Origin of the sequence: Cytobacillus massiliigabonensis (genome assembly GCF_900199725.1) — a bacterium.
GTDB classification, from domain to species: domain Bacteria; phylum Bacillota; class Bacilli; order Bacillales; family Cytobacillaceae; genus Cytobacillus; species Cytobacillus massiliigabonensis.
This window is the reverse complement of record NZ_LT904904.1, coordinates 1,703,932-1,819,274: the sequence shown is the minus strand read 5'-3', so window position 1 is coordinate 1,819,274 and position 115,343 is coordinate 1,703,932. Positions and strand designations below refer to the sequence as shown.

Sequence of the window (115,343 nt, the reverse complement as noted above, 5' to 3'; positions counted from 1 at the left end):
GGAACATTTTCCTCAGCAATCATTGCGTAGGAAATAATAATAACGATATCCCCCTCCTGAACAAGGCGTGCAGCCGCTCCGTTCACACAAATTACGCCAGAGCCTCTTTCTCCTGGGATAATATATGTTTCAAATCTTGCTCCATTATTATTATTTACAATTTGTACTTTCTCATTTGGAACCATGCCAACTGCATCCAGAATGTCTGTATCAATCGTTATGCTTCCCACATAATTTAAATTAGCTTCTGTGACAACGGCACGATGAATTTTGCCGTTCATCATGGTGCGGAACATGATGTTTCCCCCTATTTTTCATTAATTTCTAAAATGATATTGTCAATCAATCGTGCTTTCGAAAACTTCACTGCCATAGCAATAATAAACTTCCCATTTAATTTAATCATTTCTCTCAGCATTGGATAGGAATATACTTCAATATAATCAATCTTGCCATCTGTTTTTTCAGTTACCATTTCAGTAATTAAAGCAACCACTTTTTGTGGATCTCTTTCTCCTGCAATGATCGCCTCTTTAGCTCTTAAAAGGCTTTGATAAAGGATAGGAGCCTGTTCTCTTTCCTCTGTCTGCAAGTTCACATTCCTAGAGCTTTTTGCCAGCCCATCCGTTTCCCTAACCGTTTCGACAGGTATAATTTCGATCGGAAAGTGAAAATCATGTACTAGTCCTTCAACGACAGCCACCTGCTGCGCATCCTTCGTTCCAAAATAAGCTTTTTCCGGCTGGATGATATGAAAGAGCTTCGTTAACACGGTTGCAACCCCATCAAAATGACCAGGTCGAGATTTCCCGCATAAAACATCTGTTCTTGCATTTACTTTAACTGTTACAGAGGAAGGGTGCGGATACATCTCCTCTACCGATGGATAGAAAATGTAATCAACTTTTTTCTGCATTGATAGCTCTTTGTCTCTTTCAAAATCCCTTGGATAAGAGCTAAGATCTTCCGTTGGTCCAAATTGAAGCGGATTGACAAAAATGCTTATGACAACAATATCATTCTCTCCGCGCGCTTTTTCCATTAGAGATAAATGGCCTTCATGTAAAAAACCCATTGTAGGAACATATCCGATGGATTGTCCTCCTTTTTTTGCATGCAAAATAGCGTCCTGCATTTCCTCGATTGTTGTTATTACTCTCATGCTTTCCCTCCGTACAAACTAAGCAGTTCTTCTTCCTTCATCGTAAAGCTGTGCTGATCATCCGGAAATAAACCTTGTTTCACTTCATGGACATACGATTTTAACCCATGTTCAATATCACCATTCAATTGTGCAAATGTTTTAACAAATTTCGCCACCCGTTCCACTCCATAGGTAAGCACATCATGATAGACAAGAACTTGTCCATCTGTGTGAACTCCAGCTCCAATTCCAATAGTTGGTATCTTAATGGATGTTGAAATTTCTTTTGCCAATTGTTTAGGAACACATTCTAAAACAAGGGCAAATGCACCAGCTTCTTCACATTTTTTTGCATCCTCAATTAGCTTTCTTGCGGCTTCTGCATTTTTGCCTTGAACTTTATATCCACCTAAAACACCGACAGACTGCGGGGTAAGACCTAAATGTGCCACAACTGGAATGCCTGCTTTAGTTAATGCTTTTATACTGTCAATAACCTCTTCTGCCCCTTCAATCTTAACTGCATGTGCACCTGTTTCTTGAAGAAGCTTTGCACCATTCAGAAGTGTATCTTTCATCGATAGGTGATAGCTCATGAACGGAAGATCGACAACAATAAATGTATCGTTTGCTCCGCGTTTCACCGCCTTCGCATGGTGGACCATATCATCCATTGTTACCGGAATCGTTGATTCATACCCTAAGACAACCATTCCTAATGAATCCCCGACTAAGATCATGTCAACTCCAGATTTCTCAGCTAGTTTCGCTGCTGGATAATCATAGGCTGTTAACATGACAATTTTTTCACCGTTTTCTTTCATTTTCATGAAATCGGTCGTTTGCTTCATTTCTTGTCCTCCTTTTTAAGGAAGAGGGTGATATATAGCAGGAGCTATTTTTTGAAAAATAAAAATCCTTCTGTAAACACAGAAGGATTGTGAAGTAGCTCATGATTTGCGATTCATCCCTCTGTCCCGGTCCATAATGGATCTAGGCAGAAATCTTTAATTTATTTGATAACAAATTGGTGCAGTTCAACAAGAGGATACTGCCCGGGAAAAACATTTATGTTTTTCAAATAAAGTATATCAAATCAATGAATAAGCTGACTACAAAAATATTATTTTTCCAATTCAATATCAGCTGAATAAACATGATGAACAGTCCCGTGAGAATCTTCAATCATTAGAACACCATCATCTGTTATTCCTAACGCTTGTCCAGATATGGCGCCAGTTATCGTTCTAGCTGTAATATTTTTCCCAATGCTAATGGCATAGCTTTCCCAAAGAAGCTTTATTGGAAAGAAACCTTGATCTAAATATATGGTATACAGCTTTTCTAATTTTACAAGCAGCAATTTGATTAGTTCTGCCCGTTCCAGCTTTTGCCCATATTCTATCGCTAGAGAGGTTGCTATCGGTTTTAGATCTTCCGGATAATCTTCCAGCTGCTGATTTACGTTAATTCCAATCCCAATAATAATTGAATGGATACGATCCGCATCCGCCTGCATTTCCGTTAAAATGCCAGTTACTTTCTTTCCATTTAGCAAAATATCATTCGGCCACTTAATTTCTGGCGTCATACCTGTCATTTCTTCAATCGCCTGTACAACAGCAACTGCAGTAATTAACGTTAGCTGTGGTGCCTTTGCAGGAGGAAGATTAGGGCGTAATATAACACTCATCCAAATACCTGTATACTTAGGCGAGTGCCATTTTCGATCCATACGTCCTCTTCCCGAAAGCTGCTCCTCTGCAATAATAATCGTTCCCTCTGACGCCCCTTCAAAAACCAGGCGCTGGGCCACTTTTTGGGTAGAGTCTACGACATCCTCCGAATGGATATGTCTGCCAATGAATTCCGTTTTTAACCCAAGTCTTATTTCATCGGCAGTCACCCGCTCAGGTGTCTTTATAATCTTATAGCCTTTTCTTCTTACAGCTTCCATTTCAAAGCCTTCTTTTCGCAGCTCTTCAATATGCTTCCAGACCGCCGTCCTCGAGCAGCCTACTAGCTCGGCTAGTGCCTGTCCCGATACAAACTCTTCCTGACTATTGGAAAATGCATCAAGCAGCTTTTTTCTTAATTCTGATTGCACTTGATTAGCCACTCCCTTAATGAATGATTGTCATTGCTAACCTTTCGATGAATCACGGCATTTTCAATCCTATCTAATATTTCTTTTATCCAAGGACCTGGCTTCTTTTGAAACCACTCTTGTAAATCATTTCCCGTAACCTTTAGCTCACTCCGCTGTTTAATAGGCAAATCTTCATATTGTTCCAATAAGTGATTGATTCGACTGTCTATTTCCTGATTATGTAATAAATTATACGCTCTTTCGGTTGAAAAGATTGTATTCAAACCTGCTTCGTATAGGGATTCATCCGTCCAATCCATTTTCAGTCTTACCTTGAGCCATTTCACTATTTGAACAATTTTTTTGATTTTCTTTACGGGCAGCTTCCAAGTCTTTAAAAAGGTACTCATTTCATTTTCATTTATTTTTAGCTGATAAATAAGAAATGCCCACATTTCTTCAATTGACAGGCCCGTAGTATCGTATTTAATCATCCGGATTAACCCTTCTGAATAAAGTGCCATTCCAGGCAAATACATATATAATTCTGTTTCATGCAGCACACCTAAAGCATTGCGGTGGTTTTTTCCAGCTAATAGCTTTTCAAACTCAATTAGTTTTCTTTCCGTTGAAATGTGTTTGAGCAAATAAGCATTTTGAATCAGCGCTTCTCTTGTTTTTGTTTCAATTTTAAAATTAAGCTGACTGAAAAACCGTACGGCACGCATCATTCTTAATGCATCCTCGCTGAAACGTTCTTTTGCCTTCCCGACCGTTTGAATCACTCTATTCTCTATTGCTTGTTTGCCATGAAAGGGATCAATGAATTGTCCAGTTTTATCCATCGCAATCGCGTTCATCGTAAAATCTCTTCTTTTTAAGTCTTCTTCGAGCGATCGAATGAATTGTACCCCGGATGGTCTGCGGCAATCTTTATATTCTGCTTCAGTACGAAAGGTTGTAACCTCATACGTCTTCCCGCTAAATAGAACAACAATTGTTCCATGTTCTACACCAACATCAATTGTTTTCGGAAAAATAGCTTGGATCTCCTGAGGAGTTGCAGATGTTGCTATATCAACGTCAGCTATATCCCTTCCTAGCAATAAATCTCGGACAGAGCCTCCAACAAAATAAGCTTCATACCCCTCATCTTCAATTTTAGTTATTAAGGGAATGGCAGATAAAAATGGCTCCTTCATATGTCCTCCCTATTCATTAAAAGATCATAATAAATTTCTTCATATTGCGCTACAATAAGTCCTGATCGAAAATTAATATAGGCAGCATTAACCGCCTCCGTAGAAAACTTTTTATGAAGATTTTCATCAGTGAGTATGGAAATACCTTTTAACGCAATTGCTTCAATATCTCCTAATTCACATAAATACCCGTTCTTTCCATCCTTAATTACCTCTGGAATTCCTCCAACATTCGTCCCTATGCACGGTACACCACAAGCCATGGCTTCTAACGCCACTAATCCAAAGCTTTCTTTTTCAGACAGTAAAAGCATGAGGTCACTGATTGAATATAATTCCTCAAGGTTATCTTGCTTACCTAAGAAGATGACTTGATCAGTAATCCCTAATTGACTAACAAGCTTACAAACAACCGTCATTTCTGGACCATCACCGACTAGAAGAAGCTTGGCAGGAATTTGTTCTGCTATTCTCGAAAAAGCCTTCACTACATCTTGGACCCTTTTCACTGCTCGAAAATTCGAAACATGGATGATGACTTTTTCCTCTTCATTAATCCCAAACTCTTCTTTCAAATACGATGAATTGGTTAATCGATACACTCGCTCATCAATAAAATTATAAACGACTTCGATCGCTTTATTCGGTTTGACAACATCATATGTTTGAGCGATTAGTGCATTTGATACCGCAGTTACTGCATCTGACTTTTCAATTCCAAAGCGGATGGCATCAGTTAAAGTTGAGTCATATCCTAGCACGGTAATATCCGTTCCATGAAGGGTCGTAACAATTTTGATATCTCGATCACACATTTGTTTCGCTAATATCGCACAAACGGCATGAGGAATGGCATAGTGTACATGAAGAAGGTCCAATTTCTCCCGATTAATTACTTCCGCCATTTTACTTGCTAAAGCAATATCATATGGCGGGTACTGGAAAACGGAATATTGATTTACCTCCACCTGATGATAATATATATTCGGGTTCATTTTATTTAAACGGAATGGGACGCTTGAAGAAATGAAATGAATTTCATGTCCTCTCTCTGCCAGCATTTTCCCTAATTCTGTTGCGATTGCACCTGAGCCGCCAACAGTCGGGTAACAAGTAATGCCGATTTTTAATTTTTTTTCTTTCATTGTTCTTCTCCAAATAAATCATAATTCATAATTAGCGGTTTCATTCGTTTGAAACCTTCCGCATATGTAATGCCTGCCTGATTGCCAAATAGTCTTTCTCTAGCCTGAATCATTTCAACGTAGCCGTTTACTAATGGGGTATTAAAAGATTGGGCTGTTTTTGTAAATTGGCTTTTATACGCTTGCAGGCTAGCTATCTTCTTATCCATATAAGAAGATATATCAACAACAAAATCTGGTTCATGAAAACCATTGATCATATAAAAGAATAGATTTTGTACCTTATGAGGGGGAAGCTCTTCTTCTGAAAAATAGTTTTTTATACCTGCAGAGAATACTGCCTCCTCTACTAAGCGGGCACAGCCGCCATGATCTGGATGACGATCCTTATAATATGGGGCAAACACGAGTGCCGGCCGATATTTACGAATCACATGAACAGCTTTTCTTATGTATTCCTGATTATGAAAAAGCCCCCTGTCAGGTAAATCAAGTGTGTCTCTAGTAAGAACACCTAGAATACCAGCTGCCTCTTTTGCTTCCATTTGCCTAATTTCAACCGTTCCATTTGAGGACAGCTCCGCTTTTGTTAAATCGCAAATGCCAATTTTCTTTCCATTCTCTGCATATTTCGCAATGGAACCACCCATCCCTATTTCAACATCATCTGCGTGGGCTCCAAATGCAAGTATATCAAGTTTGATCTGCTCCATTTATTTCACCGCTTCTTCCATTCACAATCGTTCTCCAAGCTAAATCTCCACGTTCCAGTCCTTTAATTAGTATCTCTGCTGTTCCAAGATTTGTCGCAAGCGGGACAGAATATACATCACATAACCGAATTAGCGCACTAATATCAGGATCATGCGGCTGGGCTGTTAAAGGATCTCGGAAAAAAATAACAATATCCATCTTATTATTCGCTACCATTGCACCTATTTCCTGGTCGCCTCCATACGGACCGGATTGAAAGCGATGGACATTTAGACCAGCTTCATTCATAATCCTTAAACCAGTCGTTCCTGTCGCAAAAAGATGATGCTCAGACAATATATCTTTATACGCAGTAGCAAAGCTGACGAGATGGTCCTTTTTCTTATCATGAGCAATTAAAGCAATATTCATCGTTTTGCCCTCCATCATTCTATTATGTTTTCTAGCCCATATATGAGCGTATCTATTTTCATTACTGTCTCCACAGCCAGCTTTACTCCAGACATGAATGATGCACGGTTATATGAGTCGTGACGAATCGTAAGTGTCTGTCCAGTCTCTCCAAACATCACTTGCTGATGGGCAATTAACCCAGGCAATCGAACGGAATGAATACGTATGCCCTCATAATCGGCACCTCTTGCACCAGCAATTGTTTCCTTTTCATTTGGATGTCCCTGCTGCTTGGCCTCTCTAAGCTCCGAAATCATTTCAGCTGTTTTCACAGCAGTTCCTGAAGGGGCATCCAGCTTTTCATCGTGATGCAATTCAATAATTTCCACATCATTAAAATATTTGCTCGCCATTTGAGAGAATTTCATCATAAGGACAGCTCCAATGGCAAAATTAGGGGCGATTATACAGCCAAGACCCTTTTCCTTACAAATGTCTTCAAGCTCATCTAGATTCCCTTTAGTAAATCCTGTTGTTCCAACTACTGGTCTTACTCCGTATGATAGTGCTGTAATTGTATGCTTCATCCCAAATTCGGGTGTCGTTAAGTCTATAAGCACATCAGCCTTTGCCTTTTGAAAGCATTCTTCTATTTTCGAATAAACAGGAATATCCAAACCTGGAAAGCCTTCAAAATCACTCAAAAGTCCACCATCATTTTTATAATCAACAACTGCAGTTAAGTGAAAATAGTCGGTTTGCTGAACAAGCTTGACTGCTTCTCTTCCCATCCTTCCTCGAGGTCCAGCTATAACAATCCTTATATCTCTCATCTGTATTTCCCCTCTATTCTTTAATTCTCGTCCATCGATCCTTATCACGGGTAGTAAATTTGTTCATAACCAGATCATGAGCTTTTTCTAAATCAATATTTAAAGAATTTGCAAGGCAAATGAGCACAAACAGCATATCACCCATCTCTTCTTCAATTGCTTTGTCTTTTTCAGTCGATTTCTTTGGTTTCTCACCGTATTGGTGATTAATCTCTCTAGCAAGCTCTCCAAGCTCCTCAGTCATTCTTGCCAGCATCGCCAGCGGGCTGAAATACCCCTCTTTAAATTGGCCAATGTATTCATCGACTTCTGTTTGAAGCTCTTTCATCGTTTTTTCTGACAATTTTTCCACTCTCCATTTTATTGCTTTGGAATGATTCAATTACCTACTTTCATGTTAGCTAATCAACGGTTCTTTTACAAACATTTTTGCCCTCGCTTAAATCCTTTAATGGATAAACTTGACTTTCCTATTAGATAACATGCACAATTATCTAAGTGAAATTTTGGCAGTGGAGGTTTTATGTGAAAATGGGGCTAAAACTTAAAAATATTATTTTTATCCTTCTTGGATCAATCATTTTTTCATTTGGAATTGTACATTTTAATATGCAAAATAATTTAGCTGAAGGAGGATTTACTGGGATTACCTTACTCTTGTACTTCCTTTTCAAGTGGGATCCTTCCTATACAAACTTAATTTTAAACATCCCACTTTTCTTTATTGGCTGGAAATTGCTAGGCCGGAACGCCTTTTTGTACACCATTATTGGTACAGTCAGCGTTTCAGTCTTCTTATGGATCTTCCAGCGCTATCAAATTAACATGCCTCTAAACGAGGATTTAACTTTAGCTGCATTATTTGCTGGGGTTTTCATTGGGGTTGGACTAGGAATTATATTCCGTTTCGGCGGCACGACTGGCGGGGTTGATATTATTGCACGATTAGTAAACAAATTTGCTGGGGTAAGCATGGGGAAAACGATGTTTATGTTTGATGCAGTAGTTATTACCCTCTCTTTAATTTTCTACTTATCCTATCAAGAAGCCATGTATACACTTGTTTGCGTTTTTGTTGGTGCAAGAGTGATTGATTTCATGCAGGAAGGAGCCTATTCTGCCAGAGGTGCAATGATCATTTCTGATCACAATGATGAAATTGCTGCTAAGATTATGAACGATATGGAAAGAGGGGTTACTGTATTAAAAGGGCACGGTTCTTTTACAAAAAAGGAACGGGAAGTCCTTTACTGTGTCGTTGGAAAAAATGAAATTGTCCGCTTAAAGAATGTCATTACATCCGTTGACCCGCACGCATTTGTTTCAGTTAGTGTTGTTCATGACGTCCTTGGAGAAGGGTTTACATTAGACGAAAACAAAAAACCACTCGAACATTAATTTGATTAAAATCGAAAAGCGGAGGCGACTGTACAGCCCCGACAAATAGCAGACAAAACAAAACCAGCCATTTGGCTGGTTTTAATCATTTCTTTGCATTCCAGTATAAATAAGAATTAAACGCAGCAGTTCCATCACCGCAACAGCTGCTGCAGCAACATAAGTGAGCGCGGCTGCATTTAGCACTTTTCTAGTCTCCCTTTCTTCATCATTTCGAATGACCCCAAGAGAAACTACCTGATCCATCGCTCGATTGGATGCATTAAATTCGACTGGTAAGGTAATTAGCTGAAAAACAACTGCAGCTGCCATAAAGATAATCCCTAATAAAACAAAACCGCTGTAGCCTGCTAGAAATCCAATCATAATTAATATCCAAGAAAAATTAGATCCAAGATTCGCAACAGGAACAAGCGCATGGCGAAATCTTAAAAATGAATAATCCTGCTGATCCTGGATCGCATGACCAACTTCATGAGCTGCTATTGCTGCAGCTGCAACAGAATGACCGTGATAATTTGCTGAAGAAAGACGGACCGTCTTTGAACGGGGATCATAATGATCCGTTAAATGACCTCTTGTTTCTTCTATTCCAACGTGGAATAAACCATTTGCATCTAAAATCTTTCTCGCAACTTCTGCACCCCTCATATGGGAAGAGGATGAGACTTTCGAGTACTTTGCATAGGAGCCCTTTACTTTAAGCTGCGCCCAAATCGGCACTAGTATGATGATAGCGAAGTAAATAAGGTAACCACCCATAATTAACCTCCCATTTCCGCTAATTCTAGTTGTTTTTTTATATTCTACACTTGCAGAAATTTGATGTCACTATTTTTGCCCTCTTGAACGGTTCTTTTCCTTTTGCCTGTCACCCTTATACTTTCTCCATCCTACATAAGATAATGTAAGTATAATAATACTGCCAGTTGAAATAATCACCCACCATAAAGAGGGATCCGCTTCATCATCAGACATTTCATCAAATAAAAGCTGCAAGTCCGCTTCCAATGCGTCAAGTTCCTTCTGAGTTTCTTCATCAGCTAATACTTGCGGGCGATAGCGATCAATATAATCAATACGAGTATCGATTCTTTGAATGCGCTCCCCTGTAACATTAATTTTCATGCTTGGATAAATAACATCATATAAAGACAAAAAAGTATTAAATTTCGATTGAAAATGTTCTTTATCTCCGTTGTATACAGCCTCTTTCATTTCTCCAAAAACAGTCATAATCGGGGCTTCCATTTCTGTCCATAATGGCTGACTTTGAGAAGTAATAGCATCCATAACAAGCCTAAACTTTGTTACACGATTGATTTTCTCATTGTGATTTATGGTTGCATTAGCAGTAGCTTGCACCGCTTCATCATGAGAAACAGTAACAATTCTCATCTCATCAGAAGTCAAAATTCTTACCTGTTCCGATGTCGCACAAAATTGATCTGAAAAGTAATCTAGAAGCTTTTTGGCATCATCATATCGATGGAGCTTGACCATTTGCAGCGCTTCATCCGATAATTGATCCAATCTATCAATAGATGAGGTTTCTTCTGCATATCCTGTTATGGGCAATAGAAGAAAAATCATGATTGCAATCATTATTCTGGATTTCATACTTGTCCCCCCTCAAATTACTATTAAATATGTATGAGAGTTTGGACAAGGATAGACCAGAAATCCATTTTCGATAGTTTTAATTCGATTTTATTATTAGTATTGGCTAATATTTAATTTCTAATTGAAAATGATTTTTTCTTAACGTCAAAAAGTACGTGATCCCTAAAGAAAAAATACTCAGCCAAAATGTGAAATACCCAATTTGTGGAGTATACAAGTCTAAGATTGGATAGCGCGGAAGCATAAAAAACACATAATCAATCACATCATTATGCAGCGTCCAAATACCTGTAACTACAAGATGCCAAGTTTTTATACGGTAAAATGGTGCATAAAGCATTCCCTGTACAGCCATCGCACCATGTGAAAATATCAGCATAAGCGCAACCCAATCAAGCTCCCCAGTCACTTGAAATACTAATAAATTCATCACTACAGCCCAGATGCCATATTTAATTAATGTTACAATGGCTAGCGTTTCAAATAACGGCCAATTTTTCCCTAAAAGAAAAGCGATTAATACAAATACAAAGAATAAGCTTGCAGTTGGGCTATCTGGAACAAAAGGCAAGAATATCGCAGGTGTTTCAACAAGCTGCCATTTATACCAGATATAACCGTAAATGGTCCCTGCAATATTGATAACTAAAAGAAGCCACATTACTGCTTTATTCCCTAAAACTGGATAAATCCACTTCATGATTGTCCTCTTCTCTATTCAATGTTTTTCTTCATTATTTTACCATAGAGGCCTGTACATTATATGCACACGAAACAAAAAAGCTGACGAATTAACGTCAGCCTTTAGGATTATTCACTTACGATTCCTGAGATATACTCAGCCAATTTATCAAATTCTTCATCTGAACCTTTGAAAAGTCCAGCTGGCATTGCGCCTTTACCGTTGGTAACAATTTCTTTAATTTCTTCAGGAGTTAGACCAGTGTCAATAAGAGCAGGTGCTCCTCCTCCTCCTTGAAGTTCTCCACCATGACATGTTAAGCAAGTATTCGCTTCCATAATCTTGTAGCCTTCTGCTTCTTTATCAATTTCAACCTCAGCAACAATTTTACCTTGGTTTGCTGCAGCTTCCCAGTCATGGGTTGCTACGGACTGCCAAGTTAAGAATGTAATTGCAGCTACTGCTAATAACATAAATCCAGTAGCTAATGGGCGCTTTGATGGACGGCGTTCTGGTCCACGGTCGATAAATGGTGCAAGCAGCAATGCTCCGAAAGCAAGACCTGGTATGATTAAGGCACCTACAATATTAAATGGACCTGATGCGTAAGTATACTTTAAAAGTTGGTATAAGAATAAGAAATACCAGTCTGGCAATGGAATATATGCTGTATCACTTGGATCCGCGATTTTTTCAAGCGGCGGCTCATGTGCAATTGTTAAACATAAAAATCCGATTAGGAAAACGGCACCTATCATCCATTCTTTTAATAGGAAGTTAGGCCAGAATGCTTCCGTTTTGCCAGGGTATTCCGAATAGTCTTTCGGAATGTTCGGTTTTCGTTCAGCAGAAACACGAGAGTCTCCTACGAATTTCATACCTTTACCACGATGCATTGGGCGATTCCCCCTCCTTTATCTAAAAATCCTCTTTTTGCTCATATCAGCTTACAATGGTCCTGAAATACCTTGTTTACGAATCATTACAAAGTGAGCAGCCATTAATGCGAACAATGCTGCTGGCAAGAAGAATACGTGAATCGCAAAGAAACGAGTAATGGTTTGCGCTCCAACGATATCCGGCGATCCAGCAATGAGGGTTTTTAGATATACCCCAATTAACGGAACAGATTCAATAATTTGCATTGTAACTTTTGTTGCAAATAATGCTTTCATATCCCAAGGCAGTAAGTAGCCTGTTAAACCAAGAGCCAGCATAACGAAGAAAATCAATACACCGACAACCCAGTTCAATTCACGCGGTTTCTTGTAAGCACCTTGGAAGAATACGCGTAACGTATGTAAGAACATCATTACGATGACTAAACTAGCACCCCAGTGATGCATTCCGCGGACAATTTGTCCAAATGCCACATGGTTTTGCAAGTAATACACGGACTCCCATGCATTTTTAATATCTGGAACATAATACATGGTTAGGAACATTCCAGATAAGATTTGAATAACGGTAACAAAGAATGTTAATCCGCCGAAGCAATAAACGAAAGCAGAAAAGTGATGGGCAGGGTTTACATGCTCAGGCACTTCATGATCTGCAATATCGCGCCATAAAGGCGTAATATCTAAACGCTCGTCCACCCAGTCATAAATTTTATTTAACAAGGATTACGCCCCCTTCTTTGGCTCTGCTTTACCTAAGTGCAGGTAACCATCTTTTTCAATGTAAGGATATACATCAAGTGGTGCAATAGGTGGTGTACCTGGAACGTTTGTACCATCTTTCGTATAAAGTCCTCCATGACACGGGCAGTAGAAATGGTCAGGTTTGGATTTATCTCCTTCCCAGTTAACCACACACCCTAAATGCTTACAAACAGGTGAAAGTGCGACAATTTCTCCTTTGTCGTCCTTATAAACCCACGCAGTTCCAGTTTCTTCAGAATTGTACCATGCATCCTGCTGTTCGAATGTAAAGTCAACACGAGTTGGCACTTCTGTAATATCAGCAACCTTTTGCGGAGTCGGAATGTAATTACCGCCAGCTTTTGCCTGCAATACTGGATCAATTGCAAAACGAACCATTGGCATTAACATTCCAGCAGCCATGAAACCGCCTACACCAGTTAGTGTATAGCTTAGGAATTGACGTCTTGAAACACGATTTTTGCTCATACCTTTCCCCCCTCTATTATGAAGTTAAGTCCAACGGACAAAATTCAACACAATATAAAACTAGGACATAACAATGATATATCAATCTTAATATAAGGTCAATATATCCTTTGACGAAAACATGTCAACTGTGTGACTAAAATTGCCACTTGACTTAAGCTGATGCCCACTTTTGCAGAAACAATTGGAGCAGCTGCTTTACTTGATCGTCAAGAATAGTAGTTTTATACTGCTCATCCATATGCTCTAGCGGAAGCGAAGGGAGCCAAATCAAACCGCTCGTGATTTGATTTTCATTTGCTTTCCAGCTGCTATCAGATGTTAAGCAGAATACGTGTTTAAACCCTTTTTCTAATAGTTCCGTTTCCCATAATTTCACATCGCTTATAAGCTTATCCTCAGGGAATGATTTTAAATATGAATAGCCTGGAAGCATAACTAATCTCCCTCTGAACTGTCTTTCAAGCTGAATGCTCAATAAAGATATAAACTCCGACATCGCTGCAGTTTGCTTTATGTCATCTCCTAATGATACCGGAAACAAAGGAAGAACTGCTGTGTCTACATATTCTTTTGATTTTATGTACATATCAATATCCTGGGAAATCCACTTCATCCATTTCACTCCATATCTTATATTTGTCCAAAACAATAGAATTGCATTCAATAATCAATAGCTGCTGCCAGCTTTCCTCATTATCATATCACTATAATCCAGTTACTAAAAGGAAGTTTAGCACACTTACAAAGCAAAAAAATAAAAGCCTGCCAGTATGGCAAGCTAATGAATATCTTTATTAAGCTTTATTAATTTTTCTGTTAGCAGTAAAAAAGTCTGTTCATCATGATTATCAAGTGCTTCATCAATTTTTTTCAAGAGATGATCCTTTTGAAATCTTTCTATACAGTTTTCTAAGAAACGTTCCGCAATCAGCCGATCCTTTTCATTTATTCGAAGTTTCTTTGGCATGAACGGATTTTCTTCCAGCACCGCTGCATACTGATGTGTTTTGTTTGATGCATGAAAATTTAATTGTATAAAGATTTCTTCCTCCCGGTTTAGTCTAATATCATGGAATGATTTCTCTGCGTCTGTAGTCATGACATTTTCCTTATAAAAACGAAATGGGACTTCTTCCACACAATGAGTAGACATTACTAAACCCTTTGGGCAATATTGCGCTTGTTCAACAAAATGAACCTTTTCCATTAGTTGATCATGGCTCATTAAATAATTTAATATCCATACGCATTCTCGCCTTTTTAACTGATAATGATTGAGAAACCAGCGAATAAAATCTTTTTTCTCGTTGACAGATACAGGGGCTGACATGATTAGATTCCCTCCTCTGCAAATTGAAATGCGATAAGCTCCTCGTAATTATTCCGAGAGTCTTTGTACTATATCCTGAAATTCTAAGTTGTTTGGTTCAATTTTTATTAGTCTATTAAAAATTTCGGCAGCCTCAGCTGTTTTTCCTTCTTCAATTAGAAAATATCCATAATCGGACAGAAAATCTGGCTGCTCCTTAAAAAAAGTATATGCACTATCGTATTTGTTTAATGCCTGTGAATATTCTTCAAGCTGCTGATGTGCGATTGCAGCATCCCAGAGGAGACGGGGCTCTTCTTCTTCAAGATCGTTCATCATTCCCGTTATTTCTAAGACATCCTCATACCTATCCTGTTTAAGGAACAGCTTTGTCAGGGTGACAGCTGCCTCTGTAAATTCAGGATCTAGAGCTAAGGACTCTCTAAATAACTTTTCAGCTTCCTCTTCCTTGCCAAGCTTTAATGCGAGCTTCCCGCCGTATAAATAAAGATCTTTATTATATTCATCCTGCTTGATTCCCATTCTTATCGCTTGATAGCTATTTTCGAGTTCTTCTTCCCGTTCATAGGCTTTTGCAAGATTTAAATATAATGAATGATACTCAGGATCCAGCTCCATTAATTCATTAAATTTTTCAATCGCTGTCCGATTAAAGCCTGCTTGCAATGCTGTGAATGCATAGCTAAACAAAGTATTGATTTCAATTTTTTCATCTAGTGCTTGCTCGTAATATGGCAATGCTTCCTCAAATGCTCCCCCAACACTCAGGACCTCTGCCATCCGTTGGTTGACATTTACACCCCCAATTACATCTTCATTAAGCAACACCTTTTCGTATGATCTTGTGGCCTCTAGAAATTTCCCTTGCTCAGCATAAAGTTCTCCGAGTGCAAAATCAATAATGATTTCATCTGGCAAAATAGATTTTGCCTTCTGCAGCTTTTGTTCGCTTACCTCATAAAGCCCTTCCATCTGGTAAAGGTCAGCTAGGAGGAGAAGTGATTGTGGAAAACTTGGATCATCCTCCTGCACGCGTTCAAGCACTAGGATTGCTTCGTCTTCCTGACCAAGATCAATATTCGCCTCAGCCAAAAGAACGAGCAGCTCTCCCTCTTCTGGATAAGCTTCCAGCAGCCTCTCGAATAATGCCTTAGCTTCCTCTACAAAACCATATTGAAAGAGCTCTTCCGCAAGGACAAATCTTTCCTCATGGGATCCTTGCAGCAAAATTTGTTTTTGCTGCTCCATCGCTTCCTCATGTTGGCCATTTTCTATAAGTGTAATAATTTTATCTACTTTTTCCATTATTATTTCCTTTCGGGACAATTATCTGACTAGCAGTATACTAAATAGTAAAATAGGATGGTGTGTTTATTTTAACATGTTCACCGAAACCTGGACGAAAATCAATGTAATCCTGCGCACGGATGACCTCGCCCTTATGAACAGTATGAACAAGCATATGTCTATGATAATGAAAGAGCTCGATTTCTTCAATATTTCTGATTTCCCTGCTCTTCAAGTATAAGTTATATGATAGTTCGAGACCTTGATGAATACTTGATTTCTTCGGAAAAATCCCTATTTTTTTTAAAGCAGGATAGGAGATCGGTTCATTTTCTGCTATTTCTTCATTAATAGAAGGAATTTTTTCTTTTTCCATAATCCGCTTCCATCTAATTTTTGCTTCGCTTCTTTCGCTCTCATTCCCATTTACAAAAAGCGGTATTAGCGGACTATTATACGGAAACATAGCCTCCCTCAGCCATCCCCAAGGAAGTGCATCCAGCTCGTCCACATGATGAATTTCTACAAAAACGGCAGGCACCTTTTCCCGCTTGCATTTTCTTAATAAAGATGGAGTTAGTAATCGGGAAGAAATCTTCACACCAATAATATAGTCGATTGGACTGCTTAACAACCGTGTATGAACACGTTTAATTTCTTTCGACAACGCTTGCTCATGATTCACTTCAGCTAATGTTATAAAGGTTGTACAGCCCTTAAGTATGAATTCATTAATAAAGTATTTTTTTAACTCTTGGAAAGGCAAATTTAACGGGAACTCTTTATGCAAAAGAGTCGATGTGGGGGTCATGATATAAGAAGCTGCATTCATCCGAATAAACCTGTATCGTTTATAATCCGGTTTAATCGATAAAATCTTCCCATTCTCAATCAGCAGTGAAGCTTTTGTCATCCTTCGTTCCTTTAATATGGTTGCATTTTCAATAATATACGTCATAAAACCCCCCTCTTATTCGGTCTTATGACAAGCTATGCACTTTATAAGATAAATATGACAAAGAACGATCAGGACAATGCACTTAACTAAATATGTAAATTTCGGTCTGCCAAATTTCACTGTGCAGATTACTAATTCGTACGTAAAGGCTTGTTTAATTAATCAGACCGACAATTTTTTCCAAAGCAAAAGAGCTGCACAGCAGCTCTCAATAGGTAAGTGACTATATAAGACTGTTCAAATGGTCAAAGAATGAAGGATAGGATACATAAATAGCCTCTTCATTCTCAAGGTAAACGTCTTCCTTACTTAAAGCAGCTGCAATTGATAGCATCATCCCAATCCGATGGTCCCCGTGACTTGATACCATTCCACCAGTTAATTCTGATTTGCCATAAATAATCATCCCATCTTCGGTAGCATCTATTTTAGCACCAAGCTTCGTAAGTTCAGCCACAACAGTATCAATTCGATTTGTTTCTTTCACCTTTAATTCGTGAGCATCTTTAATAATTGTTACCCCTTCAGCTTGGGTTGCCATTAAGGCAATAATTGGAATTTCATCAATCAATCTTGGTATGATTTCACCTCCAATTGTTGTTCCTTTTAATGCAGAAGATTGAATACAAATATCTCCGCTTGGTTCAAACTCATTCTCGATATTCTGTGTGATCGTTATATTTGCCCCCATATCCTTCATAATATCAATAATGCCCGTTCTTGTTGGATTCAGACCTACATTAGTCAATTTAATTTCACTTTCAGGTATAATGGCACCAGCTGCTAAAAAGAAGGCTGCAGAAGAAATATCTCCTGGAACATGAATGGATGTACCCGTGAGTTTCTGTCCGCCCTTTATTCGGATCGTTGTGCCAATTTTCTCTACTTCTCCGCCGAATTGTTTGATCATTCGTTCTGTATGATCTCTAGTAGTCACTGGTTCAACGACAGTCGTCGTTCCATCAGCTTGTAAACCAGCAAATAGAAGAGAGGATTTAACCTGTGCACTCGCTACAGGAAGCTTATATTCGATTCCTTTCAAATTCCCGCCCATAATCGATAAAGGCGTGAATTCACCATTCTTTCTTCCATTAATGGCTGCTCCAAATAATTGCAATGGCATCGTTACCCTTGTCATCGGTCTTTTTCCAATCGATTGATCACCAATCAAAACAGAGTGAAATGGACGTCCAGCTAATATCCCTAACAATAAGCGTATTGTTGTGCCAGAGTTTCCAACATCAAATACCTCTGAAGGCTCATTTAATCCTTCAAAGCCATTGCCACGGATAATAACCTTTTCTTCCTGCCGCTCAATTATGACACCCATTTTTTTGAAACAATCGATCGTACTTAAGCAATCCTCACCTAATAAAAAATTTGTGACAACTGTTTCTCCTTCTGCAATTGCCCCAAACATGATTGACCGATGGGAAATCGATTTATCTCCAGGAATGGCAAGTTCTCCATTTAAGCCTTCCACATTCGTATGCAGTTTTATTGGCATCCCCATCATCCTTTCCTAAATTTTTTTACAACAAAAACCTTCACACCATGTACTATAAACCAGCTGAAGTCTCATAGTTTGTATGTAAATGAATACATGTTTCCGCACGTTCGCGATCCTCTTCAGTTTGAAAGCTAATGACTAATACACCATATATTTCTTCCCTTGTTTCAAGAATACGTATATTTGTAATACTTATTTCTTCCTTAGCTAGAATTCCTGTTATTTCGGAAATGACACCAGGATAATCAGGGACATCAACAAAAAGGTCGTAAAAAGCAGGGATCGCTCCTTTTTGTTTTTGCGGCAATTCATCTCTAAACTGCTTTGCCTTTAAAAAGTAATCATAGATTTCTTCACTATTTTCGGTTTCCAGCATTTTTGTAACCTTTTGCATTTCTTCCTGCCAGTTTACTAATAAACTTAGAATAACATCTTTATTATGTAATAAAATATCTCTCCACATTGCAGGACTGCTGGATGCAATCCTTGTCACATCGCGGAAACCGCCGGCTGCTAAACGAGGCACAAGCTTCCTCTTTTCACTTGTTTTCTCTGCTTGATGTACAAGAGAAGCGGCAATTACGTGAGGAAAATGGCTGATTACACCTGTTAAATAATCATGCTCATCTGGAGACAATATTATAAATTTTGCTTTCGTCCCTAAAAGCCAGTTTTGCAGAAGCTGTACCTGTTCACCATGTATATGGTCTTCAGGGGTTAACAAGTAAAAAGCATTTTCAAACAGGATTGACTTTGCAGCAGTGATCCCACTTTTATGGGAACCGGCCATTGGATGACCGCCAATAAATGCAATCCCTTTATCTGCCAGCAATTTTGACTTTTTAACGATTGCCTTTTTCGTACTGCCTGCATCAGAAATAATAACTTGCTCTTTTAGCTCAATATTTGCTAAATACTGAATAATCATTTCCGTTTCTTGAACAGGTGCAGCGATCAAAATAAGATCAGCTTCTTTCGCACCAGCTTCAATAGAATCAGCAATATCATCAATTACAGAAAGCATTCTAGCGAGCCTTGCCTGTTCGTAGTTGACATCAAAACCAATAATTATCGCGTCCTTATGCTGCTTCTTTATACATAGTGCAAGGGAACCCCCTATCAATCCTAAACCAATTATAAACACGCGGCTATTCAAGATCCTCATCCCTTTAAATAAATTCAGAGGCTAAAAAAAGCCTCTGAATATTTTTATGATTTTATTGGGCTTTTACTCCCTCTAAACACGTTGCTTTAAATGTTAAATATTCTCCCATCACTTTCATCACGCCTTCATTTTGCTCCTTTGATCCGACTGTTACACGAACCGATGTCGGAAAACCGAGAGCCTTACCTGAGCGAACGATGTATCCTTTCTCAAGTAAGAACTGAAACACTTCATTCCCATCCGTATTGAAGTCAATTAAAAGAAAATTGCCTTGTGAAGGGTAGTACTCAAGCTTGTTTTCAAAACAGAATTGATAGAAAAGTTCAAGCCCTTCCCGATTTCTCTGCATGCAATACTCAACATATGACTGATCATTGATCGCGGCTATTGCTGCAGCTTGCGCTGTACGATTTACATTAAATGGTTCCCTAACAGGTTCCAGGGCACGTATAGTATCAGAACAACTGATTCCATAGCCTATGCGCAAGCTTGCAAGTCCATAAATTTTTGAAAATGTACGCAGAATAATCAAGTTAGGAAATATCTTCAATAAAGGGATAGTATCACAATAATCTGGAGCATCCACATATTCGCAGTAAGCTTCATCAAGAACAACAAGAACATCTTTTGGTACCTTCTCTAAAAAAGGAAGCAATCGGTGCTCTGGAATATAATGACCTGTAGGATTATTCGGGTTGCATATCCACACAACAGATGTATACTCATCCATTGCCTCTAGCATGCGATCAAGATCATGTTCTCCATTTATTAAAGGGATTTCTTTAATATCTGCTCCTTCAACAATAGCATTGTGCTTATACTGTGGAAATGTCCGCTCAGCCATAATAGTATTTGTACCTTTTCCTAATAATGACCTAGAGATCATTTGGATAATTTCATCCGAACCGTTTCCAAAGATTAATTGATCCTCATTCACCTTCAGATGTTCTGCCACAGCTGCTCTTAAATCTGTTGCATATCCATCAGGGTATAATGGGAATGTTAAAGGTGATTGATTTAAAGCTTCAGCTACTTTATCTGAACACCCAAATGGATTTTCATTAGATGCGAGCTTTACAATCTTATCTAAGCCATATTGCTTTTTCACTTCATCGATTGATTTCCCTGGCTGATAGGGAGTTAACTGAAGGAGCTGCTCTTTCCATTTCATGATCATTCACCTTTTCTTATCAATTTTACGATTTCAAATCTATGAATTATTAGGATCTATTTTCAACTTTTAAATCTGGCCTTAAACTTATTGCATTTCCTAAATAAATATGGTTTATTTCTTCTTGCGGGATCGCTGTGTTCACGTGCATCATAATGCGAATACATTTTGCCAATGCAGATGGAACAGGAATTTCTCTCATACACATAACAGGTACATACGTCCAGCCATCAATTAACCGGATAGCTTTCGCAGGGAATGAATCTGTAATATCTTCTGTCACAGAAATGAAAATAGATGCAACCATATTTGCTTCAATCCTGTTTTGTTCGATTATTTTTCTAAGTAAGATTTCTGTTGCTTCAATGATTTCACTTTCTCTATTCTCAGAAACAGTAATAGCTCCCCTAATTCCTCGAATCATAATCATTCCCCCTTATGAAATATGTATAGCTCATTCAACAACTCTTCATCCGTAATTTCATATGAAATGGGGCTGCCAATTTCCTTTAACAATACAAAATTTACTTTTTGGTCAATCGACTTTTTATCTTGCCTCATCCGCTCTACTAATTTTTCATGTGACAGCTCTTTTGGAAGCTTTATGGCATATCCCAGCTGTTTTAGCCAAGCCTTAAAATATTCACTATCAAATTTTAAACCGGCTTTTTTCCGGCTTAGCTCTAATGCAAATAACATTCCAATGACGACTGCCTCACCATGCGTCCATTTGCCATAACCAGCCTCGGCTTCGATCGCATGACCAAGTGTGTGACCAAAATTGAGAAATGCACGAACCCCTGTCTCTCTTTCGTCTAAAGAAACAAAATCATTTTTGACTTCAATCCCTCTAGCCAGCATATAACTTAAATCGGGAACGGATAGCCTCACCAATGAGCGGATGTGTTCACTTAACCATAAATAAAGGGCAGGATCATGAATAAGCCCATGTTTAACCACTTCCGCAAATCCAGATCTTTTTTCATGCAATGGCAATGATTCAAGAAAATTCAAGTCATAAAATACTGCTTCCGGCTGATAAAATGCACCAATCATATTTTTCCCTGATGGATGATTAATGGCTACTTTCCCTCCGACTGCACTATCATGAGCAAGAATAGTTGTTGGTACTTGTATAAAAGGAATTCCCCTCATAAATGTAGCAGCAACAAACCCTCCAAGATCACCGACTGCCCCTCCGCCAAATGCAATGACAAGCGATTTCCTGTCCAGCTTATTCTCAAGTGCAAAAGTTAAGCATTGATAATATACTTCAAAGGTTTTAGCTTTTTCTCCACTTGGGACAATATATGATTGTACTCGGAAATCCGCAAGAGCCTGTTGGATATCAAATTGATACAAATCTCCAACTGTTTCATCCGTAATAATCAATACTTTTGATAGGAAAGGGAAAGCATGATTAATAAATGCGCCTAATTGCTTAATAACATCCGAACCAATAAAAACAGGATATGTTTTTGAAGCTGTTTGAATGGAAATTTGCTTCATATTAAAACTCCCTTGCGAAAGCTCTTTGCTTATCAACTGTCTCCTTCAATGTTTCCAATCGATCAGAGTAAAATTGTTCAACAATCGAAGCTGCCAGCTCCCATGCGATCACATTTTCGGCAACGACAGCAGCTGCAGGAACAGCACAGCTGTCTGAACGTTCAATACTTGCTGAAAATGGTTCCTTCGTTTCAATATCAACACTTTGAAGCGGTTTATACAGTGTTGGAATCGGCTTCATTACCCCTCTGACAACAATTGGCATGCCAGTAGTCATTCCACCCTCAAGTCCGCCTAAACGATTGGTTTTCCGATAATACCCTCGTTCCTCACTCCATGCAATTTCATCATGAACCTCACTGCCAGGTTTACTTGCTGCTTCAAACCCGATGCCAATCTCAACACCCTTAAATGCATTTATACTCATCATTCCACTAGCCAGTTTCGCATCAAGCTTTCTATCGTAATGAACATAGCTTCCTATACCAGGAGGCATCCCTTCGACAATAACTTCAACAATTCCACCAATGGAATCACCTTGTTGTTTTGCTTCATCAATGGCAGCCATCATCTTCTTTTCAGCTACTGGATCAAGGCATCTAACTGGTGAGCCTTCAGTAATTTCTTTTAATTTTTCAAGAGATTCATATTCTTTTAAAGCAGAAGTCACTCCGCCTATTTCAATTACATGAGAGGCGACCTCGATTCCTAACTCTTTTAATAACTTTTTTGCTACAGCTCCTGCAGCTACTCTCACCGTCGTTTCTCTTGCGGATGAGCGCTCAAGAACATTCCGCATATCCCGATGTCCGTATTTTAATGCACCATTTAGGTCAGCATGACCAGGGCGCGGCCGTGTAATCTTCCTTTTAATTTCTTCCTCTTCATCAGGAGCAATCGGTTCCTGCCCCATAATTTTCGTCCAATGCTTCCAATCATTATTTTCGACGACTAATCCAACTGGCGATCCAAGGGTATACCCATGTCTAATGCCACCCACTATTTGAACTGTATCTTTTTCAATTTGCATTCTTCTTCCTCTGCCATGACCTTTTTGCCGTCTTGCCAATTCAAAATTAATATCTGAGTCCAACAGCGGTAAACCTGCTGGCAGCCCTTCAATAATGGTCATCAGCTGCGGACCATGGGATTCACCCGAAGTTAAGTATCTCAAAACTCTTTCCCCCTTCAACTCATTAAAGGATTATGTACCAATATAACATAGGATAAATAATAAAAATAGTAAAAAAAAGAAAATTCCTATAATTTATTTCTATATTTAATGCATTTTAACATGAAATGATTAGTTACTCAAAAAAGAAAAGCAATTCAATAAAAAAAGACGCTGGATTTCTCCAGGTCCTCAGGTTACTTCTTCCGATAAAAGAATGTGTCTTCTGTTTCAAACTCATACTTTCCTGGATTAAAAATTTGCTCTGTGCTTCCAACAAAAAAGATGCCATCTTTGTTTAATGCTCCGCTAAATTTATAATAGAGCTCATCCTTCGCCTCTTCTGTAAAATAAATAAGTACATTTCGGCAGACAATTAAATCAAAAGGACCCCCAAAGCTGTCTGCTAAGAGATTCTGCTTGCGAAAAGTGACTGTTTTCTTTACATCATCAGATATTTTAAAGAAAGTTCCATCTTTCGTGAAATATTTTTTCTTCATTTCCTCTGGTACTTCATTTAAAGATCTTTCCGGATATATTCCCATCTTTGCTCTAGCAATAACATTTTCATCTAAATCTGTTGCTAAAATTTGGACTTGAGATAATGGCATAAAATTTGACATTACCATCGCAATTGTATATGGCTCTTCCCCTGTCGAACATGCTGCACTCCAAATTTTCAATCGCTTATTCTTCTCAAGCAGTTTTGGAATAATTTTCTTTTCAAGCACTTCCCATCTTTTTGCATTGCGATAAAACTCTGACACATTTATTGTCATTCGATCAAGAAATTCAATTAACAGTTCTCTATCCTTATTCATAGCATCAAAAAAATCATTAAAAGAATGAAACCCCTTTTTTTCATATAATGAAAGGAGCCTTCTTTTCATTTGTGCTTCTTTATACAAGGATAAATCAATTCCAGTTTTCTTTTTAATATTTACAATGAAATTCTGATAATCCTGCGACATTGCCTTTACTCCTCTATTCATTGCTAGTTTCGGTTATACATTATTAGTATAGCTGAAAAATCCCAGATTGGAGTGAGTTTTATTGAAATTTTTATTCTTGAAAGAGAAATCGGCATTCTTGTAAACTTCTAATTATACATGCCTTCTTTCCATTAAACGAATTCCAATCCCCATCATGACTACACCCATTAATATTAATATTGAAACGGGATATAATAACTCGCTATAGGATAAGCCAGAGATAGTTGCACCTTTTAAAAGCTCCATTCCATAAGTAATCGGGATTGCCTTTGAAATGGTTAACAGTGTCTCTGATGTAATGATTTCAATTGGCCAATAAGCTCCGCCAAGCATAGCAAAGCTTACACTTATTAATGGAACTAGTGCATTAAACTGTCCGATTGTTTTAACGATGCCTGTTAAAAAGATTGATAATGCTACAATCGAAAATAAATAAGGGATAATCAGGATCAAAGTTTTTCCAAACGAGCCATAGAAGTCTACTCCTGCACCAAATTTAAAGACAACAAATATTAAGGAGATTTGTAGATAACCTATAAAAAAGCAATAAAGCAAATTGCCTACATACATTTCTAACTTTGTTGTAGAAGATAAAATCAGCCTATCCCAAATCCCGAGCTGTTTCTCCCGTAAAATTTCAACTACATTAAACGCAACAGTGTATATAGAGAAGAACAGAGCAAATCCAAATAATGATTGGAGACCTGGATCATACACCCATTGATTATCATCTGAAAAAGAGGCTACTGAGAGCTCGAAAAGGTGATTTTCTTTTACTTCATTAATTTTTTCAATTGCCTTATTTGAATCAACAGCAAGATCAATGACAGCTTTTTCTTGTAATCTTTTTAAATAATATCTTTCTACATATTGATTAATCAGATGAAAATTCTCTGTATTTCCCACCTGATATATTGTAAAGAAATCAGCATCAAGTGAAATACCTGCTTCTGCATTGCCTGAAGCAACTTTGTTCTTTACCTCTTTTTCATCTCCAGCGACAAATGAAAAAGAGTCACCTTTATTCAGTTCTTCTACGATTTCATTTACCTCTTCCTCGGGTAAAGAACTATAAACAGGAACTTCAACCTTTGTAAACGATGACTTCCCTAATAAGTAGGCAAACGCGATACAAATAATAGTGGTCGCGATAAATGCACCTGGTTTTCTAAGTAGCAAGCGGAATTTCCCCCATATGATGCCTCTCATATCGATTCACCTCTTCTTGGCTGGATCAAAAATGCTAATACTAGCAACAATATAGTCGTAATTAGAACGGATAACAATTGAACCGAAATATCATTTAAAGTGTATCCTTGCATGATCTTATAGTAGGCTGAAATTCCTGCGCCACCAGGGGAGTATTGAGAAATCGTTTCAAAAAATCCGCCAATTTGCGAAACTGGGATAAAACTTCCGCCGATGAAAGCAATAATTGGTATTAAAAAGCTGGAAAATACTTGAGTTGCGCTTCTAGAATTCAAACGATAATTAATAGCTGAAATAAAAACAGCGAACCCCCCAACCATCAAACACAAACAAAGAGTTACAACAAAATAATCGAAAGTATTTGGCCATCTTACATCATGTATGAGAGCTGACAAGCCAAACAATATATTCATTTGTATAAAGGTGACAATAATCGTCGAAACAAAAATACCTATGAAAAATGTCGGGATGGGCACGTTAGCTAATAGTATACGTCCATAAATCTGGTTTTCCTTCTCTTCCAATGCCAAGGCTGCCGAATTTCCCGCTACATAAAACATAAACATCACGCACATCCCAATTGCGTAATAGGTGACGGCATTAATTGGCTTTTTCTTCGTTACCGTTTCTATGTTTCCCACTTTGGAAATTAAGCTGTTTTGAAGCATTTCCTGATCAATTCCTAGAGACGGAAGAGCTGACCATAATGAAATATTATCTTGAAATGAGGAAAATATATCATTCAGCACGCCTCCCTCTAGTGTGTATGATTCATTTAGTTTAAGATTTAAACTCGGGATCTCATCTTCATTTAAAAATGCATGACGATAAAATTGTTCTGTAAACCCTGCAGGAACTTCAAGTACGCCACTATATTCAAGTGATTCTTTTGCAGATGGAGCACTCTCCATTTCTACTACTCGAATGCTATCTTTAAATTCCACGCTTCCAAATATATCATCACGTAAGATTTTTATCGGATTGAAGCTTTTTATCCCTTCAATTGCTGTTGTTTTTTCTTCTGGTGATATCGGCAGGTCTTCTATTCTTTTAATCATTTTTTCTTCCCCATCATCAATATCATCCTTTTGTATAACAGCTAGTTTAATATCTAAATCTGGAGCATCGCCATTGATAATTGAACCTAATGCAGCCCCTAATATAGTAATAAGGACAAAAGGCATAAAGAGGAGGATAACTAATTCACGAGGTCTCCTCCAAACCATGAGCAACTCTTTTTTTATTAATTGAATGATCATTTTCGTTCCTCCCTTCTAATCCCTTAATTGTCTGCCTGTTAAATGGAGGAATACATCTTCTAAAGTAGGTGTTTCAATATGAACTGAGATGATATTTGTTTTTGTTTCTTCCGCTAATCTGAAAAGGTCTTTTAGAATATTTGCCTTTTTTGGAACGATCAAAGTAATAGAAGGATCTTGAACCGATATACTTTTTATATTTGGAAGAGCTTGCAGTAGTTGAAGATATTCCCCTTTCAGGATTTCTACTTTCATTGCAATAGATTGCTCCGCCGATAGTATGCCTTTAATTTCTTCCTTCGTTCCTGCTGCGATTACTTCGCCATGGTCCATAATATATATGCGGTCACACAAATACTCTACTTCCTCCATATAATGACTTGTATATAAAACAGTCATATTTTTTTCCATATTTAATCGTTTGACTGTATCAAGGATATAATTCCTTGATTGGGGATCAATGCCTACTGTCGGCTCATCCATGATGAGAAGCTCGGGTTCATGAAGCAAGGATACGCCAATATTTAAACGTCTTTTCATCCCACCAGAGAATGTTTTTACCAAATCTTTTTTTCGATCAGTAAGACCGATAATATCTAATACCTCTTTGACTTTTCTCTGTAATTCCTTTTTTTTAATACGATGGATCCTTCCAAAAAACTCGAGATTCTCTTCAGCTGTTAAATCCATATACAGAGCAATATCCTGAGGAACGACACCAAGAATTTTTCTAATTTTCTCTGGTTTCCTTACAATACTTTCATTTTTAAGCCGAACATCCCCGCTCGTTGGATGAACCAATGAAGAGATTAATGATATCGTTGTTGACTTCCCTGCACCATTTGGACCTAGTAAACCAACCGTCTCCCCTTTTTCCAAATACAGATTAACTCCTTTAACTGCCTTTTTATTTTTAAAATGCTTGGATAGATCCACTACTTCTAACATGAAATTCCCTCCTTTATACATGATTAGTATAGAAAAAATTTAAAACTTCCTACACTGCCCTAAGTCACTAAAAATTTCCATACCCATGACCTCCGTCATTATTATGTCATAAGAAAAAGCTACGCCAACTGACATAGCTTATTAACAAGGCATTCATTTATAAAAGATCATGCTTAATAGCAAAGATCGCGAGCTGTGTGCGATCCCTTAAGCCAAGCTTTTGCAAAATCTGTGTTAGATGATTTTTAACCGTACCAATGGACAAATAGAGTTCACCTGCAATTTCCTTATTCGTCTTTCCTCTTCCAACCAGCTTTGTAATCACTAATTCTCTTGGAGTTAAATGAATATCAATGGAATCGATTTCTGGTTTTTCTAGCAGCCTCGGAAGCACCTTGGCTGCCACTTGCTCATGTATTGCCATGCCACCATCAAGACAGCTTTTTATTGAACTAATTAGCTTATGTCCGTCTGATGTTTTTAACAAAAATCCATCCACACCCACTTTTAAGGCTTGGAGTGCATATTCCTCATCATTAAATGTTGTTAGAATGAGGATCTTAACATTCGGCCACCTTTCTTTTATTTTATGAGCTGCCTCAATCCCATTCATTTTTGGCATCCGTATATCCATTAAAACAACATCCACAAGATAATTTTCTAAATAATCAATTGCTTCTACTCCATTTTCCGCTTCTCCAACAACGATAAATTGCTCGTTTTGTTCAAGAATCATTTTTAATCCTTGGCGGACGATGCTTTGGTCTTCTACTATTAATACACGAATCAAACTCATCTCTCCTCTACGGCAATGATCCTTCGATAATAAAGATTTGATCTAACTGATAAATTTCGATAGAACCGCCCACTTCTTCTACCCTTTGCCTCATATTTTTCAGCCCGAAGCCTTCATGAAATGGTTTTATATGATCATATGAATTTCTAATATCAAAATATAAATGACCAAGCGGTGAAGTGCCTAATGTGACAAACACTTCCCTAGATTGTCCATACTTCATTGCATTTGTTAAAGATTCCTGTAAAACCCTGTATAAAACGATACTATTTTGATTTGATAAAGCGACACTCAAAGCCCCCTGTTTCGTTGTAAAATGAACTCGTAAGTGACTTTCAGATTCCAGTTTTCTTATTAGCTGGATAACTGAAGATATTCCTTCGACATCATCTATATTTAAAGCTCTAACAGCCTTTCTTGTCTCTTCCAAACTTTCATTAACAATGTCCTTCATCGTATGAAGGACATCATTTTTTTCATTCATAAGGAGTATCTCTAGCTGCATGCTTAAAGCCGTTAGCTTATGTCCGACTGAATCATGCATTTCACGTGCGATTCGTGTCCTTTCCTCCATCCGTACTGCCTTTTCATTTTGGGCAGCATATCTTTTTACCTTTCTATATTCATCAATAAGCTGTTCATATAATTGAGATTGATGAATGAAATTGAAGTAGTTAGTATTTAAATAGCAAAAAGTACAGAATAATAGAATGGTCATAATAATCAAACCTGCTAGTATGCTATTTACTGAGCCCACCATTACAGCAAAGTAAGCTAATAAAACAATATTTACTCCTATTAGTAAGCTGCGAAAATAGGGAGGAGATAAATAAAAGGCTGCCTCTAGACTATATAAGAAAATTAGCAATAAAAAAAATGGAATAAGCTGTTCCTCTAATAAAAATGCATATACGAATGTAATAGCAAGTAACACTAAGGTAATAGGCAGCTTTTTCTTAAAGAGAGGGAAAAGGAAATAAATAGATAATGAGAGCGCACAGAAGAGAAGTACGAACACACCAGAATTCTTGTTTGGAGACAAAATAATTAGTGCCCAAAGCGCGATTAAAATAATAAAGCGAATACAAAAAGGAAGCAAATTTATACCACCCATCAGCTTAAAAATTTTGATGGATTTAACGTAACAAATTGGATATCATTGGTCAATATGGAAATATCATCACGAGCATTAAAAAAGGCACTCGCTCCAAGCAAGTGCCTTTCAATAGATCAATTAATTGATCCATTCATTTATTAGTTTAGCGTATTCAACAAGTTCTTCCTCTTTAAAGAATAGACCGATTTCTCGTTCAGCACTTGCTGGTGAGTCGGAGCCGTGAATGACATTCTTACCTACTGTAATTCCGAAGTCGCCGCGGATTGTTCCTGGTGCTGCATCTTTAGGATTAGTAGATCCCATCATAAGCCGCGCTGTTGCGATGACATTTTCACCTTCCCAAACCATTGCAAATACAGGTCCAGAAGTAATAAAGTCAACTAATTCTCCAAAGAATGGGCGCTCTTTATGTTCACCGTAATGCTCTTCTGCAAGCGCTTGCGGAATGCTCATAAGCTTACCGCCTACAAGTTGAAACCCTTTCTTTTCGAAACGAGAGACAATCTCTCCAATTAAATTACGTTGAACACCATCAGGCTTTACCATTAAAAATGTTTTTTCCATGATCTCCACTCCTAAAACATATGTATAGTGAATTACCTAAGAAGACAACCCATGAAAATAGTAACATTTTTTTGATAATTTAGCAATATATTCGGAAAACAGCTTTTAAAACTTACGTTTACCAATCATATTTGCAATATCTCTTAGTGTTTTCTTTGCTCGATTATGCGGAAGTTCATTTAAGATTTCAAGTGCTTTATTTAAGTAATTGTCACTTACCTTCAATGACTTTTCAATTGCACCGGAATCCTTTATCAAAGTTATAATTTGTTCCATTTCCTCACGCTCTGTTGCCGCATGAACTTTCACTATTTTTTCGCGAATCTTTTCATTCTTCATCGCAAATAAAACAGGAAGTGTAATATTGCCTTGGTGAAGATCATCACCTGCTGGCTTTCCAAGCTGTTTCTCTGTGCCAGTAAAATCAAGCACATCATCAATAATTTGATAAGACATCCCAACATAGTAGCCAAATTGGTAAAGCTTTTTATGTACCTCATCGGAAACATCTGCTGCAATCGCACCTAGCTGGCAGCTGACTGCAATTAAGATAGCTGTTTTTCTTTTAATCCTGCGAAAATAGTTACGTACATTTTGATCAAAATTGTATTTATCTTTAATTTGCTCAATTTCACCAATACATAGCTCAACCAATGTATCCGCTAAAATTTGATGAGCAAATGGCTTTTCAATCTTGGTCATTAATTCAAGCGCGCGCGCAAATATATAATCCCCTGTATACATTGCAATGCGGTTATCCCATTTTGCCTTTATCGTAGGTTTGCCCCTTCTTAGTTCAGCATCATCAATGACATCATCATGAACAAGTGAGGCCATATGAATTAGTTCGAGCGATACAGCAACATTTTTTATTTTACTGATATCATAATTTCCAAACTTTCCAGCTAGCAAAACAAAAACTGGGCGGATTCGTTTTCCCCCGGCTTTTAATAAATGCAAGGATGCTTGATGCAATAAAGGAGACTCTGCTTGAACTGTCTCCTCAAGTGCTTCTTCAATTATCGTTAAATCTGAATTCAAAAATGAATACATCATTTTCAACTTCATATCTATACTCACCCAGCTTATATCCTGTCTGCCGCTTCCATACATCATGTTATTATATGCACAAACATTCCTATGAAAAAGCATTCAGAAAAATATTATTTTTCTTTTTTCCCTATATGAACAGCTGCTACTCCCCCAGTATATGGTTTATAGCTAACCTGATCAAAACCAGCATTTTCGAACATGCGGGCAAGCTCCTTCATTCCTGGGAAGTCTCGTGCAGATTCTTGCAGCCAAGAATATTCTTTATAGCTTTTTGCAAAAATTTTACCAAACAACGGCATAATAAAGCGGAAATAGAAGTAATAAGCTTGTTTAAAACCAATCATTGTTGGCTGTGATGTTTCAAGACAAACAGCCAATCCTCCCGGCTTTACAACACGATTCATTTCTTTCAACACTTGTAAATAATCGGGAACATTTCGCAGACCAAATCCGATTGTTACATAATCAAATGTGTTATCAGGAAAAGGCAGTTCCATCGCATTTCCATGTACAAGCTGGACTTGTTTTAGATTCAAATCTTTTACTTTTTGTTCTCCAATTTTCAGCATATTTTTACTGAAGTCTAGACCGATCACTTGGCCATTATCTCCAACTGCTTCAGCCATTGCAATCGTCCAATCAGCTGTTCCACAGCACACATCAAGTGCCTTTGCACCTTTTTGGACGTTCATTCTCTTCATTGTATCTTTTCGCCATCTTAAATGCTGCTGAAAGCTAATGACTGAATTCATTTTGTCATAATTCCCATATATCTTTTCGAATACATGATGGACACGTTCTTCTTTTGATTGCTGCATCTGCTTACCCTTCTTCCACAAATGTATTTGCATAGGATTCATTCTTACCAAGTATCGCCTGAATTTTTCTGCCTAATAATTCGTCGTCCATTATCGGGAACTTCATCGTGTGCTTTTGAATGAGCTTTTTTGAAAAATCGATATAATGATCACAAATGGCAAGCAAATCCTTATCTTGCTCTTTAGACACATGATATTTTTCATTTTCAGCGATTATATTTCTAATTGCTTCAAAAACAATTGACTTTCTTCCTTGCAAGAACATTTCTCTTTCAGCATTTAGCCTTTTTATGAATAAAAGGTTGGATGAAAAATCACTCCATTCCGTGACATCCAAATAAGAAGCGACCTTAACAAATAAAGAAGATTCAATCATTTTCACATCATTCATTAACCCATCTAAAGTATTAGCTGATTTTTGATAGAGTGAAATTTTGTGTTCATTTACCTCTTTTATCCCTTCAGCTAATGAACGAATCATTTCAATATCATCAATACCGGCAAGAATCTTATAATACAATCCGCTATAATATACACCAGCAAGTACGGTAAGCTGCCTAGACTTAAGTTCTTCAGAATCTAGTTTGTGATTCGATACAAGCTCATGAGTATCAAGGGCAATTTGAATAAGCATGATTGTTATGCAATATTTTTTCGCAATTAATTCTGGGATAGTCCCTTTATTTAGAAGCGAAAGAAGAAGCAAAAGCTTGTCTTCATCGATTATTGGCGTTTCAATGTGCTTAAGTAAATAAGGGTGCTTAATCTTTTCATTGATTTGCTCTTTCACATCTGCTAATTTAACCATCATGTTTTGCATTCAATCACCCTTGTTTTCCCTGAGTTTTCTTCTTCGTTTCATGCGATCTCTATTTATATTAAAGGAAATAAGATCCTTTACTAGTCCATATTTACGTATACATAAGGCAGAGACCATTATATCATATATTACAATTCAATGTCAGGGAATTTTCAAAGAAACAGCGGCTTTGTGAACGTTTATTAACATTTAGAGAAAATTTACTTTTTTGATTCGCTCTCTACTTCACCATAAGCAGTCATGATTACTGCATTTCCTCTAATTTTTATTGCAGATGTATGCTCGGTAAATTGAGCAATCATGACTTCTCCATGATCAAGTTTCTCAGAATGATGAAATCTAGTGTCTGACCCTCTTGTCAACCCAATCACATTTACGCCATCCTCTTTTGCTTTAATAATGACATACTCATTTCCTACTTGAATTCTATTCTCCATATAAACACCCTTTTGCTTATGGTTATTTAATTTTAGAACTTAATCAATGAAAGCACTTCAGCACGTGCTCTTTCGTCATCAGCAAATACGCCTCTTACTGCAGTAGTTACAGTTTGCGAGCCCGGCTTCTTTACACCACGCATCGTCATGCACATATGCTCTGCTTCTACAACAACCATCACTCCATGCGGATCTAGCTTCTCTAAAATTGACTCCGCAATGGTTGATGTTATTCGTTCTTGCAGCTGTGGTCTTTTAGCAACTGCGTCCACTGCTCTTGCCAGCTTGCTTAATCCTGTTACCTTTCCGTTCCTAGGAATATAAGCAACATGGGCTTTGCCATAAAAAGGGACAAGATGATGTTCACACATGGAGTAAAAAGGAATATCCTTCACTAGTACAACTTCTTCATGGTCCTCCCCAAATACCGTTTCAAAATATTCCTTTGGATCTTGATTCAAACCTTGGAATACCTCTTCATACATTTTAGCCACTCTTTTTGGGGTATCGAGCAGCCCCTCACGATTAGGGTCCTCCCCAATTGCTTCTAATATTAAACGTACTGCATCCTCAATCTGCGCACGATTTACCTCAGCCATCATACATCCTCCTCAAGTTCACAACTATCTAAATCTAACGTAATATGTCCATATTAGCACAATCATTTCGTTACTAGCAAAAAAAGAAAAACGGAAGCTGCTTGCTCACCCCAGACAAGCACAAGACGAGCCTCTCAGAAAGATGTTCTTTATCTTTCAGGGAGGCTTGACTTGTGACCTCGAGGTCGACAAAAGCCCGACGTCCTGTCCCTTTGTCGATACTAGTACGTCCTGTACGTCGGGGGTAGCCGCTGGAGCTAGACAAAGAAATGCGGAAGCTTACCATACAGATAATCTGTGTAAAATTGTAAGATTATCCATTAATTTTTATGCTAAATTATAAAGAGATTTTTTTCAAAAGAAAAAACCGCGAGCAAGTCGCGGTTTTAGCTCAAGCAAAAGCTTTTAGCACATTATGTACTTATTTAACTGCATCTTTCAATGCTTTACCTGGTTTGAAAGCAGGTACTTTGCTTGCAGCGATTTCGATTTCTTCACCTGTTTGAGGGTTGCGTCCTTTACGAGCAGCACGCTCACGTACCTCAAAGTTTCCGAAACCAATTAGTTGAACTTTATCACCATTTTTTAAAGCATCTAAGATTGCATCAAAAACAGCATCAACTGCTTTAGTAGCGTCCTTTTTAGAAAGCTCACTGCTTTCAGCAACTGCATTAATTAGTTCTGTCTTATTCATGCCTTTCACCTCCTCCCAAAAACGAAATACTTAAAGTGCCTTGATCAAGGGCGACATGCATAAGTCGAGCCGGCAGAAAGGTTGTACTTTAATTAACCTTCTTGACGGTTTGGCTTAGACCCGAGAGCCCCTAGGCGCTGAAGCTAGACACCAGTCTAACTCATAAAAGTAGAATCTTCTTAAGTCATAATAGTATTCTTACTTACATTTGTAAACAAATTTACTGATTTCTAAACGTTTTCAGGTATTTTTGTTTAACATGCCCAATAATAAATCAAAAATGAAAAAATATCAATCCATTTGTATTAAAAATCCTTTAATAATAAGGGTTTGAGCACATTTTAGTAATTTACGTTTAAAGATTATCACAATCATATGCGGTTATCAAGAATATTTCATGTATAAATGGGAAAGTTTTCTTATATTTTGACAAAAATCTGCGTTTATCCTTCAGTTTAAAGAGAATTAAACAAGAAAAAGACCCCCAATGGAGTCCCTTTATCTATAAAATTATCGCAATTAATCCGCCCGAACCTTCATTTATAATTCTTTCAAGCGTTTCTTTTAATTTATAACGGGCATTTTCCGGCATCATCGCTAATTTCGCCTGAATTCCCTCTCTTACAATAGAGCTTAAGCTGCGTCCAAAAATATCAGAATTCCAAATAGACAACGGATCATCTTCAAAATCCTGCATCAAATACCTGACTAGCTCCTCACTTTGTTTTTCCGTTCCAATGATTGGGGAAAATTCAGATTCCACATCGACTTTAATCATATGAATGGACGGGGCAACCGCCTTTAGTCTAACACCAAATCTCGAGCCATGGCGAGTAATTTCAGGCTCATCCAAACTCATATCTGATAGTGATGGGGCTGCGATCCCATAACCCGTTTGTTTTACCATTTTCAAAGCATCAGAGATTTGATCATACTCTGTTTTAGCATGGGCAAAATCCTGCATTAGCTCAAGTAAATGATCTTTCCCTCTAATTTCTACTCCAACAATTTCTTTCAATACTTCATCATAAAGGTCATCTGGAGCAAACAAATCAATTTCCGCTACTCCCTGACCCATTTCAATTCCTGCTAAGCCAGCACGGTCTATGAATTCGAAATCACTAAATTGATGGACCACTCGATCTACATCTCTTAGCCGCTTAATATCTTTAACTGTTTCTTTAACAGCTTCCTGATAGCTCTCTCTTAACCAATGGTCCTCATGTAATACCATGACCCAGCTTGGCAAATTCACATTCACCTCAAGCACAGGAAATTCATATAATGCCTCGCGCATGACATTTAATACATCCGATTCCCTCATCCCTTCGACACTCATAGCTAGAACTGGGATATCATATTTTTCAGCCAATTCATTTCTAAGTGCTTCCGTATTCGGATGATGCGGCTGAACACTATTAATGACCATAATAAATGGCTTACCTACTTCTTTTAGCTCATCAATTACTCTTCCTTCAGCTTCAAGGTAGTTGCTGCGCGGGATTTCACCAATTGTCCCATCCGTAGTAATTACAACCCCAATAGTTGAATGCTCTTGAATGACTTTTCTTGTACCAATCTCTGCTGCCTCATGGAAAGGAATTGGTTCCTCATACCATGGTGTATTAATCATTCTTGGTCCATTTTCATCTTCATAACCCTTTGCCCCTGGTACTGTGTAGCCGACACAATCGACCAGTCGGATGTTTACATCTAAGCCTTCATCCACATGAACAGTTGCTGCCTGGTTTGGTACAAATTTCGGTTCGGTTGTCATGATAGTTTTACCGGCCGCACTTTGAGGGAGTTCATCCTGGGTGCGAGCGCGGTCAGCTTCATTACTCATGTTCGGCAATACAACGAGCTCCATAAATTTTTTTATAAAAGTTGATTTGCCAGTACGTACAGCTCCAACTACACCGAAATAGATATCACCACCAGTTCTTTCGGCAATATCTTTGAAAATATCTACCTTTTCCAAGTGATCCCCTCCTAAAATCTGTGGGATAAAATTATCCTATCAATTACGTTTGGACATTATATGTTTATGATGTTGTCCTACTCCGTTATGACAGTTTTTTTTAATCACCCCGTATTGACTAATAACTTTATTTCTAATTCATTACAGTTATGGTTATATTCACAACGAAGAAAAAAACCCTTCTCCTACAATATATTTTGCAGAAGAAGGGTTATGACTATTTCGCCAAAAAGATTGGCTGTTTCGTTTTCTCATCAATTGTATAAGGCAAAGAATAGGCAGGGACAAACGCTGAATCTCGGGCAAGTATCCCTCTAATATCTTCACCAGGCTTATAATTCATTTTTTTCGTTTTTACTGCTTCAAATAGATCACTTGTATAATCAACATAAACCTCGCCATCTCCTGTTACAACAAATGGCAGTTGAAGTCCAGAGTAGGGACTTTTTGCAGTAGGGTCTTCTTTATAGCCTAATTTTCTAAAATCCAATGAAAAAACATGGTCGGCAATTTGTTCTTTATACGGCGGATACCCTTGAGTTTTTATCCGCAGCTTTATATCACGAATCGTTTCAGCCATTCTTAAATCAAATATTTTAACAGTTGGATTTTCTTCTACATCAACAAGTACATATTGAAATATGCCCCCAGATTCAAATGCATTTCCCGGTGGTTCTGCCATATACTTTGGTACGACCATCTTAAAATCAATCGGATACTTTTGGTAAATTGGGGTGGTTTGCTCCCTTGTTTTAATTGGAAGCAGTCCGCCTGTATCCTCTTTATATTTATCTATTACTGATTGTACAGCTTGAATCTGATCTTCATAGGGGATTTGATTTTCTGCAAGTCTTTCTTCTGGATACATGCACCCCGATAATACTATTATTGCTAATAGAAGCAATGAAAGAAGCCGTATTTCTTTTTTCAACCGAATCAATCCTTTTTGGCTATGTATTTATTGTATTTTCATACGACGGCCGCTAAATTCCTCTTCTTCTATTCAGGGGTAGGACCGCTAAAGACAACAAGAAATATGATAATTCCTGATACAATCATTAAGATATAGGCAACTAAAGCAGTAATAAACTTAAAAACTCCGCCTAATTTATAACGACTAAAATATATCAGTATTATGGCCAAAAACATAAACCCCATGGACGCAAGTGATATCCACATTTTCATTAATGATGGTGACATATTTTCAACTCCTTTTTCCGTGAGTATTATATCATATCACCAAGACGTTTGGCACAAAAACGATGTTTCTGTCCCTAAATCATGTCTAACAAAAAATGATCATGAACAGCTCACAACCTAGCATATAATTTCGGTCTGCTTAATTTCTCTGCACTGGTATTACTTCGTACATAAAGGCTTGTTCAATTAATCAGATCGGCCATAAATTTTTTACAAAAAAAAGCTAAGTTAAAGAGGGGCAATTCTTTAACTCAGCCTGTGACTAAATAACCCTATTACCCTGTTCATTTCACCAGTTTGCTTCGTTGCATTGTATGCAATTTGTTACTTTCTCGCATCCTCGAATGCCTATATTTCAAATATTTATTTACATGGGTACTAATAACTTACATATCGAGAACGTTTGTGAGGTCTTCCATTTCATCCTTTTTTCCACGAGCCATCAAGCGGTCAACAGCATCCTTCGTGCTGATATTATTAAATAATACGTCATATAGAGCATCAGCTATCGGCATGTTCACTTCATATTTTTCAGCCAGCTGCTTTGCAGCTTTTGTAGTTCTTACTCCTTCAACAACCATTCCCATATTATCCAAAACCTCTTGAAGATTATGCCCTTTACCAAGTAAATGGCCCGCTCTCCAATTGCGGGAATGGACACTCGTGCATGTCACAATTAAGTCACCTATCCCAGTTAGCCCAGAAAAAGTTAGCGGGCTTGCACCCATTTTCATTCCTAAGCGGGCAATTTCAGCTAACCCCCGAGTAATCAAGGCTGCCTTAGCGTTATCTCCGTATCCTAAACCATCGGTAATCCCAGCAGCAAGGGCAATAATATTTTTAAGTGCTCCGCCGATTTCAACCCCAATAATATCTGGGTTAGTATACACACGGAAATTATTATTAATAAATAAGTCTTGAACTTGATCAGCAGCAGCCATATTTTTAGAAGAGACTGTAACTGTTGTCGGATGCCTTAAACTAACCTCTTCCGCATGACTTGGACCTGAAAGCACAACTACGTTTGCTAAAAGGCTATCAGGCATTGCTTCTTCGATCATTTCAGAGATGCGCAGAAGCGTATCAGGTTCAATCCCTTTACTCACATGAACAACCGTTAAAGGTTCTTTTCTAATGGCACTAATATTGCCAATAACTTCTCTTATCGCTTTCGTAGGAACCGCAAGAATAATTGTGTTTACTCCAAATAATGCTTCCTCTAGTGAAGCAATCCCTTTGATTCCTTCTGGAAGGAGGATATCTGGCAAATATTTTTTATTTGTATGGTGTTCATTTATTTCTTTGATTTGGTCAGGGTTATGTCCCCAGAGCTTTACATCATGATTATTATCTGCTAACACCATTGCTAAAGCAGTTCCCCAACTGCCAGCTCCAATGACAGCAATGCTTTCCCTTTTCCGCTCCATAAGATCACTACCTTTAATTGATATTGTCTAACTAGTACGGCTAGGTCTATACCTTAGGCAAGCCGCTCCGCTTTTCTCTGTCCAGCTGCAGCGGCTAGGGGCTCTTTGGTCTAAGCCATTCCGTCATGGAGGTTAAAGTACAACCTCCACGGCAGCTTGTCTTATGCTTGTCGCCCCTGGGCAAGCCGCTTCGCTTTTCTAGTTATTTTCTCTCTCTAGCGAATATCTTAATCGGTGTTCCTTCAAAGCCGAAAGCATCTCTGATTCTATTTTCCAAGAAACGCTCATATGAGAAATGGAGAAGTTCTGGATCGTTTACAAACACGACAAAGGCAGGCGGCTTAACAGCTACTTGTGTTGCATAATATATTCTTAGACGCTTTCCTTTATCTGTAGGAGTCGGATTCATCGCCACAGCGTCCATTATGACATCATTAAGCACACTAGTTTCCACACGCAGTGCGTGATTTTCACTTACTTTATCAATCATTGGAATTAACGTATGAATACGTTTTTTTGTTTTTGCAGATAAGAAAACAATTGGAGCATAATCAAGGAATAAGAAGTGCTCGCGAATTTTTTGTTCAAACTCTTTCATTGTTTTCTCGTCTTTTTCAACAGCATCCCACTTATTTACTACAATAACAACTGCTCTGCCCGCTTCATGCGCATACCCAGCAATCCGTTTATCCTGCTCAATTATTCCTTCCTCGCCATCAATAACAACGAGAACAACATCCGAACGTTCGATAGCTCTTAATGCACGTAGAACACTATATTTTTCAGTTGTCTCGTACACTTTCCCTTTTTTCCGCATTCCTGCAGTATCAATAATGACATATTTATTCCCATTGAATTTAAGCTGAGAATCAATGGCATCTCTCGTTGTACCGGCAATATTGCTCACGATTACTCGCTCTTCGCCAAGTATTGCATTCACAAGAGAGGATTTCCCTACATTTGGACGACCAATCAATGAAAACTTAATTACATCATCCTCATAATCCTTTTGCCCAGATTTCGGGAAGTGTTTGGCAGCTTCATCCAGTAAATCACCAAGCCCTAACCCATGAGAACCTGAAATTGGGAATGGTTCCCCAAATCCTAATGCATAGAAATCGTAAATCTGATCCTTCATTTCTGGATTGTCAATTTTATTTACAGCTAGTACAACAGGCTTCTTTGCTTTATAAAGGATTTTTGCTACCTCTTCATCTGCAGATGTTACCCCTTCTCTTCCGTTTGTAAGAAAAATAATTACATCTGCTTCGTCAATTGCAATTTCAGCCTGCTGGCGAATTTGCTCCAAGAAAGGCTCGTCCCCTATATCGATTCCACCTGTATCAATAATATTAAATTCATGTGTTAACCATTCCCCTGAACTGTATATACGATCCCTTGTTACACCAGGAATATCTTCAACAATTGAAATTCGTGAACCTACAATTCTGTTGAAAATTGTTGATTTTCCAACGTTTGGACGTCCGACAATTGCCACTACTGGTTTTGCCATGAACATCACCCCTTTACCTTATTTCTTTCAAACATTACTTAAACATTCCAATTTATTTTAAACCGAAGCCTAAGAACGTGCAAAAGTCATCATTTATAAAATAAACCCTTCTTTAATAGAAGGGCCTAACTTCATTATATTATCAAAGCAGTACCATACTATCAATGAAAAACTTGGCAGAGTGGTTAATGTTTCACAATTACATACAATTCTTCGTTTAATGCATGGGCAATCCCATCAAGAATAGCTTCAAGATTGGCAGCGACCGATTCCATTTCTTCTTTGCTGTCACAAGAGAATACAGTTGCACCACTTGGTACCTTTGATGGATTTGTCGTAATAACAGCAAGAATATATTTTTCCAGCACCATCACGTTTGCCCCCTTTCTTCTGAAGCATTTCTTTCAGTAGGCATCCGTATCGCATTTTCAAGGGTTGGTACTGCACCTATGATCTTTAATGCTTTATCGATATTTTCCTCTTGCGGCAAGACGAACACTCCTACTCTCCCATCATTTAAGTCTCTTTTGGCGAGCGGCACAAGTGCAGGTGTTCCTGAATCACGATAAACCCCTAATGCAGTAGAAACATCATGTAGGATCGCTTGTCTCTGTCCTAAATTTGCAATAGTTGAGCGAGCATTAAAATTCTTTGGTTTAAGAATAAATCCCATTCCATATTTTAAAACTTCCTCTTGCCTTTGCGGGAGTCCGATATTCATTATATAAATATTATCAACATATAAACCTGCACCTTCAAAGTGAGGTTTAACATATTCAATATCTACTATATCCCCTAATTTGCCGCCTGACATTAGGACTCTTGAAATGATTAAAGCAATCACTGCAAATGCAAGGCCAGCCCAAATATTGAATAGTAGATAGCCTAGAACGCTGACTAGCGAGGTTAAGATGACTAAATAATTTCTGCTCTCAAAAGCAATAGCGATTCCTTCAATATAAGTCTTGCCTCTAGGCACCATTTCGTAGCTGTCCAGTTCAGTTAATGTATTTCTTTCCATATTCCTTACCTCTCGAAACTGAGAAGCTGCTAATGTTAGAAACGTAATAGCTGTAAATTCTTCATTAAGGATAGATGGGATTGCAACTGAACCAAGTCCTGCTGCTATAAAACCAAGTGCTGTATGAATAATTTTCCCATGAAGATAGGTTGGGTACTGACGGTAATCTGTCCTTAGCATATATATTCTTGTTAATGTGCCTATTGTGATCCCGAATATAATCGGTAAAGTATATTCATTCATGATAGTTTTTGTTTCTCCCTTTCCAGTAGATTAAAATGTCTTTCATAGAATGAAGCTAAGAATTCAATTCCATTCCATAAAGCAAGGAGAATGGCTGAAAGTGAAAGGACATCTAAGAATGCCAATGAAGCAATTACGTACGGAAATGAATATTCACTTAAAATAAGTGCATACAAAAACTCACCTTGGAGTGATCCAAGCACAACAATAAACAATCGATATCGTTTTTTTCCATGTAAAAGAAGAGACATGATAAGCAGTATGACGGCAAGCATCCAATTACGGGGAAATATAAGCCAAACAGGGTCAAATAGCTCAAATAAATGGAAACAAACGTATGCCAGCATAATAATAAAAGAACAAATAAACAAATAAATCATCTTTTGCCAATCTAGACGTGAGGCAAAATAAAATAGTGGACAACAAAGAAATAAACCAGCGATTGATAGATCAAAATCAAAAAGTGCAATTGTGTATGGAGAGGCAATTATTAATAACAAAAGATACAATGAAAGCGCAAACCTAGAATGATGATTTTTATCCATAAAAAAGGTCGCCGCTATCCAAAAAAACCAGGAAACCCAATAAAAGGTTAATCCCTCCAAAACACTCACCTCCTACTATTCCCATTATGCCTGCCTGATATGTACTTTAATCTTTAATTTATAGAAATAATTAAATTAACGATTAAATTCATCAAGCACGTTCCATGTTATAAAGAGGAGGTGTTTTTGATGGGTAAAGATCGTCAGGAAAGAAAATTAAAGCAAAGTAAAAGGGTGGAATCAGACCGTGACCAAGCCCTCCATTATCCTGGTGCTACTAAGATGCAGAGTCCTGAAGAGGCTAGAGATTTGAATAATAATAAGCTTTAACAAAAAAAGGTTCTCGCAAAATGCGAGAACCTTTCGATATATTATCTTTGGCTATATTGCTTCGTATCTATTTTTCTTTCATTTAACCAATGATGGGTTTTACCAGAAATAATTATCGGGGCTTGTTGAAGCTCTTTCATATTTCTAGCACCAAGTGCGGTCATTATCATTGCGATTTCTCTATGAATGAGATGAAGCTCCTCTATTAAAGCTTCAACCCCCTCTTTCATAAGAATTTTCAAGAAATAGCCTGCTACACCTACAGCATCAGCACCTAGGGCAATTGCCTTGACTATATCCAAACTGTTCTGTATCCCGCCAGAGCCCAACACCGAAAACTCTCCACCTGCAGCTTTTGCTTCTGCTATTGATACGGTGGTTGGAATTCCCCAGTCATTAAAGAAGGAAAATGCACTCTCCCGCCGATTATTTTCAATCTTAGCAAAGTTTGTTCCGCCAAATCCCCCTACATCAACTGCAGAAACACCAATGGATAGGAGCTTTGCTACCGTTTCTTTATTCATACCGAACCCAACTTCTTTAACTATAATTGGGACAGATACACCTTTTACAATATCCTCGATTCGGGTGAGCGCAGAGCAAAAATTCCGATCTCCTTCAGGCATCGTCAACTCTTGCACAACATTTAAATGTATTTGCAGCACATTTGCATCAATCATATCAACCGCTGCTTTTGCCTGATCAATTGTTGCCTCACTTCCTAAATTTCCAATGACAATTCCACTTGGGTATATATGTCGAATTACTCGATACGATTCTGCTTCTGTCGGATCCTTTAAGGCAGACATTTGTGAGCCAACTGAAATCGCCATTCCCAATTCTTTAGCAGCAACTGCAAGATCTCGATTGATCTCTAAAGTACGGTCACCGCCGCCGCCAGTCATGGCATTGATAAAAATTGGCGAACTTACAGAAAGTCCGCCAATTTTCGTGTCCAGCTTTACCTGCTCTAAAGAAGTATTTGGCAAGCTTTGATGGATAAATGTAATATCCTCAAAGCCAGCTTTTCTTTCCTGCCCAGTTGCTAGAGCAAGACGAATATGATCCCATTTTCTTTTTGATCTAGACACCATATATCACCATTATTTTTTCAAATTCTTTAATTGATCCCCAATCATTTCACCGAGCTGGAATCCTTTTGATTCTTCTGGAAGCACATAGTCAATTACATCTTCCTGTTCTCTCTCTTGAAGTTCTTTAATGCTTAAAGATAATCGCTGATCTTGTTCATTCACATCAATAACCTTCACTTGAACTTCTTGGCCCTCTTTTAATACTTCATGGGGAGTTCCAATATGCTTATGAGAAATTTGTGAGATATGAACTAATCCTTCTACCCCTGGGAATAATTCGACAAACGCACCGTAGGGAACTAGTCTTTTTACAACACCGCTTAGTGAACTTCCTTTTGGTGCTTTCTCTGCAATATTGCTCCAAGGTCCAGGCAATGTCTCTTTAATTGATAAAGAGATTCGCTCATTGTCACGGTCAACGCTTAACACTTTCACTTGAACTTTTTGTCCTTCTTCAACAACTTCTGAAGGCTTATCAACATGCTCATATGAAAGCTGTGAAATATGGACAAGTCCGTCAATTCCGCCAATGTCAACAAACGCGCCAAAATCTGTGATTCTTTGGACAGTTCCTTCAATGACTTGACCGGCTTGAAGCGAATCAAGTATTTGATGTTTTTGCTTTCCTTTCTCTTCTTCTACAACTGCACGATGAGAAAGGATCAAACGGTTTTTATCTTTTTCTAATTCAACAATCTTAAATGTCATTGTTTTGCCTTTATAATCAGAGAAATCTTCAACAAAAAATGCTTCAACAAGTGACGCAGGTACAAATCCACGCACACCTAAATCTACAACTAGTCCGCCTTTTACAACATCTTTAATTTCTGCTTCAAAAATCTCGCCTTTATTAAATTTCTCTTCAAGCTCCTGCCAAGATTTTTCCGCATCTACTTTCCGCTTAGATAAGATTAATGCTTCTTCTTCAACCTTTAGGACTTCTAGATCTAACTGATCGCCAACTGCAACAACATCACCGGCTTTTTCAACATGCAGGCTTGATAGTTCACTAATTGGAATAATCCCATCTAGCTTGCTGTCACTAATATCAACAATGACTTGCTTCTCTTCCACTTTCGTAACAAGGCCAGAAACCTTATCGCCAACTTCGAAATTTCTCACATCGACTTGATTCATCTCTTCTGACATATGTATTCCTCCTAATTTAAAATGCGAAAAGTGCTTTTCGTTTGATGCTAAGGTCAAATCACACCCATACTGAAATACACCTATTCTATTTTAAAAAAATGCCTTTTAATTAACTTCTTACAAACGACTTCTTTTGTCAAGCAAGAAGGTCTAGCGATGTTCTTCAATCAGCTTGCGAATTGCATCCATTATTATTTCCGTTGTCTCTTCAGCTGAAGCTTTTCTTTCTCGCAGACTATTCATATCTATCGGTTTTCCGTAAACTACCTTCAATTTTTTAAAAGCCTTGTAAGGACCAATGATTGCACAAGGGACAATGGCTGCATCTGTTCGAAGGGCAAAAAAGCCAGCACCTGCCAGGCCTTTTTTTAATTCGCCGGTTTTGCTTCGTGTCCCTTCAGGAAATAGACCAAGAACATGACCATCCTTTAAAATAGCAAGTCCTTTTCTTAATGCTTCTCGATCACTCATTCCTCTTTTTACTGGAAATGCATTTAAATGCGGGACAAGCTTTCCAAGAATAGGAACATTGAACAGCTCTTCCTTAGCCATGAAATGAACTGGTCTTGGGGCATTGATGCCAACGACAGGAGGATCAAAATTGTGAATATGGTTAGAACAAAGCAGCACTCCGCCTTCTTTTGGAAAGTGTTCTGTCCCAATAACGTCAAATCGATAGATAGGTTTTAATATTCCGTATACGACCGATTTTGCAAAAGAGTAAAACGTCACGATTATCCGATCCTTTCATTAGCCAGGTTCATAATTTTGTCTACAACCTGTTCAATCGATAAGGCAGTTGTATCAATTTCAACAGCATCTGATGCCTTTCTTAATGGGGCCACTTCGCGTTCTGAGTCCAGCTTATCTCTTAAAGAAATCTCTTCCTTTAATTTCTCCAAATCAGAGGAAAACCCTTTTTGAATATTTTCATTATGTCTGCGAATAGCTCGTTCCTCTACAGATGCTAGAAGAAATGTTTTCACTTCTGCATTAGGAAGTACATGTGTACCGATATCCCTGCCATCCATAACAACTCCGCCATTAACTGCAAAGCTTTGCTGTCTTCTAACCATTTCTTCTCTAACAAGTTTATGTTTCGCAACAATGGATACAGAATTGGTTACTTCAGATGTTCTGATTTCATTCGTTACATCCTTCCCGTCTAGATAAATGAACTGACCATGCTTTCCAGGAAGCAGCTCTATAACCGTTTCATCTAATATTTTCATCAGCTTTTCTTCATCTTCTAAGTTAATATTGTTTAAGATTGCTTTATACGTTAATGCCCTGTACATAGCTCCTGTATCAATATAAATATAAGTAAGTTTTTCTGCTACGATTTTTGCAACTGTACTTTTTCCAGCCGCTGCTGGTCCATCAATTGCAATTGAAATTTTGTTCGTCATAGTGCCTCCTAAAATACCTATAATGCTCTATTTTTGATTATATTTTAACATATGATGATACAAAATGAGCTTTTTTAATCTTTACTTGAAAATAAAAAGTAAGCAGACAATTTGCCTGCTTACTTACTTCCCTTTAAATGTTTCAAGCAATTCCACGAAATTATTATCTGTCACACCTTCATATTGGCTGATTTGATTTAATTCAGGAAATGCATTTAATTTGTGAAAAAATATTTGGGTAATAATTAAAAACAAACACTGGATAATGGCAATTTTCACTAGGATTCTTTCAAATGTCTTCATCACAATCTCTCCGCTTTTTTACTTTAAGATTAGTATGAGATCATTTTGAATAAATTATTCCTTACTTTTATTTATTCTAACCCTTTTTTCTTATATGCAAGCTGTCTATCAAAACAAAATCGAAGCAGCATTTGGCGGTCGCTAGGAGAAGTATCTACAAATTGGACAGATACGACTGGTCTCGAATCCTTCCTCTCAAGCACCCTAACAATTTTACTCTTCAACTTTAAATAATGTATTTCCCCATTTTGCATAGGCAATACAAACCAATTATGTATTATCATATTTGGTTTAATTACAGATGTATTTTGGCAGATGATCGCTGCTCCTCCAGCACTAATATCCTCTGTTATAGATATCATCGGTGAAAATTCCGCATGTTCAGGATGCATCGCAACATCGACAGCTGTTTCCACTCTGACAAATTGTCTTCGCTGAATTCTAACTAAGTGTTCTTCACCTGGATATGATAGTACAATCATAGGAATTTTCTGTTTTACCCTTGTAAGAACTTCTGTTTCAAATAAGTACACGGAACCATCCTCAGAAACAAAAGTCCCTTTTAATTGCGTTCCATCCATCAAAAATACTGTTTTATTTGTATCCATATTGATTGGATAATCGATATAGATTTTGCTCTCTGACTTTTCAACAATCTTGCATTTATATTTTTCAACTTTATCAGAATGACTTGGTTCTAATAATAATACATCACCAATATTAATCATGCAGACCACACTTTCTTGTTCAAAAGGATCATCTAGTCCTTTAATTATGACATGTATAAACAGTTTTGTCATGCATATTAAAAGGAAAAGCCAGCCGGCTTTTCCTTTAAACAACATCATCAAATATTTGTTCCGCATTTTTGAGCTTCTCTACCCGTTCTTCACTTCCATCGTCAGCATTAATAAACACCCGATACGTATCATCCCCCAATGTGCCAAGGAACTCATAGCAAAGAACTTCTTGATTAAGATCATTAATCATAATTGCCATGCCTTCTTCCATGACTTTTACTTGGGGGTTAATTTTTGAACGTGCATCTTCCTTTGTTATCCTAGGTTTTGGGATCTCACGTACATGATGGGCTCTCAAATAATCCTCTGCTGAAAGACCAAGTAATTTCCCATTGTCCAAGGCAATTTTTATCTTGATTGAATCTGGATAGATTCTTATATCATTTTCATTCGTTACAAATGTAAATACACCAACATTATCGTATTGGGCACTTTCAAATAAATCCAAGCTTTCAAATCCATTATCTTTCAAAAATTGAATTGCCTTTTTGCTAGCATCATTCAGACTGATCGCTTGTTTTTTTACATCCCTAGCAAGAATAAACCAGATTGGATAGCCGCCTTTTTTGGTAATATCCATGCTTGCTTCATTCTTTGTTTTTTTGTCTTGAACAGTTATACTGAAAAAGCCGTAATTTGAACCATCGCCATTTTCAGTTACCTGTACATTCACTTTGTTTCCGAAGCCAGCATATCTTTTCGCAATTTTTTCTGCATCTTTTGCCGTAATTTCTTTTCCTTCAAGGTATTTAAAATTCTCATCTTTTTTCTGCATATTTACAAATGCAGGTCCAAAATCTGTTTCTCCATAGCCTTCAACTGTTTTTTCAACTGTTTTAAACCCATCTATGATTGTGTTATCAGCTGGCTGAGAGTCCGTTGCTAGTGCCGTTTCTACATCCATCCATCGAAGGTTATTTTTTAGAACCATATGCTGTACTTGCCGTAAATCCTGTTGAATCTCTCCTGCCTGTGAATATAATTTCTTTAAGGATTGGTATTCCTTATCAGAAAGCGGCTCCTTATCCAAATCCCTTACCGCAGTTTTATAGCTGAAATCCCCAATGTTTGCAAGAAATTCTTCCGTCTTATTAAAAGGCATCAATGTTAAGGGCAGCAGTCCAACATTAGAGTGTGCTTCAGATGTTAATTTCCAAACATCTGCCAATGCTGGTGATAAAGAATTTCTTGAATTCATTGCTAAAGTTGTCCCAATTTTGTCATGCAAAACATCTATTTGATAGGTTAAATCATGAAATGCCCGCTGATAGTTATTCTCTGCATTGATCAAAATTGCATTCTTTTCACGATGCTCTTGATAGCCCCAAAAAGCCGTTCCTGCAACACCTAAAGCAAGTACTCCAATTAATATTCCTCTTAACAAAATTCATCACCTCTCTATTTACAAAAAATATGTTTGCCGATCTGTTTTATTTGCGGACGCGTCCAAATCCAGCCGCTTGTCGCAGTATCAGGATTAAAATAATATAGCGCATTCCCAGTTGGATCCCATCCATTAATAGCATCCAAAACTGCTTTCTTAGCTGTTTCATTTGGTGTTAGCCATATTTGCCCATCCGCTACAGCTGTAAATGCACGGGGCTCAAAAATAACACCTGAAACCGTATTAGGGAATGATGCACTATCCACACGATTCAATATGACTGCAGCAACAGCTACCTGACCTGTATATGGTTCTCCTCTTGCTTCCCCATAAACAGCATTAGCCATTAATTGGATATCATTTTGTGAAAACCCATTAGGTATGTTCGTGGCTGTTGGTTTTTGCTCAGTTTTCTGCCCGCTGCCATTGTTATTTGCAGGAGCCTTTGGCTTCTCAGCCGTTTGTCCAGAAGGCTTCTTCTGCTTTTCTAAATCCACTCCACCATAATGAGTAAATTTATTTCCTTTATTTATTTGTTCTTTCACAAATTCCTTATTATATTTTGACGCATCTACAAGTTTTTTCTTCGTATCTTCCCCAGCCATGCCGTCAATATCCAAACCGAATTCATATTGAAAATTCCTTAAAGCCCAATACGTTCCCCAACCGAACACCCCATCAATTTTCCCGTTATAAAATCCAAGATATTGCAGCCTGGATTGAAGTTCGATCACATCATCCCCTACAGCACCTTGTTGTATGACTTGATTTGTAAAGGCTGTTACCTTCCTATCATTTCCGCCGATTGGCACAAACAGCATACAAAGAGAAATGATTAGAATGACTTTCGTTATAAACAAATTCTTTTTCATGGAATTGTAACCTCCAAAGGAAATCTTTATCTCATTATCTCTATGTTTTGTAGTAACTAACTTTTTATGCAATGATGCTATCGATAATTGTGCAATAAAAAAACTCTCCATGTATAAATGAAGAGTTTTTTAATAGTGAAGCTGATTTTCTATATGTTTTGCATTTAATGCCCTTGCCATTTTAACTTTCCTTAAACCTAGCCACCAAAGGAAAATCATAAATGGAAACATGATGAACATCCAATTTTTCTGCGTTATTAAAATAAAATCATACGTTCCATGTAGAATAAATGGAAAAAATAAAGATAAAAATATCCATTTGATTTTTTTGGTTGCTGTAAATTTCCCTTTTCCGATATAATAACCCATGATGACACCAAATAAAGCATGACTGGATACAGGTAATAGCGCTCTTCCTAAAGCATGATCCACCCCATGGGCAATAAGATAAAAGATATTTTCTAATGTAGCAAATCCTAATGAAACAGAAGCGCCATAGACAATGCCATCATATGGTTCATCAAACTCTACATGCTGATACACAGTATAAAATAGAATAAACCATTTAAAAAACTCTTCTAGCATGCTAGCTGAAAGAAAGGCATTTATAAAGCTTGAATGGATCAAGTTTTCAGTTTCAAGTACATACTGAATAAACGCGATTGGAAAAACGAGAAGCGCGCCGAAAAAAAAGGTTTTGAACACCATTGAAATGGGCTCAGAGCTATATTGATCTTTCAAATAAAAGTAGCTTAATAATGCTAATCCTGGAGCAATCCCCGCAGATAATATTCCAAGCATGAGCTGCCCTCATTTCAATTTTGGTTTCTTTAATCGTAACATGATAAGGAAAGATTGAAAATGATTTTTCAATAATTGGAACTAGAAATGCGAAAAGTGCTCCAGTCATTAGGAACTTGAAATGAGTTAACATTTACCTATACAATTATCATTTGCTATAAAGTATTAGGAACTTTCGGAGGAATGTAAAATGCAGAAGAAAAAGATACTAGTTATCCATACTGGCGGAACAATTTCTATGAGTGAAGACGCCTCTACCGGCGCCGTAAAACCAACCGAGAATAATCCATTAACACAAAAGACAAATGAATTATTAGCTTTAGCTGACATTGTCATTGAAGAACCATTTCATCTTCCTTCCCCGCATATCACGGCAGTCGAAATGTACGAGCTAAAAAAAATAATTGATAAATATATAGCTTTAAATGAAATTTCAGGTGTAGTCATTACACACGGAACAGATACATTAGAGGAAACTGCCTATTTTCTTCATTTAACCATTCAAACATTTATGCCAATTGTTGTAACAGGTGCCATGCGCTCAAGCAATGAAATTGGAGCAGATGGGCTATACAATTTAATTTCATCTATTCGAGTTGCTTCCTGTGAAGAAGCAACGAATAAAGGGGTTCTAGTTGTCCTAAATGATGAAATTCATACAGCAGAAAATGTGACAAAAACCCATACAAGTAATGTTTCAACGTTCCAAAGTCCTCAATATGGACCTATTGGAATTGTCACAAAGAGAGGTGTTCTATTCCACCACCTTCCTACAATTAATGAATACTATCCAATAATCGGTGTATCAAAGAAAGTCGCATTAATAAAAGCCCATGCTGGAATGGATTCCACTCTTTTATATGCGATAAGAGATTTAGAATATCATGGCGTTGTTATTGAAGCACTTGGTCAGGGGAATTTACCGCCAGCTACTGTTGCTGGAATTGTAGCACTGATTGAAAAGAATATCCCTATTGTTATTGTATCCCGCTGTTTTAACGGGATTGCTCAAGATGTGTATGGATACGAAGGCGGCGGAAAACATTTAAAGGATCTAGGGGTTATTTTTTCTAATGGTTTAAATGGACAAAAAGCTAGACTGAAACTCCTAATTGGACTGGAGAGTACGCAAAACATAAAAGAAATTGAAAAGATTTTTCAAGTATAATATCTAAAAAGAAAAGAAATCAGCCTAACCAGCCGATTTCTTTTCTTTTAAACTTATTTATTATTCTTGATCGCTTGAGCAATGAGCCCTCCATGGAATCGCCCATTTTCAATAAATATCTCATTAGCGTTGTTCCCCGCTGCTATGACACCTGCAATATAAATACCTTCCACATTTGTTTCCATTGTTTCACTATTAAACAATGGCCTGCCTGATTCATGATCTATCCGAACACCCATTGCTTCCAGAAAACGATGATCAGGGTGATAGCCTGTCATTGCAAATACAAAATCATTTTTAATCTCTATAACTTGACCATCCTTCGTATAGATCACTTTATCAACAAGAATTTCTTTTACATGTGATTGAAACTCCATTTGAATCACTCCATTTCGAACAAGTGAATCAAACTCTGGCAGTATCCACGGTTTTATACTTGGAGAGTACTCCTTTCCACGATAAATGACTGTAACCCTTGCCCCTGCCTTAACAAGCTCTAATGCAGCATCTACACTGGAATTCTTGCCGCCTATAACAACAACATCCTTATCAAAATAAGGGTGGGCTTCTTTAAAATAATGGTACACCTTTGGTAAATCTTCACCTGGAATATTCATAAAGTTTGGATTATCATAATAACCTGTTGCAATAATCACATGATTTGCTTCATAGTGATGTTTATTTGTTGCTATCAGAAAATTATTACGGTCCTTCTTTATGATCTCAGTAACCTTTTCGTATGCATTCACCCTAATATTTTTTCTTTTTACCACTTCGCGATAATAAGTTAATGCCTCATTTCTTCGCGGCTTATATTCAACTGTAATAAAAGGGATGCTCCCAATTTCTAATTTTTCACTTGTACTAAAAAAAGTCTGATGTGTTGGGTAATGATAGATCGCATTAACGATATTGCCCTTTTCAATGATTAATGGATTTATCCCAATCTCCTGCAATGCAATTGCGGCAGCCAACCCGCATGGACCTCCCCCAACGATAATGGCATCTTCTTTCTTCATTATTTTACTCCTTTAATTGTTGTACTGCATTGCAAAACCATGTCTTCGTAAATAGTTTTGCTGCAAATTAAGCCTTCAAAAAAATCCCCTATCAAATAGGATAGGGGATTTTTCTTAAATATTCAAATACACTTTATACCCAGCCGCGGAATCTTGATGCTTCAGCCATTTTTCTAACACCGACCATATAAGCGGCTAGACGCATATCCACTCTGCGGGATTCAGCTGTTTCATAAATATTTTCAAAAGATTTAACTAAAATCTTTTCTAATTTTTCCTCAACTTCTTCTTCAGACCAATAATATCCTTGATTATTTTGAACCCATTCAAAATAGGAAACTGTTACTCCACCCGCAGAAGCTAGTACATCTGGAACTAAAAGAATTCCGCGCTCAGTTAAGATTTGTGTTGCCTCTAAAGTAGTTGGGCCATTTGCAGCCTCAACAACAATCTTTGCTTTAATATTATGAGCGTTTTCATCTGTTATTTGATTTTCAATTGCTGCAGGAACTAAAATATCACAATCTAATTCTAAAAGTTCTTTATTAGTAATTGTATCATTAAATAAATTCGTTACTGTTCCGAAGCTATCGCGACGGTCAAGTAAATAATCGATATCCAGACCGTTTGGATCATGTAATGCACCATATGCATCTGAAATACCAATTACTTTTGCTCCAGCATCATGTAAGAATTTAGACAAGAAACTTCCTGCATTCCCAAATCCTTGCACAACCACTCTAGCACCTTTTAATTCAATTCCTCTTCTTTTAGCTGCTTCATTAATGCAGATTGTTACCCCTTTAGCTGTTGCAGATTCACGGCCATGAGATCCACCAAGTACTAACGGTTTCCCAGTAATAAACCCTGGTGAGTTAAACTCATCCATTCTGCTATATTCATCCATCATCCATGCCATAATTTGTGAATTAGTAAATACATCTGGTGCTGGAATATCTTTCGTCGGGCCAACAATTTGACTAATCGCACGAACATATCCGCGGCTTAACGCTTCTAATTCACGGAATGACATGTTTCTTGGATCACATACAATTCCGCCTTTTCCCCCGCCATAAGGTAGGTCTACAATTCCACATTTTAAACTCATCCAAATAGAAAGTGCTTTCACTTCTTTCTCTGTCACACCTGGATGGAAACGAATACCACCTTTAGTTGGTCCAACTGCATCATTATGCTGGGCCCGGTAGCCAGTAAAGACTTTCACAGTTCCATCATCCATCCGGACTGGAATTTTCACTGTCATCATTCGAAGTGGCTCTTTTAAAAGCTCATACACTTCATCTGAATATCCTAGCTTTTCCAATGCCTTGTGAATGACAGTTTGAGTTGACTTTAATACGTCAAGTTTGTCTTCTTTATTCGTTTCAGTACCATTATTGGCTACCATCAGTAAACCTCCTAGAAATCTCTTTCATTTGTTGTCCGCTTTCATGACATAGTATACACCTTTGTTTAATTTATGCAAGATGAAAAAAGGTTTTTTTCGCATTTTTCGATAATTTTATGTAAACGCTCTCAAATTAGAAAAGCGGAAGCGCCTTGGTCATCGCCGTACAAACTGGAAGGGCAGCGACTGAGATATAGGAAACACGGTGAGCGACAGCGAACCGATGTTGACTTATCGTAGGGAGGGGGCCTGAAGTTTGATAGGCGATAGGCGCTGGAGCTAGACAATTCTCTAAAAGCAGAAGTGCCTTGGTCATTGCCGTACAAACTGGAGGAGAGTGCTCCCCTCCCCTAACCTATTCAATGAAAATACTTTATGATTGTTTCAACGGCATGATCCTTAACAATTTCCTTTCCATATTCCTGCAATGTATGAATACTTACGAGTGATGGATTTCCATATTCAGCAAGGATCGCGATAAGCCTGTTTAATTCAGTCGGGTCATTAAACACGAGATGAAAATAATATTTGTCGTGAAGAGCATAGAGTGAACCGAACAGCATATTGATTGAGCTTAAACGTTTTGATAACTGGATCACATATTCAAATTCCTCAAATTCAAAAAGAATATCCTTGCCCTCTATAATTACCTGCATTTCGATAAAGCCATCCTCAAAGCTATCCTCCTGCTCTTCTTCCATCGTGACGATCATAATCATTCCTTGTGCCTGCATAGAAAAAATTTCAACTGCTACAGACCCTTGAAATTCCACACCAAATTCGTCACTTGCTTCCTCAAGCATTTCATGGAATAGCTGATGCCATTTCATAGAATCTTTCCATATATCTTCTTTCGTCAAACCTCTTTCCGATAAATCATCTAACGTAAGAAAAATTTTGATTTTATTATAATTCAACCGTTCTAAGCGCATGCAAATGCCCCCTGCCGTGAACCAACTCTTTTGTTTAGTGTATGAGAACAATAAATGTTTGTGAGTCGTCCACTAATATTACTAAATGGCGCTTATATTTTTTTACAATATTAAGCCTTGCAAAAAGTAATATTAACCACGTTTCAAAGTAATTAGATGCGTTTCAGCTTTAGAACCTAATCTTAGCGGGAGGGCAGTTGTTCCATACCCATTACTAATTAACAGTGTCGTTTGTTTCATTCTCTTTAGCTTTCCTTTTTCATATGGACTGTATCCCAAAATATGAATTTGTCCCCCGTGGGTATGTCCGCTTAAAACAAGACGAATCTGGTGTTCACTTTTTATTCTGCTAACTATTTGCGGATTATGGCTAACCAAGATTTTAAAGCCATCATCAACTCCAGCATCTTCCAACGCGAGATCCAATCGATCTCTTTTTAAACTTATATCATCTATTCCCATAAAAATTAGCCGTTCACCTTCTGCTGATTCAAAAAAAGCAGCTGTATTATCGAGAATTTTCACACCGCAATCGAGCAACAATGCATCCAAATATCGATAATCTACCTCGTAATCATTATTTCCCCATACAAATAGAACATCACCAAGCGTTTTCAATTTGAGGAGATTTTCTTTTACTCTTTCAAAAGGAACGCCCTTTTCTACTAAATCACCGCCAATTATTACAATATCTGATTTCGAGCGCTTAACTTCTTGAATAATTTGATCAGAAATAACTCTTTTATGTATATCAGAAATAAAAAACAACTTTACCTCGCCAAACGTTTCGGGAAAATCCGAAAATGTAATTTCATTATAAATGACACGGTTTGCAAAAGCCTCCTTTACCATATAACTAATTAGTCCTATTAATAAGATAAATGCTATTGTAAACAAATATTCCATATTTCCTCCTGCAAGACATACCTAGCTTTTTTCAATCTTAAGAAATCATACCACATACACGAAAAAAAAATCCCCTCACATATTAAATGTATGAGAGGGGCTGCTCATTATTTTCTCTTAAAAGCTAGTTTTCCTTTACACTAAGGACCCGGAAACCTGAAGCTTCAAGCTTTTCAATAAATTTCTCTACATTATCCTTCTTCTCAATTTTCATAACGATTCTTCTGATCAGCCGATCTGTTTCATCAAAAGTAACGAGTGAAATAATTTGTTCGTGGTATGCTTGAGCAATATCTGCCAAACGTGCAATTCTTCCCTCTGTTTCAGAAGAGGTAAAAGCAATACGAATGCCTGGTTTATTCATTCCAAAGGCAGATTGAAATTGTTCAAGGACGTCATAACGTGTCACAACCCCTAAAAACTTTTGATTATCATCCAACACTGCAAGTAATGGGAAATCTTTCAAATCAATAAGGGTATTTTCAAATATTTCATCCCCACTTAAATAATGTTCTTTATGGGTGGCAATTTCCTTCACTTGTGTATTCTGTAAATAATCTTCTTTCGTTTGTTCAGCTGTAAAGAAATTTTCATAAATTCCATATCGTGTAACAATCCCAACATAGGACTCCCCATCTAAAACTGGCAATCCATCAATTTGATGTTCTTCTAATTTATCAAGGGCCTCTTTAACCGTTTTGTTGTGATCAATCGTATAGCTCTTAAATTTTGGAATCATGACACTTTTTACAAACATATTTATCACCTCAAAGTATTATTTACAGCTACAAATTTATTATTCCACACGAATCAGTAAAACCCTTTTTAAAATTAAACATGAAAGCAAAATTTTATTCATAAGATTGAATGACATACTTAAAAAGGAGGGATTTCATGTTTACAACTACTAAAGCTTACTACCCATATATTAGCCCCTTCGATCCTTGTCCACCCATTAAAGTAAAGACCTACTCCACTCCTCCCAATCTTTATATGGGGTTTCAGCCTCCTAATCTTCCCCAATTCACTCCCATGGAGGCACTTAGAGCAGGAACATTATGGAAGCCATTCTATGACCCATATTTCAGTCCATACGAGAAGGTAAAGGAGGGACATTCATGAAACAAAAACAGCTGCCAGCAGAATACTATCAGCTTTTAGAACAGCTTCAGGCAGTTGACTTCGTATTAGTTGAACTTAATCTATACCTTGACACCCATAATGGAGATGAAGAGGCAATAAAGCAATTTAATCATTATGTCAGTGAGAGAAAAAAGTTAAGGAAGGCGTATGAAAGCAGGTACGGTCCACTTATGCACTTCGGTCATAGCCATTCAGGTACCCCATGGAATTGGGACGATTCCCCTTGGCCTTGGCAAGTTTAAGGACAGGTGGAAAAATTCAGGAAAATAGAATGCTATTAATAGAAAGGACGAAGGAGGGGTCCTATGTGGGTCTATGAAAAGAAATTACAGTATCCTGTTCGAGTTAGTACTTGCAACCCGATGCTTGCAAAATTTTTAATTGAACAATATGGCGGGGCAGATGGAGAGTTAGCAGCCGCATTAAGGTACTTAAATCAGCGCTATACGATTCCAGATAAGGTAATTGGACTTCTCACAGATATTGGGACTGAGGAATTTGCCCATTTAGAAATGATCGCAACAATGGTCTATAAGCTAACAAAAGATGCTACTCCAGAACAATTAAAGGCTGCAGGGCTTGGTGCTCATTATGCTGACCATGATAAGGCACTCTTTTATCATAATGCAGCTGGTGTGCCTTGGACCGCCACGTATATTCAGGCAAAAGGAGACCCAATCGCAGATTTATACGAGGATATTGCTGCGGAAGAAAAGGCTAGAGCCACTTATCAATGGATAATCAATATGAGTGATGACCCAGATTTAAATGATGGCTTACGATTTTTACGAGAACGTGAAATAATACATTCCCAGCGCTTTAGAGAGGCTGTTGAAATCCTGAAAGATGAGCGGGGAAAAAAGAAAATTTATTAATAGACTAGAAAAGAAGCAGTCTTCATGCTTCTTTTCTAGTCTATTTATTTTCATGATAAAGATTAATATCATAATTTGCTTTCATCATTTCAAAAACAAGATGCCTATTTTTCCATTCTTCTTCCTTCTTCCAAAGATCCTTGCTTTTATCAATAATTTCACATCTTAAGGCATGGAATTCTTTTTCCGCTTTTTCTCTTTTTGCCTTTAATAAATTCATTAATCCATACAAACCAACTGTGAAAACAATTAAATATAGATTAGCAGTATTATTTACATAAGCAGAAAACATCGCAGCAAAGGAGTAGGAGTAGGGTTCGATTACTGTCTGATTAATATAAAGCATGTAGAAGAAGGTTATAAATATAGTTGTCCACATCACATATAAATGCCGGCGCTTAAAATTATCAAACTTCATTTTCCTTTCAACTACCTTTTGAAGCATCTTTCTTGTTGCTTGATCTGTTCTTTCATCAAGCATTTTAATCGATGGTTCCATTTTCCCCCTCCTTGTAAAGCCCATATATGAATGCACATCACTATACTCTTACTATATGAGCTTGTACGATCTTATATGATAAGGGAAAATTAATATTATTTCTTCGGAATTTTTAATACTTGTCCTACTCGGATTTCATTGCCGTTCAGATTATTTGCTTGCCTAATAATTTCAATACCTGACTGAGATTTATAATAATTCATGGCAATTCTGTACAATGTTTCATTTGACTTAACTGTATGATAAATAACCGCTGCGTCCTTGTCTTGTTCTTGTTCTTCTTTTTCCTTTTGCTTTTCTTGATTTGCTTTGTTCTCAGCTTCCTTGGAGGTTTCCGTTACTCCTTTATCATTTTTGTCTCCATTCACTGGATCCCTTGGAGTCGGAATAGAAGATTTAGATTCTGCTTGATTGCTATTTTTAGCTGTGTCGTCTTTTGTTTTCCCGGCATCCTGTTTCACTTCTGTTTCGTTCACTTTTTTATCTACTTTATTTTCATACCCTACCGTTTCAAACCCTGAATTCGTAGTGCTTGCCTTTTCAGCACTTCCAGAACTTCCATCATTCAACGAATGATAAATACTTAAAACAGCTATTGGCAGCAGGATAAAAAATAGGGCTAATAAACTGATTACAGGATACTTTATTTTCCACTTGTTTTTCTTTTTTTTCTTCTGATGATGCCTGCTCCTCGGCGGTAATTTTTCTTTAACTGGTTCGATCTCATTGCTATCTATATTTTTCTCAATTTTCTTCCTAAGCCGTTCAGCCTGATCTCTGTAAGGATCTTCTCTATTCATTGAACATCCCTTCCTGTTTGTTATTACGGTTCTTTATAAGTATGCCAAGCAAAAAATCAATAATAAAATGCATAAAAATGGTTACCAATAAATTCCCCGTTATTAAAAAAAGATAACCAATAAAAAAGCTTAAAACAATAATATTTAAAAATAAAAACCAGTTAAATAAATAGCGATGATGAACGATAGCAAATATAATACTTGAAACCATTAATCCAGCATGTGTCTGGATAATGCCTCGAAATAATAATTCCTCGCAGAAGGCAACAACTGCTGCAATGAACGCTATGTGAACGATATTTCGATTACGGAAGATTCTCTCATTTAATCCGCCATCATCATAATATGAGGCCGGCAGGACCTTCATTAAAATAAGGTCAAGCATAACCACTGCTAATCCAGCGACTCCACCAATTAATAATATACGAACATCTTTCCATTTAAACAGGCTAAGAAACTCCGAAAGACTTTCAAACAAAATAATACCTAAAATGAAAGAAATCGTTAATAGGATAATTTGGGTTAAATAGAGATGGAATAATAGCTGTTTAGTAGAAATTTCTTTAATCATATCAGCATAATTGTTCTTCATCTGCCACGCTCACTTATTAAAAGAATTTTTGCCAAATGATTTTTCCAATCATAACTCTTCTCGGCAGTATGATTTTTCATCTTCGTATAAAATACAGATAAATCAATCCCACATTGATCGCAGCAATCAACTATCTCTATTGTCTTGTCTTCTTTAAAATACTTCAAGATATTTTTTCTTCTGCACCCATTTAATTGTGCTTGAGTCCATGTCAACATTTCGTTAATTTTTTTCCTCTTCACTTGCAAACGCTCATTTATAAACAATTTTAATTGGATATATCTTTGCTGTAGAGTCTCAGCTGTGTTCCCAAATAAGTAATCTGCCGCTATCCTCCACTGGATCTCTGTTAATCCGGAAAGACTTATCAGCTCATTTTCAAGCTTAGCGAAATCATGAATTGAATTATTTTTTTCTTCAAGCAAACGATAGACAAAATCAATCTGCGCCTCACTGGGCAGTTCAGCCTCTGCAAGCTGATATGGCAGCTGCTCATCTCCAGGAGAATATAGAAGAAGTGCAATACTTTTCATTCCATCCCTGCCTGCCCGCCCAATTTCCTGCAAATAGGATTCGAGCTGGATCGGCATATGAAAATGGATCACGTAGCGTATATTTTCCTTATTAATTCCCATGCCAAATGCACTTGTAGCGCAGATGACATCCAGTTGACTATGAAGAAATTGCTGTTGAATGAGAATCCTATTTTCCTGATCCATCCCTCCATGATAGGCCATCACTCGATCGATCCCGTGTCGTTTTAAGTAATTAGCCATCTTTTCTGCCATTTTTTTACTAGAAAAATAAACAATTCCTGGTCCTTGAAGATTTTTAACCAGCTCTACTAATCGCTCCGTTTTATCCTGATAGGAGTCAATCATTTCAACGGCTAATGTAATATTAGGTCTATCTACTGAATAGATAAATTCATTCCATTTTATCAAATTCAGGGAAGCAATCAATTCCTTCTTCACCTCAGGTGTTGCCGTTGCAGTTAAAGCGAGGGTTAAGGGATTCCCTAATTTCCTTCTAAAATCCCCCAGCTTCAAATAATCAGGTCTAAAATCATACCCCCACTGAGATATACAATGCGCTTCGTCAATGACGAACAGTGCAATTTGAAGCTCCTTCAGCCTAGTCAAAATAAAATCAGATTTCAGCATTTCTGGAGACAGAAAGATAAATTTATACGTATCTAATTGAGATAAGGCTTGTCTTCTCTCCCGCTGCGCTAAAAAAGAATTTAATGCAATTACTCTCTTTTCCCCATTCATCATTAACTGTTCAGTCTGATCTTGCATTAATGAGAGGAGAGGTGAAATGATGATAACCTGTCCGTTTAACAAATAGCCTGACAGCTGATAGCATAATGATTTCCCCGTTCCAGTGGGCAGCATAGCGATCGTATGATTCCCCTCCAAAATGGAGGATATCACTTCTTTTTGTCCTGACCTAAAAGTGGTGTAATCAAAATACTTTTTCAATTGCTCCTCCAAGTTCATTTCCTTTCACCACCTTTAGCTAAAACCAAACGGATTTCAAAATAGTCTGCGTCTGGTACAAGTACACGTATATGTTTAAGCTGTTTTGATGACACTGAATTGATTGCCGCTATTATTTTCTTTTGCTTTTCTATATCTACAAAGGGTGTGACATCAAAATCAGGAATATTTAAGGCAATTTCTACGAGATGATCCTCAATCGTATTCTTTTTCAAATTACGCATATGTGCAATTTGATCAAGATTATAACCTGTCTGCAATAGATTAAACGTTCGATTACTTGACTCAGTAAGCGGCACATTTCTTTTTTTGTCCTCAATCATAAAACTTAGAAGCGGAAAATCACTTTGTTTCGTTCCGACTTTTTCCAGCATATAATGAAGTATACTAAGGAATTGTATATGATAAGCACCTTCATCCAAGTCAAATAGATCAGCAGCCTGGTTCTCAGTTAGTCCGATTAAAGAAAAGCCTGTTAATCTCCTCACAAGTATAGACGGGTCTATGCCGTCAATTGTTTCTAAGCATGCCACAAGTTCATCATATAACTTTTCTGCTATTTCATCCTTGCTAAGCTTACTTTTAAATAAGTACTCTTTTAGCCAATGATGAAGCTCCTTGTTCTTTTGAATCGGCAAATATTTAGAATTTCGATTTTTCAGCTGTGAAATTACCTGAACAGCTAATGATAGCCTTTCCCAAAAAAGTTCTGTCAGGTTATGATATTTCCAGCCATTCAAATATACAGGAATAGGATTTTGTTTAAAGTATTCCTCAAGCTGCTTTATCCCAAAAGACGTCACACAATAGCTCTGTTCTGTATTTTTTGAAATAAATCTTTGCTTCTGCAAAAAGTCAATAATCCTTTCTAATTCTACTCTTTTTATTGATGGGTATATACTGAAAAAAGAAGTTAGCCTAAAAAAATGAGCATCCTGAATGGTCTGCGATGATTTTTTTCCATTCAATAGATGAAGAATGGAATATATGGTCCTCTCCCCATTAATTTTATGTAAACAAAATAAAACAATCATAGACAGATAAAAGTTTTTCATCATATCACACAGCCTTAGATTTATAGCAACTAACATTTCCGTAGTTAAAATAATTCTATTTTTCTTCAAAAATTTATTTCTTAAATGATAGGAACTTTCTATCATCCTTTATTTTATCATGAATAAAAATTTAGAGTCTTATTAAATCTCACATTCAAAAGAAATCGCCCCAAACTTGTTGTGATAAGCATTCTCAATACTTTTTCTATTGAAATGTTGACCATTCAGTCTTACAATAGGTATGAGGAATACGTTTTAATCTTCAAAAAATATCAGAATATTTGTTTTAAATTTTGGGAGGTTTTTTCATGGCAAAGTATACAATTGTTGACAAAGACACATGTATCGCATGTGGGGCATGTGGAGCTGCAGCACCAGACATTTATGATTATGATGACGAAGGCATTGCATTCGTTACACTAGATGATAACCAAGGAATTGTTGAAATTCCTGATGTACTAATCGATGACATGATGGATGCTTTCGAAGGATGTCCAACTGATTCCATTAAAGTGGCTGATGATTCATTTGATGGAGATCCACTAAAATTTGAATAGTTTTCTTTTATAGTGAACGCTACTGCTCCCTTTCATATGGAAAAGGGAGTTTTTTTAACAAGAAAAGTGGAAGCACCATGGTCATCGCCGTACAAACGCAGAAGGGCCGGTTCTTTCGATAAAGGAAACACGGTGAGCGAAAGCGAACCGATGTTGACGCAATCGTTGCGGAGGGGACCTGAAGTTTGATAGGCAATAGGACGCTTGCGCTAGAAAATCCGAAATGCGGGGGCGGCTTGCCCAGGGGCGAAAAGCATAAGATGAATTGTCAAGAAGGCTGCTCTTTAGCCTTCTTGATGAGTTTGCTTATGACCTCGAGCCCCTAGCGCCATAGCTAGACAATTCTCTAACTCCAAAGTTATAAATTCTGATACTATTAATAGTAAAAAGCAACGGTGCAGGCCGTTGCTTTTTATCGTCTAGCTGCGGCTCCTAGCCCCTCGAGGTCATAAGTCGATCTGGCTAGAAGGTTAAAGAACAACCTTCCATCCAGCTCGCCTTATGCTTGTCGGGGCTGATCAGTCGCCTCCGCTTTTCAGTCTTTATTGTATCGCACCCTTATATGGACCTTGCTTGTTAATCCAAGGACTCATGCGCGTAAATAATAGCATAAATACAAGTGTAATTAATAACCCTTTGATAATATTAAAAGGCAAGATTGCCGTTACAACGACTGTTCGTATTTCTGGAGCAGACATCGCTGGCATATTCAAAAAGAGGGTATATGCAGGGTAAATAATAAAGTAATTTAACACACTCATGATCACTGCCATGATAAAGGTGCCAATTACTAATCCAAATGTCATGCCTTTTTTCGTTTTTAGTTTGTTATAAACGAAGTATGTCGGCAATACAAACAGGATCCCAGCCACAAAGTTTGCTATATGCCCAACTGGCACACCAGTTGCACTTCCAGTCATAAAGTAATCCAATATGTTCTTGATCAATTCGACCAAAATTCCAGCCACTGGACCAAAGATTAACGCAGCAATCAATGCAGGAATATCGCTAAAGTCAATCATTAAAAAATTCGGAAATGGCGGCAATGGGAAATTCAGTAGCATCAAAATGTACGAAATGCTGCTTAGCATTCCAATTCCAACTAAAGCTTTAACCGTAAGTTTCTTCATGTTCCTCTCTCCTTGTTAGGACTATCTCTCCTAAAGAAGAAAGGTTCAGCAGTATTAAAAGCCAATGCAAAAGAAAACCCTCAAGCTGATCACTTGAGGGAGATTACAAAGGCTCACTAAATAAACGTTCAATAAACCTGCATTTTTGAACGTCTGCAGAACCTCCATCTTCTCCCATCCAGACTGTACTGTCGGCTTTGGATTCGCACCAAATCCTGCCCCAAGCTAGAGCAATTCCGAAAAGTTCTCAACAGCATGTACTGTAGATTTCTTTGGATCATTGCTTTCGCCATTATAGGCTCGCGGGCTTAGAGAATAGAACACTCAACACCGCCGGTCGGGAATTTCACCCTGCCCCGAAGATAGACCGTATAATTTTATACAAATAATATTATACTCGAAAAAGATTAAAAATGGAAGGCATAAACTTCACCACTATTCAGGCCTTAAATGACAATTTATTAACACCAGCAAATTAAAGCGCTTCCAAACAAAATAAGGTTGTTTAGTGAATTGACAGATGTCTATCTGTCTTGTAGAATTATCTGAAAATTGTTTCCATATGAGGTGTTTACATGTTTACTATTTTAGTTGCTGACTCAATTAGTGAAGAGGGATTGCTGCCATTATCAGAAATGGAAAATGCTGCTATTATTCAAAAAAAGACTACGGATCAAGAAGTTAACTTAGAAATCATTGATGCTTTACTTGTAAGAAGTGCAACAAAAGTTAACGAGAAATTATTAAACAAGATGCCAAATTTAAAAATTATCGCCCGTGCTGGTGTAGGTGTCGATAATATTGAAGTAGAAGCAGCAACACGCAGAGGCATCGTTGTCATTAACGCTCCTGATGGAAATACAATTTCTACCGCTGAACACACCTTTGCCATGATGGCCTCCATGATGAGAAATATTCCTCAAGCACATCAAACAGTCAAAAATTTAGAATGGAAGCGAAATCATTTTCTTGGAACAGAGCTTTATGGAAAAACATTAGGCATTATTGGGATGGGGAGAATTGGGACTGAAATAGCCAAACGATCAAAAGCATTCGGTATGACAATTAAAGTTTATGATCCCTTTTTAACAAAGGATCGCGCATCAAAGCTAGGAGTTGAGTCCTGCGAAATTGACGGAGTATTAGAAGAAGCGGATATCATCACCGTTCATACGCCACTCACAGCAGAAACAAAAGGCATCATTAATGAACAGGCTTTAAGAAAAACGAAAAAGGGAGTTTTCTTTCTTAATTGCGCGCGCGGAGGAATAATTGATGAACAAGCTCTCGCAAAATATATTGGGATTGGCCATGTGGCTGGGGCAGCTCTTGACGTCTTTGAAACGGAACCTCCTGGCGAAAACCCGCTTCTTAAATTTGATAATGTCATTGTAACACCCCACCTAGGCGCTTCAACAAAGGAAGCACAATTAAATGTTTCTATTCAAGTAGCAAAGGAAGTCCGATTATTCCTAGAAAATAATCCTGTTTCAAATTCTATTAATCTACCAGCAATTTCAAAAGATATTTTTGATAAAATTCGTCCATTCCATCATATTTCCAAACAAATGGGCTATATTTTATCGCAATGCATCAACGAAGGAATCCATGAATTAACGATTACATATTCAGGTACTGTTGCCGAATTAGAAACTTCCTATTTGACAAAAGCAACTTTGGCCGGCTTCTTTAAAAACAGAATCGCTGTTAATGTAAACGAAGTAAATGCCCTGCTGACAGCAAAAGAACGAGGCATTACAGTTGGGGAGAAAATATCTGCAGATGCTTATGGCTATGCCAACTGCATTACTATTACTGCTAAGGGCGAAGAAAATTCATTTGTGATCAGAGGATCGTATATTGAGAATTACGGACCACGGATTGTTTTTCTAAACGGATTCAATATTGATTTTCTGCCTGAAGGAAACTTGCTTTATATTCAGCATATGGATCGTCCAGGTGTAATTGGCCGTGTTGGAAAAATACTGGGTGACCATTCAATCAATATCGCCACTATGCAAGTAGGAAGAAAAGAAGCAGGGGGCGAGGCGATTATGGTCCTTACTTTTGATAATCCGTTAGAGGATGATATAATGGCTTTATTAACAAAGCTGGAAGATATTGTTTCCATCAATCGAATGACTGTATGAGTGAAAAAGAAAAGGATGACTCGCAAGATAAGTCATCCTTTTTATTTTATCCGAGGGGATATTCTTTTCGTTCTCCTTTTGAAAACGTCATAATAGTTGTATATCCTGCTTCTTTTGCTAAAGCAATCGCCTGATCAAAGTCCGCACCTACATGCTGGGGGAAATGCGCATCTGATGATAAAACGATTGGAATATTTTTTGCAAAACATCTTTCTAATAGCCGTTTATCTGGATATAGCTCTCCTACAGGTTTTCTTAAACCTGCCGTACTTATTTCCACACAAGTCTTTGATTCGGCTAAAGCATCTGTCGCTCGCTCATACTGTTCTAAAAGGAACTCTTCATTCTCGGGTACATAGTTAAATATTTTCACTAAATCAATATGTCCAATAATATCAAACAAATTGGACTGGGCCAGTGTAACAACTTGGTCAAAATACTTCTTGTAAATTTCATAAATATCTCTTTCTTTCCATTCATGCTTATACTCAGACAGATCAATCCCAAAATCGCCTATCCAATGGATGGAGCCGATTACATAATCAAAGGAATACGCTTGAATGAACTGCTTCATTTCCTCATGCTTACCTGGAGTATAGTCCATTTCAATCGACATTTTTACATCTAACTCGTTTTTCCAGGCTTGTTGAAACAGACTTACATAATCCTTCATGTCATAATAACGTCGCTCATTCACCCACGGGTTCTGCAAAATATCAGCAGTCTGATAAAAATGATAGGCATGCTCTGAAATACCAAAGCTATTAATCCCTCTTTGTTTCGCCATATCTGTAAACTGCCGTAAATAGTCTAAACTTAAAGTACCTGTTTCCAAATGATTATGATAATCTGTAAGCACTTTTATTGCCTCCCTAATTTTTACCTATTATACTTTGAAGGCTGCAGACTAGCAAATCATATATTCTATGAAATCAATTGATATAACTCCATCGGTGTATCAATTTTTTCTGCCGTTTGTGCCCTTGTGTTTTTTCCGCCAATAAACAATAGGCTAACACAAAGTACCATTATGATTGCAATAATAAAACGTTTGATATAATCCACCTTGATTCCCGCTCCTTTTCTTACTTAATTCCTGACATATTCACCATATGAGGAGGATCTTATGATTATTACAGAAAAAGAAGACAAGCCATTGGCTCATCTTCTTTTATGGCAAGCTGCGCTTATTTGCTGCAACTGGTACTTTAATTTCATTATCTAAGTTAAATCTGCCTACCATATCCACGTCTGCATTCTCCAATTTTACCGCTTGGTAGTTAAAGTCTTTCGCTGTTAAGAGAATAGCCTCAATTGTATGCAATGTAGACTCATCATTATTTATGACCGATCCTTCCCCGAAGCGAATCGTTAATTTCTTTTCTTCCGGGTTCTCCTCAGTTTCAAAATTTATATCAGCAGGGATGGAAGCAAGTAAGTTTGCTTTCTCCTGGTTTTCTTTCATAGCCGCAAATGCATCGCTAATTGAACTTAACTTCTCTCCATAAGGAACAATATAAGGCTTTTTAGCCTCGTTCGGATAATATAAATAATACGCATGATTTCCGATTTCAGGTTCAAATTCTTCTATTACACCGCTGTTTCCAAGCTCCATTCCAGTCTTTCCATCTGTTGTAACCTTAATTTTACTAATATTTAATGCAGTCATTGTATAGCTAAGCACTTCGCTAAAAACCATTTCGGAAGCTGAGCCATCTCCATAAGTATGGTCTACAGGAAAATCTATTGTTAGTTCCCTGCTAGCCTCATCAAAAGCAAATTCTGCATTTAATGGGAAATAATCGCTTAATCCCCACTCTCTTTCACTTAAATTCACCATGTTTTCTTCAAATAGGTCAAATTTAGATTTATCTTCATTCTTCGTCACTAGCACACTAACAGGCACCGCCATCATTGCCTTTTCATCAGGTATTGCATAGGTTAGAACTTCCATCCCGCTAATATCCTCTTCATATACAGCTGTTTCAGGATCTTCGATATCCATTGATCTTATTCCAATCTCGCTATCCTTTTCAGGTGCTTCCTCCGCTGTAAATGGAATCGCACTATCTTCATATGTCTCATTTTGTTCCGCTTCCTGTATATTCACGCCTTCCTTCATAGAGATTTTTTCTGAGGCTGCCGACTGTTTTGTGCTATCCGACGCTTGCTCTTCAGTGTTCTCCCAATTAAAAAGGTTAGGGACAAGAATTAAAAATAGAACGGCAGCAAGGGCTGCAGCAGCCGTAGGCATGATCCATGTTCGTTGTTTCCGCTTATTCATCCGAACGGTAATATTTTGGAATATTTCACTTGGATCTCGCTCATCTTTTATTTTTGGCATTTGGCTTAATAATTCTTTAAGCTGATTATCGCTCCATTCTGATTTTTTCATTTTCTATCCCCTCCTTTCTAATCATTTCCTCCATCTGTTTTTTTAATATTTTTAATGCCCTATGCTGAGTCGTCTTTACCTTGCTTTCAGTCCATCCTAAGCTTTCAGCTGTTTCTAAGATAGAAAATTCATGGATATACCTCATGACAATGACAAGACGCTGATCAACTGTGCACTGATCCAGACATTTATATATTTGTTGAATCTCTTCATTTTGAACTGCAATATCTTCAGGAATTGGATGATCATCCTTAACCTGAGAAGTAGACCAATCAAACTTTTCTAATATCCTTTGTTTCCACCCTTTTTGTTTACGAAAAGAATCAATCGCAACATTTCGGGCAATCGAAAAAAGCCATGTCTTCTCACTGCTTTTTCCTTCAAATCTTTCATACGATTTTAATACTCTTATATATACCTCTTGTACAAGGTCTTCAGCCTGCTCTTTGTTTTTGACCATATAAAAAAGAAATTGAAAAACGTCATGATGATATTTTCTATATAATTCATCAAAAACGGAGTCCATCGATTCCCCTCCCCGTTCATTAATTTAGTCGCATAGAAAAAAGAAAAAGTTACACCTTTAAATATAGTATTTTCTATACAAAAAAGGAAGGATTTTCTCAGGAATCCTTCCTTTTGCCCCTATTCATGATTCATTTGTTTTAAAAGATGAGAATTGTCTAGCGCAAGCGACCTATCGCCTACCAAATTTCAGGTCCCCTCCGCAACGATTGCGTCAACATCGAATCGCTATCGCTCTCCGTGTTTCCTTTATCTCATTCGCGGTCCTTCCAGTTTGTACGGCGATGAACAAGGCGCTTTCGCTTTTCTATGTTTCTCGTGTATCAAGAACAATCGGCATAGTATACGATATTATTCGTTTTTTCGAGGAATAAGGATGGAAAATGTCGTTCCTTGGCCTAGTTTGCTTTGGACAGATATTTGACCTTTATGTGCATTGACAATGTTTTTGGCAATGGCAAGACCTAAACCTGTTCCTGATCGGCCCCTTGTTCTCGCTTTATCGGCTTTATAAAACCTTTCAAACACAAAAGGCAAGTCTTCCTCTGGAATACCTGAACCAGAATCCTTTACTTCAATTATCAATCCGCGTTCTTCCATACGTTCGGAAACTTTTACAAATCCCTTTTCTGGTGTATGGCGTATCGCGTTATCAATCAAATTGGTTAATACTTGATCTAATCGATCAGGATCAAATTTAAACCACGTTTCATTTCCTTCAAGTTCCTGTTCAAGCACGATCCCCTTGTCTTTTGCAAGCCCTTGAAACTTCCGAATAATTTTCTGAAAATAAGAATGAACCTCAATCTCTTCAATTGTTAATTGAATATGACCCGCTTCCATTCTTGCAAGATCAAGCAGCTCATTGACAAGTCTGCCCATTCTTAAGGATTCATCATAAATGACCCGAGCCATTTCTTTCTTTTCATCATCAGTCCCAGCAATATCATCTACGATCGCTTCACTATACCCTTGCATCATTGAAATAGGTGTTCGTAGTTCATGAGAAACATTGGCAATAAAATCTTGCCTTAGCTTGTCAAGCTGCCTTTCTTCTGTCATATCACGAATAACTGCCACTGCACCGCGAATATATTTATTATCATAGAGCGGGCTGACAATCATAACCCAGAATCTACCCTGTATAGAGATTTCACCAACCTGTTCTTTTTCAGTATTAACCGCCTGCTGGAAAAGCTCCATTACTTTTGAAGGAACAGCAGCTGTATCTTTATTGCCTTCCTCTTGCTCATAATACCAATTATGCAAAAAGCGATCTGCTGGAGGATTGGTGATTAGAATGGTCCCATCTCTATTAAACGTAATAACACCGTCTGCCATCCCGCTTAAAATACTGGCAAACTGCTCTTTTTCCTGACTTAAAGCATTCATATTAAATTTCAGCTGTTTTCCCATTTGGTTAAAGGCGATCGCCAATTCACCAATCTCGTCATGGGAAGTTAGAGGGATTTTCGTATCAAATTTTCCCCTTGCCACTTCAAATGCTGCTTCTCGCATTTTACGGAGCGGTGCAGTAATCCGAGTCGATAGGAAGAAAGCGAAAATAGTTGTTAGAATAATCGCTACACCTGCTGCAAGAAAAATAAATTTTGTTGTAGTCTGAGTTGTTTCCTGCATAACCTCTAATGATTGGTATATAAAAACTGCACCATTTTCATTATCTATTTCACTTAAAGGAACACCAATTATTAATATTTTTGTTTTATCATTATCCATTTCCTCTTTTACCGAAAATGGAGAAATTTTCTGGACTGTTTTCTTTTCTGTAAATACTTTTTGCAGATCTTTATCTTCCGTTAAATACGACAATGGCAACTGAAATGTTTGGTTTTTATTCGGTGAGTAATCATATTCATTTTCATTGTGAATGATAACAATTTTTGTATAGTCATCAACTAATTCCCACGCAATTTCCAGCCCGATTTCTTTCTCATGCTCCTCCAGAATTTGTGCAATTTTTTGCGCAGTATCTGTAAGCCCTTTTTCTGTTTCATTGATATGATAATTCTCAAAAAACTCAAGAAGCATAATGGTTAATATAAATAACACAAAAGATACGAGCAGAAGAATGGTAATCCACAGCTTACCTACAACACTGCGCCACAGCATCATTCATTAATAACCTCAAACTTATAGCCAACTCCCCAAACAGTTACAATCATTTTTGCCGCTTGTTCCGAGACTTTATTTAACTTTTCACGCAGACGCTTCACATGTGTATCAACCGTTCTTAAATCGCCAAAAAATTCATAATGCCACACTTCTTTGAGCAATTGTTCCCTGTCAAAAACTTTATCAGGAGATTTTGCTAAGAAATAGAGTAATTCATATTCTTTTGGAGTAAGACTTACTTCTTTTCCATCCGCTAATACTCGATGCGCATCATGATCGATCGTTAAATGCGGAAAGACAATGACATCCTTCGCAGTTGTTTCTGTTTGAATAAAGGAAGTCTTTGATGACCGGCGCAGGAGGGCCTTTACACGCAAAACAACCTCTCTTGGACTAAACGGCTTGACAATATAATCATCAGTGCCAACCTCAAAACCTTGTACTCTGTTAACTTCCTCCCCCTTGGCTGTTAACATGATAATTGGCGTAGCTTTTTTCTCTCTTACTTCACGGCATACTTCGATTCCGTCTTTCCCTGGCATCATTAAATCGAGCAGAATGACATCATACTCATTCCCTAGTGCCTTTGCAACTGCTTCATTTCCATCCTCTGCTTCGTCTATGGAATAGTTTTCCCTCTCCAAGTACATTTTTAATAAACGCCGAATTCTTTCCTCATCATCCACCACTAAAATTCTAACGTCTTTGTCCATAACTCATATCCCCCTTATCATTTTCCCCCGAAAATATCTTTTAAAAGAAGCCTTCACTAACGTGAAGTGAAGGCTTTTTTCCAAGTTAAGTAAAATTTTTAATCTATTCCTATCAATACTTCTGCCGCTTCATTAGCCTGCATAAGAATGCAGACCTGCAATGACAAGATTTACTGCTACAAAGTTAAACATGATAATCACAAACCCTATAACAGCAAGCCAAGCAGATTTTTCTCCATGCCAGCCTTTTGATAATCGTAAATGCAGGAAAGCTGCATAGAATAAGAAAGTGATGAGTGCCCAAACCTCTTTCGGATCCCATCCCCAAAATCTTGTCCAGGCAATTTGCGCCCAAATCATTGCAAATATTAATGCTCCCAAAGTAAATACCGGGAAGCCTATTAATACTGAACGGTAGCCAATTTCATCTACTAAATCTAGTTTAATATTTTTCACTACTGGCTGCAACAGAGCTCCTACACGTTTACGGATGATCAATCTGAATAATAAGTAGATAATGGTTCCTGACAATAATGACCATATAACAGTATTTAGCTTTTTCGCATTAATAATGCCGGGCATTTCTACAAGAGGCTCAAATTTTCCAGCCGTTAGCAATTCACCCTCATTCGGTCCGGTTATTGCAGGCATATTAAATTCTTGTTTTAACTCTTGGCCATTCTTATCAATCCAATTAAACTCAGCTTTATAATCTAATAATGAGAATGTAGTTGTTACAATTACAAATCCAAGCGTACAAATGAGGCCAAACATAATTGTTTCTAGCCAAAATGTACGTTTACTTGGTTTTGATTGATCTACTGCTTTGACAAGATAAATAAGACCCGCCGCAAAACTCATTCCCAAAATTGCTTGTCCCAGTGCAGCAGTTGTTACGTGAATATAAAGCCAATGACTTTGCAGTGCCGGAATGAGCGGTGATATATCACGTGAAAACATGCTTGAAAATGCAATTAGCAAGAGTGCTACTGGTAAAGTGAATGCACCAAGCAATGGTGTTTTATACATATAGTATAATACGATAAAAGCACCAACCAATGATAAAGCAAAAAATGTACCAAATTCAAACATATTACTTACAGGAGCATGTCCAGCCACAATCCAGCGTGTAATAAAATAGCCCAACTGAGAAATAAATCCAATGATAGTAATAAGAATTGCTATTCTTGCCCATTTATTCGGACCTTTTTCTTTTATCTTTCCCTTTTTATCCTTAATCGCTCCTGCAAAAAAGACAGTGGCGATTAAATAAAGAATAAAAGAAGCGAATAATAAATTTCCACTTAAATTAACCACTGATTTCCCTCCTTATTCTTTACTTTCTTTCTGCACTTGATCCTCAGGTTCATCGATTCCAGTACCATCTAAAACTGCGGCGATTTCCCTTTTTAGGCCATGCCAGTTTTTATTTGTATGTCCAGCAACCCATACTTCATCATTTACTCTGCGAATCCATATACGGCGATGGTTCCAATACGATCCTTGAGCAACCCCTATCATGAAAATAAGTCCGCCTAACGCGATAATCCACAATGTTAAATCTTTACGAACCGTTATGGATGATACATTTTTCGTATCAATACCAGCAAAATTCATTTTATATTCATTATCTCCAAATGGCTCGATCGTTTGCTGAATAGCCACGAAGCTGACTTCACCGTCTTTTTTATCAGGAGTAATCATTTTGAAAACAAAAGCTGGATTGTTTGGAACTTTTGATTTCGTTATTGGCTCCCCACTGTCATCAAACTCAAAGTCAGGAAAATAGCTCACAACTTCTACAGCATAGCCATTACCAAGATCATAACGATCCTTAGGATCATTTAAATCAATTTTTATTTCACCAAATGACTCATCCGAATCCTTTTTATTAAGTGTAAAAGTCATTTTATTTAATTCATCTAATTTATAACTAACTTGATAGAGTGCATATCCTTCAAACTTTAACGGCTCATTTACTTTAATCGAATAATCCTTTACCTTCTCAAGTTCAGGTTCTTGTCCAGCAACCGTTTCACCTTTCTTTTTGTAAAGGGTTACATCTGACTGATAATTCTTAGCTACCATCCCTTTTTCCTCAATGGCTTCACTAAATGCTTTATTATCTTTATCCTTATCATAAACTTCTAAAATAAACTTATTATTCTTTAAATAGTACTGTCCATCTGTTTCAGGAATAACTTTTGTTTCACCCTCACGAATCCAAAGGATTTCATCAATATACATCCCTGGAACAAATCGGAGCATTCCGCCGATTAAGAAGATAATAAGCCCGATATGGTTCACATACGGACCCCATCTTGAAAATCTGCCCTTTTCAGCAAGAATATTCCCATCTTCTTCCCGGATATTGTATCTCTTCGCTTTTAATCTTTCTTTAACCTCTTCATAGGATTCATCAAGATTGCTAGCCTCTGAGACACCAAAGATACGCTGGCGTTTTAAAAACCCCTCATGCCTTGCGACACGCTGAGCTTTTAAAGCCCTCCATAATGGAATCATCCGGTCAAGACTGCATATAACTAAAGAAATACCAATTGATGCGATTAATACAAGATACCACCATGAACTGTATAAATTATGAAATCCAAGATCGTAATACAGCTTTCCTATCCACCCATACTGATCCTCATAATATTCTTCAGCAGGCATAATAGGAGGAATGTACATTTCTTGCGGTAAGATTGTTCCAAGTGCAGAGGCAATCAGTGTAATGACAATTAGCCAAACACCAACCTTTACAGATGAGAAAAAGTTCCAAACTTTATCAATAATTGTTTTGTTGTATGTTTGCGAGCGGCGTGCACTGCCTTCATAGCGCATATCAACAAGTTTCTTATCCTTTTCCGATTCCTGAAGAACTCTTCCACATGCTTCGCAAAGAATGGTTCCATGAGGATTCACATGCCCGCATTCACATTTTACATGTTTCATTTTAAAAACTCCCCGTAGCTTATGGTTGAACTTGTTCCATTAACTCTTTAATCATTTCTTCCGTCAATTGACCTGTGTGATACTTAACAACTTTTCCATCTTTATCTATCATAAAAGTTGCAGGAAGTGCGCCAATTTTGTAAGCAGTCTGAACTTGTCCGTCTTTATCTATAACAATTGGAAAAGATAAATTATGTCTATCAGCAAATTTACTTACTGATAGCTCTGACTCACCTACGTTTACAGCTAATGTTTGTACACCTTTGTCTTTAAATTGTTTATACTGATTATCCATATACGGCATTTCTTTTTCACATGGCTTGCAATATGTACCCCAGAAGTTTAGAAAAACACCCTGACCTTTGTAATCTGAAAGACGATGCTCTTCTCCATTCAAATCTACAAGAACGAAATCAGGTGCTTGTTCGCCAACAACAACCTTTTTAATATCATCTTTTGTGAAATTTGCATACAAGGTATATGCGACAGCTGCACCTAATATTAGCAAAATAATCGTTCTCATTACTAAACGACGCTTTTTCATCACACTCTCCCCTTTAGAAAAACGCTGTGGAAAACGAAACAGCCGATTTTTATTATATCATTTATCAACATTCCAATAATGTTTACAATTTGAAGTAACTGTGACTTTTCTATGAAATTTCCCTTAATGGTTGAAAATTAACACAATTAAACAAAAGTATTTATGATTTTGAAAGTGCGCGTAATTGCTTGACTTCATGTGCTGTTAACTCTCTTGCTTCTCCCGCCTTTAACCCTTGAAGTGTTAAGAAACCGTACCTTTCCCTTTTTAATTTAATGACTGGATGACCAATTGCCTCGAGCATCCTTCTGACTTGACGATTTCTGCCCTCATGAATGGTTAATTCAATAATAGCCGTCTGCTTTTTCTTATCGATAGAAAGCACCTTCGTCTGAGCTGGGGCTGTTTTCCCATCTTCCAAGCGGACTCCTTTTTCTAGGCTTCTCATTTTCTCTCTTGATGGAATCCCCTTCACCTTTGCTACATACACCTTTTCAATTTCATTTTTTGGGTGCATGAGCATGTTTGCAAACTCCCCGTCATTTGTTAAAAGCAACAGACCAGAGGTATCAAAGTCTAAACGCCCTACTGGGTATATCCGCTGTTCAATTTGCTGAAAAAAGTCAGTCACTACTTTTCTTCCTTTATCATCCGTTACACTTGAAATAACGCCTCTTGGTTTATATAGAAGAAAATAAACTGGTTCTTCCCTTTCCACAGGAATCCCATTCACTTCTACTCGATCAGAAGATGAAACCTTAATACCCAATTCCTTTACTGTTTTTCCATTCACCCTTACATGCCCTTCCTTGATGAGCTCCTCCGCTTTCCTGCGTGAAGCAAATCCTGCATGGGCAATTACCTTTTGCAATCTTTCCATTTATGTCACCCCAACTAATACTTATTAAGGATTATACCTATTTCCATCCTAATGAATTATGACATAAATCATCCTTTTTTCAAAGTAGACGCTTTTTTCAAATAATAAGTAACCAATGCGGAAGCGTCTCGTTCACAAAGTGGAACACAACAATAATTTCTAAAATTTCATTAGCAATAAAAAAAAATACCTATTTTTTAGGTATCATTGATTGTTTTTTTATCGTTTGTATCTTTCATATTCTGCCGAAAATAATCGTAACAACCACTATTGCTGCAATGATTCCGATTAAATCTGCCAACAAACCTACCTTTAAGGCATCTCCCATTTTCCTGATTCCAACTGCACCAAAGTAGACTGTAAGCACATAAAACGTTGTGTCTGTACTGCCTTGAAGAACTGATGCTAGTCTGCCGATAAACGAATCAGGTCCATGAACGGAGATAAGATCACTTGTTATTCCAAGTGCGGCAGAGCCAGAGATTGGACGAATGATGGCTAACGGCACAATATCAGGGGGAACGCCTATTGCTTCCAGCACAGGCCGTATAAACTCCATGAAGTATTCCAATGCTCCGGATGCTCGAAAAACTGAAATCGCTACGAGCATCCCAACTAAAAAAGGGATAATTGAGACAGCAATTTTTATTCCTTCTTTTCCGCCTTCAACAAAGCTTTCATAAGTAGGTACACGTTTTATCGTCCCGTAGATTAAAATAAAACCTATTAGAACAGGAATAAACCAGAGGGAGATCACCGACACAATTTGCATACGACTTCATCCCTTTCTCGTTCTTCTATAGTAAAAATACCGATCAATGATGATGGCGCCTATTGCTGAGCAAAAGGATGCAATTAACGTTGGACCTACAATTTCTGTTGGGGATGCGGACTCATATTTCATTCGAATGGCAATAACCATTGTTGGAATGAGTGTGATGCTTGACGTATTAATTGCTAAAAAAGTGATCATTGAACGGCTTGCAACATCCAATCCTCCATTTAATCGTTTTAATTCCTCCATCGCCTTAATTCCTAGCGGGGTAGCTGCATTGCCAAGACCAAACATATTTGCCATCATATTGGAGAGTATGTAGCCCATTGCAGGATGTTCATTCGGTACATCCGGGAAAAGCTTTTTCACAAGCGGTCTAAATAGGAGTGACAATTTTTGCAATAGTCCAGCTTCCTCTGCAATTCTCATCATGCCTAACCAAAAAACAAGTACACTGATTAACCCGATACATAAAGTAACTGCCTCTGCTGCACCATTAAAGATCGCTTCATTCACTTGATCCATCGTGCCATTAATCATGGCAAAGATAATTCCGATGACTGTTAGGAATACCCATATGATATTAACCATCTATTTTCACACCAATCATTACAAGAAATATTTTTCTGAATCGCTCAAAAAACGACTGCTTGTCTTCATTATCAGCATGTTTATAATAAATTGGCATCCTTCTTACTTGTTTATCGTCAAAATAAACAATCACCTGACCAACTATTTCGGGAGGATTCTCTTTCCATTCTTTATCTGGCTTCATAAGTTTATATTCTATTCTGAAAAGCTTCTTTTCCTTCGGTGTCACTGGATAATCGAAGCTATGCTCAACATAGACCTTCTTTTTATAAAATTGATCCTTCACTTGTGGGATATTTCCCTTTGGCAAAACCTCTGTTAAACGATAGGTGTTAAACCCTGTTTCATACATTTGAATATGATCATTCCAATCATCTGGCCCATTTAGTGTTACAGCAATTAATTTCAGCTCATCTTTTTCAGCTGTCGTCACTAATGTCCGCTTTGCACGTTTTGTATAGCCTGTCTTTCCCCCTGTTGTGTACCTGTAGAGCTCTGTGAGCAATCTATTTTTATTCTTCCATTTTCGATCCCATTTCTCAGTAGGGTGCGGTGCTTTATGAACCTTTGTGCCTGAAATTTTCTCATACACTTCATTATTCATCGCATAACGAGTTAAAACAGCCATATCATAAGCTGTTGACAAATGATTTTCATGGTCATCCAGCCCATGAGGATTGGCAAAATGAGTATTATTCATACCTATTTCTTCTGCCTTTTGATTCATTAGATAAACAAAGCCATCCAGGCTGCCGCCGACATGCTCTGCAATAGCTACAGCTGCGTCATTGCCGGACCTGAGCATTAACCCGTACACCAAATCCTCTAGCTTTATTTTTTCACCAGGAAATAAATATATGGAGGATCCTTCTGTATGGACTGCCTTTTCACTTACTTTTACCCATTCATCCATTTTCCCCGATTCAATTGCTAAAATGGCGGTCATAATCTTAGTAATGCTTGCAATTCTCATTGGCTTATTTGCATTTTTATCATAAAGTACCCGGCCCGAGCTTTGCTCCATTAAAATTGCACTATGTGCACTTACTGAAAAAGAGGCATATGCCCTTTGTGGAATAAACGCTATAAAAATTGCAGCAATCAAGGGAAAGATTATCAGCTTTTTCATATTTATCATTGCAGTCTCCTTCACTGGTTTGTACAATTTTATGCAGGACAAGTACTGATATGACAATAAAAGGCGAAAAACAAAGAATGTTTTTCGCCTTTTCATTCTATTAAAATGGTTTCCACTTAAGCTCAGAAGCTTTCATAAACCGTTGTTCAACATCTTTCCAATTAACTATATTCCACCAATTTTTCACATAGTTGGAACGTTCATTTTTATATTGCAGATAATATGCATGCTCCCAGACATCCAAAACAAGCAATGGAATCGTATCCCACTGAGTTAAAATCATATGTCTTTCTGATTGCAGTATTTCGAGATGATGAGCTCTAGGGGACCAAACTAGTACTGCCCAGCCAACACCTTCCACCTGATTTGCAGCTTCTGTAAATTGCTTTTTAAATGCCTCAAAACTGCCAAAATACTTTTCTATTGCTTTTAACAGGCCTCCTGACGGCTTTCCCCCTCCTTTAGGAATCATATTATTCCAGAATATCGTATGCAGATAGTGACCTGAACCATGGAAGGCAAGTTCCCGCGACCAATGCTTAACTAATGAAAAGTCCCCAGATTTTCTTGCCTTTTTCAGCTCTTTTTCTGCTTTATTCAGTCCATCAACATAAGATTGATGATGCTTAGTATGATGCAATCTCATAATTTCCTCAGAAATATATGGCTCTAATGCATTGTATGAATATGGCAATGGAGGCAATGTATGAGATCCTGCCGCAATTTGAGGCGGATTGTTATAGACACTCCCAAGCTCCTGCCTTTTCGTGAAATAATCCTCCATATCCAAGTGCAGCTCTTCCACATGGTTTTGAATCTCCAATAATCCTTCATTGCTTAATGGATTTTGAATTCCCTCCATAATATCGGTCATTCGATCCATCTTTAGCCATAGCTCATCGTTCTCATCAACATTTTCTGATTCGAGAAATCCCCGTAGTTCCTTATTCCATTTAAACACTTCTTGGATATAATCATTCATTTTACTCATACGATCCCTCTTCCCTAAATAGTCCCTTTCTATCGTATGAATAGCTGAATGAAATATTGCTTTTCCTGTAGAATGTAAATGGTAATAAACATAGCTGCTAATTAGGTGTAGTGATTTGAAACAAATTTGCAATCAAAATTCATTCATAAAAATTAATAAAACAATCATTTGGAAATTTCAACATAAAAAAGGGCAGATATTCAAACCTGCCCTTTACAAAAAATTATTCTTATTGAGGCTGAACGATGTACTCTAAGGGTGAACGTAGATTAAAGCTCTTCTTTGTTTCTAAATCCTCAAATATCCCAGCAAGCTTTGTGTAGTCAATATCTTGAAAATACGATGCGAATTCAAGCTTAGAATTAATGTAAACTCGCTTGCGGTGACGAAAACCTGGATTCTTCAATAAACAAATCAGTGCCACGATATCTTTAAATTCAACATCCCTGGTGCCAGCTTTAAAAATTGAACTTCCTTCAAATGGAGTAAACTCAGAAACTAGCTCATCAAAATACCGAACATATAGAACGTGTAAAGTCTTTTCTTGTCCATTTTCTTCAAAGGTAACCTCACTTCGATTGAAGAAATCCTCAGACGTATTCGACTTTTCCTTTTCCAGCTCATATCCCTTGCATTGTTTAATAAGCATCTTAACCCCTCCTCAAACCTATTCCCCATATGTAATAATGAAAACGATATAGAAAATGCTCCATTTTTGAAATGAAGCATTATTTTACAAGTATATTTTATCATAAATAGATTTAATTGTATGAAAAATTCAAGAATCCATTGTTTCTTGAAACTTATCAAAGAACAAGTCAGCCTCATCCTGGAAATAATCATCATCTATCTTTTCAGGGAGCGGAGGGAGCTCTTCAATTTTTTTCAAACCAAAATAATCAAGAAATTCTTTCGTAGTGCCATAGAGGTAAGCCCTTCCCGAACCGTCAGCCCGACCTGCCTCTTTAATGAGCGCTTTCGCCATAAGCGTCTGTATTGGACGCTCTGTCTTCACCCCTCTTATTTCCTCAATCTCCGCTCTTGTGATTGGCTGTTTATAGGCTATAATTGCCAGCGTTTCTAATGCTGCCTGCGATAAAGTCGAGGCTTGCGGAGTAACAACCAGCCTTTTTAGATAGGCTGAATTTTCTTTTTTCGTGGCAAGCTGAAAGGTACCTGCCAGCTCAATAACCGTGATGCCTCGTATGTCATCTTTACGATAATCTTCCATTAATTCTTTTATAATTTCTTCTGCTTGCAGTTCCTCTACTTCAAGAACAAGAGCAATTTGCTTTAAGGTTAGCCCTTCATCTCCTGCGGCAAATAAAAGACTTTCAACAATGCCTTTCCAATTTATAATATTAATATTCTTCTCCCCCTTCCATGGCACTTACATAAATCTCAGAAAAATTGCCTTCCTGCTCAATAAATATTTCATGGCGCTTCATTAGCTCTAAAACTGCTAAAAATGTAACCACAATATTTTCACGGTCAAGTATGGGAAAAAGTTCATAAAAGCTTTTTCGTTCTTTAAATTGCCTTAAATCATCAAGAATTTCTGCCATTCTTGTTTCTATTGGAATTTCTTGACGTGCTATTTTTGTTGAAAGCGGTTTTTGCAGCTTTTGCCTTCTTAATAGTTTTTGAAATGCACCAAGCATGTCATACAAGGAGACATTTAATTCCGTTTTTTCCGGTTGCATATCTTTTGCAAAATCGCTTAAATCACTCGGAGGCTTTGTGAACATTAAGCCCCTTTCTTTTTCCATTTCTTTAAAATCAACTGCTGCCTCTTTATATTTTCTGTATTCAACTAATCTTTCAACAAGCTCTTCCATCGAGTCTTCTTCTTGCCCTAATCCCATTTCATCGTCAAGCAAATCTTCCTCGTGCTTTGGGAGAAGCATTTTACTTTTAATCGCAAGCAAGGTGGCTGCCATAACGAGATATTCACTTGCCACGTCAAGCTGCAGCACTTGCATCGTATGGATATATAATAAATATTGCTCAGTTATTTCTGCTACTGGAATATCGTATATATCAATTTCAAGCCTGTTTATTAAGTGAAGAAGCAAATCAAGCGGTCCTTCAAACGCTTCAATCTTTACATTATAATGTTCCATTACTACTCACCAAAATTTCCTTATTAAGTTCCTCATTAAAGACTACTATAGTATAAATTATAAAAGTGAGTGTTCCAATAGAAAAATATTAGAAATGCGACTGCGCCTTGTTCATCGCCGTACAAACTGGAGCGCTCTTCCTTTCGGTAAAGTGAACACGGTGAGCGAAAGCGAACCGATGCTGACGCAATCGTTGCGGAGGAAGACCCGAAGTTTGATAGGCGCTGAAGCTAGACAACTCTCTGACTAAAAACATATAAATTATTCCTTCATTCGCCCATACAATTTGATGTTTGCCTACATAAAATGATCTTGAAACAAAAAAAGGAAACGGGAGGTATGATGTATGTCTAAAGGAAACAATGGGTGCGGCGGAACAGGGTTTGCTTTACTTGTCGTCTTGTTCATCCTGCTGATTATTGTAGGGGCTGCTTGGTGCTAAGATAATATGGATATCTAACCCGGTTATTGCCGGGTTTTTTTATTGGCTTTAAAACTGCTGCTGGATTTTTTGACGAGTATTCTGTGATATGATAAACATATATTTATAGGGGGTGAAGAGGTGTATCCTGAAGCGTATATCGAATACCTTATACATTTTCATGGAGATCGAGATTATTTCGAATGCCATGAAATCTTAGAAGAATATTGGAAAGAGGTAGATCCAAACAACAAGCAGTCTATCTGGGTAGGTCTGATCCTCCTTGCGGTATCTAATTATCATCACCGGCGTGAAAATTTTCTAGGTGCCAAAAAGACTATGACTAAAGCAATTTCCATCCTAAAAAACGAAAAAAATCGGCTTCTTCATTTAGGAATTGATGCTGAAAAATTAATTAACGACCTCCTAGCAAGACAAAAGGCACTTTCTTTAGGAAATCCCTATACTAGCTATACAATACCAATAATAGATTCGATATTAATTTCTAACTGCAAATCAGGCTGCATAGAACGTGGGTTCACATGGGATTCAGTTAGTGATTTGCATAATAAGAGATTAGTTCATCGCCATTCCACTAGAGACCGAAGCAATGTCATTCAAGAGCGGCTAGATGCATTAAATAAGAACACACGGTTCATTCAACCGCAAACAGAAAAAGGCAGTGAATGATTATTCACTGCCTTTTTCTGTTTGAGCTGTTATATCACACCTGCTCAAGAATGATTCGGTATTTTCATTCGCTATGATTTTTTTGTCTGGGAATTGTTCGTGTAATGCTTTGACCATTGATTTTCCAATCCCTTGCTGTCTATGAGAAGGATTGACAGAGATATGCTGGATCTTAGCAGAATCTTCATTCATTAGAACACCCATTAATCCAATAATATCTTCCCCTGCTTTCCATAAAAATAGCTGCAGGTTCTCCTCACTCTCATATTGTTTCATCGTTTGCTGAAGTTTCTTGAGATCTTTTTCATTTGGCATAAAAGATAACAAACCCATAGCAATCTTTTCGAATGTTTTTTTATATCGAATTAACATTTTTATCCCTCATTAGATTTTAGCATTCCATCCTATTTTCCCCAAAAAATTAGTATTTCAAACTGTAATAATAATATATGTACACAGCACTAGTTTGTACACTAATGGCTGATCTTTTAGCATCTGCTTATTCTATAAAATTTTTTCTGGGCTCTACTTAGAAGGAACGATAAAAAACCAATAATAAAGTCCCCATGCTAAACTCATCACTATTAATAAAAGAAATAGAATCCAATTGCTTTTTTTCATAAGACCTCCTGTACCAAACTCCTATACGTTTTCACACATTCAAGGATTAGTTCTATTCTACACGAAACCTTTCTATTTTTCCATTCTACTCTAGTAATTAATATGATTAAATGCGAAAAAGCCTGCAGGAAGCGTGTTTAATCAATGACATGAATGTCATGTCCCCTCATCCTGCAAGCTTTTTTACAATATTCACGAACAAATGAAATGCAGATGTTAATTATTAATCTTTTCTTTGATTGATAAGTCCATCCGGATTAGATCTTCATACGTTTCTCTTCTTACTACGAGCTTTGCTTCCCCATTTTCAACAAAGATAACCGGCGGTCTTGGAATCCGATTATAATTATTCGCCATCGCATATCCATATGCCCCAGTGCAAAAAACAGCTAGCAAATCATTATGATCCGCCTTTGGAAGAGGGATATCCCAAATGAGCATATCACCAGACTCACAGCATTTTCCAGCAACAGAGACAGTTTCCTCAGCTTCCTCTAGTGCTTTATTTGCTAAAATAGCTTCATATTTTGCTTGATAAAGAGCTGGTCTTATATTGTCGCTCATCCCGCCATCAACAGCAATATATTTGCGAATATCGGGAACTTCCTTACTGGAGCCAATCTTGTATAAAGTTGTACCAGCATCCCCAACAAGAGAACGACCTGGTTCAATCCATATTTCAGGCATATTCATTGCAAAATGATCTGCCTGTCTTTGCACTTCCTCTATAATTTCTTCCACATATTGACCTGCTGGAAGAGGATGATCCTCATTCGTATAGCGAATACCAAAACCTCCGCCTAAGTTTAGCACCTTTGATTCAAAAGCGTATGACTCTTTCCATTCGTTTAGTTTCTCAAATATTTTCTTGGCTGCTACGATAAAGCCAGCGGTCTCAAATATTTGTGAACCGATATGGCAATGCAAGCCAAGCAGTTCAATTTTCGAGGATTTCAAAACATTCTTCATAGCTTTTTCTGCTTGTCCATTTTGCAGATCGAAACCAAATTTAGAATCTGCCTGCCCAGTTGTAATATACTCATGTGTATGTGCTTCAACTCCAGGTGTTACTCTTAACAGAATTTTCGCGTTCACTTCCATCGCTTCACAAATGGATTGAATGATCTCTAATTCATAAAAATTATCAACAACAATGCAGCCAACACCATGCTTAAGAGCCATTTCCAGCTCTTCTTTACTTTTGTTATTTCCATGAAAATGAATTCTTTCAGGTGGAAATTCTGCCGCTAACGCTGTATATAATTCTCCTCCAGAAACAACATCAAGAGAAAGCCCCTCTTCGTCTGCAAGCTGCACCATCGCAATCGTCGAAAAGGCTTTGCTCGCGTACGCAACTTGAGCGGTTACTCCTAATTTTTCAAACGTTTGCTTAAAGCCTCTTGCTCTTTCTCTAATTAAAGAAACATCGTAAATATATAAAGGTGTGCCAAATTGTTCGGCTAGCTCTACAGTGTCTAGTCCGCCTATCTCCAAATGCCCCTTATCATTTACTTTCGATGTACCGTTTAAATACATAGATCTACCTCTTTCCTCTAGGCGAAATTAATTAGAAAATAGACAGTATCTTTATTAGAAACTGTCTATTTTCTGCTTTTTGTCGTATTTTGTTTATTAATTTTATGAAATTTTAACACAATTCAGTGAAGTCCGCAATAAGCAGACATCATTTTGAGGTATTGTTTTTTGGAGGCTGCTTATAACGGTTTGTCGTATGAACAATACTTGGACGTATACTCGAACCTGGTACAGATGCACGAATTAATATTCTCCATAATGCTTTCGGATGAAACGGAATAAACGGCCATAAATACGGTGTATTCAACGGCTTCATATTCGCAAGGAATAGAATAAATATCGTAATCCCAACGACAAACCCCGGGGTATGAAATATTGCAACCAAAACTAATAATAAGAGCCGGAATAGCTTGTTTGCAATACTTAATTCATAGCTTGGTGTCGTATAAGTTCCAATCGCAGCAAGTGACACATACAAAATAACCTCTGGAACAAATAAACCAACATCAATGGCAATTTGTCCGATTAAGACAGCTGCAATTAAGCCCATAGCTGTTGATAGCGGAGTTGGTGTATGAATGGCCGCAATCCGCAGCAGCTCAATCCCTATTTCCGCAAGAAATAATTGAATAATCACAGGAATATTTGTTTCTTCGTTCGGTCCAATGAATGCTATACTTTCGGGTAATAAAGACGGCTCCAGTACAAACAAAAACCAAAGCGGCAGCAAAAACAAGGATGAAGCTACCCCTAGAAAACGAATCCATCTTACAAACGTACCTACTGCGGGCGATTGCCGATACTCTTCCGCATGCTGCAAATGATGAAAGTATGTTGTTGGTGAAATCATCACGCTTGGTGAGGTATCGACAAATATTAATACATGCCCTTCAAGCAAATGAGTTGCCGCAACATCCGCTCGCTCTGTATATCGTACAAGCGGAAAAGGATTAAATCCTTGTTTTAATAAAAATTCCTCAATTGTTTTGTCAGCCATTGTAATTCCATCAATTTGTATGGCAGCAATTTCTTTTCGGATTACATCAATTAAATCAGGATTGGCAATATCTTTAATATAGCCTATTGCCACATCCGTTTTTGATCTTTCACCAACCCTCATAATTTCAAAACGAAGTCTTTCATCACGAATCCTTCTTCTTGTTAAGGCAGTATTTATGATAATATTTTCTACGTACCCATCCCTTGACCCCCGTACTACCTTTTCCGTGTCCGGCTCCATCGGAGTTCTTCCCGGATAGCTGCGTACATCAACGACTAAGCCATGGGTAACCCCTTCCATCACAACGACAATCAGCCCTGAAAGCACTTGATCCACAAGTTCATCCATCGTTTTTATTTGAGCCACAGATTGATGAACTAGCCTGTTTTCAACTATTTTACTTATATTTGCTGATAATTTCTCGTTATCATTGATTGCTACAAGCTCTTCAACAATTTCGATAATAAATTGTGTATCAGTTAGCCCATTTACAAAATAAAAATGAACGTCTTTTCTGAGGACTTTTAGTTTCCTGACACCTAAATCAAAGCTGTCTCCCAGCCCAATTCTTTTTTTCATATACTCTTCTATTTCTTCTACTGAATCAGGAATGGGCAACTTATTTTCCATCTTATTGTCTGCCACGATAACCGCTCCTTTCCAATACGAGTTCTACGGCTTTTTTCGTAATTGGCGAGCCAATTTCATAATGGTCTTTTTTCGCCATTTTTCCGATATCACCAATTCCGACTTTGATCGGAACATCTATTTCATCCAGACAATAGACCGTATCACCATAAAGTCTTCCTTTTTCCATTTCTTGAAGACCATATTTATCAACTCCATTAGGGGTTAATTCTCCATCACGATCGATGCAAACATCTACTTTCGTCCATTCGGCTTGCCTTGTTTTTGCTGCAACCGCAATGATTCCGAGTACATTGATTTCTTTATGGGCTGCTACATACTTTAAGGCGCGTTCCCCCGCTCCTTCACCAACAAAACCGCTATCATCAAACATGACAAACACTGGGTCATGCGGTGCTTTTTTTATTAGCTTAACAATGAGGGAGCCGTCTAAAGTGGTAGGATTTCCGTGGGATAAGGAGATACATCTGCCCCCGACTTCCTTTGCTATGTGCTCAATTGATTTTCTAGCATAGTCATCTCCATCTGTAATTAAAATTACGTGCCTCCGATGATCCTCCATGTTCTATTATCCTTTCGTCATAGACTTGCTTATAGAAGGATGATACAGATATGTTAATCCGCTATTTTTTTCCTACTTATCGACAAAATATATCCATTGAAAGAGTGATCCTAAAATCTTTCCAAATACGATGGCCATTAATAAAAAAACTATTTGCCCATCAATCCCTATTCGTTTCGCAAGAATAGGAAGAACATTTAGCACTTCCGTCAAGGCTGCCGCAATCATACCTACGAATATTCCGGAAGCTAAACCGATTGGTACTAACAAATAAGATGTTAAGTGAAAGATTGGATCCCATAGTGTACTCATTCCACCAATAACAGCACCCATAACAACAGCCCATTCATAAAAACGGATCATTTTCATTGTTTTTGTCAGCTGCATAAGTCTAGGGATTACCCCTAATACAGACAAAAAAGCTACGAACCCTGAGCCTACTGCTAACCCTCCAGCAAGACCAACAAACATGACTAAGACGACATTACCGCTCGTCAATATTTTTCATACTTTCTTTGTTTTCGTTCATTGCCACATAATTGTCCAGATCTAGCTGATAATTAAACATTTCTACTTCTAGCGGGCTCGGTTCTTCATTAAGACGCTTCTTAAAAAGGTGATTAAAAAAAAGAATCATTCCTAGACCAAGGCCTATGGAATATGGAATCTGAAAGATTAAAGGTTTATCATCCAGTTCTCCAGTTATAATCGTGTAAATTCGCTGCTGAACAGCCTGCATGCTAACATCCTCATGAAAATTCATAATCGTAAGTGCTGCACCAATAAACAATAAAAGCCATATTAAAGTAAAAAGCGGCAAGGATACTTTCTTTTTTTCAGATACCACTTCAACGATTACTTGGGACGGACCTTGTGTTTGGATTTCCATGTTCGGCAGCATTTCTGTTATTAAACGGATAACCATCATGACATCAATGATAATTATATTGCGGTCTTGTTCAGTTACTTCATAAACCTTCAAATGACTCAACTGTTCAAAAAGCTTTTCTTCGACAATTAATTGAGCAATATCCTTGAGCAAAATTTCTTCGCGGGCTCGTACTTGTATGCGGTGTCGCAATCGAATATAAACCGTTCGTTCCATTTCGTTCACTTCCCACACAGTTATTTCCTTGTATCACTAGTATGAGTTACATATATTTACTTCATGATGACCAATAATTGGGTATTGAACATATGGACCAACTTCAAATATATTTGGCTTTTTGCAAAAATAACGCTGGCGTTTGCAAATATATTGTTTTTTCGCAAAATTATCGGAGACATTTGCAAATATATTGTTTCTTTTGCAAAAACATCAGAAGAATTTGCAAATAAAGCTATGAGGTTCGCAAATTTATTGGGGATTTTGCAGGTATATCAGGAGTTTAGCTTATTATATCGGAAAGTTTCGCAAAAAAAAGACCGAATGGATCATAAATCCATTCGGTCTTTCATTTGCTGGAGGATCTTTTTTTCAAGCCTAGATACTTGAACTTGTGAGATGCCAAGCCTTACAGCTACTTCAGATTGTGTTTGATCTTTATAATAGCGCAAATAGACGATTAATCTTTCCCTATCATCCAATTCATTAATTGCTTCTTTGAGTGCAATCTTGTCAAACCATTTTCCTTCATTTCCATCATCGATTTGATCAAGCAATGTGATCGGGTCTCCATCATTTTCGTAAACCGTTTCATGAATGGACGATGGGGTCCGGCTAGCTTCTTGGGCAAGGATGATATCCTCAGGAGGGATATCAAGGAAATTAGAAAGCTCTGACACAGTCGGGATTCTGCCAAGCGATTTAGACAATTCATCCTTGGCTTTGCGAATTTTATTTCCCATCTCTTTTAAAGAACGGCTGACTTTGACTGTCCCATCATCACGTATAAATCGCTGAATTTCCCCAATGATCATTGGAACCGCATACGTTGAAAACTTCACATCAAACGTTAGGTCAAATTTATCGACTGACTTCAATAATCCAATACAACCGATTTGAAAGAGATCATCCGGTTCATATCCACGGTTTAAAAAACGTTGAACAACCGACCAAACAAGACGCATATTCTTTTGGACAATTAGATCCCTTGAATCCTGATCTCCAGCCTGGCTTTTTTGGATTAGCTCCTTGACTTCATGATCCTTCAAAAAAGTTTGGCTCTTTTCTGCTTTAACCTCCACATCCATAGCAAGACTCCCTTAATTGCATAGCATTTTACTATTTGATAAATGCTTTCTTAATCGGATCTCTGTGCCTTTCCCCGGTTGCGATTGAATTTCGATTTCATCCATGAAATTTTCCATAATTGTAAAACCCATACCTGATCTTTCAAGTTCAGGCTTTGTTGTAAAGAGCGGCTGACGAGCTTCGTCAACATTCATTATTCCTAATCCCTCATCTCGGATGGACATATCGATGAAGCCATCCTCAATGGTCACAGAAATATACACAAGTCCGTTTGGATCTTGTTCATACCCATGAATGATTGAATTTGTGACTGCCTCAGATACAACTGTTTTAATCTCCGTTAACTCATCCATCGTTGGGTCGAGCTGACTAATGAATGCTGCGACAGTTACACGGGCAAAAGATTCATTTTGGCTTAATGCACTGAATTTTATTTGCATTTCATTTTTCATTGTTCATGCAACCCCCAGTCTCTGCAAAGCAAACTCTTCTGTCGGCTCTAAACGGATAATTTTAAATAAGCCCGACATATCAAATAATCTTTGAACTGCTGGAGAAATTGCACAAACAACCATTTCACCGTGCTGCTGTTTTATTTGTTTATATCTGCCTAAAATGACACCTAAACCTGAACTATCCATAAAGGAAAGCTGTTCAAGATTTAAGACGATATGATGGATATCATATTCCTCAATTGCGTGAGACGCCTGTCTCCGAAGCTCATCTGCAGAATGGTGATCTAATTCCCCGCTTAAACGAATACATAAGACATCTTTTTTCACTTCTAAATTAATGGTAAGACTCACTATCATAGCCTCCTTATCTGGGACCCGTTTGTCTATTAATAATAAACATAACAAAACAGGTTCGGTATGACCGTCATTTTACATGACATAAATTGGCCTTTATAGTGAGTCAAATTCGATATGCGGTCACGCATTTCCTTCCGAAAGACAAAACTAGTGGCATTTCGCTAAAACTAGAATGTATAATCGTCTATTCGACAAATAAGAAAAGCGGAAGGCGCCCGCTTATCGGCGACAAGCACAAGACGAGCCGGCATGGAGGTTGTTCTTTAACCTCCTTGTCGGATTGGCTTGTGACCTCGAGCCGATGGCGCCTGCAGCTGGACATAGAAAAGCGGAAGGCGCCCGCTTATCGGCGACAAGCACAAGACGAGCCGGCATGGAGGTTGTTCTTTAACCTTCTTGTCGGATTGGCTTGTGACCTCGAGGGGGTAGGCGCCTGCAGCTGGACATAGAAAGCGGAAGCGCCTTTAGCTATTATTGCCCTGCTTTTGTAAACATGCCCATTGAACGCTTATACAATGTCCACCAGCTTGCTTCCTTGCTATTTTCTTTTGCAACAAGCGGTGTCTCAACGATTGTTTTTCCATCTTGCGCCAGTTTTAATGTTCCTACTTTATCCCCTTTATTTACTGGGGCTTTCACATTTTTATCTAATTCAATAGATTGCTTGATATTTTCAATGCCTTCTCCTTTTTTCGTTAAAAGGGATATAGGTTCACTTGTCATTGCCTCAACCCTTTTCTTTTCTCCCTTACTAATAGCAACTTTCCCAAGTGCCACATTTCGTTTATACAGCGGGTGTGTCTCATATTGGCTGAAAGCGTAATCAAGCATCTTTGTTACTTGTGCATTTCTCTCCTTTGAGGTTGGTGCCCCGAATACAACCGCTATTACACGCATGCCATTCTTTTCAGCCGTTGCTGTCAGGCAATATTTTGCTTCATTTGTGAATCCAGTTTTCAATCCATCCACACCTGGATAAAATTTAACTAGTCGATTTGTATTTACTAGCCAGAATTTTTTATCTGTATTTTCACGCAGATAAGACTCATAAGTGCCGGTAAATTTCGTTATTCCTTCGTATTTTAGGAGTTCCTTAGCCATCATGGACATATCGTGAGCAGTACTATAATCACCATGACCAGGCAAACCAGTTGCAGTTTTAAATTCAGTATTTTTCAGCCCAAGTTCTTTAGCTTTTTTGTTCATAAGCTTTACAAACTCTTCTTCAGAGCCAGCAAGCCTCTCTGCCATCGCAACAGACGCATCATTCCCAGAACCGATGGCAATTCCTTCTAGCATTTGCTCAGTGGTCATTTCCTCTCCTGGCTCAAGGAAGATTTGTGAGCCTCCCATTGAGGCAGCATATTCACTTGTGCGAATTTTTTCATCCATCGACAGCCTGCCCTCATCCAATGCCTCCATAATTAATAGCATTGTCATTACTTTCGTCATGCTTGCAGGAGGGAGCTGTTCATTGCTGTTCTTTTCGTATAAAATGGCACCTGTATCTCGTTCAATTAAGATCGCGGACTTTACATTTTTCGCTAAATCTAGTCCATCATTTTCTTTTGCAAATGCCGCAGGTACAAAGAGTGCTGTCAATAGAAAAGACATAACTATTAAAGAGACAAATCGTTTCATCACACAAACCTCCATTCTTTATAGCCTCCATCATTTCCATTTGCGGCAAATTTATACAATTTTCCCTTCCTAAAAATTTTAAATTTTGTACTGCGAAAATAGAAAAGCAGAAGCGCCTTCAGAACAATCAAAGTGCCGATTGTTCCTGCGAAGATGCCCTTGGAAGCTTTCCTTAATGCTCACCCTCAACAAGCACAAGACGAGCCTCACAGAAAGGTGTTCATTCCCTTTTGCAGCAGGATTGGCTTGGGAAATCGAGGTCGGCAATAACGCGACGTCCTCCTAATAGCTTCACTTTTAGTCGTGCGATGTGCCGCTGTCGAAGCTTTCCTTGTCCTGTCGCATTGTCGACACTAGTACCTCGAGGGTAGGCTGATTGCGCTAGGCAATAAAAAATGTCAGGGTAGATTTCCCCTGACATTTTTTACTTATTCGGTAATTTCACCATGTATTAATGTTGGTGCAGCAACTTTTTCCTTAGATAATGTTATATTTGCATAAAGCTTTAATTTTACTTCATCAATTTCTTCAAAATTGCTGTAAATCGTCACAAGTGACTCCCCTTTTTTCACTTGATCACCGATTTTTTTTCGAAGCATCAGACCAACTGCGAGGTCAATAACAGATTCTTTCGTAGCTCTTCCAGCTCCAAGAAGCATAGCTGCTGTTCCAATTTCATCAGCAACTATTTCGGAAACGTAACCATCTTCCTTTGCTTCTAATTCAAATGTAAATTTCGCCTGTGGAAGCTTTGATGGATCATCAACGACAGACGCATCTCCGCCTTGTGAGCTTAGGAACGTTTTAAATGTTTCTAAAGCCGTTCCATCTTTCATAACTCCTTCAAGCATTTCACGTGCTTCTTTTAAGCTGTCTGCCTTTTTAGCAAGAAAAACCATATGGCTTCCTAATGTTAAGCAAAGCTCTGTTAGATCTTCCGGTCCTTCTCCTTTAAGCGTATCAATCGCCTCTTTTACTTCAAGGGCATTTCCAATCGCAAACCCAAGCGGCTGACTCATGTCAGAAATAACTGCCATTGTGTTTCTTCCGACATTATTTCCAATACGGACCATTGCCTTTGCAAGTTCATTCGAATCATCAAGTGTTTTCATAAATGCACCTGCACCTGTCTTAACATCGAGCACAATCGCATCGGCTCCTGCGGCAATTTTCTTGCTCATAATGGAGCTTGCAATTAATGGGATGCTATCAACGGTTGCCGTGACATCACGAAGAGCATAAAGCTTTTTATCTGCAGGTGTTAAATTTCCGCTTTGTCCAATAACAGCAATCTTATTTTTGTTCACAAGATTAATAAATTCTTCATTTTCAATTTCTACATGGAAGCCTCCAACGGATTCAAGCTTGTCAATTGTTCCTCCTGTATGGCCAAGCCCTCTTCCAGACATTTTTGCAACTGGAACACCAACGGCTGCAACTAATGGTCCTAATACTAGTGTAGTTGTGTCTCCAACCCCGCCAGTCGAGTGCTTATCGACTTTGATTCCTTCAATCTTGGATAGATCGATATTATCGCCAGATTCAACCATCGCCATTGTTAAATCTGCTCTTTCTTGTTCTGTCATTCCTTGAAAGAAAATCGCCATCATTAATGCACTTACTTGATAATCAGGAATGGAGCCGTCTGTATATCCTTCAATGAAAAATTTGATTTCATCCGTCGATAATTCTTTTCCATCTCTTTTATTTTCAATAATATCAACCATTCTCATAATAAATCACCGTTCGCTTTCGTCTATTTCCTACTTTGTACCAAGCTCTTGTACTAACGCTTTTACATAGCTAAGAAAATCAGCTTTTACTTTTTCCGTTGTTTCAATGACTTCTTCATGATTTAACGGCTGATCTAAAATCCCAGCAGCCATATTCGAAATACAGGAAATTCCCAGTACTCTCATGCCTGCATGTCTCGCGACAATGACTTCAGGTACAGTGGACATGCCAACTGCATCTCCGCCTAACTGGCGAAGCATGCGTATTTCAGCTGGTGTTTCGTATGTTGGACCCGTATTGCCGACATAGACACCTTCTTGAATGTTTAAGCCTAATTTCGCTGCTATTCCTTTTGCCAGCTGCCGCAGTTCAGAAGAGTAAGCTTCAGACATATCTGGGAAACGAACACCAAGACGAGAATCATTTGGACCAATTAGCGGATTGCTTCCCATATTATTAATATGATCGCTGATAAGCATTAAATCGCCTGGTGAAAAGCTTTCATTCACTCCTCCGGCTGCATTTGTTACAATTAATTGTTCGATTCCAAGCTCTTTCATTACACGAACCGGGAATGTTACCTTTTCAAATGAATAGCCCTCATAATAGTGAAAACGCCCTTGCATGGCAACAACATGAATGCCATTAAGCAGACCGAAAACTAACTGACCCGCGTGGCCTTCAACAGTTGAAACCGGAAAATCTGGAATTTCATTATATGGAATTTTCACAGGGTTTTCGATTTCATCTGCTAAAACACCGAGACCAGACCCAAGGATTAAACCAATTTGCGGTGTCTCCTCATATTTTCCTTTTAAGAAGTTTGCTGCTTTTTCAATTTTTTCGAATGACATAACCATTTCCTCCTATTTCAATTCCTGTAAAAAACTCTTTCCATAAGCAGGCATTTTAACGTGAAAGTTTTCTGCAACTGTTGCACCAATGTCTGCAAATGTTTCCCGAATCGTAAGCTCTTTGCCATTTTCATTATTTTTTGTATATACAAGAAGCGGTACGTATTCTCTTGTATGGTCTGTTCCATGATGAATCGGGTCATTCCCATGGTCAGCAGTAATTATGAGCAAATCTCCATCTTGCATCTTTTCAAACACTTCCGGCAAACGTGCGTCATATTCTTCAAGCGCTTTTCCGTAGCCTTCAGGATCCCTGCGGTGACCATATAATGCATCAAAATCTACTAAATTCAAAAAGCTTAGACCGGTAAAGTCCATATCAAATGATTGCAGTAATTTATCCATCCCATCCATATTTGAAACAGTTCGAAGAGACTTTGTAACGCCTTCACCATCAAAGATATCGGAAATTTTTCCGATGGCTATAACATCAAGCCCCGCATCCTTCATTTCTGACATTACTGTACGATCAAAAGGCTTTAAGGCATAATCATGACGATTAGATGTTCGCTGAAAGTCTCCCGGCTCGCCTATAAATGGTCTAGCGATTACACGCCCAACCATATATTTCTCGTCCAGTGTAAGTTCTCTAGCGATCTGACAAATTTTATATTGTTCATCTAATGGGATAACTTCTTCATGCGCTGCAATTTGAAGAACGGAATCAGCCGATGTATAGACAATAAGTGCACCGGTCTTCATATGTTCTTCCCCAAGTTCGACGAGAATTTCCGTTCCGCTGGCAGGTTTATTGCCAATTACCTTTCTGCCAGTGCGTGACTCTAGCTCAGCAATTAATTCTTGCGGAAAGCCTTCAGGGAAAACTTGAAAAGGTGTTTGAATATTTAGCCCCATAATCTCCCAATGACCAGTCATCGTATCTTTTCCATTTGATGCTTCCTTCATTTTCGTGTAGAAAGCGAGCGGGTTCTTTGCCTTTTCAATACCTTTAATTTCACGAATATTGCTAAGTCCAAGCTTACCCATGTTCGGCATCTTTAAGCCGTTCATTTTTTCGGCAATATGACCAAGCGTATCGGCTCCCTTGTCCCCGAATATTTCGGCATCCGGTGCTTCACCGATTCCAACTGAATCCATTACAACGACGAAAACTCTTTTATATGCATGTGAAGTCATTTAAACTCCTCCTTTTAAAGTGAATAAAAATTTATAACTTTAGAGTTAGAGAATTGTCTAGCTTCGACCGGCTAGGGGCTCGAGGACATAAGCCAAATCGTCAAGAAGGCTAAAGAGCAGCCTTCCTGCCGATTCGTCTTATGCTTGTCGCCCCTGGGCAAGCCGCCTCCGCTTTTCTGTTTGTCTAGCTCCGGCGTCTACCCCCTCGAGGTCATAAGCCCAACTGGCTAAAGGTTAAAGAACAACCTTCCAACCAGTTCGTCTTATGCTTGTCGGGGTGAACGAGCCGTCTGCGCTTTTCTTACTGAATACGGTTACATTTGTAAATATAAATTAGGTTACCCTTTATAAACACCTTTATCACATTTTTTCCATTTCTATATGTCGGAAGTCTGACATCTATATTTTACCTAATATCTTTAACAAATGAAAGAAAAAGCTGCCATTTTTCATGGCAACTTTGAATTTAGAGAACTGTCTAGCTACAGCGCCTCCCCCCCCGACGTACAGGACCTACTAGGGTCGACAATGCAACTGGACAAGGAAAGCTTCGACAGCGGCACATCGCAGGAACAATCTGAACTTTGATTGTTCCGAAGGCGCTTCCGCTTTTTCGTTATGCTCGAGGATGATATTGACTATATACATCTTTCAATCTAGTTTTAGTTACATGTGTATAAATTTGTGTTGTTGATATATCTGCATGACCAAGCATTTCTTGTACTGCACGTAAATCAGCCCCATTCTCAAGAAGATGGGTTGCAAAAGAATGCCTGAGCGTATGCGGAGTTAATTCCTTTTCAATGCCTGCTTCAGCAGCAAGCCGTTTGAGAATTTTCCAGAAGCCTTGTCTAGATAGCCCACGGCCATGATGATTTAAAAAGATGGATTCATCTTTTTGTTTCTTTGAAACAAAGTGGCTTCTTCCTTCTTGAAGATACTGTTCAAGTGCCCGAGCAGCTGTTTTTCCAATTGGAATGATTCGTTCTTTATTGCCCTTGCCAAAGCAACGGACAAACCCCATTGTCAAATGGACATCTCCAATCTTCAAACCGATTAATTCGCTAACCCTGATTCCAGTTGCATATAATAATTCAAGCATCGCTTTATCACGAAGTCCATAATGATCATGAGCCTTCGGTGAATCTAACAATGTTTCCACCTCTTGCATATTTAATACCTTTGGCAGTGATCGTTCATGCTGAGGGGATTCAATATGTACAGAGGGGTCTTGGTCTACAGCTTTCTCCCTTAAAAGAAATTGATGAAAGGCTCTAATAGAAGCAATATGCCTTGCCAAAGTTTTAGATGATTTCCCCTGTTCTTTCAAGTTCTTCAGAAAATGAATGATTTGAACGCGCTGGACATCATTCATTGCCGATATTGCTTCAACTTTCTTCAAATACTTTATATAGCTTTTCAGATCTCTCTCGTAAGAAACGATTGTATTTTTCGCCAGCCCTTTTTCCACTATTAAATAATGTATGAAATCTTTCAGATTGTCCTCCATTGATGGCCCTACTCTCCATTTAAATAGAAAAGAATTAACCGATCAAACCAGCTTGATGAACCTTCAGCATTTCCGCTAGTGGTTACCTTTACAGCAGTGCCCTCTGGTTCATCATAGCGGTGATAATCTTGATATTCTTCGTTTAACCACATAATACCATAATAAAAAAGGATTGTGCATCCTGTGAAAAGCACGAACACTTTGAACGTTTGAAAAGCAATTTTTAGCCAGGATTTCATTATACTTGTCCCCCACCATATCATTGATAGTAAAAGATATGCCATTTTGGACAAGAAATATACCTATGAATATGTTTGGTTTATAAAATAAAGGTCTTGTAAAATTATACTGTTGGTGCATTATACCGCCTGTGATACACCTCCTCATTACGTTATTCATACGAATAAAACTCATTCTTGCTTATATCACAGGCTACTTATTAACAATAAACATGAACATTGCCAAAATAAAAAACCTTTTCCACTTACAGAAAAGGTTTTTTTGCTATTGTTGTTCCACTTTTTCAGTTTCTTCACTATTTGCTTTATCATGGCACCGATAACAAATGCCATGAAACGTCAGACGGTGGTCTTTTATTTTAAAATTCCATCTTCGTTCAACGACCTCTTCGACATCCTCTAATAAATCTTCCTGGATCTCATCCACTGCTCCACATTCAATGCATACTAAATGATGATGGAAATGTGCTGCTCCTTCTTGGCGAAGGTCATAGCGTGAAACCCCATCACCAAAGTTGATTTTATCGACAATTTTCAATTCCGTTAATAGTTCAAGTGTTCTATATACAGTTGCCAAGCCTATCTCAGGCGATTTTTCTTTTACAAGGAGGTAGACATCTTCCGCACTTAAATGATCCTCTTCATTCTCCAACAATACGCGAACGGTTGCTTCACGCTGAGGCGTTAATTTATAGCTTGACGAATGCAACTGTTTCTTTATTCTATCAATTCTACTTTCCATCCGAAGTTCCTCCCTCGCCACTAACATTCTCATTATAACAGATTATGGGATAGATTCAAAATAAAATTATTACAATTAAGGGTTGATATTCAATATTATATAATAATTATTATCAAAAGAGAAGAATACTTATTCGTTATTTAATGGCAAAAGGCGAATAAACTTTTCGTTTATTCGCCCATTATATATAAGATAGAACTATTTTCACAAGTCTAGAATGAATTGATTAGCGATTTCATTAATAATGGTGAGAGCAGCGCCTCAATTCCTGCCGCTGCACATAAAAATAAAATTGCTACAACAAAAGCAAACATATACTTTCCTAACATCGGCATGATTGGCTGGCCTACCTTTTTCATAAATTGTCTGCTTATCATTTTTAATGAAAACGCAACTGAGATTGTTGAAGCGATTATAAATACAGGAATGATAATTAAATTTTGTGGCAAAACCGTAACGAATGATAGCAAAAATCCATCCCAGCCCATTTGGTTTACTAAGAAACCGACAGTAAATCCAACGACCATCCCCTTCATAAACAAGAGAATTAGGATGACAGGAAGACCAATAATAGATATTCCTAATATCCACATTAACCCGATAAATTTCGTGTTATGGAAAAAGCTTTGCTTGAATAAATCATTTGCATCAGCTACATTCCCGTCCGATACTTGTCCAAAAAATTGAGAGAGGTAGTAAAATAAATCCTCTTTTTGTGTAAAGCTCAAACTATTCACAATAATTGCTCCAAAAATGACACCCATTAAAAATAAGACAACCACAAATAAATAAATTGAGGAATGCTCACGAAAATGATTTGCGACGACGTTCTGGTACATTTTTTTTCTCATTGCGATCCTCCTGCTAAATTTCTGTTATTAAATTGTATGCTCGTCCTTGCTTTGTATGACACAAAAAAAGATCTAGTTCTTATTAGGAACTAGACCCTTTTTTTAATCTGCAATTTTCCCGTATTTCCCTCCGCCGCCGGCAGATAAACTTAATTTTCCTTCACGTGCTTTGATGATCATTTCTGCTGTTTTTGCTGGAATGATCTGTTCTAATTTTTCCAAAGGAACTTCATGTAAGATTGCCATTTCCGTTCCAAAATGATCAAGAAGTTTTTCAAGCATTTTCGGGCCGAGACCTGGAATGAATTCAAGCGGCACTTGATGAATATATGGCGGTCGATTATCAGGTGACATGCTCGCTGTTTTCAGTTCAGTAATCCGATCTGCGACCCCTTTTATAAACTTGGAACTGCCGCAATTGCTGCATTCTCCCTTTTCTGGATCAAATGGGGCAAAGCACTGAGAGCACACGGTCTGATGATACTTTCCAAGGAGAGGATCAAGCCCATAATTAGCTTTGACTTTGCGTCCGCCTATTTCATGCAATGCTTTTTCCAGTTCATTAAAAGTTGGAGCTTCCATATGTAAAACATGGTATTCTCTAGCAATTTTCTTTAAAGAATGTGCATCAGAATTCGTTACAAACGAGTAGTCATGCAATTCTTTTATTTGATCTGCCATCGCAGTGTCAGCACTTAAGCCTAGCTCAATCCCATCTATCAGGTCCTTATCAAACACTTCTGTTAATGACTTTTGAACGCCTTTTCCGAACAGGCTTTTAAAGGGGGTAAAAACATGGGCTGGAATAAATAATCCCCCTAGCTCTTTTACTTTTAATTGAAGCTCCCTGCCTGATACATAAATTCTTTGGGAGCTGAGTGTGATATTTTTCAAATGATTAGACAGCCACATCGAAAATTCCCGCATGATGGAAAGTGCAGGAAAGTAAGCAAGAACATGAATCGGACCGTGACAATTCTCATCATATATTTCCAGCTCAGAACCTGGAATAATCGTTAAATCCCCATACTGTAAACCGCCATCCTGATGCTCAGTCACATCCCCTGTTTCCATTAGATTTGCGATTTCCAAAATCACCTCAGGCGAATGGCAATCAATAATCCCAATGATGTTCAGCCCTTTTTCATTTCTGGCATGTTCTATAATATTCGTAAAGGTTAGGGATTTAGCTCCAGTTATTTTTACCGGTTTTCCAGATCGTGTTCTTCCGATATGAATATGCAAATCAGAATAATAATTCTTCATTTACTTCTTCAACGCCTTTTGTAATTGCAATAATTGAACGGCATAAGCTGTTTTTGCATCATAAATTTTCTGTTCTTTCAGGTAAGTTTCTGCTTCTTCTAATGTGATTTCCATCAAATTGACAAATTCGTCCTCATCAAGGGATGCAGCATTTTCCTTCTTCGAAAGCCCTTTTGCTATGTATAGATGGACAATTTCATCGGCAAACCCTGGAGATGTATAGAAGGAAATAAGCCACTCCATTTCCTTGCAGCCATAACCTGTTTCCTCTTCCAATTCTCTTTTAGCACAGGCTACTGGATCTTCTCCATGCTCAAGCTTTCCAGCAGGTATTTCGATAATTGTCTTTTCTAATGCCTTACGGTACTGCTCGACCATGATAATTTTATCATCGTCTGTTAATGCCAAAATTGCTACCGCACCTGGATGCTTTATGATTTCACGCTTTGAGGTGTTTCCGTTAGGCAATTCTACATCTTCCACTTGAAGGCTAATTACCTTCCCGGTAAAAATCTTCTCTGTATGCAACGTCTTTTCTTCTAGGCGACTCATTATTTGCGGCCACTCCTGTTCTATTCCGATTATGTTTTCTCATACATATTATCATACTTTAATTGGGGGAGCAGGCTATGAAAATATACGTACATGAGAAAGGCGTCACACTCGTCGGAAAAGCATGGGAAATACGGGCTAAATTGAAAGAATACAGCAAGGATTATTATTTGTTAAAGGATTGGGTTTATTCTTGTTCGAATGGTCAAAAAAAATAAGTAGAATAAGATCCCTTATTCCTTTATTTTTGCAAAAAAGTGACTTATTTTTGCAATTATTCCTTTTTATTTGCAACTTCTCTAATAATTTTTGCAAAAAAATAATCTTTTTTGCAATCATTTCTTTTTTTTGCAATTTCTCCAATATACTTGCGAAAAATTGATTATTTTTGCGAAGTCCCACTTTTATTTGCGTATTCACTATCATTGCAGTTTGCTTCATTTGTTTTATACAATAGAAAGAAAAGAAAAATGAGGATGGCCGATGAAAAAAAGACAAGTGGGAAAATCAGATTTATATGTCAGTGAACTTGGTCTAGGCTGCATGTCCCTTGGAACTGAACCGAAAAAGGCACAGGAAATCATTGAAGCTGCTTTAGAAGAAGGAATTAATTATTTTGATACAGCTGATCTTTATGATTTTGGCGAAAATGAGCGAATCATCGGGCAAGTATTAAAGCCTGTAAGGGACAAAGTAATTATCGCCACGAAAGTTGGAAACCGCTGGAATGAAAATAAAGATGGCTGGAGCTGGGATCCTTCGAAACAGTATATAAAAGAAGCTGTTAAAAATAGCTTAACAAGACTCGGTACAGATTATATTGATTTATACCAGCTTCATGGCGGAACGATGGAAGATCCGATTGATGAAACCATTGAAGCGTTCGAAGAGTTGAAAGCAGAAGGCATTATCCGCTATTATGGCATTTCATCAATCCGGCCAAATGTGATACGCGAATATGCGAAAAAATCAAGCATTGTGTCTGTGATGATGCAATATAGTATGCTTGATCGCCGTCCAGAGGAAGAGGCACTCCCGCTTCTTCAGGATTATAACATCAGTGCTGTAACTAGAGGGCCGCTGGCAAAGGGGCTATTAAGCAATAAGATGCTTGATAAAGCATCAGAAAAAGGGTTCATAAATTACAGTTATGAAGAGTTAAGCAATATCCTCCCGCAATTAAAAGAAAAGCTTGCCGATTCCCGAACAATGACAGAAATCGCTCTTCAGTTTAATTTAGCCCAACCTGCCGTTTCTTCTGTAGTGGCAGGGGCAAGTAAAGTAGAGCAGATAAAAGAAAATGCAAAAGCCGTTCAGGCCAATCCGCTTTCTAAAGCTGAACTTTCACTTATTCACTCAATTACTAAAGCGAGCCAATACGAGCAGCATCGGCTATAAAATGAAAGGACGCTTGGGCTAACCGCTCCCAAGCGTCCTTTCATTTCCTTCATTATTTAAACTCTTTCCAGTTCAAACTGCTTTCACCAAGCAATTCTTCAAAGCTTTTATTTTTTTCACGCAATCTTCTTTCCTCTTTTTTGCGTTTCTCTTCTTCTTCTATTTTCTTATCCTCAGCCGCTTTTAATTGCTGCTTTGTATCTTTTAGTTTTGCCATTAAATCTTGGTTGAGCATATCACCAAGTGTTACGGGTCTATCCTCTTTTTTTGGCTGGGACTGCTGTTTCTTCTTTTTCATTGAAATCCCCTCATATGAATAATTTACAACTTATTATACCATTTTCATCGCAAAAACTCGAGAAACTCAATCCGATTTCCGAATGGATCATCAACGAAAAATCGATTTCTTCCTGCGATTGGCGGTTCCTCTTTTATGACAATTCCTTGCTTTTGTAAGCTTTCACGCAAGGCAGACAGATTCTCTACTACCAATCCCGGATGGGCCTTTTTAGCAGGAACGAAGTCTTTTTGGACACCAATATGTATTTCCTGATTCCCGCACTGAAACCAGCAGCCTCCCCGTTTTAACAGATTTTCCGGTTTCGGAATTTCTTCCAGTCCGAGAATGACTCCGAAAAATTCTCTAGCTTGCTCTTCACAGCCTTCCTGTGCTGCTAATTGAATATGATCAATTCCTTTAAAAGAAAAACTCATATGCCTCTCCTCCCAAAATAGAGAAAAGCACAGCATTTACAGCTGCACTTTTCTAAATCAATTAATATGCCTCTGTAAGAACGTTCTCATCTACCTGCAATTTGGCTTCTGTCGATTGAATAATATCATCGATTGTAAAGCCCTTTGCTACTTCTATAAGCTTTAAGCCGGACTCCGTTACATCAATGACAGCCCGTTCCGTAATGATACGATTAACGACACCTTTTCCTGTTAGCGGCAGCGTACATTCCTTTAAAATTTTGGACTCGCCCGTTTTGTTCGTATGGTCCATAATAACAATGATTTTCTTCGCACCATGGACAAGATCCATTGCGCCGCCCATGCCTTTAATCATTTTACCAGGGATCATCCAGTTTGCGAGATCCCCATTTTCGGAAACTTCCATTCCGCCAAGGATCGCAATATTTACGTGACCGCCGCGGATCATTGCAAAGGATTCCGCACTATCAAAATAAGCAGAGCCAGGAATTGCGGTCACCGTCTCTTTTCCCGCATTTATAAGATCGGGATCTACTTCTTCATTTGTAGGATATGGACCAATGCCAAGCAGACCATTCTCTGATTGCAGCACCACTTCTTTATTATCTGAAATATAATTAGCCACAAGTGTTGGCATGCCAATCCCAAGATTCACATAAAAGCCATTTTCAATTTCCTTTTCAGCACGTCTTGCAATTTTTTCCCGAACAGCAGCTTTATCATTAGTCATTGCAGCGTCTCCTTCCTCATCGTTTTTACTTTTGTACTGTCAGTCGTTCAATTCGTTTTTCCTGGTTTCCTTCGATTAAAGACTGCACATAAATGCTTGGTGTATGAATCCCATTCGGATCCAGCTCACCAATTTCATATAGCTTTTCTACTTCAGCAATGGTTACTTTCCCTGCCGCAGCAATCATCGGGTTAAAGTTCCTTGCTGTCTTATGATAGACGAGATTTCCCATTTTATCGCCCTTCCACGCTCTCACTAAACTGAAGTCCGCAATTAAGGATTCTTCCAGCAGGTATTCTTTCCCATTAAAAATCTTTGTCTCTTTCCCTTCTGCTACTGGTGTACCGACTCCAGCAGGTGTATAAAAAGCAGGAATTCCTGCTCCGCCCGCTCGGATTTTCTCGGCAAGTGTCCCTTGTGGGAGAAGCTCGACCTCAATCTCCCCGGAAAGCACCTGTCTTTCAAACTCTTTATTTTCCCCTACATAGGAACCTACCATTTTCTTAATCTGCTTATTTTTCAGAAGCAGCCCAAGGCCCCAGTCATCCACTCCACAGTTATTCGAAATAACTGTCAAATCCTTTACACCTTTTTCAACTAATGCAAGGATTAGGTTTTCCGGGATTCCACATAGGCCAAATCCGCCAACCATTAAAACAGCGCCATCATGAATATCCTTCACTGCTTCATTAAAGGAAGTACAAATTGTTTTCATGTCATTCTCCCCCTCTTTTTCGAGAACGTTTTATTTATATCAAAAATAACTTGTTTCCTATTTGATTAGGCAAGTTCCACAATGGTAGCTACGCCTTGACCGCCGCCAATGCATAGGGTTGCAAGGCCCTTTTTTGCCTGGCGCTTCTGCATTTCATGGATCAATGTGACAAGAATTCTTGCCCCACTCGCACCAATTGGATGACCTAATGCAATGGCTCCTCCATTGACGTTCAAAATATCCTTATTAAATTGAAGCTCACGATCGACTGCAAGTGACTGAGCAGCAAAAGCCTCATTTGCTTCAATCAGCTCCAGCTCTTCCATGGATACAGCTGCTTTTTCAAGCGCTTTTTTTACAGCTTGAACCGGACCAATGCCCATGATGCTTGGATCTACTCCAGCACTTGCATTTCCTTTAATCGTAACAAGCGGCTTGATTCCAAGCTCATCAGCCTTTTTCCTGCTCATTACAACAAGGATAGCTGCACCGTCATTAATACCTGAAGCATTACCTGCTGTGACACTGCCGTCTTTTTTAAACGCCGGTCTCAGCTTCGCCAGCTTTTCAGCTGTTGTCCCTTTTTTCGGATATTCATCTGTATCAAATATGAGTGGGTCACCTTTTCTTTGCGGGATTTCAACAGGAACAATCTCATCCCTAAATCTGCCTGCTTCGATCGCATTCACTGCCTTTTCTTGACTTGCAGCAGCAAATTCATCTTGCTCTTCTCTTGTTAACTCATATTTATCACAAAGGTTTTCCGCTGTTACACCCATATGATAATCATTGAATACACATGTTAAGCCATCTGAAGTCATCGTATCGATCAGCTTTTGATCACCCATTTTAAATCCATTGCGGGCATTTTTTAATATGTATGGTGCTTGGCTCATATTTTCTATTCCGCCAGCTACAACGATCTCAGCATCTCCTGCAATAATTGCCTGTGTCGCCAAATGAACTGCCTTTAATCCAGAACCGCATACTTTATTGATTGTCATCGCGGAAACGCTTACAGGAAGACCTGCTTTAAGTGCGGCTTGTCTTGCTGGGTTCTGGCCAAGCCCAGCCTGCAAAACATTTCCTAGAATTACTTCGTCTATTTGTTCAGGTTTTAAACCCGCTTTTTCCAGTGCGCCTTTAATTGCTGCTGCCCCTAGTTCAGGAGCGGAAATATCCTTCAAACTCCCATTAAAACTGCCAATCGCTGTTCTTACAGCACTTACGATCACTACTTCTGTTTGTGTCATACTTCTCATCCTTTCACAATCAGTTTCAATCATACTATTTCGAGAAAAAACGCAAAAACCCTTTTATTATGTCAAAATTTCTATTATTCTTGCTTTTTAAAAAACAAATTGAATAAAATAAGAGAATAGGAGAGCGCCCGCTCAGTTGAAAGAAAACGTTTACATCTTTTCATTCTGCCTTTATAAACTATGAGACTGGAGAGGAAAAAATGACGCTGCAATTGCCTGCTAAAGCAACAATTATTGAAGTCGGTCCGCGTGATGGGCTGCAAAACGAGAAAAACTTTGTGCCTACAGAGGTCAAAAAGGATTTTATCAGGGGATTGAAAAGTGCTGGCTTAACAGAAATGGAGCTTACTTCTTTCGTTTCGCCAAAATGGGTTCCACAAATGGGAGATGCAGCTGAAATTGTTGCTGACTGCCTTGATAATGAAACACGCAATATCGTTTTGGCTCCCAATAGAAAAGGAATGGAAAGGGTCTATATGACTGATTGCAAGGCAGTTGCTGTTTTCGTTGGAGTCAGTAATACTTTTAACCAAAAAAACATTAACAAATCTACACAGGAAAGCATGGCCGAGCTCATACCGATTATTGGTGAATTAAAGGAGAAAGGATATTTTGTCCGTGCTTGTATTTCCACTGCCTTTTACTGCCCATACGAAGGAAAAATCAAACTGGAAGATACTTTAAGTCTATGCCGCCAATTCGTTGACGCAGGTGTTGATGAGCTGAGTGTAGCTGATACCATTGGAATGGCTGCTCCACATGAATCCTATGCTTTGTTCAGCAGCTTAAAGAGGGAGTTTACTGATACCTTGCTGACTGCTCATTTCCATGATACGAGAAAACTTGCCCTTTCAAATATTCTTGCCGCTTTGCAAGCTGGAATTGACCGGTTTGATACTTCAGCCGGCGGTCTTGGCGGGTGTCCATTTGCTCCCGGAGCTGCAGGAAATGCTGCAACAGAGGATGTTGTCTACATGCTAGAGCGAATGGGCATTCAAACAAATGTTAATTTAGAAAAATTAGTTGAGGCGATTGCAATCGTCGGACCTTATTTGTCTCGATCGATTGAAAGTGCGTATTATCGCCTTTTGCAACAAAACGTTTAGAGAATGAATAATCTCTCCCTCGTTTATCCATCTTATTAGGTGAAACATATTTAAAGGGGGACAGTTCATATGAGCCGGAAAAGGGATAAGGGTTTCAGCCAAAAAGGAAAGCCAAATAGTGATACAGTAAGTCAAACAATCGCTGCTGAGGAATTAGAAAAAGCAATTCATCCGACGAAGCGTCAAAATTCAGAGCAGTAAGGTTTATCCCTGGGGGCGTCTTGTTACTGGTTTCGTACTTTTGGTGAGATTTTGGTCGTGAATAGGGGGAATGGAGGAAAATTTTGCCCCTTTTCCCCCATTTTTCGAGGGTGATTAAGGACAATTCCCCCGTTTTTTCTCTGCTTTTTGGACTCAATAAAGGTGATTGAGGACAATTTTGGTCTTTCTTCTCTGTTTTTTGTACCCAATGAGGGTGATTGAGGACAATATTGGTCTTTTTTCTCTGCTTTTTGTACCCAATGAAGGTGATTGAGGACAATTTTTGTCTTTCTTCTCTGTTTTTTGTACCCAATAAGGGTGATTGAGGACAATTCCCCCGGTTTTTTCTCTGCTTTTAGACTCAATAAAGGCGATTGAGGACAATTTCGACCATTCTCCCCCATTTTTGCACTCAATAAAGACGATTAAGGGCAACCTTATCCCTTTTTCTCAGATTCCTTTCCCATTTAAGTCGGGTTCATGTTTTAAATTTCAATAAAATGGTAAAATAAAGAAAAAGATTATCAGGAGGATGGACATGAAAAGACTGCTTCGTTTTACTCGCTACTTTATTTCTTTCCTTCTCTTTTTCACATCAATCGGTGTTTATTTTACGAATCGGCTTATGTATATGAAGAAGAAAGAAGATCAATTTATCTTGGATCGGGAACAAGGAGCAGGAAGGCTTGATTTAATGGAATATGAGGGGCTTCCGAAGAAAGAAGTTCTCATTCCTTCCCCTTTCGGCTACAATCTCAAGGCTGTCATTATTGCTCCACATGATAATAATCGCTTTATTATTATTTCTCATGGAGTAACTGAAAATAAAATGAACTCTATTAAATATATGAATCTTTTTTTGGAGCGCGGATTTAATGCAGTTATTTACGATCATCGCCGCCACGGAGAGTCCGGAGGAAAAACGACAAGCTTTGGCCACTATGAAAAATTCGACTTGAAGACCATTGTAGACTGGCTGAAGAAAGAACACGGACCGAATATTGAGATAGGAATCCACGGAGAATCAATGGGAGCGGCAACGATGCTGTTATATGCGGGTATGATTGAGGATGGGGCAGATTTTTATATTGCAGACTGTCCTTTTTCTGACTTTAAGGAACAGCTTGCATACCAAATTAAAAGAGAATTAAAGGTACCGCCAAAGCTTATCCTATCTGTTGGTGATTTATTTTTACGCATGCGGCAAAAGTATTCAATTAAAGATGTCTCCCCGATTTCAGTCATTGAGAATATTCAAAAACCTATTCTCTTCATTCATAGCCAGAAAGATGATTTTATTTTGCCAACGATGTCTAAAGCCTTATATGAATTAAAAAAGGGGCCAAAAAAACTCTATCTAGCTTCCAATGGAGTTCATGCACAGTCATTGAACGAGAATAAAGATGATTATGAAAAGGTAATTGATGAATTTTTAGCCGAATATGTGTTCACATAATAAAGAGACCTAGCTATAGGTCTCCACTTTATTTTAGCAGTTGAATCCCTTTTTCATTTCCTGTCAGTCCTCTGACGAATTCATAATCCCCCACTTTAAAAAAGTATCGTCCACTTTCATTTTTAATCACATATGCTCTTTCCATTCCTACATTTCCGGCCATTTCCACTATGTTAATTTTGCTATCTTCTATTTTTCCATAGATAACAGGAATTCTAGTTTCCAGGTCACCATTGCCATTATAATCATAGAAAACATCCTTAAAGACATTCACCTGTTCATCTTTATGATAATCCCAATGATTGTGCCCCGCATTTTCCCATCCGTCCTGATCATTTCCCTTTAAATAGGCTACTGTAACAGCATCAAATTCCTCTCTCTTTTCATTTTTCTGTCTTGTTACATATAACAGAATAACGCCATCCTTCACTTTTTCTGTATGTATAACTTCCTTTACATTAAATGGGATGTCCTTTTCAATTACTTGATTCATCGGCACTGCCCTGCAGGCTGTTAGCAATAGCATCACTGTTAGCCATACGACAATCCATTTCTGTTTCACACTATTCCCTCCACTTTAGCAACATCTTTATCATTAAATGTTGGTGAAGGAGGGAACATGCCTGTTTTTTTGTAAATTTTGGATAAAGAACAAAATTAATTTAAAATTGTCTTGGCAATCGCGATTAACGCTTCTTTTTCTTCATCTTTGTTAAAGGCATTTTCTCGCCATGAAGTGGAAATAGTGATTAAAAATTTCTTAGAACCATCTTCTTTGATAAAATATATCTTATGATCGCCGTATAAAAAGTCTGTTCCAGCTTCTGTTAGTTGAGTGTAGCCTGCCAGGTTTCCTGTCGTAAGCATAGCTCCTTTTGCTGGGCTGATCATCATTTGAATATTTCGCCCTTCTTCTAAATTCATAACCTTACTCTCATAATGAAGGATTATACTTGAAATATCCGTTGTTAAAATTCCATCCTTAATGATATATTCTAAATTTTTCTCTTTTGCTTCTTTATACATTTCTTCAGACAAATTTACGTCACTCTTCGGAATATCATAATACATGGTTCCTGTCTTTAGTACTAAATCACTTAGTATTTCATTCTTTAAATAGAGAAATTCTCTAATATCAGTTGGTATTTGCTCGACATTTTCAATTTCCTCTCCATTTAATAACATCGTTAATGCGTACTCACCTATTTCTTCATAAGCTTCCTTTACAAAAAAATATTTAAATTGTCCTTTGGGGATATCTTTCTGAATTTCTTCCATCACATCTTTGTATTTCTTATAAGTTTCATTATACGTACGATTTGGCTCCGCTTCCTCCTCCGTCATTGTTCTTACCTCAAACACTTGATTCCCTTCAGAGTCAAAAAACTTCCAGCCTGTGTAGTTAACTGCCGCTGCGATTGATACAGAAAGACAAACCGTAAGAACGATTGTAATAAATGAGGCACGCAGAAATATCGGTGTCTTTTTGCGTGTTATCGCCTGGGTGGCCACATCTTCTATTTCTGGGATGACCTGACTCTTTAATCGCTTCTCAAATTCTTCATACGATTGAATTTTATCCTTCATCATGGATCCTCCTTTCGATTATTTTTTGTATTTTCAGTTTTACTCGTTCAAAGCGTTTTCTTGCCGTCGCAGCGTTAATTCCTAGGATCATGGCTATCTCCGAAAAATCTCTATCCTCATTAATTCTAAGTATAATAAGGGCTCGTTCCTTTGGCTTTAATTTTGACAGTATGTAATTGAGCTCAAAATCATTATGTAGTTCATCTACACTTTTCTTTTCTTTCCCGGTAAAAGGGATACATTCAATTAAGGTCTTCCTTCTGATTTTATTCAAACAGTGATTGTAAGCAATTTTATAAAGCCAAGCACGATGATTATCAATGTCCATGACTTTTCTGCTTTGATAGGCTTTAAAAAATACTTCCTGTACCGCATCCTCTGCATCATGAGGATTTCTTAAGATGTTATAGCAATAACGATAAATTGGCTGTTGATGCTGCTTCAATAACCCTTCGATGCCTGTTTCATCGTTTAACTCTTCCAGCCGATATTCCGATCTATTTGCATACATAGCCCTTCACCTCCCTTTCCTTTTGTTCTATCTATTAAGACACATTCCCGCCTGCTTATGTGACATTTTTCTGAAAATAAAAAGTGAAACATCTAGAGAGATCCCTGCTAGAAGTTTCACTTTCTACAATTCTATTTAACTGTTGTCTTATCATACAAGCTCATTCTCGGATTCAAGTATTGATTTGGGCTTTTTAATTGAAAGCAGTTCGCCTTTTCTGAGAAATCGATTGTCATTGTTTCCTCGAAAAAGACTTCTTTTGATTTTTCAATATAGATGCTGCCTATATTCGTATGGATCTCATTGTCATCATCTTCCAGCTCATTTACGAGCCAAAGAGCTGCTACGCCGCTGACTACACATCCGCAGCCTTCTGTATCATATTTAAGCTTTAAATAGCTGCTATTTCTGCCGGACTTTTTTGCTCTAATTTTATTTGCTGCTTCTTCGGTTACGATAATTTCCAATTATATAACCCCCTCTACCGCTTCATTTTATCATAATTTGCTGTGAAACCTCCTTCTATTGCATTTTTTCCTCTTTCCCTATAACATGAGAAGAAAATGTGTCAATTTTGTGAAGGGGAGGATGTTTATGTCAAAGGTTATAATTAAAGTGAATGATAATGGGTCTTATCGTATTACTGGCGATGTTGAGCTCGTGGACGCGGAAGGAAATCCATTTGTTACGAAGCCAACGTTTTCGCTTTGCCGTTGTGGAAGATCTGCCAATGCTCCATTTTGTGATGGAAGCCATAAAGGGGTATTTGAATCTGTTGTTCGTGCCCCAAAGCCTTCTGAAGATTAAAAAAGATGATAATAAGAGAAAAGCGGGGAATTTCACCCTCGCTTTTTCTTTTCATTTCCAGCCTTTGCTGGAGTCACTTGTTCCCCGTCCATCATCCCTTGAAGATTTTCCCGATCCATCCTCGTGCTGTCCTCACCTGCACCTGGAGCAATCGTCGACATAGGAAGCTGTTCAAGCTCTTTTCCTCTTGGCAAAGTAAATCACCCCTTACTGTTAAGGTGCTTCAATCCATAGAAAACTAGCCGCTCTATTTTTAATCTGTAAACCGCACATCTGCTATCTCAGAAATTTGAATTTGGTGTACCTCCCCAAAGCGATCGACAATATGCACTTTATGATTGATTTCATCCCAATAATGAATGCTCCCAATGAGGAGATGGTAATTTTTATGCTGATAGTAGGTAAGTGTCACTGCCTTACCATACTCCATCGCCTCGGAAATACAATTGTTCATGCTTTCTAGTGCTTGCTCATCCATTTCCCGTCTATGTTCGTACCTATCTTCCTCAGCCCATTCTCTCAGCAGCTTTACATGTTCAGGAAGCATCATTGCTGTCCATTTTATTCTGCCGCGATCCCGAATCATATGATTTCCTCCTTTATCTACATTTTATGACCGCCAACAAGTGTTGCCCGGTGTTTAGCGGTTCCGGCGCTTGTATAAGAAACGGCCCTTAGAAGAGCCCCAGCTCCAAATTTAGAGCGGATATGGTCAACTGTGTAACCCAGCTCCCGCTTCTTCCAGCCATTCGCATCAAAAAGATTTAGCTGCATCTCCGTATCATCAACAAGCTTGCTAAGCGAAATGGAAATTTGCCGAACGGTTTTTCCTTCATAATGCTTGTGAAAAAGCTTTAAACACACACCATAAATTTCCATTGTAATATTTGTCGGCTCATCAATTGTTTGGGAACGATAAAAACCGCCGCCAAATTCATCCTGGCTATAGCTGACGCCAAAACTAACAGTGCGTGCAGCTTTTCGATGATCTCGCGCCCTTCTTGCTACCTCCTCACACATTTCTAAAATAACAGCCTTAATTTCATGCTCCTCTTTATAATCCCTCAGCAGAATTTGACTTTTTCCGAAGCTAATTTGCCCTTCCATGATCGGTGCGCCTAAATCAGAAAGATCAACACCCCATGCATGGTGGTACAATTGATTGCCCATAACCCCAAACTTTTTTTCGAGTTTTTCCAAATCATACTTAGCTAACTGACCAACTGTAAAAATTCCCATCCCATTCAGTGTTTTTTCCACACGGCGACCGATTCCCCACATTTCCCTTAAAGGCGAAACCTTCCATAGCTTTGCCTGAACATCCTCATATGTCCATTCAGCAATTTCTTTCTTTTTTGCCTCTAAATCAAGCACAAGCTTTGCCATCAGCATGTTGGGACCAATTCCAATTGCACACGGCAATTGAAACTCCCGCTCAATATCATCTTTAATTTTCCTTGCAATCGTAAAAGCATCCCCCCAAAGATGAAGGACACTATCGACTTTAATAAAACTCTCATCTACACTGTACACATGAATGTCCTCCTTCGGGACATAGCGATTAAAAACACGTGTAATTTCAGCAGCTACTCTTAAATAGGTTGCCATTTTCGGTTCATCAACGATGATGCGCGGATCGTCTGGCACTTCGAAAAGGCGCGCACCAGTTTTTATTCCAAATACCTTTTTCATCTGGGGGGATGCTGCCAAGACAATACTCCCCTTTCGCTCCTGATTGCCAGCAACAACAAGATAGCACTCAAGCGGATCAAGTCCTCTTATAACAGCGGAGCAGCTTGCATAAAAACTTTTCATATCGATACACAGAATTTTGTTCTTTGGCATCATGCTGTAATCAATCATATTCGTCATCTCCTAAAACCAAAGGGAACGTTTGTTCTGATTATACCCATTATATTAATCGAATATACGTTCGTTTACAACAGGAATTTATCGACTAATTTCTTAATCTCGGGGAGCGATTCCTCTCTTTAGCATGTATAATCTTGTTGAAGGGGGCAAAAAAATGGATCGAAAATTCATTTTAAAAATGGTGCAAAACTGCCTGAAACAATACAATGAGGATGGCGATTCGATTACCCTAAACAGCAGAATCTTTAAGGAGATTTATAATAAAATTGTTGCGGCAAAAAAAGAGGATGATGATTTGTATGATATTGTTAATGATGTTGTTTACGGTTACATAACAGATTCTCCTTATTTTTAGACAAAGGAAAAACCGCCATGAACTGGCGGCTATTTTTTTTCGAATGCCTTACGGCCAAGCCGTTCGAACAAACGGGGAAAGAGTGCGTAAACAATGCTTCCCGCATTCATCCAACGCGGCAAATTGATTTCTCTTGTAGGAGTAAGCATGGCATCAACAACTTTTCTTGCCACGTACGCTGGTTTAAGCATGTATTTCTGCACATTCTTCACATACGTCCCTTTTTCATCAGCAATAATAAAAAAATCCGTTTCTATCGGTCCGGGATTCACAGCTGTTACATAGACATTTGTGCGGGCAAGCTCCATCCGAAGACTGTTGGTGTACCCGAGAACAGCATGCTTCGTTGCTGAATATACACTCGATTTTGGCGTCGCGATTTTTCCAGCCTGGGAAGCAATATTAATAATATGACCGCTTTTCTGCTGTCTCATTTTAGGCAGCACCATGCTTGTACAAGCCATCAATCCGATAACATTTACATCAAACATGCCTTTTATTTCATCCATTTTTGCCTCATGGACCTCACGAAAAATTCCGAAGCCAGCATTATTCACAAGGACATCGACATGATCAAGCTTAGCAAGTATATTTGAAAAAACAGCCTGCACTTCATCCGTATTGGAAACATCCAGTTTATGTACATCAACTTGAACATGAAATTGATTTTCTAATTTGTTTTTCAAGGCATGGAGCTTTTCAAAATTTCGGGCAAGCAGCACAAGATTTGCTCCGCTCTTGGCACAAAGTGCAGCCATTTCTGCCCCAATTCCCCCTGACGCTCCTGTAATAATAATATTTTTATTTTTTAAACGACCAGACATACAGTACCCTCACTTTTAACTTTAGGACTAAACATAGTATAAAAATGCTTTTCCTTCCTTCTTTACATTAATTTCCCCGATTGCAAGCAAATAGTCAAGCTGGGCAATTGTTTCAGAAATCGTTAGAGAAAGCTCCTTTTCATAAACCATCGGAAACAGCCTGCGGCAAATATCAAATACAGTAAGTGCTTCTGCTTCAAGCCATTCTCTTACATTCATCGCTCTGTCATGCTGGCGGGCGAGCCTTTTTTCAATCAGGGCATTCACCTGATAAATATCATTGCCATGTCCCGAATAAACGAGCTGAATCGGAAGCTTCGAAAGCTTTCTTAATGATTCATTGTATTGCAGCTGGGGCTTCGGACGCACCGTTTCACCTGGAAGAGGCGGTTCTAATAA

At 38.0% G+C, this 115,343-nt stretch carries 133 protein-coding genes, 1 pseudogene and 1 riboswitch (1 of these 135 running past the window's edge); of the genes and pseudogenes, 17 read left to right on the top strand and 117 right to left on the bottom strand.

The genetic code is table 11. The features are described 5' to 3' along the window. From panD to C1726_RS20075, 10 genes are all read right to left on the bottom strand, one after another. A protein-coding gene (gene panD, locus C1726_RS20120; protein WP_102274780.1) for an aspartate 1-decarboxylase crosses the window boundary here: on the bottom strand, nt 1-296 show its 5' portion. Its footprint begins 88 nt before the window's first position; the window shows 296 of its 384 coding nt (coding positions 1-296); it begins with the start codon at nt 294-296; its stop codon lies off the left edge, out of view. Between the two features lie 11 nt (nt 297-307). After that, entirely contained in the window at nt 308-1,162 is an 855-nt protein-coding gene (gene panC / locus C1726_RS20115) for a pantoate--beta-alanine ligase (protein WP_102274779.1), read from the bottom strand. Next, the gene (panB, locus tag C1726_RS20110; RefSeq protein ID WP_102274778.1) at nt 1,159-1,995 is read right to left on the bottom strand and encodes a 3-methyl-2-oxobutanoate hydroxymethyltransferase; all 837 of its coding nucleotides are present in this window, start codon (nt 1,993-1,995) and stop codon (nt 1,159-1,161) included. The genes panC and panB overlap by 4 nt, the downstream gene beginning before the upstream one ends. 272 nt (nt 1,996-2,267) lie before the next feature. After that, nucleotides 2,268-3,263, bottom strand: a complete 996-nt coding sequence (locus C1726_RS20105; protein ID WP_180968252.1) for a biotin--[acetyl-CoA-carboxylase] ligase — start codon at nt 3,261-3,263, stop codon at nt 2,268-2,270. Beyond that, nucleotides 3,236-4,435, bottom strand: a complete 1,200-nt coding sequence (locus tag C1726_RS20100; protein ID WP_102274776.1) for a CCA tRNA nucleotidyltransferase — start codon at nt 4,433-4,435, stop codon at nt 3,236-3,238. Before C1726_RS20100 ends, C1726_RS20105 begins: the two co-directional genes overlap by 28 nt. Continuing rightward, nucleotides 4,432-5,580 carry an N-acetyl-alpha-D-glucosaminyl L-malate synthase BshA gene (bshA, locus tag C1726_RS20095; protein ID WP_102274775.1) on the bottom strand — a complete coding sequence of 383 codons (1,149 nt, stop codon included), beginning with the start codon at nt 5,578-5,580 and terminating at the stop codon, nt 4,432-4,434. The genes C1726_RS20100 and bshA overlap by 4 nt, the downstream gene beginning before the upstream one ends. After that, on the bottom strand, nt 5,577-6,293 hold the full coding sequence (gene bshB1 / locus C1726_RS20090; RefSeq protein WP_102274774.1) for a bacillithiol biosynthesis deacetylase BshB1: 717 nt from the start codon (nt 6,291-6,293) through the stop codon (nt 5,577-5,579). Before bshB1 ends, bshA begins: the two co-directional genes overlap by 4 nt. Continuing rightward, nucleotides 6,274-6,705 carry a methylglyoxal synthase gene (gene mgsA, locus C1726_RS20085; protein WP_102274773.1) on the bottom strand — a complete coding sequence of 144 codons (432 nt, stop codon included), beginning with the start codon at nt 6,703-6,705 and terminating at the stop codon, nt 6,274-6,276. Before mgsA ends, bshB1 begins: the two co-directional genes overlap by 20 nt. A gap of 14 nt (nt 6,706-6,719) precedes the next feature. Beyond that, the gene (gene dapB, locus C1726_RS20080; RefSeq protein WP_102274772.1) at nt 6,720-7,520 is read right to left on the bottom strand and encodes a 4-hydroxy-tetrahydrodipicolinate reductase; all 801 of its coding nucleotides are present in this window, start codon (nt 7,518-7,520) and stop codon (nt 6,720-6,722) included. A 13-nt stretch (nt 7,521-7,533) separates the two neighbouring features. Continuing rightward, on the bottom strand, nt 7,534-7,863 hold the full coding sequence (locus tag C1726_RS20075) for a nucleotide pyrophosphohydrolase (RefSeq protein ID WP_180968251.1): 330 nt from the start codon (nt 7,861-7,863) through the stop codon (nt 7,534-7,536). Nucleotides 7,864-8,045: 182 nt separating this feature from the next. Between C1726_RS20075 and C1726_RS20070 the strand changes: the two genes are divergently transcribed. Then, the gene (locus tag C1726_RS20070; protein ID WP_102274771.1) at nt 8,046-8,918 is read left to right on the top strand and encodes a YitT family protein; all 873 of its coding nucleotides are present in this window, start codon (nt 8,046-8,048) and stop codon (nt 8,916-8,918) included. An 81-nt stretch (nt 8,919-8,999) separates the two neighbouring features. On the opposite strand, the gene C1726_RS20065 is transcribed toward C1726_RS20070, so the two are convergent. The 37 genes from C1726_RS20065 to C1726_RS19885 all read right to left on the bottom strand — a co-directional run bounded on the left by C1726_RS20065 (nt 9,000) and on the right by C1726_RS19885 (nt 42,764). Next, nucleotides 9,000-9,680, bottom strand: coding sequence for a zinc metallopeptidase (locus C1726_RS20065; RefSeq protein ID WP_102274770.1), 681 nt, complete (start codon nt 9,678-9,680; stop codon nt 9,000-9,002). A 69-nt stretch (nt 9,681-9,749) separates the two neighbouring features. Further along, the gene (gene ypjB / locus C1726_RS20060) at nt 9,750-10,538 is read right to left on the bottom strand and encodes a sporulation protein YpjB (protein WP_102274769.1); all 789 of its coding nucleotides are present in this window, start codon (nt 10,536-10,538) and stop codon (nt 9,750-9,752) included. Between the two features lie 106 nt (nt 10,539-10,644). Then, nucleotides 10,645-11,241, bottom strand: coding sequence for a lipoprotein heptaprenylglyceryl N-acetyltransferase LhaT (gene lhaT, locus C1726_RS20055; RefSeq protein ID WP_102274768.1), 597 nt, complete (start codon nt 11,239-11,241; stop codon nt 10,645-10,647). Between the two features lie 110 nt (nt 11,242-11,351). Then, a complete protein-coding gene (locus tag C1726_RS20050; protein WP_102274767.1) occupies nt 11,352-12,119 on the bottom strand; it encodes a menaquinol-cytochrome c reductase cytochrome b/c subunit in 768 nt (255 codons plus the stop codon). 51 nt (nt 12,120-12,170) lie between these two features. Beyond that, a complete protein-coding gene (gene qcrB, locus C1726_RS20045; RefSeq protein WP_053476792.1) occupies nt 12,171-12,845 on the bottom strand; it encodes a menaquinol-cytochrome c reductase cytochrome b subunit in 675 nt (224 codons plus the stop codon). A gap of 3 nt (nt 12,846-12,848) precedes the next feature. After that, nucleotides 12,849-13,355: a QcrA and Rieske domain-containing protein gene (locus C1726_RS20040; protein ID WP_102274766.1), complete on the bottom strand. Its 507-nt coding sequence runs from the start codon at nt 13,353-13,355 to the stop codon at nt 12,849-12,851. Between the two features lie 154 nt (nt 13,356-13,509). Then, nucleotides 13,510-13,971, bottom strand: coding sequence for a YpiF family protein (locus C1726_RS20035; protein ID WP_102274765.1), 462 nt, complete (start codon nt 13,969-13,971; stop codon nt 13,510-13,512). A gap of 165 nt (nt 13,972-14,136) precedes the next feature. Next, a complete protein-coding gene (locus C1726_RS20030) occupies nt 14,137-14,688 on the bottom strand; it encodes a ReoY family proteolytic degradation factor (protein WP_102274764.1) in 552 nt (183 codons plus the stop codon). Nucleotides 14,689-14,736: 48 nt separating this feature from the next. Continuing rightward, the gene (locus C1726_RS20025; RefSeq protein ID WP_102274763.1) at nt 14,737-15,993 is read right to left on the bottom strand and encodes a tetratricopeptide repeat protein; all 1,257 of its coding nucleotides are present in this window, start codon (nt 15,991-15,993) and stop codon (nt 14,737-14,739) included. 40 nt (nt 15,994-16,033) lie between these two features. Continuing rightward, nucleotides 16,034-16,933, bottom strand: a complete 900-nt coding sequence (locus C1726_RS20020) for a hypothetical protein (protein WP_102274762.1) — start codon at nt 16,931-16,933, stop codon at nt 16,034-16,036. A gap of 223 nt (nt 16,934-17,156) precedes the next feature. Further along, nucleotides 17,157-18,440 (bottom strand): 3-phosphoshikimate 1-carboxyvinyltransferase, encoded by a 1,284-nt coding sequence (gene aroA, locus C1726_RS20015; protein ID WP_407642046.1) that lies wholly within the window; start codon nt 18,438-18,440, stop codon nt 17,157-17,159. 52 nt (nt 18,441-18,492) lie between these two features. Then, a complete protein-coding gene (locus C1726_RS20010; RefSeq protein ID WP_102274760.1) occupies nt 18,493-19,599 on the bottom strand; it encodes a prephenate dehydrogenase in 1,107 nt (368 codons plus the stop codon). 61 nt (nt 19,600-19,660) lie between these two features. Continuing rightward, complete coding sequence (gene hisC, locus C1726_RS20005) at nt 19,661-20,779, bottom strand: histidinol-phosphate transaminase (RefSeq protein WP_102274759.1); 1,119 nt, start codon at nt 20,777-20,779, stop codon at nt 19,661-19,663. Nucleotides 20,780-20,828: 49 nt separating this feature from the next. Beyond that, nucleotides 20,829-21,203 (bottom strand): chorismate mutase, encoded by a 375-nt coding sequence (gene aroH, locus C1726_RS20000; RefSeq protein ID WP_102274758.1) that lies wholly within the window; start codon nt 21,201-21,203, stop codon nt 20,829-20,831. A 2-nt stretch (nt 21,204-21,205) separates the two neighbouring features. Next, nucleotides 21,206-22,288 carry a 3-dehydroquinate synthase gene (gene aroB, locus C1726_RS19995; RefSeq protein ID WP_102274757.1) on the bottom strand — a complete coding sequence of 361 codons (1,083 nt, stop codon included), beginning with the start codon at nt 22,286-22,288 and terminating at the stop codon, nt 21,206-21,208. A 1-nt stretch (nt 22,289) separates the two neighbouring features. Then, nucleotides 22,290-23,462 (bottom strand): chorismate synthase, encoded by a 1,173-nt coding sequence (gene aroC, locus C1726_RS19990; RefSeq protein ID WP_102274756.1) that lies wholly within the window; start codon nt 23,460-23,462, stop codon nt 22,290-22,292. A gap of 194 nt (nt 23,463-23,656) precedes the next feature. After that, nucleotides 23,657-24,430: a CheR family methyltransferase gene (locus C1726_RS19985; protein ID WP_102274755.1), complete on the bottom strand. Its 774-nt coding sequence runs from the start codon at nt 24,428-24,430 to the stop codon at nt 23,657-23,659. 132 nt (nt 24,431-24,562) lie between these two features. Next, complete coding sequence (locus C1726_RS19980) at nt 24,563-25,660, bottom strand: ABC transporter permease (protein WP_102274754.1); 1,098 nt, start codon at nt 25,658-25,660, stop codon at nt 24,563-24,565. Beyond that, nucleotides 25,657-26,919, bottom strand: a complete 1,263-nt coding sequence (locus tag C1726_RS19975; RefSeq protein WP_102274753.1) for an ABC transporter permease — start codon at nt 26,917-26,919, stop codon at nt 25,657-25,659. Before C1726_RS19975 ends, C1726_RS19980 begins: the two co-directional genes overlap by 4 nt. 15 nt (nt 26,920-26,934) lie before the next feature. Next, entirely contained in the window at nt 26,935-27,867 is a 933-nt protein-coding gene (locus tag C1726_RS19970; protein ID WP_102274752.1) for an ABC transporter ATP-binding protein, read from the bottom strand. A gap of 157 nt (nt 27,868-28,024) precedes the next feature. Next, nucleotides 28,025-28,657, bottom strand: coding sequence for a response regulator transcription factor (locus C1726_RS19965; RefSeq protein ID WP_102274751.1), 633 nt, complete (start codon nt 28,655-28,657; stop codon nt 28,025-28,027). 13 nt (nt 28,658-28,670) lie between these two features. After that, nucleotides 28,671-29,762 (bottom strand): sensor histidine kinase, encoded by a 1,092-nt coding sequence (locus C1726_RS19960; RefSeq protein ID WP_235822809.1) that lies wholly within the window; start codon nt 29,760-29,762, stop codon nt 28,671-28,673. A 135-nt stretch (nt 29,763-29,897) separates the two neighbouring features. Next, entirely contained in the window at nt 29,898-30,344 is a 447-nt protein-coding gene (ndk, locus tag C1726_RS19955) for a nucleoside-diphosphate kinase (RefSeq protein ID WP_102274750.1), read from the bottom strand. A gap of 105 nt (nt 30,345-30,449) precedes the next feature. Next, nucleotides 30,450-31,412, bottom strand: coding sequence for a heptaprenyl diphosphate synthase component II (gene hepT / locus C1726_RS19950; RefSeq protein ID WP_102274749.1), 963 nt, complete (start codon nt 31,410-31,412; stop codon nt 30,450-30,452). Nucleotides 31,413-31,507: 95 nt separating this feature from the next. Then, on the bottom strand, nt 31,508-32,215 hold the full coding sequence (locus C1726_RS19945) for a demethylmenaquinone methyltransferase (protein WP_102274748.1): 708 nt from the start codon (nt 32,213-32,215) through the stop codon (nt 31,508-31,510). A gap of 4 nt (nt 32,216-32,219) precedes the next feature. Beyond that, complete coding sequence (locus C1726_RS19940; RefSeq protein WP_102274747.1) at nt 32,220-33,035, bottom strand: heptaprenyl diphosphate synthase component 1; 816 nt, start codon at nt 33,033-33,035, stop codon at nt 32,220-32,222. Between the two features lie 200 nt (nt 33,036-33,235). Continuing rightward, nucleotides 33,236-33,472: a trp RNA-binding attenuation protein MtrB gene (mtrB, locus tag C1726_RS19935; RefSeq protein ID WP_053476813.1), complete on the bottom strand. Its 237-nt coding sequence runs from the start codon at nt 33,470-33,472 to the stop codon at nt 33,236-33,238. Nucleotides 33,473-33,504: 32 nt separating this feature from the next. Next, complete coding sequence (gene folE, locus C1726_RS19930) at nt 33,505-34,071, bottom strand: GTP cyclohydrolase I FolE (protein WP_102274746.1); 567 nt, start codon at nt 34,069-34,071, stop codon at nt 33,505-33,507. A 421-nt stretch (nt 34,072-34,492) separates the two neighbouring features. Further along, nucleotides 34,493-34,765, bottom strand: coding sequence for an HU family DNA-binding protein (locus C1726_RS19925; RefSeq protein ID WP_053476815.1), 273 nt, complete (start codon nt 34,763-34,765; stop codon nt 34,493-34,495). Between the two features lie 502 nt (nt 34,766-35,267). Next, the gene (gene spoIVA / locus C1726_RS19920; RefSeq protein WP_102274745.1) at nt 35,268-36,746 is read right to left on the bottom strand and encodes a stage IV sporulation protein A; all 1,479 of its coding nucleotides are present in this window, start codon (nt 36,744-36,746) and stop codon (nt 35,268-35,270) included. A 217-nt stretch (nt 36,747-36,963) separates the two neighbouring features. Continuing rightward, complete coding sequence (locus tag C1726_RS19915) at nt 36,964-37,677, bottom strand: hypothetical protein (RefSeq protein WP_102274744.1); 714 nt, start codon at nt 37,675-37,677, stop codon at nt 36,964-36,966. Nucleotides 37,678-37,745: 68 nt separating this feature from the next. Then, nucleotides 37,746-37,946, bottom strand: a complete 201-nt coding sequence (locus tag C1726_RS19910) for a DUF2768 domain-containing protein (protein WP_102274743.1) — start codon at nt 37,944-37,946, stop codon at nt 37,746-37,748. A gap of 386 nt (nt 37,947-38,332) precedes the next feature. After that, on the bottom strand, nt 38,333-39,373 hold the full coding sequence (locus tag C1726_RS19905; protein ID WP_102274742.1) for an NAD(P)H-dependent glycerol-3-phosphate dehydrogenase: 1,041 nt from the start codon (nt 39,371-39,373) through the stop codon (nt 38,333-38,335). Between the two features lie 202 nt (nt 39,374-39,575). Next, nucleotides 39,576-40,886, bottom strand: a complete 1,311-nt coding sequence (der, locus tag C1726_RS19900) for a ribosome biogenesis GTPase Der (RefSeq protein ID WP_102274741.1) — start codon at nt 40,884-40,886, stop codon at nt 39,576-39,578. 185 nt (nt 40,887-41,071) lie between these two features. After that, nucleotides 41,072-41,257, bottom strand: coding sequence for a capping complex subunit for YIEGIA (locus tag C1726_RS19895; RefSeq protein ID WP_102274740.1), 186 nt, complete (start codon nt 41,255-41,257; stop codon nt 41,072-41,074). Continuing rightward, nucleotides 41,257-42,150, bottom strand: a complete 894-nt coding sequence (locus C1726_RS19890; protein WP_102274739.1) for a YIEGIA family protein — start codon at nt 42,148-42,150, stop codon at nt 41,257-41,259. Before C1726_RS19890 ends, C1726_RS19895 begins: the two co-directional genes overlap by 1 nt. Next, nucleotides 42,147-42,764, bottom strand: coding sequence for a YphA family membrane protein (locus C1726_RS19885; protein WP_235822808.1), 618 nt, complete (start codon nt 42,762-42,764; stop codon nt 42,147-42,149). Before C1726_RS19885 ends, C1726_RS19890 begins: the two co-directional genes overlap by 4 nt. 120 nt (nt 42,765-42,884) lie before the next feature. Between C1726_RS19885 and C1726_RS19880 the strand changes: the two genes are divergently transcribed. Continuing rightward, nucleotides 42,885-43,025 (top strand): YpzI family protein, encoded by a 141-nt coding sequence (locus tag C1726_RS19880; RefSeq protein ID WP_102274737.1) that lies wholly within the window; start codon nt 42,885-42,887, stop codon nt 43,023-43,025. A 41-nt stretch (nt 43,026-43,066) separates the two neighbouring features. Here C1726_RS19880 and fni read toward each other — a convergent pair whose 3' ends face one another. The 9 genes from fni to prsW form a co-directional block, all read right to left on the bottom strand. After that, entirely contained in the window at nt 43,067-44,116 is a 1,050-nt protein-coding gene (gene fni / locus C1726_RS19875; protein ID WP_102274736.1) for a type 2 isopentenyl-diphosphate Delta-isomerase, read from the bottom strand. A 12-nt stretch (nt 44,117-44,128) separates the two neighbouring features. Beyond that, nucleotides 44,129-45,268 carry a 30S ribosomal protein S1 gene (rpsA, locus tag C1726_RS19870; RefSeq protein ID WP_102274735.1) on the bottom strand — a complete coding sequence of 380 codons (1,140 nt, stop codon included), beginning with the start codon at nt 45,266-45,268 and terminating at the stop codon, nt 44,129-44,131. 150 nt (nt 45,269-45,418) lie between these two features. Next, a complete protein-coding gene (locus C1726_RS19865; protein ID WP_102274734.1) occupies nt 45,419-46,000 on the bottom strand; it encodes a lysophospholipid acyltransferase family protein in 582 nt (193 codons plus the stop codon). Between the two features lie 2 nt (nt 46,001-46,002). Continuing rightward, nucleotides 46,003-46,677, bottom strand: a complete 675-nt coding sequence (cmk, locus tag C1726_RS19860) for a (d)CMP kinase (RefSeq protein WP_102274733.1) — start codon at nt 46,675-46,677, stop codon at nt 46,003-46,005. Between the two features lie 123 nt (nt 46,678-46,800). Continuing rightward, entirely contained in the window at nt 46,801-46,980 is a 180-nt protein-coding gene (locus tag C1726_RS19855; protein ID WP_102274732.1) for a YpfB family protein, read from the bottom strand. A 71-nt stretch (nt 46,981-47,051) separates the two neighbouring features. Beyond that, a complete protein-coding gene (locus C1726_RS19850; RefSeq protein ID WP_322091007.1) occupies nt 47,052-47,846 on the bottom strand; it encodes a flagellar brake protein in 795 nt (264 codons plus the stop codon). Next, complete coding sequence (ypeB, locus tag C1726_RS19845; protein ID WP_102274731.1) at nt 47,815-49,164, bottom strand: germination protein YpeB; 1,350 nt, start codon at nt 49,162-49,164, stop codon at nt 47,815-47,817. The genes C1726_RS19850 and ypeB overlap by 32 nt, the downstream gene beginning before the upstream one ends. Nucleotides 49,165-49,178: 14 nt before the next feature. Then, nucleotides 49,179-50,036 carry a spore cortex-lytic enzyme gene (gene sleB, locus C1726_RS19840; RefSeq protein ID WP_102274730.1) on the bottom strand — a complete coding sequence of 286 codons (858 nt, stop codon included), beginning with the start codon at nt 50,034-50,036 and terminating at the stop codon, nt 49,179-49,181. 129 nt (nt 50,037-50,165) lie between these two features. Then, nucleotides 50,166-50,837 (bottom strand): glutamic-type intramembrane protease PrsW, encoded by a 672-nt coding sequence (gene prsW / locus C1726_RS19835; RefSeq protein ID WP_102274729.1) that lies wholly within the window; start codon nt 50,835-50,837, stop codon nt 50,166-50,168. A 190-nt stretch (nt 50,838-51,027) separates the two neighbouring features. On the opposite strand from prsW, the gene C1726_RS19830 reads away from it, so the two are divergent. Beyond that, on the top strand, nt 51,028-52,005 hold the full coding sequence (locus tag C1726_RS19830; RefSeq protein ID WP_102274728.1) for an asparaginase: 978 nt from the start codon (nt 51,028-51,030) through the stop codon (nt 52,003-52,005). A 53-nt stretch (nt 52,006-52,058) separates the two neighbouring features. Here the strand turns inward: C1726_RS19830 and C1726_RS19825 are convergent, their stop codons facing one another. From C1726_RS19825 to C1726_RS19805, 5 genes are all read right to left on the bottom strand, one after another. Further along, nucleotides 52,059-53,024 (bottom strand): YpdA family putative bacillithiol disulfide reductase, encoded by a 966-nt coding sequence (locus tag C1726_RS19825; protein WP_102274727.1) that lies wholly within the window; start codon nt 53,022-53,024, stop codon nt 52,059-52,061. 133 nt (nt 53,025-53,157) lie between these two features. Further along, nucleotides 53,158-54,432: a Glu/Leu/Phe/Val family dehydrogenase gene (locus C1726_RS19820; RefSeq protein WP_102274726.1), complete on the bottom strand. Its 1,275-nt coding sequence runs from the start codon at nt 54,430-54,432 to the stop codon at nt 53,158-53,160. Between the two features lie 359 nt (nt 54,433-54,791). After that, nucleotides 54,792-55,364 (bottom strand): genetic competence negative regulator, encoded by a 573-nt coding sequence (locus C1726_RS19815; RefSeq protein ID WP_102274725.1) that lies wholly within the window; start codon nt 55,362-55,364, stop codon nt 54,792-54,794. Between the two features lie 132 nt (nt 55,365-55,496). After that, nucleotides 55,497-56,270: a metallophosphoesterase gene (locus tag C1726_RS19810; RefSeq protein WP_102274724.1), complete on the bottom strand. Its 774-nt coding sequence runs from the start codon at nt 56,268-56,270 to the stop codon at nt 55,497-55,499. Nucleotides 56,271-56,394: 124 nt separating this feature from the next. Next, nucleotides 56,395-57,027 carry a CBS domain-containing protein gene (locus tag C1726_RS19805; RefSeq protein ID WP_102274723.1) on the bottom strand — a complete coding sequence of 211 codons (633 nt, stop codon included), beginning with the start codon at nt 57,025-57,027 and terminating at the stop codon, nt 56,395-56,397. Between the two features lie 137 nt (nt 57,028-57,164). Here C1726_RS19805 and C1726_RS19800 point away from each other — a divergent pair, with 137 nt between their 5' ends. The 3 genes from C1726_RS19800 to C1726_RS19790 all read left to right on the top strand — a co-directional run bounded on the left by C1726_RS19800 (nt 57,165) and on the right by C1726_RS19790 (nt 58,288). Beyond that, nucleotides 57,165-57,392, top strand: a complete 228-nt coding sequence (locus tag C1726_RS19800; RefSeq protein WP_102274722.1) for a spore coat associated protein CotJA — start codon at nt 57,165-57,167, stop codon at nt 57,390-57,392. After that, nucleotides 57,389-57,655, top strand: coding sequence for a spore coat protein CotJB (locus C1726_RS19795; RefSeq protein WP_102274721.1), 267 nt, complete (start codon nt 57,389-57,391; stop codon nt 57,653-57,655). The genes C1726_RS19800 and C1726_RS19795 overlap by 4 nt, the downstream gene beginning before the upstream one ends. Before the next feature lie 63 nt (nt 57,656-57,718). Continuing rightward, nucleotides 57,719-58,288, top strand: coding sequence for a manganese catalase family protein (locus C1726_RS19790; RefSeq protein WP_102274720.1), 570 nt, complete (start codon nt 57,719-57,721; stop codon nt 58,286-58,288). A 40-nt stretch (nt 58,289-58,328) separates the two neighbouring features. On the opposite strand, the gene C1726_RS19785 is transcribed toward C1726_RS19790, so the two are convergent. The 5 genes from C1726_RS19785 to C1726_RS19765 form a co-directional block, all read right to left on the bottom strand. Then, the gene (locus C1726_RS19785; RefSeq protein WP_102274719.1) at nt 58,329-58,787 is read right to left on the bottom strand and encodes a YpbF family protein; all 459 of its coding nucleotides are present in this window, start codon (nt 58,785-58,787) and stop codon (nt 58,329-58,331) included. 95 nt (nt 58,788-58,882) lie between these two features. After that, nucleotides 58,883-59,587 (bottom strand): LysM peptidoglycan-binding domain-containing protein, encoded by a 705-nt coding sequence (locus tag C1726_RS19780; protein ID WP_102274718.1) that lies wholly within the window; start codon nt 59,585-59,587, stop codon nt 58,883-58,885. After that, nucleotides 59,580-60,179, bottom strand: a complete 600-nt coding sequence (locus tag C1726_RS19775; RefSeq protein ID WP_102274717.1) for a CPBP family intramembrane glutamic endopeptidase — start codon at nt 60,177-60,179, stop codon at nt 59,580-59,582. Before C1726_RS19775 ends, C1726_RS19780 begins: the two co-directional genes overlap by 8 nt. Beyond that, nucleotides 60,176-61,681: a RecQ family ATP-dependent DNA helicase gene (locus C1726_RS19770; RefSeq protein ID WP_102274716.1), complete on the bottom strand. Its 1,506-nt coding sequence runs from the start codon at nt 61,679-61,681 to the stop codon at nt 60,176-60,178. The genes C1726_RS19775 and C1726_RS19770 overlap by 4 nt, the downstream gene beginning before the upstream one ends. After that, nucleotides 61,678-62,739, bottom strand: coding sequence for a helix-turn-helix domain-containing protein (locus tag C1726_RS19765; RefSeq protein WP_235822807.1), 1,062 nt, complete (start codon nt 62,737-62,739; stop codon nt 61,678-61,680). The genes C1726_RS19770 and C1726_RS19765 overlap by 4 nt, the downstream gene beginning before the upstream one ends. Before the next feature lie 305 nt (nt 62,740-63,044). Between C1726_RS19765 and C1726_RS19760 the strand changes: the two genes are divergently transcribed. Next, nucleotides 63,045-63,293, top strand: coding sequence for a ferredoxin (locus C1726_RS19760; protein ID WP_102274715.1), 249 nt, complete (start codon nt 63,045-63,047; stop codon nt 63,291-63,293). A gap of 542 nt (nt 63,294-63,835) precedes the next feature. Here the strand turns inward: C1726_RS19760 and C1726_RS19755 are convergent. Continuing rightward, a complete protein-coding gene (locus C1726_RS19755; protein WP_102274714.1) occupies nt 63,836-64,423 on the bottom strand; it encodes an ECF transporter S component in 588 nt (195 codons plus the stop codon). Between the two features lie 162 nt (nt 64,424-64,585). Next, a riboswitch (FMN riboswitch) is annotated at nt 64,586-64,791 on the bottom strand. 207 nt (nt 64,792-64,998) lie between these two features. Between C1726_RS19755 and serA the strand changes: the two genes are divergently transcribed. Beyond that, nucleotides 64,999-66,573 carry a phosphoglycerate dehydrogenase gene (serA, locus tag C1726_RS19750; RefSeq protein ID WP_102274713.1) on the top strand — a complete coding sequence of 525 codons (1,575 nt, stop codon included), beginning with the start codon at nt 64,999-65,001 and terminating at the stop codon, nt 66,571-66,573. Nucleotides 66,574-66,619: 46 nt separating this feature from the next. Here the strand turns inward: serA and C1726_RS19745 are convergent, their stop codons facing one another. From C1726_RS19745 to C1726_RS19665, 17 genes are all read right to left on the bottom strand, one after another. After that, a complete protein-coding gene (locus tag C1726_RS19745) occupies nt 66,620-67,432 on the bottom strand; it encodes a histidinol-phosphatase (protein WP_102274712.1) in 813 nt (270 codons plus the stop codon). A 65-nt stretch (nt 67,433-67,497) separates the two neighbouring features. Then, nucleotides 67,498-67,638: a hypothetical protein gene (locus C1726_RS26640; protein WP_235822806.1), complete on the bottom strand. Its 141-nt coding sequence runs from the start codon at nt 67,636-67,638 to the stop codon at nt 67,498-67,500. A gap of 106 nt (nt 67,639-67,744) precedes the next feature. Then, entirely contained in the window at nt 67,745-68,968 is a 1,224-nt protein-coding gene (locus tag C1726_RS19735; protein ID WP_102274711.1) for a hypothetical protein, read from the bottom strand. Beyond that, nucleotides 68,943-69,494 carry an RNA polymerase sigma factor SigX gene (gene sigX / locus C1726_RS19730; RefSeq protein ID WP_102274710.1) on the bottom strand — a complete coding sequence of 184 codons (552 nt, stop codon included), beginning with the start codon at nt 69,492-69,494 and terminating at the stop codon, nt 68,943-68,945. The genes C1726_RS19735 and sigX overlap by 26 nt, the downstream gene beginning before the upstream one ends. Before the next feature lie 350 nt (nt 69,495-69,844). Further along, a complete protein-coding gene (locus tag C1726_RS19725) occupies nt 69,845-71,626 on the bottom strand; it encodes an ATP-binding protein (RefSeq protein ID WP_102274709.1) in 1,782 nt (593 codons plus the stop codon). After that, complete coding sequence (locus C1726_RS19720) at nt 71,623-72,339, bottom strand: response regulator transcription factor (RefSeq protein WP_102274708.1); 717 nt, start codon at nt 72,337-72,339, stop codon at nt 71,623-71,625. Before C1726_RS19720 ends, C1726_RS19725 begins: the two co-directional genes overlap by 4 nt. Before the next feature lie 132 nt (nt 72,340-72,471). After that, complete coding sequence (gene ccsB, locus C1726_RS19715; protein WP_102274707.1) at nt 72,472-73,656, bottom strand: c-type cytochrome biogenesis protein CcsB; 1,185 nt, start codon at nt 73,654-73,656, stop codon at nt 72,472-72,474. A gap of 12 nt (nt 73,657-73,668) precedes the next feature. After that, entirely contained in the window at nt 73,669-75,294 is a 1,626-nt protein-coding gene (gene resB / locus C1726_RS19710; protein ID WP_102274706.1) for a cytochrome c biogenesis protein ResB, read from the bottom strand. A gap of 19 nt (nt 75,295-75,313) precedes the next feature. Beyond that, nucleotides 75,314-75,838, bottom strand: a complete 525-nt coding sequence (gene resA / locus C1726_RS19705; protein WP_102274705.1) for a thiol-disulfide oxidoreductase ResA — start codon at nt 75,836-75,838, stop codon at nt 75,314-75,316. Nucleotides 75,839-75,998: 160 nt separating this feature from the next. Beyond that, nucleotides 75,999-76,718: a 23S rRNA pseudouridine(2605) synthase RluB gene (gene rluB, locus C1726_RS19700; RefSeq protein WP_102274704.1), complete on the bottom strand. Its 720-nt coding sequence runs from the start codon at nt 76,716-76,718 to the stop codon at nt 75,999-76,001. Nucleotides 76,719-76,953: 235 nt separating this feature from the next. Further along, the gene (locus C1726_RS19695) at nt 76,954-77,490 is read right to left on the bottom strand and encodes a spore maturation protein (protein ID WP_102274703.1); all 537 of its coding nucleotides are present in this window, start codon (nt 77,488-77,490) and stop codon (nt 76,954-76,956) included. 6 nt (nt 77,491-77,496) lie between these two features. After that, entirely contained in the window at nt 77,497-78,084 is a 588-nt protein-coding gene (locus C1726_RS19690) for a nucleoside recognition domain-containing protein (protein WP_102274702.1), read from the bottom strand. Continuing rightward, the gene (locus C1726_RS19685) at nt 78,077-79,222 is read right to left on the bottom strand and encodes a D-alanyl-D-alanine carboxypeptidase family protein (RefSeq protein ID WP_102274701.1); all 1,146 of its coding nucleotides are present in this window, start codon (nt 79,220-79,222) and stop codon (nt 78,077-78,079) included. Before C1726_RS19685 ends, C1726_RS19690 begins: the two co-directional genes overlap by 8 nt. A gap of 100 nt (nt 79,223-79,322) precedes the next feature. After that, nucleotides 79,323-80,213 (bottom strand): superoxide dismutase, encoded by an 891-nt coding sequence (locus C1726_RS19680; RefSeq protein ID WP_102274700.1) that lies wholly within the window; start codon nt 80,211-80,213, stop codon nt 79,323-79,325. A 229-nt stretch (nt 80,214-80,442) separates the two neighbouring features. After that, complete coding sequence (locus C1726_RS19675; protein WP_102274699.1) at nt 80,443-80,862, bottom strand: hypothetical protein; 420 nt, start codon at nt 80,860-80,862, stop codon at nt 80,443-80,445. A gap of 129 nt (nt 80,863-80,991) precedes the next feature. After that, on the bottom strand, nt 80,992-81,579 hold the full coding sequence (gene scpB, locus C1726_RS19670; protein ID WP_102275869.1) for an SMC-Scp complex subunit ScpB: 588 nt from the start codon (nt 81,577-81,579) through the stop codon (nt 80,992-80,994). Further along, the gene (locus C1726_RS19665; protein WP_102274698.1) at nt 81,575-82,336 is read right to left on the bottom strand and encodes a segregation/condensation protein A; all 762 of its coding nucleotides are present in this window, start codon (nt 82,334-82,336) and stop codon (nt 81,575-81,577) included. The genes scpB and C1726_RS19665 overlap by 5 nt, the downstream gene beginning before the upstream one ends. Nucleotides 82,337-82,682: 346 nt before the next feature. Here C1726_RS19665 and C1726_RS19660 point away from each other — a divergent pair, with 346 nt between their 5' ends. Beyond that, nucleotides 82,683-82,778 (top strand): YjcZ family sporulation protein, encoded by a 96-nt coding sequence (locus tag C1726_RS19660; RefSeq protein ID WP_102274697.1) that lies wholly within the window; start codon nt 82,683-82,685, stop codon nt 82,776-82,778. Nucleotides 82,779-82,898: 120 nt separating this feature from the next. Then, nucleotides 82,899-83,447 carry a DUF309 domain-containing protein gene (locus C1726_RS19655; RefSeq protein WP_102274696.1) on the top strand — a complete coding sequence of 183 codons (549 nt, stop codon included), beginning with the start codon at nt 82,899-82,901 and terminating at the stop codon, nt 83,445-83,447. Here the strand turns inward: C1726_RS19655 and C1726_RS19650 are convergent, their stop codons facing one another. The 19 genes from C1726_RS19650 to C1726_RS19560 all read right to left on the bottom strand — a co-directional run bounded on the left by C1726_RS19650 (nt 83,448) and on the right by C1726_RS19560 (nt 101,406). Further along, the gene (locus C1726_RS19650) at nt 83,448-83,819 is read right to left on the bottom strand and encodes a GNAT family N-acetyltransferase (RefSeq protein WP_102274695.1); all 372 of its coding nucleotides are present in this window, start codon (nt 83,817-83,819) and stop codon (nt 83,448-83,450) included. Between the two features lie 465 nt (nt 83,820-84,284). Continuing rightward, on the bottom strand, nt 84,285-85,604 hold the full coding sequence (lysA, locus tag C1726_RS19645) for a diaminopimelate decarboxylase (RefSeq protein ID WP_102274694.1): 1,320 nt from the start codon (nt 85,602-85,604) through the stop codon (nt 84,285-84,287). 148 nt (nt 85,605-85,752) lie between these two features. Continuing rightward, nucleotides 85,753-87,234, bottom strand: a complete 1,482-nt coding sequence (locus tag C1726_RS19640; RefSeq protein WP_102275868.1) for a spore germination protein — start codon at nt 87,232-87,234, stop codon at nt 85,753-85,755. Between the two features lies 1 nt (nt 87,235). Further along, a complete protein-coding gene (locus tag C1726_RS19635; protein WP_102274693.1) occupies nt 87,236-87,814 on the bottom strand; it encodes a stage V sporulation protein AE in 579 nt (192 codons plus the stop codon). 72 nt (nt 87,815-87,886) lie between these two features. After that, nucleotides 87,887-88,285 (bottom strand): stage V sporulation protein AB, encoded by a 399-nt coding sequence (locus C1726_RS19630; RefSeq protein WP_102275867.1) that lies wholly within the window; start codon nt 88,283-88,285, stop codon nt 87,887-87,889. A gap of 13 nt (nt 88,286-88,298) precedes the next feature. Beyond that, complete coding sequence (locus tag C1726_RS19625; RefSeq protein ID WP_102274692.1) at nt 88,299-88,919, bottom strand: stage V sporulation protein AA; 621 nt, start codon at nt 88,917-88,919, stop codon at nt 88,299-88,301. Between the two features lie 329 nt (nt 88,920-89,248). Continuing rightward, complete coding sequence (sigF, locus tag C1726_RS19620) at nt 89,249-90,007, bottom strand: RNA polymerase sporulation sigma factor SigF (protein ID WP_102274691.1); 759 nt, start codon at nt 90,005-90,007, stop codon at nt 89,249-89,251. A 12-nt stretch (nt 90,008-90,019) separates the two neighbouring features. Then, entirely contained in the window at nt 90,020-90,460 is a 441-nt protein-coding gene (spoIIAB, locus tag C1726_RS19615; protein ID WP_102274690.1) for an anti-sigma F factor, read from the bottom strand. A 3-nt stretch (nt 90,461-90,463) separates the two neighbouring features. Further along, nucleotides 90,464-90,814, bottom strand: coding sequence for an anti-sigma F factor antagonist (gene spoIIAA, locus C1726_RS19610; protein WP_102274689.1), 351 nt, complete (start codon nt 90,812-90,814; stop codon nt 90,464-90,466). A 477-nt stretch (nt 90,815-91,291) separates the two neighbouring features. Next, nucleotides 91,292-92,461 (bottom strand): D-alanyl-D-alanine carboxypeptidase family protein, encoded by a 1,170-nt coding sequence (locus C1726_RS19605; protein ID WP_142385102.1) that lies wholly within the window; start codon nt 92,459-92,461, stop codon nt 91,292-91,294. Between the two features lie 428 nt (nt 92,462-92,889). After that, on the bottom strand, nt 92,890-94,194 hold the full coding sequence (locus tag C1726_RS19600; protein ID WP_102274688.1) for a pyrimidine-nucleoside phosphorylase: 1,305 nt from the start codon (nt 94,192-94,194) through the stop codon (nt 92,890-92,892). 30 nt (nt 94,195-94,224) lie between these two features. Then, the gene (locus C1726_RS19595; protein ID WP_102274687.1) at nt 94,225-95,049 is read right to left on the bottom strand and encodes a purine-nucleoside phosphorylase; all 825 of its coding nucleotides are present in this window, start codon (nt 95,047-95,049) and stop codon (nt 94,225-94,227) included. A gap of 12 nt (nt 95,050-95,061) precedes the next feature. Next, a complete protein-coding gene (deoB, locus tag C1726_RS19590; RefSeq protein ID WP_102274686.1) occupies nt 95,062-96,246 on the bottom strand; it encodes a phosphopentomutase in 1,185 nt (394 codons plus the stop codon). A 616-nt stretch (nt 96,247-96,862) separates the two neighbouring features. Next, nucleotides 96,863-97,756 (bottom strand): site-specific tyrosine recombinase XerD, encoded by an 894-nt coding sequence (xerD, locus tag C1726_RS19585; protein WP_102274685.1) that lies wholly within the window; start codon nt 97,754-97,756, stop codon nt 96,863-96,865. Between the two features lie 8 nt (nt 97,757-97,764). Beyond that, nucleotides 97,765-97,995 (bottom strand): YqzK family protein, encoded by a 231-nt coding sequence (locus C1726_RS19580; protein WP_102274684.1) that lies wholly within the window; start codon nt 97,993-97,995, stop codon nt 97,765-97,767. Nucleotides 97,996-98,260: 265 nt separating this feature from the next. Next, nucleotides 98,261-98,737, bottom strand: coding sequence for a ferric iron uptake transcriptional regulator (gene fur, locus C1726_RS19575; RefSeq protein ID WP_053476878.1), 477 nt, complete (start codon nt 98,735-98,737; stop codon nt 98,261-98,263). 212 nt (nt 98,738-98,949) lie between these two features. Next, nucleotides 98,950-99,588: a stage II sporulation protein M gene (gene spoIIM, locus C1726_RS19570; RefSeq protein ID WP_102274683.1), complete on the bottom strand. Its 639-nt coding sequence runs from the start codon at nt 99,586-99,588 to the stop codon at nt 98,950-98,952. A 102-nt stretch (nt 99,589-99,690) separates the two neighbouring features. Continuing rightward, nucleotides 99,691-100,854, bottom strand: coding sequence for an endonuclease Q family protein (locus tag C1726_RS19565; protein ID WP_102274682.1), 1,164 nt, complete (start codon nt 100,852-100,854; stop codon nt 99,691-99,693). Beyond that, complete coding sequence (locus C1726_RS19560; protein WP_102274681.1) at nt 100,855-101,406, bottom strand: NUDIX hydrolase; 552 nt, start codon at nt 101,404-101,406, stop codon at nt 100,855-100,857. 77 nt (nt 101,407-101,483) lie between these two features. Here C1726_RS19560 and mciZ point away from each other — a divergent pair, with 77 nt between their 5' ends. After that, the gene (gene mciZ, locus C1726_RS19555) at nt 101,484-101,624 is read left to right on the top strand and encodes a Z-ring formation inhibitor MciZ (RefSeq protein WP_102274680.1); all 141 of its coding nucleotides are present in this window, start codon (nt 101,484-101,486) and stop codon (nt 101,622-101,624) included. A gap of 265 nt (nt 101,625-101,889) precedes the next feature. Then, a complete protein-coding gene (locus C1726_RS19550) occupies nt 101,890-102,804 on the top strand; it encodes an aldo/keto reductase (protein ID WP_102274679.1) in 915 nt (304 codons plus the stop codon). A 52-nt stretch (nt 102,805-102,856) separates the two neighbouring features. Here the strand turns inward: C1726_RS19550 and C1726_RS19545 are convergent, their stop codons facing one another. From C1726_RS19545 to C1726_RS19525, 5 genes are all read right to left on the bottom strand, one after another. After that, a complete protein-coding gene (locus C1726_RS19545) occupies nt 102,857-103,102 on the bottom strand; it encodes a YqkE family protein (protein WP_102274678.1) in 246 nt (81 codons plus the stop codon). A gap of 44 nt (nt 103,103-103,146) precedes the next feature. Further along, complete coding sequence (locus C1726_RS19540; protein ID WP_102274677.1) at nt 103,147-103,518, bottom strand: VOC family protein; 372 nt, start codon at nt 103,516-103,518, stop codon at nt 103,147-103,149. 61 nt (nt 103,519-103,579) lie between these two features. Next, nucleotides 103,580-104,248, bottom strand: a complete 669-nt coding sequence (locus C1726_RS19535; protein ID WP_102274676.1) for a CoA transferase subunit B — start codon at nt 104,246-104,248, stop codon at nt 103,580-103,582. Between the two features lie 25 nt (nt 104,249-104,273). Further along, nucleotides 104,274-104,963 carry a CoA transferase subunit A gene (locus C1726_RS19530; protein ID WP_102274675.1) on the bottom strand — a complete coding sequence of 230 codons (690 nt, stop codon included), beginning with the start codon at nt 104,961-104,963 and terminating at the stop codon, nt 104,274-104,276. A gap of 65 nt (nt 104,964-105,028) precedes the next feature. Continuing rightward, entirely contained in the window at nt 105,029-106,216 is a 1,188-nt protein-coding gene (locus tag C1726_RS19525; protein ID WP_102274674.1) for an acetyl-CoA C-acetyltransferase, read from the bottom strand. Between the two features lie 209 nt (nt 106,217-106,425). Between C1726_RS19525 and C1726_RS19520 the strand changes: the two genes are divergently transcribed. The 3 genes from C1726_RS19520 (at nt 106,426) to C1726_RS19510 (ending at nt 108,988) form a co-directional block, all read left to right on the top strand. Further along, nucleotides 106,426-107,331: a hydroxymethylglutaryl-CoA lyase gene (locus C1726_RS19520; protein WP_102274673.1), complete on the top strand. Its 906-nt coding sequence runs from the start codon at nt 106,426-106,428 to the stop codon at nt 107,329-107,331. A gap of 69 nt (nt 107,332-107,400) precedes the next feature. Then, complete coding sequence (locus C1726_RS26785) at nt 107,401-107,532, top strand: hypothetical protein (RefSeq protein ID WP_268877030.1); 132 nt, start codon at nt 107,401-107,403, stop codon at nt 107,530-107,532. 538 nt (nt 107,533-108,070) lie between these two features. Then, nucleotides 108,071-108,988 carry an alpha/beta hydrolase gene (locus C1726_RS19510; protein ID WP_407642045.1) on the top strand — a complete coding sequence of 306 codons (918 nt, stop codon included), beginning with the start codon at nt 108,071-108,073 and terminating at the stop codon, nt 108,986-108,988. 28 nt (nt 108,989-109,016) lie between these two features. Here C1726_RS19510 and C1726_RS19505 read toward each other — a convergent pair whose 3' ends face one another. The 4 genes from C1726_RS19505 to C1726_RS19490 form a co-directional block, all read right to left on the bottom strand. After that, on the bottom strand, nt 109,017-109,550 hold the full coding sequence (locus C1726_RS19505; protein WP_235822805.1) for a hypothetical protein: 534 nt from the start codon (nt 109,548-109,550) through the stop codon (nt 109,017-109,019). Between the two features lie 95 nt (nt 109,551-109,645). After that, nucleotides 109,646-110,575 carry a hypothetical protein gene (locus tag C1726_RS19500; protein ID WP_102274671.1) on the bottom strand — a complete coding sequence of 310 codons (930 nt, stop codon included), beginning with the start codon at nt 110,573-110,575 and terminating at the stop codon, nt 109,646-109,648. Next, nucleotides 110,565-111,086, bottom strand: coding sequence for an RNA polymerase sigma factor (locus C1726_RS19495; protein WP_102274670.1), 522 nt, complete (start codon nt 111,084-111,086; stop codon nt 110,565-110,567). The genes C1726_RS19500 and C1726_RS19495 overlap by 11 nt, the downstream gene beginning before the upstream one ends. Before the next feature lie 131 nt (nt 111,087-111,217). After that, on the bottom strand, nt 111,218-111,553 hold the full coding sequence (locus tag C1726_RS19490; RefSeq protein WP_102274669.1) for an iron-sulfur cluster biosynthesis family protein: 336 nt from the start codon (nt 111,551-111,553) through the stop codon (nt 111,218-111,220). Between the two features lie 127 nt (nt 111,554-111,680). On the opposite strand from C1726_RS19490, the gene C1726_RS19485 reads away from it, so the two are divergent. After that, on the top strand, nt 111,681-111,893 hold the full coding sequence (locus C1726_RS19485; protein WP_102274668.1) for a CDGSH iron-sulfur domain-containing protein: 213 nt from the start codon (nt 111,681-111,683) through the stop codon (nt 111,891-111,893). 32 nt (nt 111,894-111,925) lie between these two features. On the opposite strand, the gene C1726_RS26295 is transcribed toward C1726_RS19485, so the two are convergent. From C1726_RS26295 to C1726_RS19475, 3 genes are read right to left on the bottom strand one after another with little or no spacing between them, the layout of a single operon-like run. Beyond that, nucleotides 111,926-112,087 carry a hypothetical protein gene (locus C1726_RS26295; RefSeq protein ID WP_180968248.1) on the bottom strand — a complete coding sequence of 54 codons (162 nt, stop codon included), beginning with the start codon at nt 112,085-112,087 and terminating at the stop codon, nt 111,926-111,928. 59 nt (nt 112,088-112,146) lie between these two features. Beyond that, on the bottom strand, nt 112,147-112,479 hold the full coding sequence (locus C1726_RS19480) for a YolD-like family protein (protein ID WP_102274667.1): 333 nt from the start codon (nt 112,477-112,479) through the stop codon (nt 112,147-112,149). A 17-nt stretch (nt 112,480-112,496) separates the two neighbouring features. Continuing rightward, a complete protein-coding gene (locus tag C1726_RS19475) occupies nt 112,497-113,756 on the bottom strand; it encodes a Y-family DNA polymerase (RefSeq protein WP_102274666.1) in 1,260 nt (419 codons plus the stop codon). A 163-nt stretch (nt 113,757-113,919) separates the two neighbouring features. On the opposite strand from C1726_RS19475, the gene C1726_RS19470 reads away from it, so the two are divergent. Beyond that, nucleotides 113,920-114,120, top strand: coding sequence for a YqzH family protein (locus C1726_RS19470; RefSeq protein ID WP_102274665.1), 201 nt, complete (start codon nt 113,920-113,922; stop codon nt 114,118-114,120). 29 nt (nt 114,121-114,149) lie between these two features. Here the strand turns inward: C1726_RS19470 and C1726_RS19465 are convergent, their stop codons facing one another. Further along, the gene (locus tag C1726_RS19465) at nt 114,150-114,944 is read right to left on the bottom strand and encodes an SDR family NAD(P)-dependent oxidoreductase (RefSeq protein ID WP_102274664.1); all 795 of its coding nucleotides are present in this window, start codon (nt 114,942-114,944) and stop codon (nt 114,150-114,152) included. A 27-nt stretch (nt 114,945-114,971) separates the two neighbouring features. Beyond that, a pseudogene (locus C1726_RS19460) lies at nt 114,972-115,343 on the bottom strand (MBL fold metallo-hydrolase); the annotation flags it as partial.

Excerpts from the sequence above, each read along its gene's own strand:
- aroH (WP_102274758.1), bottom strand. The coding sequence starts at position 21,203 with ATGATTCGAGGAATTAGGGGAGCTATTACTGTTTCTGAGAATAGAGAA.
- C1726_RS19735 (WP_102274711.1), bottom strand. The coding sequence starts at position 68,968 with ATGAAAAAATCAGAATGGAGCGATAATCAGCTTAAAGAATTATTAAGC.
- C1726_RS19630 (WP_102275867.1), bottom strand. The coding sequence starts at position 88,285 with ATGTTTGTTGGTCTTGCTGGAGGGTTAGCAGTAGGCTCAGGGTTCGTA.
- C1726_RS19540 (WP_102274677.1), bottom strand. The coding sequence starts at position 103,518 with ATGAGTTTTTCTTTTAAAGGAATTGATCATATTCAATTAGCAGCACAG.
- C1726_RS19475 (WP_102274666.1), bottom strand. The coding sequence starts at position 113,756 with ATGATTGATTACAGCATGATGCCAAAGAACAAAATTCTGTGTATCGAT.
- resA (WP_102274705.1), bottom strand. The coding sequence starts at position 75,838 with ATGAAAAAGCGTCGTTTAGTAATGAGAACGATTATTTTGCTAATATTA.
- C1726_RS19535 (WP_102274676.1), bottom strand. The coding sequence starts at position 104,248 with ATGACTAATGATAAAGCTGCTGTTCGGGAAAAAATTGCAAGACGTGCT.
- C1726_RS19945 (WP_102274748.1), bottom strand. The coding sequence starts at position 32,215 with ATGCAGCAATCAAAAGAAGAACGTGTCCATCATGTATTCGAAAAGATA.
- cmk (WP_102274733.1), bottom strand. The coding sequence starts at position 46,677 with ATGACGAACAAAATTTCAATTGCAATTGATGGACCAGCAGCGGCTGGA.
- C1726_RS19940 (WP_102274747.1), bottom strand. The coding sequence starts at position 33,035 with ATGCAAAACATGATGGTTAAATTAGCAGATGTGAAAGAGCAAATCAAT.
- bshB1 (WP_102274774.1), bottom strand. The coding sequence starts at position 6,293 with ATGGAGCAGATCAAACTTGATATACTTGCATTTGGAGCCCACGCAGAT.
- C1726_RS19795 (WP_102274721.1), top strand. The coding sequence starts at position 57,389 with ATGAAACAAAAACAGCTGCCAGCAGAATACTATCAGCTTTTAGAACAG.
- spoIIM (WP_102274683.1), bottom strand. The coding sequence starts at position 99,588 with ATGAGAAAAAAAATGTACCAGAACGTCGTCGCAAATCATTTTCGTGAG.
- C1726_RS19910 (WP_102274743.1), bottom strand. The coding sequence starts at position 37,946 with ATGTCACCATCATTAATGAAAATGTGGATATCACTTGCGTCCATGGGG.
- C1726_RS19725 (WP_102274709.1), bottom strand. The coding sequence starts at position 71,626 with ATGATGCTGTGGCGCAGTGTTGTAGGTAAGCTGTGGATTACCATTCTT.
- C1726_RS19520 (WP_102274673.1), top strand. The coding sequence starts at position 106,426 with ATGACGCTGCAATTGCCTGCTAAAGCAACAATTATTGAAGTCGGTCCG.
- C1726_RS19635 (WP_102274693.1), bottom strand. The coding sequence starts at position 87,814 with ATGGAGGATCATCGGAGGCACGTAATTTTAATTACAGATGGAGATGAC.
- rpsA (WP_102274735.1), bottom strand. The coding sequence starts at position 45,268 with ATGTCAGAAGAGATGAATCAAGTCGATGTGAGAAATTTCGAAGTTGGC.
- C1726_RS19470 (WP_102274665.1), top strand. The coding sequence starts at position 113,920 with ATGGATCGAAAATTCATTTTAAAAATGGTGCAAAACTGCCTGAAACAA.
- prsW (WP_102274729.1), bottom strand. The coding sequence starts at position 50,837 with ATGCTTGGAATATTATCTGCGGGGATTGCTCCAGGATTAGCATTATTA.
- C1726_RS20035 (WP_102274765.1), bottom strand. The coding sequence starts at position 13,971 with ATGAAGTGGATTTCCCAGGATATTGATATGTACATAAAATCAAAAGAA.
- ndk (WP_102274750.1), bottom strand. The coding sequence starts at position 30,344 with ATGGAAAAAACATTTTTAATGGTAAAGCCTGATGGTGTTCAACGTAAT.
- hisC (WP_102274759.1), bottom strand. The coding sequence starts at position 20,779 with ATGAAATGGAAAGAGCAGCTCCTTCAGTTAACTCCCTATCAGCCAGGG.
- mtrB (WP_053476813.1), bottom strand. The coding sequence starts at position 33,472 with ATGGAGAATAGAATTCAAGTAGGAAATGAGTATGTCATTATTAAAGCA.
- C1726_RS19595 (WP_102274687.1), bottom strand. The coding sequence starts at position 95,049 with ATGTCATTCGAAAAAATTGAAAAAGCAGCAAACTTCTTAAAAGGAAAA.
- C1726_RS26785 (WP_268877030.1), top strand. The coding sequence starts at position 107,401 with ATGAGCCGGAAAAGGGATAAGGGTTTCAGCCAAAAAGGAAAGCCAAAT.
- C1726_RS19685 (WP_102274701.1), bottom strand. The coding sequence starts at position 79,222 with ATGATAAATATGAAAAAGCTGATAATCTTTCCCTTGATTGCTGCAATT.
- C1726_RS20050 (WP_102274767.1), bottom strand. The coding sequence starts at position 12,119 with ATGCATCGTGGTAAAGGTATGAAATTCGTAGGAGACTCTCGTGTTTCT.
- C1726_RS19580 (WP_102274684.1), bottom strand. The coding sequence starts at position 97,995 with ATGAAATCCTGGCTAAAAATTGCTTTTCAAACGTTCAAAGTGTTCGTG.
- C1726_RS19545 (WP_102274678.1), bottom strand. The coding sequence starts at position 103,102 with ATGAAAAAGAAGAAACAGCAGTCCCAGCCAAAAAAAGAGGATAGACCC.
- C1726_RS19760 (WP_102274715.1), top strand. The coding sequence starts at position 63,045 with ATGGCAAAGTATACAATTGTTGACAAAGACACATGTATCGCATGTGGG.
- C1726_RS19775 (WP_102274717.1), bottom strand. The coding sequence starts at position 60,179 with ATGAAGAACAATTATGCTGATATGATTAAAGAAATTTCTACTAAACAG.
- C1726_RS19790 (WP_102274720.1), top strand. The coding sequence starts at position 57,719 with ATGTGGGTCTATGAAAAGAAATTACAGTATCCTGTTCGAGTTAGTACT.
- C1726_RS19665 (WP_102274698.1), bottom strand. The coding sequence starts at position 82,336 with ATGGAACATTATAATGTAAAGATTGAAGCGTTTGAAGGACCGCTTGAT.
- C1726_RS19525 (WP_102274674.1), bottom strand. The coding sequence starts at position 106,216 with ATGACACAAACAGAAGTAGTGATCGTAAGTGCTGTAAGAACAGCGATT.
- C1726_RS19810 (WP_102274724.1), bottom strand. The coding sequence starts at position 56,270 with ATGGAATATTTGTTTACAATAGCATTTATCTTATTAATAGGACTAATT.
- C1726_RS19550 (WP_102274679.1), top strand. The coding sequence starts at position 101,890 with ATGAAAAAAAGACAAGTGGGAAAATCAGATTTATATGTCAGTGAACTT.
- resB (WP_102274706.1), bottom strand. The coding sequence starts at position 75,294 with ATGAAACATGTAAAATGTGAATGCGGGCATGTGAATCCTCATGGAACC.
- panC (WP_102274779.1), bottom strand. The coding sequence starts at position 1,162 with ATGAGAGTAATAACAACAATCGAGGAAATGCAGGACGCTATTTTGCAT.
- lysA (WP_102274694.1), bottom strand. The coding sequence starts at position 85,604 with ATGTATTTAAACGGTACATCGAAAGTAAATGATAAGGGGCATTTGGAG.
- C1726_RS19560 (WP_102274681.1), bottom strand. The coding sequence starts at position 101,406 with ATGAGTCGCCTAGAAGAAAAGACGTTGCATACAGAGAAGATTTTTACC.
- C1726_RS20025 (WP_102274763.1), bottom strand. The coding sequence starts at position 15,993 with ATGGAAAAAGTAGATAAAATTATTACACTTATAGAAAATGGCCAACAT.
- C1726_RS19895 (WP_102274740.1), bottom strand. The coding sequence starts at position 41,257 with ATGGTGCTGGAAAAATATATTCTTGCTGTTATTACGACAAATCCATCA.
- C1726_RS19850 (WP_322091007.1), bottom strand. The coding sequence starts at position 47,846 with ATGCGGAACAAATATTTGATGATGTTGTTTAAAGGAAAAGCCGGCTGG.
- C1726_RS19815 (WP_102274725.1), bottom strand. The coding sequence starts at position 55,364 with ATGCGCTTAGAACGGTTGAATTATAATAAAATCAAAATTTTTCTTACG.
- C1726_RS19805 (WP_102274723.1), bottom strand. The coding sequence starts at position 57,027 with ATGTTTGTAAAAAGTGTCATGATTCCAAAATTTAAGAGCTATACGATT.
- C1726_RS19855 (WP_102274732.1), bottom strand. The coding sequence starts at position 46,980 with ATGAAGACATTTGAAAGAATCCTAGTGAAAATTGCCATTATCCAGTGT.
- C1726_RS19820 (WP_102274726.1), bottom strand. The coding sequence starts at position 54,432 with ATGGTAGCCAATAATGGTACTGAAACGAATAAAGAAGACAAACTTGAC.
- C1726_RS20020 (WP_102274762.1), bottom strand. The coding sequence starts at position 16,933 with ATGACGTATATTATTGAAAATGCAACCATATTAAAGGAACGAAGGATG.
- C1726_RS19890 (WP_102274739.1), bottom strand. The coding sequence starts at position 42,150 with ATGAATGAATATACTTTACCGATTATATTCGGGATCACAATAGGCACA.
- C1726_RS19975 (WP_102274753.1), bottom strand. The coding sequence starts at position 26,919 with ATGATCATTCAATTAATAAAAAAAGAGTTGCTCATGGTTTGGAGGAGA.
- C1726_RS19465 (WP_102274664.1), bottom strand. The coding sequence starts at position 114,944 with ATGTCTGGTCGTTTAAAAAATAAAAATATTATTATTACAGGAGCGTCA.
- C1726_RS19485 (WP_102274668.1), top strand. The coding sequence starts at position 111,681 with ATGTCAAAGGTTATAATTAAAGTGAATGATAATGGGTCTTATCGTATT.
- sleB (WP_102274730.1), bottom strand. The coding sequence starts at position 50,036 with ATGAAAAAGAATTTGTTTATAACGAAAGTCATTCTAATCATTTCTCTT.
- C1726_RS19605 (WP_142385102.1), bottom strand. The coding sequence starts at position 92,461 with ATGAAACGATTTGTCTCTTTAATAGTTATGTCTTTTCTATTGACAGCA.
- mciZ (WP_102274680.1), top strand. The coding sequence starts at position 101,484 with ATGAAAATATACGTACATGAGAAAGGCGTCACACTCGTCGGAAAAGCA.
- panB (WP_102274778.1), bottom strand. The coding sequence starts at position 1,995 with ATGAAGCAAACGACCGATTTCATGAAAATGAAAGAAAACGGTGAAAAA.
- mgsA (WP_102274773.1), bottom strand. The coding sequence starts at position 6,705 with ATGAATATTGCTTTAATTGCTCATGATAAGAAAAAGGACCATCTCGTC.
- C1726_RS19510 (WP_407642045.1), top strand. The coding sequence starts at position 108,071 with ATGAAAAGACTGCTTCGTTTTACTCGCTACTTTATTTCTTTCCTTCTC.
- C1726_RS20100 (WP_102274776.1), bottom strand. The coding sequence starts at position 4,435 with ATGAAGGAGCCATTTTTATCTGCCATTCCCTTAATAACTAAAATTGAA.
- C1726_RS19695 (WP_102274703.1), bottom strand. The coding sequence starts at position 77,490 with ATGCAAATTGTGTCGGTGATCTCCCTCTGGTTTATTCCTGTTCTAATA.
- C1726_RS19680 (WP_102274700.1), bottom strand. The coding sequence starts at position 80,213 with ATGAGTAAAATGAATGATTATATCCAAGAAGTGTTTAAATGGAATAAG.
- aroB (WP_102274757.1), bottom strand. The coding sequence starts at position 22,288 with ATGAAGCAAATTTCCATTCAAACAGCTTCAAAAACATATCCTGTTTTT.
- C1726_RS19925 (WP_053476815.1), bottom strand. The coding sequence starts at position 34,765 with ATGAATAAGACAGAACTAATTAATGCAGTTGCTGAAAGCAGTGAGCTT.
- C1726_RS19530 (WP_102274675.1), bottom strand. The coding sequence starts at position 104,963 with ATGAAAACAATTTGTACTTCCTTTAATGAAGCAGTGAAGGATATTCAT.
- deoB (WP_102274686.1), bottom strand. The coding sequence starts at position 96,246 with ATGACTTCACATGCATATAAAAGAGTTTTCGTCGTTGTAATGGATTCA.
- C1726_RS19970 (WP_102274752.1), bottom strand. The coding sequence starts at position 27,867 with ATGTTAGAAGTAGTGGATCTATCCAAGCATTTTAAAAATAAAAAGGCA.
- C1726_RS19720 (WP_102274708.1), bottom strand. The coding sequence starts at position 72,339 with ATGGACAAAGACGTTAGAATTTTAGTGGTGGATGATGAGGAAAGAATT.
- C1726_RS19785 (WP_102274719.1), bottom strand. The coding sequence starts at position 58,787 with ATGGAACCATCGATTAAAATGCTTGATGAAAGAACAGATCAAGCAACA.
- C1726_RS20065 (WP_102274770.1), bottom strand. The coding sequence starts at position 9,680 with ATGGGTGGTTACCTTATTTACTTCGCTATCATCATACTAGTGCCGATT.
- C1726_RS19675 (WP_102274699.1), bottom strand. The coding sequence starts at position 80,862 with ATGCTTATTAAACAATGCAAGGGATATGAGCTGGAAAAGGAAAAGTCG.
- C1726_RS19660 (WP_102274697.1), top strand. The coding sequence starts at position 82,683 with ATGTCTAAAGGAAACAATGGGTGCGGCGGAACAGGGTTTGCTTTACTT.
- C1726_RS19755 (WP_102274714.1), bottom strand. The coding sequence starts at position 64,423 with ATGAAGAAACTTACGGTTAAAGCTTTAGTTGGAATTGGAATGCTAAGC.
- serA (WP_102274713.1), top strand. The coding sequence starts at position 64,999 with ATGTTTACTATTTTAGTTGCTGACTCAATTAGTGAAGAGGGATTGCTG.
- C1726_RS19765 (WP_235822807.1), bottom strand. The coding sequence starts at position 62,739 with ATGATGAAAAACTTTTATCTGTCTATGATTGTTTTATTTTGTTTACAT.
- C1726_RS20030 (WP_102274764.1), bottom strand. The coding sequence starts at position 14,688 with ATGTCAGCCCCTGTATCTGTCAACGAGAAAAAAGATTTTATTCGCTGG.
- dapB (WP_102274772.1), bottom strand. The coding sequence starts at position 7,520 with ATGAGAGATATAAGGATTGTTATAGCTGGACCTCGAGGAAGGATGGGA.
- fur (WP_053476878.1), bottom strand. The coding sequence starts at position 98,737 with ATGGAAAGTAGAATTGATAGAATAAAGAAACAGTTGCATTCGTCAAGC.
- C1726_RS19640 (WP_102275868.1), bottom strand. The coding sequence starts at position 87,234 with ATGGAAAATAAGTTGCCCATTCCTGATTCAGTAGAAGAAATAGAAGAG.
- sigF (WP_102274691.1), bottom strand. The coding sequence starts at position 90,007 with ATGGATGTGGAGGTTAAAGCAGAAAAGAGCCAAACTTTTTTGAAGGAT.
- C1726_RS19565 (WP_102274682.1), bottom strand. The coding sequence starts at position 100,854 with ATGAAGAATTATTATTCTGATTTGCATATTCATATCGGAAGAACACGA.
- C1726_RS19780 (WP_102274718.1), bottom strand. The coding sequence starts at position 59,587 with ATGAATAGAGAAGATCCTTACAGAGATCAGGCTGAACGGCTTAGGAAG.
- C1726_RS19480 (WP_102274667.1), bottom strand. The coding sequence starts at position 112,479 with ATGATTCGGGATCGCGGCAGAATAAAATGGACAGCAATGATGCTTCCT.
- C1726_RS19825 (WP_102274727.1), bottom strand. The coding sequence starts at position 53,024 with ATGAAGAAAGAAGATGCCATTATCGTTGGGGGAGGTCCATGCGGGTTG.
- C1726_RS19830 (WP_102274728.1), top strand. The coding sequence starts at position 51,028 with ATGCAGAAGAAAAAGATACTAGTTATCCATACTGGCGGAACAATTTCT.
- C1726_RS20040 (WP_102274766.1), bottom strand. The coding sequence starts at position 13,355 with ATGAGCAAAAATCGTGTTTCAAGACGTCAATTCCTAAGCTATACACTA.
- C1726_RS19495 (WP_102274670.1), bottom strand. The coding sequence starts at position 111,086 with ATGTATGCAAATAGATCGGAATATCGGCTGGAAGAGTTAAACGATGAA.
- sigX (WP_102274710.1), bottom strand. The coding sequence starts at position 69,494 with ATGGACTCCGTTTTTGATGAATTATATAGAAAATATCATCATGACGTT.
- C1726_RS19980 (WP_102274754.1), bottom strand. The coding sequence starts at position 25,660 with ATGAGAGGCATCATATGGGGGAAATTCCGCTTGCTACTTAGAAAACCA.
- C1726_RS19500 (WP_102274671.1), bottom strand. The coding sequence starts at position 110,575 with ATGAAGGATAAAATTCAATCGTATGAAGAATTTGAGAAGCGATTAAAG.
- C1726_RS19650 (WP_102274695.1), bottom strand. The coding sequence starts at position 83,819 with ATGTTAATTCGATATAAAAAAACATTCGAAAAGATTGCTATGGGTTTG.
- hepT (WP_102274749.1), bottom strand. The coding sequence starts at position 31,412 with ATGAAGTTGAAAATGATGTATTCATTTTTGAATTCAGATTTAACGATA.
- C1726_RS19985 (WP_102274755.1), bottom strand. The coding sequence starts at position 24,430 with ATGTCGCAGGATTATCAGAATTTCATTGTAAATATTAAAAAGAAAACT.
- folE (WP_102274746.1), bottom strand. The coding sequence starts at position 34,071 with ATGGCTGAGGTAAATCGTGCGCAGATTGAGGATGCAGTACGTTTAATA.
- C1726_RS19600 (WP_102274688.1), bottom strand. The coding sequence starts at position 94,194 with ATGAGAATGGTTGATATTATTGAAAATAAAAGAGATGGAAAAGAATTA.
- der (WP_102274741.1), bottom strand. The coding sequence starts at position 40,886 with ATGGCAAAACCAGTAGTGGCAATTGTCGGACGTCCAAACGTTGGAAAA.
- ypjB (WP_102274769.1), bottom strand. The coding sequence starts at position 10,538 with ATGAAATCCAGAATAATGATTGCAATCATGATTTTTCTTCTATTGCCC.
- spoIIAB (WP_102274690.1), bottom strand. The coding sequence starts at position 90,460 with ATGAAAAATGAAATGCAAATAAAATTCAGTGCATTAAGCCAAAATGAA.
- bshA (WP_102274775.1), bottom strand. The coding sequence starts at position 5,580 with ATGAAAGAAAAAAAATTAAAAATCGGCATTACTTGTTACCCGACTGTT.
- C1726_RS19905 (WP_102274742.1), bottom strand. The coding sequence starts at position 39,373 with ATGGAGCGGAAAAGGGAAAGCATTGCTGTCATTGGAGCTGGCAGTTGG.
- rluB (WP_102274704.1), bottom strand. The coding sequence starts at position 76,718 with ATGGAAAGATTGCAAAAGGTAATTGCCCATGCAGGATTTGCTTCACGC.
- aroA (WP_407642046.1), bottom strand. The coding sequence starts at position 18,440 with ATGCCAATAAAACTGCATACGAATGTGGAAGGCTTAAATGGAGAACTT.
- C1726_RS19625 (WP_102274692.1), bottom strand. The coding sequence starts at position 88,919 with ATGGAACGAACGGTTTATATTCGATTGCGACACCGCATACAAGTACGA.
- C1726_RS19770 (WP_102274716.1), bottom strand. The coding sequence starts at position 61,681 with ATGAACTTGGAGGAGCAATTGAAAAAGTATTTTGATTACACCACTTTT.
- lhaT (WP_102274768.1), bottom strand. The coding sequence starts at position 11,241 with ATGAAGTGGATTTATCCAGTTTTAGGGAATAAAGCAGTAATGTGGCTT.
- xerD (WP_102274685.1), bottom strand. The coding sequence starts at position 97,756 with ATGGAGGACAATCTGAAAGATTTCATACATTATTTAATAGTGGAAAAA.
- C1726_RS19880 (WP_102274737.1), top strand. The coding sequence starts at position 42,885 with ATGGGTAAAGATCGTCAGGAAAGAAAATTAAAGCAAAGTAAAAGGGTG.
- C1726_RS19690 (WP_102274702.1), bottom strand. The coding sequence starts at position 78,084 with ATGGTTAATATCATATGGGTATTCCTAACAGTCATCGGAATTATCTTT.
- C1726_RS19800 (WP_102274722.1), top strand. The coding sequence starts at position 57,165 with ATGTTTACAACTACTAAAGCTTACTACCCATATATTAGCCCCTTCGAT.